Here is a 112102-nt window from a genome sequence, read left to right on the forward strand (position 1 = left end):
ACGCGGTGGCTTCGCTGCTCAGTTGGTCGCAAGGCCGGCTTAACGCCCTCGCGGTGCAGCGACTCGCGCACGATCTCCGGGAAGCCGTGGAAGCGAAACTGCATCGTCTCCCCGTGGCCTACTACGACGCCCGGTCCCGGGGAGACGTCCTGAGCCGAGCGACCAACGACCTCGACAACGTGGCACAGACGCTCAACCAGCTCCTGGCACAACTTCTGACCTCGGCGCTCATGGCCATGGGTTCACTGGCGATGATGCTCCTGCTCTCGCCCGTGCTCGCCGTCGTGTCGCTGTTGGCTGTGCCACTATCGGCCTTGGTCTCGATCGTGGTGACCCGGCGTTCGCAGAAGTACTTTGTCCGGCAGTGGGAGGCCACGGGAGACGTCAATTCCCTCGTCGAGGAGACGGCTACGGGCCACGAGACCATCAAGCTTTTCGGTGCCAAGTCTGCAATGGCTGCACGCTTCGCTGACCACAACGACGGACTCTATTTCGCTAGCTCCAAGGCGCAGTTCGCTTCCGGACTGCTGGTGCCCCTCATGGCCTTCGTGTCGAACGCCAGTTATGTGGGGGTCGCAATCGTCGGCGGACTCCAATTCCTTGCCGGCGCGATGAGTATTGGCGGTATTCAAGCATTCATTCAGTTCAACCGGCTCTTCAGCCAGCCATTGGGCCAGATCGGCGGCATGGCCCAGGTCCTGCAATCCTGCGCGGTTTCCGCCAGCAGGGTTTTCGAGCTTTTGGACGCCGCTGAATTAACAGGTGAACCGACGGAGACAGGAAACGGTGTGGGCGCGGACGCCGCTCCGGGCGTGGGTGGTGGGCTGGATTCCCGGTTTGACCTCCCCGCGGGGAGGATTTCCTTCGACCGCATTTCATTCAGCTATCGGCCGGATGCTCCCCTGATCGAGGACTTGTCTTTCACGGTGGAACCAGGGCAAACGGTGGCAATCGTGGGACATACGGGAGCAGGGAAGACTACCCTGATCAGCCTGCTCATGCGTTTCCACGAGCTCGACTCCGGGAGGATCACCATTAACGGCGTGGACATTGCCGGGATGGGGCGTGACGTCCTCCGCCGGAATTTCGGCGTCGTCCTGCAGGACCCGTGGATTTTCACGGGTACCATCCGGGAGAACATCGAATATGGGCTTCCGGGGGCCAGCGAGGCGGACATTGTGGCCGCAGCCGAGGCAAGCCACGTTGACCACTTTGTCCGTTCCCTGCCGAGCGGGTACTCGACCATGCTCAGCAACGGAGGGGAACCACTGAGCCAAGGTCAGCGCCAACTCCTGAGCATCGCCCGCGCGCGCCTTTCCGGCCGCCCCCTCCTGATACTGGACGAGGCGACAAGTTCAGTGGACACCCGGACGGAAGTCCTTATCCGCCAAGCGATGCACAGGTTGCGGCGCAATAAGACGTCCTTCGTGATCGCCCACCGCTTGTCCACCATCCGCGACGCTGATCTAATTCTCGTCATGGATCACGGACGGATCGTTGAACACGGCACGCATCATTCGTTGCTTGAGCTTGGCGGGCACTACGCGCGTTTGCACGAGGCCCAGTTTGCCGTCGGAGACGGCGAGGCTGCCGCGGCGCCGGTGCGGACAGCCAAGCATCGTGCGGTCCAGGGGGAGGGGAACGCCTCGTGAGCGGCACCATCGATTTCCCGGGTTCCTGGCGTCCCAATCAGTCGAGCACGGTTGCCCTCTATGAACAGCTCCGGCTCCGCATTATCGAGCTGGCCGACGGCGGCGCCCTCCCGGTCGGTTCCAAGTTGCCCGCCGTGCGCAGCCTGGCAGGGCAGCTCGATGTGGCCCCGCACACAGTGGCCCGGGCCTATAAGGAACTTGAAGCGGCCGGAGTGGTAGCCACCCGGGGACGCAACGGAACAGTGGTGTGCGCCCGGGATGACCGCTGGAGCGCCTTGGCAGCCGTGGCGGCGAGCTACTCTGCTGCGGCGAAGGCGCAGGGCGCCAGTTTCGCCGAGGCCGTGCAGCTTCTGGCGGCCGCCTACGACGCCGATTGATGGGCCTTGGTAGGCTGCGTGAAGCCACATGGAAATTCGAAGAAGTTTTCGATTAGCATTAGTGGGTGCCTAAAGCCGTAGCTGAAGTTCCCGCCGTCGAATCCCTCGCAAGTGTTTCCGCGCAGCAGCTTGCCACGCCCGTGAGACATGACCTGTCCCGGCTTGTGGTCAAAGGAGCGCGCGAACACAACCTCCGCAACGTCGATCTCGACCTTCCCCGCGATGCCATGATCGTCTTCACAGGCTTGTCGGGTTCGGGCAAGTCGTCCTTGGCCTTCGATACGATCTTTGCCGAAGGTCAGCGCCGGTACGTGGAATCGTTGTCGGCCTATGCCCGCCAGTTCCTGGGCCAGGTGGACAAGCCGGATGTCGACTTTATCGAGGGCCTGTCCCCGGCAGTCTCCATCGATCAGAAGTCCACCAGCAAGAACCCGCGTTCCACCGTGGGCACCATCACCGAGATCTATGACTACATGCGCCTTCTCTGGGCCCGTGTCGGCAGGCCGCATTGCCCGGTCTGCCATGAGCCGATCACGCGCCAGACGCCGCAGCAAATAGTCGACCAATTGCTGGAGCTTGAGTCCGGCACCCGCTTCCAGATCCTCGCCCCGGTAGTGCGGGGGCGCAAGGGCGAATTCGTCGAGCTCTTCAAAGAGCTCACCGCCAAGGGATACTCGCGTGCCCGGGTGGATGGAGAGCTTGTCCAACTGAGTGATCCTCCCAAGCTAGGGAAGCAATTCAAGCACTCCATTGAAGTGGTCGTGGACCGCTTGGTGGTCAAAGAAGGGATCAGCCAACGGCTGACCGACTCGATCGAAACCGGGCTCGGACTTGCGGAAGGCCGGGTGCTGGTTGAGTTCGTGGACCTCGACGCCGACGATCCCGCACGCATCCGGGCCTTCTCGGAAAACCTTGCTTGCCCTAATGAGCACCCTCTGGCCATTGACGAAATCGAGCCCCGCACGTTCTCGTTCAACAACCCCTTCGGCGCATGTGCGGCTTGCAGCGGCATCGGCACCAAGCTCGAAGTGGATGAAGAATTGGTGGTCCCCAACCCCGAGCTTTCCCTGAACGAGGGGGCCATTGCGCCTTGGTCGCTGGGTACGGCCACCACGGAGTACTGGAACCGGCTCCTGGAGGGCCTTGCCTTGGAGCTCGGTTTTTCCATGGATACCGCCTGGGAGAAGCTGCCCCGCGACGTGCGGCAGACGGTGCTGCACGGCAAAGACCACAAGGTCGTCGTCCAGTACCGCAACAGGTTCGGCCGGGAACGCAAGTACAGTACCGGCTTCGAAGGCGCCATCCAGTATGTCCACCGCAAACACGGCGAGACTGACTCAGACTGGGCGCGCGACCGCTATGAAGAGTACATGAGGCAAATTCCTTGCCCTGCGTGCAACGGCGCCCGGCTCAACCCGGCATCCTTGTCAGTGCTGATCAATGGCAAGTCGATCGCGGAGGTTTCGGCCCTCCCCATGCGTGAATGTGCGGACTTCCTCGGCAGCCTCACGCTCACCGACCGTGAGACACAGATTGCCCACCAGGTGCTCAAGGAGATCCAAGCCCGGTTGACCTTCCTCCTCGACGTCGGGCTGGAGTACCTGAATCTGGAACGGCCGTCCGGGACCTTGTCCGGCGGTGAAGCCCAGCGTATTCGACTCGCCACGCAGATCGGCTCCGGGCTGGTGGGTGTCCTGTATGTGCTGGACGAGCCGTCCATTGGGCTGCACCAGAAGGACAATCGCCGCCTCATTGAGACGCTCACCCGCTTGCGCGACCTCGGGAACACGCTGATCGTCGTCGAACACGACGAGGACACTATTCACGAGGCTGACTGGGTGGTGGATATCGGACCGGGCGCCGGTGAACACGGTGGCCAGGTGGTGCACTCCGGTTCCTACAAGGAGCTCCTGGAAAACACCAACTCGCTGACGGGTGACTACCTGTCCGGGCGCCGCAAGATTGATATCCCGGTCAAGCGGCGCAAGTATGACAAGAAGCGCGAGCTCAAGGTTATCGGCGCCCGCGAAAACAACCTGAGCAACGTTGACGCCACCTTCCCGTTGGGCCTCTTTACCGCAGTGACAGGAGTCAGCGGCTCAGGGAAGTCAACCTTGGTCAATGAGATCCTGTACAAGGTTCTTGCCAACAAGCTCAACGGAGCCAAGCAGGTTGCTGGCCGGCATCGTTCAGTGGCGGGCCTGGAGCACCTCGACAAGGTGGTGCACGTGGACCAGAGCCCGATCGGGCGGACGCCTCGTTCCAACCCGGCAACGTACACGGGCGTCTTCGACAACATCCGGAAGCTCTTCGCGGAGACCACCGAAGCCAAGGTGCGCGGCTACCAGCCGGGCCGCTTCTCATTCAACGTCAAGGGCGGCCGCTGCGAGGCCTGTTCCGGTGACGGGACACTGAAGATCGAGATGAACTTCCTGCCGGACGTTTACGTTCCTTGCGAAGTGTGCCATGGTGCCCGCTACAACCGGGAAACCCTTGAAGTCCACTACAAGGGAAAGACCATCGCAGACGTTCTGAACATGCCTATCGAGGAGGGCGCGGAGTTCTTCGCGGCTTTCTCGCCTATCGCCCGGCACCTGAACACGCTGGTCGACGTCGGTCTCGGCTACGTCCGCCTCGGGCAGCCCGCCACCACGCTTTCCGGTGGAGAAGCCCAGCGCGTCAAACTGGCCTCCGAACTGCAGAAACGATCGAACGGCCGCAGCGTCTACGTTTTGGATGAGCCCACCACCGGCCTGCACTTCGAGGACATCCGCAAGCTGCTTATGGTGCTTCAAGGATTGGTGGACAAGGGAAATACCGTCATCACCATTGAGCACAACCTTGACGTCATCAAGTCCGCCGACTGGATTGTCGATCTCGGCCCCAACGGGGGTTCGGGCGGTGGACGCATCGTGGCAACAGGCACGCCCGAACAGGTAGCCAAGTCCACGGAAAGCCATACCGCCTCCTTCCTTGCGGAGATTCTGGGGTAGAGCGGCGGCTCCGGCCGGGGAGAATTTCGGCTTCGAGCAAAGTATTCCCTGGCCGGCATGTGAGTTTCAGGCATGCCTCAACTCGTGAGAAACTAACCCGGTGACTCAAACAATGGTGCCCGTAATCTTCGATCTGGACGGCACCCTTGTCGATCCCGCCGGCGGCATAACCGAAGGCATTGCCGCGGCCCTGGACGGACTGGGTCTCCCCATCCCGGAACAACACGTGCTGGACTCCATGGTTGGTCCCAAGCTCAGCGATTCGTTGGAGCACCTTGCCAAGGTTCCCGCGGCAAGGGTCGACGAAGTCATTGGACGCTACCGCAGCCACTACCGATCCGTGGGAATCGGACAAAGCCTGCTGTATCCCGGCATTCGTGAGCTCTTGGAGTTCTTTGCCGAGTCGCGGCGACCGGTTGCAGTGGCCACGCAGAAACCTCAAGGCCTGGCGCGCTTGGTTTTGGAGCACCATGGCATTGCGGGGTTCTTTGCTTCCATCTGCGGCGCCTCGGATGATGAATCGATGGGCGCCAACACGGCCCCCGGCAAAGTGGAAATCGTTGGGACGGCCCTGGCCGCGCTACATTCCCAGCCCGCAGTGATGGTGGGGGACCGTCACCAGGACGTCGCGGGAGCCATGGCCAATGGCATTGACTGCATCGGCGTCAGTTGGGGATTTGCGCTTCATGGCGAGCTTCAAGAGGCAGGCGCCGTCGCTGTCGTAGACACCGCGGCCCAGCTGCTGAAGAAGATCGAAGAACTTGACGCTGTCCGCGCGGCGGCCCTGAGCGAGGTGCAGAACGATGGAAGCCTTTGATGTCATTCGCTGGACCACCCGCGGACTGATTTCCGGCACCTGCCGGCCCACAGTCATTGGCTTGGAAAACGTACCCAAAGAAGGGCCCTTCATTGTGGCCCCGAATCATTTGTCTTTTCTGGACAGTGTGATTGTCCAGGCCCTGATGCCCCGTCCGGTCGGCTTCTTCGCCAAAGCCGAGTATTTCACTACCAAGGGTTTCAAGGGCCGCGCCATGAAGGCGTTCTTCCAGGCTGTTGGATCCATTCCCGTGGAACGCGGAGAGCAAGCGGCCAGCGTGCAGGCGCTCAAGACCCTCCTGGACATCCTGGAGAACGGCAGGGGCATCGGTATCTACCCGGAGGGGACCCGCTCGCGTGACGGCCTGCTCTACCGCGGCCGGACCGGCGTCGGCTGGCTTGCGCTGACCACGGGGGCGCCTGTGGTACCGGTGGGACTCCTTGGCACGGACAAGTTGCAGCCCGTGGACCGCAACACCGTCCGCCCTCAGCATTTCACCATGAAGGTGGGCGCTCCGCTGTACTTCGAAAAGACGGGGCCGGACCATTCCCTGCCTGCCCGGCGCGAAGTGACGGACAAGATCATGGAGGCCATTGCGGTGTTGAGCGGCCAGGAACGTGCCACCGGCTACAACCAGAGCAAGTCTGCGGAGTAGTTCAAAGCCCGGTGGGTGCGCTGAGTGCGTGCTGGGGCAGGGGTTTCCCTTACTAGACTGGATCTGTGGCAGATCCAGCGAGTTATCGTCCCCAGACGGGAGAAATCCCCACCACCCCCGGCGTCTATCGGTTCCGGGATCCGCACGGTCGTGTCATCTACGTGGGCAAGGCAAAGAACCTGCGTTCCCGCCTGAACTCGTACTTCGCCAACCCAGCGGGCCTGCTGCCGAAAACCCATGCCATGGTGCATACCGCCAGCAGTGTCGAATGGACCGTAGTAGGCAGCGAGCTTGAATCACTTCAGCTCGAATACACGTGGATCAAGGAATTCAAACCACGCTTCAACGTAGTGTTCCGGGACGACAAAACGTATCCGTACCTTGCCGTGAGCATGGCCGAGAAGCTACCCCGGGTCCAAGTGATGCGTGGGGAGCGCCGCAAGGGGACCCGTTACTTCGGCCCGTACACGGCCGGTGCCATCCGGGAAACCATGGACACCCTCCTTCGGGTCTTTCCGGTCCGTAGTTGCAGTCCCGGAGTCCTGAAGCGTGCGCAGGCCAGCGGCCGGCCATGCTTGCTTGGCTACATCGACAAATGCTCGGCCCCGTGCGTCGGTCGTGTCACAGCGGAGGAGCATCGGACGATTGCCGAAGACTTCTGCTCGTTCATGGGTGGCGAAGCGAAACGTTTCATCACCCGCCTCGAAAAGGACATGGCAGCCGCTGTGGCCGAACTCGACTACGAACGGGCGGCGCGAATCCGTGATGACATCGCGGCTTTGCGCAAAGTGTTCGAGCGCAACGCGGTGGTACTTTCCGAGGACACGGACGCAGATGTCTTCGCCCTGTACGACGACGACCTCGAGGCCTCGGTGCAGGTCTTCCACGTCCGGGGTGGCCGGGTTCGCGGGCAGCGGGGCTGGGTGGTCGAGAAGGTCGAAGACGCCACTACTCCGGAGCTCATCGAGCATCTCCTGCAGCAGGTCTACGGAGAGGACAGCGACAACCAGGGCCGCATCCCACGCGAAGTCCTGGTGCCGGAGATCCCGTCCAACCATCATGAGCTGCTTGAATGGCTCGGCGGCCTCCGGGGCGCCAAGGTGGATATCCGCGTGCCGCAGCGCGGTGACAAAGCCGCACTCATGTCGACTGTCCGTGAAAACGCCGAACAGGCCCTGAAGCTCCACAAGGTCCGGAGGGCGGGGGATATTACCGTCCGCTCGCAGGCGCTCCAGGAATTGCAGGAGGCGCTTGAGCTTCCGGTGCCGTTGCTTCGGATCGAATGCTACGACATCTCCCACGTGCAGGGAACCAACGTGGTCGCCTCCATGGTGGTGGTCGAGGACGGCCTCCCCAAGAAGTCCGACTACCGGAAGTTCTCCATCACCGGGGCAGCCGCCACCGACGACACGGCCGCGATGCACGACGTCCTGACGAGGCGTTTCCGGCACTACTTGCAGGACAAGTCCGCCCAGCTTCCCAAGAGCGGGGAAGTCCCCCATCCGGGTTCCGGGAAGGTGCCGTCGTCGTCCGATGACGCTGCCCTCACCGGTGCAAAGGCGAGGTTCGCCTACCCGCCCAATCTCGTCGTCGTCGACGGCGGGCAGCCCCAGGTCAACGCGGCCGCGCGGGCACTGGCGGAACTGGGAATCGACGACGTCTACGTCGTGGGCCTGGCTAAGCGTCTTGAGGAAGTGTGGCTGCCGGACAGCGACTTCCCGGTAATCCTGCCCCGCACTTCGCAGGGACTCTACTTGCTGCAGCGCATCCGCGACGAAGCCCACCGCTTCGCCATCACCTTCCACCGGCAGAAGCGCGGAAAGGCCATGACAGTGTCCGCGCTCGACGGCGTTCCAGGCCTTGGCGAAGCCAAACGGAAGGCGCTCGTCGCACAATTCGGTTCGCTCAGGAAGATCAAGGCTGCGACGGCTATCGAGCTGACCGCCGCGAAGGGGATCGGTCCGGCTTTGGCGGAAGCTGTCGTCAATCATCTGGCGGCAGCCGGTGCCTCGGGCGATGCCGCCCCGGCGGTGAACATGACCACCGGCGAAATCCTTGAATTTTAGCTAGGGTAATAAACGGACCCCTCCTGAAGGCGGTCCAGCCTGGACCGGCAGCAACTTAAACCATTTCAGAACGGGGACACTAGATGTCAGAATCAACAGCAGGATCCGACGCGGAGCAGGACGGTCTCATCCCCGTCAAGCCTGTCGAAGCGGAACTGCTGGTGGTCACAGGCATGTCCGGCGCGGGCCGCAGTACCGCCTCGGACGCCCTTGAGGACCACGGCTGGTACGTCGTCGAAAACCTGCCGCCGCAAATGCTTGGGACGCTCGCCGAGATCGTGTCGCACGCACCCCAGTCCATCCCTAAACTTGCCGTCGTCGTGGATGTCCGCAGCAAAGGCCTCTTCACCGATATCCGGACGGCCCTGGGCGCGCTCAGCGCCAGTGGAATCACGTTCCGCGTGCTCTTCCTGGACGCCAGCGACAACGTCCTGGTCCGTCGCTTTGAGCAAGGGCGCCGCCCGCATCCGCTCCAAGGCGGTGGCCGGATCCTGGACGGTATCGCGGCAGAACGCGACGTGCTGAAGGAACTCCGGGAATCGGCAGATGTTGTCCTGGACACCAGTACATACAACGTCCACGGCTTGGCGACAGCCATCACTGAACTATTCACCGACACCGGCCCCGTGGCTTTGCGCTTGAACGTCATGAGCTTCGGCTTCAAGTACGGCCTGCCCGTGGACGCCAACTTCGTGGCGGACGCACGCTTCATCCCCAACCCGCACTGGGTCCCGAAGTTGCGCCCGCACACGGGACTCGATGCCGACGTCAGCGACTATGTGCTGGGGGCCGACGGTGTCAAGGACTTCATTGATCGCTACGTTCTTGCCCTGGAACCGGTCCTCGACGGCTACCGGACGGAAAACAAGCATTACGCCACCATCGCCGTCGGCTGCACAGGGGGCAAACACCGTTCAGTCGCGGTTGCCGTCGAACTTTCCAAACGGTTGGCGCAATTTCCCAGGGTCACCGTCACCACGAGCCACCGCGATCTGGGTCGCGAGTAATGGGGGTTCTGACCGGACCCTTGCCGCTTGTTCCTCCCAAGGGGACGACGGGCAGCCAGCCGGCCAAAGGGCCCACGGTAGTTGCGCTCGGGGGCGGTCACGGGCTGTCCGCATCACTGTCTGCGTTGCGGTTGTTGACCTCCGAGCTCACCGCGATTGTGACCGTTGCCGACGACGGCGGCTCCTCCGGGCGGCTCCGGGAAGAGTACGGCGTCCTTCCGCCCGGCGACCTGCGGATGGCGCTGAGCGCGCTCTGTGATGACACCGATTGGGGGCGCACCTGGCGGGACGTCATGCAGCACCGCTTCAAGACTCCGGGCGGCGGGGAAGGCTCCCTGGACCACCACGCCATGGGAAACCTGCTCATCGTTACTCTCTGGGAACTGCTCGGGGACGCCGTGGCGGGACTGAAATGGGCCGGTGCCCTCCTGGGTGCCCGCGGTCAGGTCCTGCCGATGTCCACCCAACCCTTGAACATCGAAGGTGACGTCAGGGTGCCGTTGTCCGGGGGCGGGTACGAGCTCCAGACGGTGAAGGGCCAGGCCAAGTGCGCTGTTGCCGGGTCCCTCGAAAACGTCAGGCTCTCCCCGGAGGATGCCCGGGCATGTATCGAAGCGCTCACGGCAATCGAGTTCGCAGACTGGGTCGTCCTGGGTCCGGGGTCTTGGTACACCTCGGTGCTGCCCCATTTGCTTCTGCCCGAAATGCGCCAGGCTTTGTGCGACACCCCTGCCAAACGCTGCCTGACCATGAACCTCGCCATGGACACCAAGGAAACCTCCGGGATGTCGGCTGCGGACCATCTGGATGCCCTGCGCCATTACGCGCCGGAGTTCAGTGTGGACGTGGTGCTCGCCGATCCTTCCTCAATATCGGACCTCAAGGAATTCGAACGGGCTGCAGGGATGATCGGTGCAGAGGTGGTCTTGGGTAAAGTAGGGGCGTCGAGTCGCCGTCCAGTCCACGACCCGCTGCGTCTGGCGTCGGCGTATCACGATATCTTCGGGAATAGTTAGGAACATGCGATGGCACTGACCGGATCGGTCAAGGAAGAACTTTCCCGGCTGGACATCAAGAAGTCGTCCGTCCGCAAGGCCGAGGTCTCGGCCATGCTGCGTTTTGCCGGCGGACTGCACATCATTTCAGGCCGCATTGTGATCGAGGCAGAGGTTGACCTGGCCTCCACGGCGCGGCGACTGCGTGCCGCGATCGCGGAAGTGTACGGGCACCAGAGCGAGATCATCGTCGTCTCCGGCGGGGGGCTCCGGCGCGGTAGCCGCTACGTGGTCCGCGTCGTGCGCGACGGCGAGGCCCTGGCCCGCCAGACGGGCCTCTTGGACGGCCGGGGACGGCCTGTACGCGGGCTGCCGTCCGCCGTCGTCAACGGTTCGGCGTCCGACGCCGAGGCAGTGTGGCGCGGCGCTTTCCTGGCGCACGGTTCACTCACCGAACCCGGCCGCTCATCTTCTCTCGAGGTAACGTGCCCGGGCCCGGAATCCGCGCTTGCCCTGGTGGGAGCCGCCCGTCGCTTGGGCATCCAGGCCAAGGCGCGGGAAGTACGCGGCGTCGATCGCGTGGTTATTCGTGACGGCGACACCATCGCCGCATTGCTCACCCGGATGGGCGCCCATGACGCCCTCATGGTGTGGGAGGAACGCCGCATGCGCAAAGAAGTCCGGGCTACCGCCAACCGGCTCGCGAACTTCGATGACGCCAACCTGCGCCGCTCGGCCCAAGCCGCCGTTGCGGCGGGGGCCCGCGTGGACCGGGCCTTGGAAATCCTGGGCGACGACGTTCCGGACCACTTGAAGTACGCAGGCGAACTCCGGGTGGCGCACAAGCAGGCCAGCTTGGATGAACTGGGCCGGCTCGCTGATCCGCCCATGACCAAAGATGCGATCGCGGGGCGGATTCGCCGGCTGTTGGCCATGGCGGACAAGCGGGCTGGAGACCTGGGCATTCCGGGAACTGAAGCAAATGTGACCCCCGAAATGATGGACGAATAAAACAGCCGCCCTAGAATCATCAGGGTGTAGATTTCCGGCCGGTTCGCCGATCGGATGAACAATACGAGAGTTACCAACCGGACCCCGGTCCACTACATTGGAGGATTTCGTGACAGAGTACGTACTGCCCGAGCTCGGCTACGACTACGCAGCACTTGAGCCGCATATTTCGGCGAAGATCATGGAGCTGCACCACAGCAAGCACCACGCTGCCTACGTAGCCGGCGCCAACAACGCCCTGGCTCAGTTGGCCGAGGCCCGCGACAAGGGCGACTTCGCCAACATCAACCGCCTCTCCAAGGACCTCGCGTTCCACACCGGTGGCCACATCAACCACTCTGTGTTCTGGAACAACATCTCTCCGGACGGCGGCGACAAGCCCGAAGGTGAGCTGGCTGCGGCCATCGACGACGCCTTCGGTTCCTTCGATGCATTCCGCGCCCAGTTCACGGCAGCCGCCCTCGGCTTGCAGGGATCAGGTTGGGGTTTCCTCGCCTACGAGCCCATTGGCGGAAACCTGCTCATCGAGCAGCTCTACGACCAGCAGGGCAACGTCGCAGTCGGCACTACCCCGCTGCTCATGCTGGACATGTGGGAGCACGCTTTCTACCTGGACTACGTGAACGTCAAGGCTGACTATGTCAAGGCATTCTGGAACATTGTCAACTGGGCAGACGTCGCCAAGCGCTTCGAGGCAGCCCGCGCAAACGCCACCGGGCTGATTGTTCTGTAGGGAATTACCTGCCGTTTCGGTGAGTGACGCGGAATACACAAGGATGTAACAAACTTCACATTCAGGTGAATTTCGCCCAAATACCGGATTGCCTGCCCCCGCAGTTGCGGGGGCAGGCGTAGTTAAACGTAAGATAGGTCACGGAAGGCGGTTAGCCTTCAGCAATGTGGCTGGTCGCCCTCCGATCTGATAATCACTTCTGCCCAAAGATGTGCGGGAATTGTTAGTTGGAATCAAGATCCGACTCACTAGGTGTGCTTGCAAGAGCACCAAGGAGACTGAATAGTGACCACCCGTATTGGAATCAACGGCTTCGGCCGCATCGGCCGCAACTACTTCCGGGCAGCACTCGCCCAGGGCGCCGATCTCGAAATTGTCGCGGTCAACGACCTCACCAGCCCCGAGGCGCTCGCCCACCTGTTGAAGTACGACTCCGTCGGCGGTCGCCTGACCCAGCCCGTTGAAGTCAAGGATGGCAACCTTATTGTTGACGGCAAGATCATCAAGGTCCTCGCAGAGCGCGATCCCGCAAACCTCCCGTGGGCCGAGCTCGGCGTGGACATCGTCATCGAATCCACCGGCTTCTTCACCAAGGCCGCTGCCGCGCAGAAGCACATCGATGCCGGTGCCAAGAAGGTCCTGATTTCCGCTCCGGCTTCCGACGAAGACATCACTATCGTCATGGGTGTCAACCACGAGCTTTACGACCCCGAGACGCACCACATCATCTCCAACGCTTCCTGCACCACCAACTGCCTAGGCCCGCTGGCCAAGGTTGTCAACGACGCGTTCGGCATCGAGCGCGGCCTCATGACCACGGTGCACGCCTACACGGCGGACCAGAACCTGCAGGACGGCCCCCACAACGATCTTCGGCGCGCCCGTGCCGCCGCCATCAACATGGTTCCCACCTCAACGGGTGCTGCCAAGGCAATCGGGCTCGTCCTTCCGGAGCTCAAAGGCAAGCTCGACGGCTACGCCATCCGCGTTCCGGTCCCCACCGGCTCCGCCACCGACCTGACTGTCACCGTTTCCCGCGAAGTCACCGTTGAGGAAGTCAACGCAGCCCTCAAGGCAGCCTCGGAGACCGAGCAGTTCAAGGGAATCCTCAGCTACACGGCAGACCCGATCGTCTCCTCGGACATCGTCGGCGAATCTGCTTCTTCGATCTTCGATTCCGGATTGACCAAGGTCATCGGCAACCAGGTCAAGGTTGTTTCCTGGTATGACAATGAATGGGGCTACTCCAACCGCCTCGTTGACCTCACGGAGCTCGTCGCATCCAGGCTGGGCTAGGGTAGACACATGACATCTCACACCCTCAACGAACTCATCGCTGAAGGTGTCCGCGGGCGGTATATTCTCGTCAGAAGTGACTTGAATGTGCCGCTCGACGGCTCTACAGTGACCGACGACGGCCGCATCAAGGCCTCACTCCCGGTCATCGAAAAGCTCTCGGACGCCGGTGCCCGCGTGCTCGTCACCGCCCACCTCGGACGCCCCAAGGGTGCTCCCGAGCCCAAGTACTCGCTCAAGCCGGCCGTGGCGCGCTTTTCGGAGCTCGCACCGTTCAAGGTCAAGCTCGCGGAAGACACCGTGGGCGACTCCGCCAAGGAACTCGCCGGCTCCCTCGAGGACGGCGACGTCCTGGTCCTTGAGAACGTCCGTTTTGACGCACGCGAGACGAGCAAGGACGACGCCGAGCGCGGCGCCTTCGCTGATGAGCTGGTCGCCCTGACCGGCGGGAACGGTGCCTTCGTGGATGACGCCTTCGGCGCCGTGCATCGCAAGCATGCCAGCGTTTACGACGTCGCCACCCGGCTTCCGTCCTACCAAGGAGACCTCGTGCACACCGAGGTCGAGGTACTGCGTAAGCTCACCACGGATACCCAGCGACCGTACGTCGTCGTTCTCGGCGGCTCCAAGGTTTCGGACAAGCTCGCGGTGATCGACAACCTCCTGGGCAAAGCAGACACCATCCTCGTCGGTGGGGGTATGCTCTTCACCTTCCTGGCCGCGTCCGGTCACAAGGTTGCGGGCAGCTTGCTTGAAGCAGACCAGATTCCCGTGGTCCAGGACTACCTCAAGCGAGCTTCCGACGCTGGTACTGCCTTCGTCATTCCCACCGACGTCGTGGTCGCCAGCCGCTTTGCTGCGGACGCCGAACACGAAGTGGTTGCGGCGGACGCGATCGAGGACAGCTCATTCGGTGCCGCAGGCATTGGCTTGGACATCGGACCGATATCCGCAGCAGCTTTCGCCGAGCAGATCAAGGCCGCGAAGACCGTGTTCTGGAACGGCCCCATGGGCGTCTTCGAGTTCGAGGCCTTCTCGGGCGGCACCCGCGCCATCGCCCAGGCATTGACTGAGTCCTCGGCATTCACCGTCGTCGGCGGTGGAGACTCTGCTGCGGCAGTCCGGACCCTCGGTTTTGAGGACTCGCAGTTCGGCCACATTTCCACTGGCGGCGGCGCCAGCCTGGAATACCTCGAAGGCAAGGATCTTCCCGGCCTGAGCGTTCTGGACCGCTAGGCCACACAGCCGGCGGGTCGCCCTTCACAAAAGAGGCGCGTGCCCCGCCGGCTTCCCCATCTCAACGCATTTATGGAGCACACATGACAATTTCTGCCAATGGATACTTTGTTCGAAAGCCCTTTATTGCCGGCAACTGGAAGATGAACATGGACCACGTCCAGGGCATCACTCTGTTGCAGAAGCTGGCATGGACCTTGTCCGACGCCAAGCACGATTACAGCCGGGTCGAGGTTGCAGTCTTCCCGCCGTTCACCGACCTCCGTGGTGTGCAGACGCTTGTGCAGGGAGACGAGCTGGACGTGGTCTACGGCGGCCAGGATCTCTCGCAATTCGACTCGGGAGCCTACACGGGAGACATCTCCGGACAGTTCCTCAACAAGCTCGGTTGCGCCTACGTCCTGGTGGGCCACAGCGAACGCCGCACCATCCACCACGAGGACGACCTGATCCTCAACGCGAAGGTGAAGGCTGCCTTCCGCCACGGGGTGACGCCGGTCTTGTGCGTCGGCGAGGGCCTTGAAGTCCGCCAGGCCGGCACGCATGTCAAGCACACCCTGGCCCAGTTGCGCGCCGGCGTCGAAGGTCTCTCCGCAGAACAGGCAGGCGAACTGGTTGTAGCCTACGAGCCTGTCTGGGCTATCGGGACAGGCGAAGTCGCCGGTCCCGAAGACGCGCAGGAAATGTGCGCCGCGATCCGCGCCGAGCTCGCATCCTTGTTCGGCGATGCCGTCGCGGCCAAGACCCGTCTCTTGTATGGCGGTTCGGTGAAGGCCAACAATGCGGCGGCAATCATGGTCGAAGGCGATGTGGACGGCTTGCTGGTGGGTGGAGCGAGCCTGGACGCTGCTGAGTTTGCTAACATTGTCAGGTTCGAGAGCCACCTTAGCGCGGCTTAGTCCGTTTCAGGTTCCGCTCCCGTTTTCCGTTCTTCTGAAAGGCCGTCGTGGACGTTCTTCAAGTCATTCTGCAGATTCTGCTGGGCATCACCAGTCTTCTGCTGACGCTGCTCATCCTCCTGCACAAGGGGCGTGGCGGCGGGTTGTCCGATATGTTTGGCGGTGGCATGAGCTCGGGACTGAGTTCTTCGGGTGTCGCAGAACGAAACCTCAACCGCTTCACCATCGTTTTGGGCTGCACTTGGGGCGTCGTGATCATCGGACTCGGCCTCATTATGAGGTTCACTTCGGGCGGTAATTCCTAGACCCACGCGGGCCAGTTCCCGGGCAAACAAAACTGCCCGGAAGCAGGTCTGCCGCCATCCGGATCCCCGCATTAGACTAGGCTCCGTGGCCTTCACCGCCATGCACCCGGCTCGCAAGGGGATCGATGATGGTTCATGGTACTTCAGGTTTCCGGGGCACGCGGGCTGGCGTAACAGCTGGCTCTTCCCCAAGAAACAAGCCCGACCCGCTCGTTGGCGAGAGCCTGCCGCGTATTCGTGTCCCTTATTGGTGCGCCAAGGGACACGAGACGCGGCTCGTTTTCATTAAGCTCCCGGAAGACCAGATTCCGTATCGGTGGGACTGCCCGAAATGTGGTCTGATTGCCGTTCGCGAACAAGGCGAGGCGACCATGGAGCGGGCGGACGAAGAAGTCGTCAAGAGTCACCTGGATTACGTTAAAGAAAGACGCTCCAGCCAAGACGCGGAAATGGTCCTGGCCGGAGCGCTCAAGCGGCTACGCGCCCGCAGGATCCTTACGGATGAGCTGCTGGGGGACCCGTGAGGCCGCATTTTCATCAATGAGCCACAGGGTCCTGGATCGGCCGCTAGGGCCGGAGGCAGGAACCTGGATCGGATTGGCCCCGGCGAGGGCCAGCCCCACGGCCCCGGCCTTGTCCTCGCCCGCCACAACCATCCAGATCTCCTGGGCCGAATTGATGGCGGGGAGGGTCAGGGAAATCCTCGAAGGCGGTGGCTTGGGGGAGTTCTCGACCCCCACCACGGTGCGATCCTGCACGCGGATCCCCGCCTGTTCAGGGAAGAGCGAGGCAATGTGCGCATCCGGACCGATGCCTAGGAGAAGGACATCGAAGCGGGGCAACTCTCCGGCTTCCTCCGGACGATTGTCCGAAGTATCCGCGGCGTGTTCTGCTTCCGCGGCGGCCTTGAGCCGGGCCGCGTAGTCCACCGCGGCGTCCTCTGCCGTGGCGAACTCGTCCGATGAACCGGGTTCGTGCACCCGGGCGGGATCTACAGGCAGGCTGGAAAGCAACGCTTCTCGGGCCTGCACTGTGTTGCGGTCTTGACTGTCCTTGCCAACGAAACGCTCGTCACCCCACCAGAAGTTCACCCGGGACCAGTCGACCGCGGGCGCAGCAGGGGAGTCGGCAACCGCTTTCAAGGTGCCGATGCCCACGGTGCCGCCGGTGAGGACCACTGTGGCTTCACCGTGCTTGTCTTGTACGTCCACCAGCTTGGTGATCAGTCGTGCGGCGATCGCGGCCATAAGGACAGCGGAGTCGGGATGGATGCTTACTCTGGGGTTAGCGCTCACTGGATCGGTCACTCCTTGCTATTCGTTCGGGGCAGTCCCATAGTAATCACTTCTCCGAAGACATCGTCCGGGTCGAGGCGGCGTAGTTCTTCGGCGAGGCAGTCCCGCAGGCTGCGGCGCGGGAGGGAGATCCGTTGGGCGGGCTGGCCTGGTTGGGTGAGTTCGGCGATGGTCAGTCCGGGGCGGACCAGTTGGACGTCGCCGGTGGCACGGCTGAGCCGCACGCGGCGGATCCCCGTTCCGGCGGGATCGGCGACGATTTGGACCGGAGCCTCGAGGAACAGCGTGAGCCAGGCGGCGAGGAGGATGGTGCTGGGTGAATCGGAGGCGCCCTCGACTTCGATCGCCGTGACGGGGGATTCGTCCACTTGGTCCAGGGCGGCGGCGAGTTGGAGGCGCCAGTTGGTCAGGCGTGTCCAGGCGAGGTCGGTGTCTCCTGCCCGGTAGGTTTTCCGGATCCGGGCCAGTGCTGCTGCGGGGTCGGGTTCGTTGGCGGAGTCGGTGATCCGGCGGTGCGCGATGCGTCCGATGGAGGTCTCGCAGGCGTTCTCGGGGGCGCCGTTCGGCCACCAGGCCACGATGGGTGCGTCGGGCAGGAGCAGGGCCGCGACGAGGGATTCGCTTTCCTTGGCGAGTTCCCCGTAGCCGCGCAGCACGATGACTTCCGAGGCCCCGGCGTCCCCGCCGACCCGGATCTGGGCGTCGAGGCGGGTCGGTGCCTGGGCGCCGGCGTCCGCGAGGACGATGATGCGGCAGGGGTGTTCGCGGCTGGCGTCGTTGGCTGCCTCGATGGCTTCTTCTTCCAGCCCGGATTTGGTGACCACTACCAGGGTCAGGACGCGTCCGAGGGCGATCACGCCTCCTTGCTCGCGCAGGGAGGTGATCTTCTTGGAGATCTTGGAGGTGGTGGTGTCCGGCAGGTCTACGATCATGGCCTTCTCCAGGTTCGTCCGTCGCGGGCAAGCAGCTCATCGGCCGAGGCCGGGCCCCAGCTGCCGGGAGCGTAGGGTTCGGGTTGTTCGTCCAGGGACGCCCAGTAGTCCTCGAACGGGTCAAGGATCTTCCAGGACTCCTCGACTTCGGCGTGCCGCGGGAACAGCGGGGGTTCGCCCAGGAGCACGTCCAGGATGAGCCGTTCGTACGCTTCGGGGCTGGACTCGGTGAAGGAGTGCCCGTAGCCGAAGTCCATGGTCACGTCGCGGACTTCCATCTGCGTGCCCGGGACCTTGGACCCGAACCGGATCGTGGCGCCCTCGTCGGGCTGGACCCGGATCACCACCGCGTTCTGACCGAAGTCATCCTCCCCGTGCCCGCGGAAGAGCAGGTTCGGTGCGCGTTTGAACACCACGGCGATCTCCGTGACCCGGCGCCCGAGGCGTTTACCGGCACGCAGGTAAAACGGTGCCCCGGCCCAGCGCCGGGTATGGATATCCAGGCGGATCGCGGCGAACGTTTCGGTCTTCGAATCGGCCGGGATGCCGTCCTCGTCCAAATACCCCTGGACCAGTTCCCCGCCTTGCCAGCCGCCGGTGAACTGGCCCCGGGCCGAGTGGGTGGACAGGTCCTCGGGCAGCCTGACCGCGGCCAGGACCTTTTCCTTCTCGGCCCGCAGGTCATCGGCGTTGAAGGAAATCGGCTCTTCCATGGCCGTCAACGCGAGCAACTGCAACAGGTGGTTCTGGATCACGTCCCGTGCCGCCCCGACGCCGTCGTAATACCCTGCACGGCCCCCCGTGCCGATGTCCTCGGCCATCGTGATCTGGACATGGTCCACATAGTTCGCGTTCCACAAAGGCTCGAAGAGCTGGTTCGCGAAACGCAGTGCCAGGATGTTCTGCACCGTTTCCTTGCCCAGGTAATGATCGATACGGAACACCGCGTCCGGCGGGAACACGGACTCCACAATATCGTTCAGCTGCCGGGCGGATTCCAGGTCATGACCGAAGGGCTTCTCGATCACCACCCGCCGCCACTGCCCGTCCCCGGCCTGGGCCAGACCGTGGCGGGAGAGCTGCCGGCAGACCTGCTCGAAGGCCTTGGGCGGAATCGAGAGATAGAACGCATGATTCCCCCGCGTTCCCCGGGTCTCATCCAGTTCATCAAGAGTGGCACTCAGACGCTTGAACGCCTGATCGTCATCGAACTCCCCCTGCACGAAACGGATACCCTCGGAAAGCTGGCCCCACACCACCTCATCAAACGGCGTCCGGGAATACGCTTTGACGTTCGCCCTGACCTCGTTGGCGAAGTCCTCGCTACTCCAGTCGCGCCGGCCAAAGCCGACCAACGCGAAACTCGGCGGCAACAGCCCCCGGTTGGCGAGGTCGTACACTGCGGGAAGGAGTTTCTTACGGGCAAGATCACCGGTGACTCCGAAGAGCACCAGCGATGACGGCCCGGCAATGCGGTTCAGACGGCGGTCACGCGGATCCCGGAGGGGATTGCGGCGGGTAGCCTTTCCGGTGGACCTGTAACCGATTTCAGTTTCTGGCATGTTTGGGTTTGTGCCTTAGCTTTCGAGCGGGCTGGTCTGGCCGGCAAGCGCAGCGATGATGTCCTGGAGCTGGGCGACCCCGGCTCCGCGATCCGTGAGGTGCAGGCGCAGGACCGGACGGCCGTGGTTCTCCAGGACCTGGGCATCGCCGGCGGCCTGGGCCGCGATGAGCTGACCGAAAGTGAACGGCCGTTCCGGGATGGCGATGTCGCCGTTCGCGGAAGCCGTTACCTGCAGGAATGAACCGATGGCCGGGCCGCCCTTGTGGAACTGTCCGGTGGAGTGCAGGAAGCGCGGACCCCAGCCGAAGGTGACCGGGCGGCCGCTGAGGCGGGCGAGTTCGTCACGGACACCCTCGAACCCGGCGTACGCGATCCGGTCGAAGTAGGCCTGGACGCTGAGGTAACTGTCGTCGTCGAGCGTTCCCAAGAGGGCTCCGACGGCTTCCTCTGCGGTGGCTGCACCACGGAGCCAGTCACCGCCGCGTACTTCGATCGCGCCGTCGGTGAACGCGGCGGGGGTGGGTTCGGGACGGGCGTCCAGCAGGCCGCGCGCGGCGATCTTGGCCGCTTCGACGTCGGGCTGGTCGAAGGGGTTGATGCCCAGCAGGCGCCCTGCGACCGAGGTGGCGAATTCCCAGAGGAACATCTGCGTGGCCAGGCCACCGGCGATCGCCGCTTCGTTCTCACCGAGTTCGACGTCGGAGTCCGCACCGACCAGGCGGATCACCAGGACGTCGTCCGCGCCGCTGCTGACCTCGGGGGCGGAAGGACCGGCAACGACCGGCAGCACGCCCGTGCCGAGCTTGCCGGTGGACTCGGCGATGAGTTGTTCGGCCCAGTCCGCGAAGCCGACAATGCCGGAGCCGTCTTCGACGATGAGGATCTTGTTGCGCAGCGGGGTGGTGCCGCCCAGGGCAGCGCCGAGCCGGAGCCCGATGTTTTCGGGGGAGTCCTCGTTCAGGATCTCCGCTGCTTCCTCGGCCTCGTCCAGGAATGCCTGGATATCGACTCCGGCGAGGCCGCTGGGGACCAGCCCGAAAGCCGTGAGCGCCGAGAAGCGGCCGCCGACGTTCGGGTCCGCGTTGAAGACGGCCCGGTAGCCGGCTTCCCGGGAGGCCTTGTCCAGCGGGGACCCCGGATCGGTCACGATGATGATGCGGCTCTTGGCATCGATGCCGGCCAAGGTGAAGGCCTGCTCGAACACCCGTCGCTGCGAGTCGGTTTCCACGGTAGAGCCGGACTTGGACGAGACCACGATAGCGGTCTGGGCCAGGCGGTCCGTCAGGGCGGCACCGAGCTGTTCGGGGTCGGTGCTGTCCAGCACGGTCAGCTCGACGCCGGCGGTGCCGGCAATGACCTCCGGAGCAAGCGAAGAACCGCCCATGCCACACAGGACAATGCGGGAGACACCTTCTGCCCTGAGGGCATCCCGGAGTTCCAGGATTCCTTCGACCAAGGACCGGGAAACGGTCGCCGCGTCCACCCATCCAAGACGGATGGCGGACTCGGATTCGGCATCGGGACCCCACAAGGTGTGGTCCTTCGCGAAAATCCTGGTGGCAATCCGGTCTTCAACAAGTGCCGGGACGTGCTGCTCGATGGCCTGCTGCGCAGCACCGCTGGCGTCGTAGCTGAGAGTGCTCATGTGGGTTAGGAAGCCTTCCGTGCAGAGGCAAGGGCACCTTCGACGTCGGCCAGGAGTTCCTTCCAGCTGGCCACGAACTTCTCCAGGCCCTCGGACTCAAGCTGGGCGACGACGTCGTTGTAGGAAATACCCAGGCCCTCCAGTGCGTTCAGGACGCTGTTTGCTTCCTCGTAGGTGCCCGTGATGGTGTCCCCGGTGACCACGCCGTGATCGAACGTGGCGTCGAGGGTCTTTTCCGGCATGGTGTTCACGACGTCGGCGGCGACCAGTCCGGTCACGTACAGGGTGTCGGGGTAGGCCGGGTCCTTCACACCCGTGGAGGCCCACAGCGGACGCTGCGGGAGCGCACCGGCTTCGGCCAGGACGGCCCAGCGTTCGGTGGAGAACAGCTCTTCGTAGACCTGGTACGCGAGCCGGGCGTTGGCCACGCCTGCCTTGCCCTTGAGGGCCTTGGCTTCCTCGGTGCCCAGGGCGTCCAGGCGCTTGTCGATCTCGGAATCCACGCGGGAGACGAAGAAGGACGCCACGGAGTGGATCCGGGAGAGATCGTGACCGTTTTCCTTCGCCAGCTCCAGGCCGGACTGGAAAGCGTTGATGACGGCCCGGTAGCGTTCCAGGGAGAAGATCAGGGTCACGTTGACGCTGATGCCCTCGGCCAGGGTAGCCGTGATGGCCTGGAGGCCTTCCAGGGTTGCCGGGATCTTGATCAGGACGTTGTCCTTGTTGACCTTCTTGTAAAGGTGCTTGGCCTCGGCGATGGTGCCTTCGGTGTCCCACGCCAGGCGGGGATCCACCTCGATGGAGACCCGGCCGTCCACGCCCTTGGTCGCGGCGGCGACCGGGGCGAACAGATCGCAGGCATCGGCAACATCGGTGGTGGTGATCTCGAAGATCGTCTCCTCGACGCTTGCGCCCTTCGCGGCGAGCCCGGCGATCACGGCGTCGTAGTCGCTGCCGGAAGTGATCGCGGCGTGGAAAATCGACGGGTTGGTGGTCACACCGACAACGTTCTTCTCGTCGATGAGCTTCTGCAGGCTGCCGCTGGAAAGACGTTCCCGTGAAAGGTCATCCAACCAGATGGACACGCCGGCGGCGGAGAGTTGCTGGGTGGGAGTCGTAGTCATTTCTTTAATCTCCTTGGAAATTTGTTCGTTGCAGTAGAAGTCGTTTTAGGCGCTTTTTCAGTGACCGAGACCTGCGAGGGAGTCCTTCGCGGCGGCAGCGACTGCTTCTGCCGTGATGCCGAACTCCTGGAACAGGCGCTGGTAGTCCGCCGAGGCACCGAAGTGCTCCAGGCTGACGGAACGGCCGGCGTCACCGACGAATTCCTTCCAGCCCAGGGCAAGGCCTGCCTCGACCGAGACACGGGCCTTCACGGCGGCCGGGAGCACCGACTCACGGTACGCGGCGTCCTGCTTGTTGAACCACTCCACGCACGGCATGGAGACAACACGGGCAGCGATACCCTCGCCCTGAAGCGCTTCGCGGGCCTTCACAGCGAGCTGGACCTCCGAACCCGTGGCGATCAGCAGCACCTGCGCCGGGACCGTGGCACCATCCCTGGATGCCTCGGCCAGGACGTACCCGCCCTTCGCGACCCCGGCCGGGGAGCCGAACGTGTCACCGTTCGCGGCTCCTTCGCCGCGGGCATAGGTGGGGATGTTCTGACGGGTCAACACGATACCGGCCGGGTTCTCGTGGTTCTCCAACATGGTCTTCCACGCTACGCCCACCTCGTTCGCGTCACCGGGACGGACCACGTCCAGGCCCGGAATAGCGCGCAGGGTAGCGAGCTGTTCCACCGGCTGGTGGGTCGGGCCGTCCTCGCCCAGACCGATCGAATCATGGGACCACACATAGATCGACGGGACACCCATCAGGGCACCGAGACGGATCGCCGGCTTCTGGTAATCGGAGAAGATCAGGAACGTACCCGAGAACGCCCGCGTCCGGCCATGCAGGGAGATGCCGTTCACGATCGAGGCCGCAGCATGCTCGCGGATACCGAAGTGCAGCACCCGCCCGTACGGGTTGCCCTTCCACGCTCCCGTGGAACGGGAAGCCGGAATGAACGACGGCGAACCCTCGATCGTGGTGTTGTTGGACTCGGCAAGGTCCGCCGAACCGCCCCACAGCTCCGGAAGAACCGGACCGATCGCGTTCAGGACCTTCCCGGACGCGGCCCGGGTCGAGACGTCCTTGCCCGCTTCGAACACCGGCAGAGCGGCGTCGAGTTCGACCGGAAGCTTCTTAGCCTCGATCCGCTCCAGCAGCGCAGCACCCTCGGGGTTGGCGGTCTGCCATGCCTCGAAGGATGCCTGCCATTCGCTGCGCTCGGCTGCACCGCGTTCGACGACGGCACGGGCGTGTGCCAGGACGTCCTGGTCAACCTCGAAGGACCTGGCCGGGTCAAAGCCCAGAACCTCCTTCAGGGCCGCGACTTCCTCGGCACCCAGGGCCGAACCGTGGATCTTGCCCGTGTTCTGCTTCTTCGGCGCCGGGTAACCGATAATGGTCCGCAGCGAAATGATCGAGGGCTTGGAAGTCTCCGCCTTCGCGGCCAGCAAAGCCGAGTACAGCTCCTGGACATCCTCGACGTATTCACCCGTCCGGGTCCAGTCCACCCGCTGCGTGTGCCAGCCATACGCCTCGTAACGCTTGAGCACGTCCTCGGTGAACGCGATGTCGGTGTCGTCCTCGATCGAAATGTGGTTCTCGTCGTAAACCACCACAAGATTGCCCAGCTCCTGGTGCCCGGCCAGGGAGGAAGCCTCCGAAGTCACGCCTTCCTGGAGGTCGCCGTCGGAAGCAATGACCCAGATGGTGTGGTCGAACGGGCTCTCGCCGGCAGGAGCATCGGCGTCGAACAAACCCCGCATCCGGCGCTGGGAATACGCAAAGCCCACCGAGGACGCCAGACCCTGACCCAACGGGCCCGTAGTGATCTCCACACCCGCGGTGTGCTTGTATTCCGGGTGCCCCGGGGTGAGCGAGCCCCAGGTACGCAGCGCTTCGAGGTCCTTCAGCTCCAACCCGTAGCCGGAAAGGAACAACTGGATGTACAGGGTCAGCGAGGTGTGTCCGGGGGAGAGGATGAACCGGTCACGGCCGATCCAGTCCGGGTGCTTCGGGTCGTGGCGCATCAGCTTCTGGAAAAGAAGGTACGCGGCCGGCGCCAAGCTCATGGCCGTGCCCGGATGACCATTACCGACCTTCTCCACGGCGTCAGCGGCCAAAACGCGGATGGTATCTACCGCCCGTTGGTCCAGGCTGGTCCAAGTCAGTTCTTGCTCTTCCAAATGTGGCACGGGAACCGAGCCCCTCTCTGTGCTGACGGCTGGGGGTGGGACATGGCAGGCCTCGGGGCACAGGATGGCGCCCGCTGCGAAGTGTCTACCAGCCGTTCACCATTGAATCGTTGATCTTTCATCCAGACATGCAAATCTGAGAATACGCTTTCTCGGAAACCTGCGTGAGCTGATCTGCAGACAGCTTAGCCCGCTTCGCGGCCCGAAATGGTGGGAATCTCAAAAAATGCACGCAAATTCCGCTTTATGAATCACGGCGACGCGAAAGTGCCGGTGAACTTTCGGAAACAAAGGAAAGTTCGCCGGTGCCGCCGCGCCGAGCGGGCCACGGTATGATATCTGGAGGCCGGCAGCGGCCAGTGCGCCATTGAATGCACAGAGATCGAGTGCACAGATTCAAGGCACGCATCGAGAGCATGGAAAGAAAGCCCGGATACGAATGCACGCTTCGCCGCGTGCCCCGGACTTTGAAGTGCCTTGACGTGCAGGCACGGCTGCTGTGAGAACACCAGAGCAAAGAACAGAGTGACTGCCAACGTGAGCACAACAGATACGCCCCTCAATCCTTCCCCGGCTGTGGCGAGGAGCGGACTTCCCCGTAAGTTCAAGGCGTATCTGGCACTGACCAAACCCCGCGTGATCGAGTTGCTCCTAGTCAGTACCCTGCCCACCATGATCTTTGCCCAGCGGGGTTTTCCCTCCATCGGATTGATACTGGCCACCTTGGTGGGCGGCGCCTTCGCCGCCGGTAGTGCCGGGGTCTTCAACTGTTACATCGACCGCGACATCGACAAGTTGATGCACCGCACCGAAAAGCGACCCCTCGTGACGGGTGAAGTCACTCCCCGCGAAGCACTTGTCTTCGCTTGGATCCTTGGGGCCGCGTCCATCGCCATCCTCTGGTTCGGGGCCAACCCGCTTTCGGCGTGGCTCGGTCTCGGTGCGATTGTTTTCTACGTTGTCATCTACACGATGATCCTTAAGCGCCGCACGGCGCAGAACATCGTGTGGGGCGGCGCCGCAGGTTGCTTCCCGGTGCTCATCGCCTGGGCTGCGGTTACGAACACGGTTGAGTGGCCCGCCGTCGTACTCTTCATGGTGATCTTCCTTTGGACTCCTCCGCACTATTGGCCGCTTTCGATGCGCTATGGCGAGGACTATCGCAACGCCAACGTCCCCATGCTGGGTGCCATCGCCGGTGCCAAGGTGGTTTCCGTGCAAGTGGTGCTCTACGCCTGGGCTATGGTGGTGTGCTCGTTGCTTATGGTGCCGGCAGGCGGTGCTGGCTGGGTGTATACGATCGTGGCTGTCCTCGCGGGTGCCTGGTTCCTGTATGAATCCCATGCGCTCTACAACAGGGCCCAGGGCGGCGATGTCTCGAACAAGGGAGCCATGAAGGTCTTCCACGGATCCATCAGCTACCTGACCCTGCTATTCATTGCCCTCGCAGTGGACCCGTTCATCGGTTCCCCGATCCTCGGCGGCTGACGTGCCCGGTTCCCCGATCTTCGGCGTCACCCGAGGACGCCCGCTCACTTTTTACAGCTAAAAGACACAAACCCTCCTTCAGACATAAGGGCGTATCGTCCGACGCACGCTCATGTAGTTGAGCCCATATGACAACCCTCCCTCACATCTGTGACACGTCCACATGCGCGAGGGAGGGTTGTCATTTTTGCCCGATCGGATCGGGCGTTTGGGCTGGGGCGTGATATGTGATGGAGCGTTTGGGTTTGGGAACCCATATCTGATGGAGGGTCGGGTGAAGACGCAGGATAAATGCGCGAGCGTCTGAACCCGCGGCCGGGGAGTTGGGCGCAGGAGTGCGCCCTAGCGCTTAGGGCTGAAGCGCGCCACATCCGCCGCGTTGGTGGCCGCACTCATGAGCAGGGCGGCACCCAACATGTGGGCGCCCACCAAGAGCGCCGGAATGCCGTTGTAGTACTGGGTAAAGCCAATGACCGCCTGTAGGACCGTCACAGCGAGAAGCGTGAGTGTTGCCGTCCGGAACGGGCCGGTGATTCCCTTGCGAAGGACGAGGTAAACAGCAAAGAGGGTTCCCGCAGTGATGAGGTAAGCGGGCACAGCGTGGATATGTGAGACGAGGTCCCAATCGAGATCATTGCGCGGTGCATTGGCATCGCCGGCGTGGGGTCCTGCGCCCGTCACTACAACACCCAGGCACACGGCAATCGCGGAGAAGAACGCGACGGCGGTCATGACGGGGCTCATCGCGCCGGGAATCGATTCCAGCGGCCGCGTCATGAAGCGGCCGGTCCGGCCGTAAGCGCGGTTGACCAAGAGTGTGGAGAAGACAATCAACGCCATGGAGACGAGGAAGTGCAGTCCGACCACCCAAGGGTTGAGATTGGACAACACGGTGATGCCGCCGATGATGGCCTGCGCCGGAATGCTGGCAAGCAGGCCCAAAGCCAGAAGGAAAAGGTCCCGCCGGTGCTTGCGGAGGTTCCATAAGTAGACCAGCGTTAAGACGGCAACGGCCGCCAAAGCGAAGGTCAGCATCCGGTTACCGAATTCGATGAAGCCGTGGATGCCCATCTCCGGAGTATTCACCAGCGAACCGTTGGTGCAGCGTGGCCACGTCGGGCAGCCGAGCCCTGAAGATGTCAACCGGACCGCACCGCCGGTCACCACAAGGATCGTCTGGCCGATCAACGACAACATCGCCAGCCTGCGCACGGTGCTGTTGACTTCCGTAGGCAGCTTGGCGGCCATCTGCCGGATGGATTTCGGGAGGCGGGAATCCGTGCTCACAGTGTTCTCAATTCTGAATTCTCAGTTCCAGTTGACGGTTCGGTTCCAGGGCAGACGCTCAATTCCACTTGAACCAGCGGACGGCCGCTGCACCGGGGATGACCGTCCACAACAGCAGCACCAGGACGTAGGGCCACGAGACGCTGCCATGGAGAAAAGCGTCCCGGAGGGACTGGCCCAAGGCGCCCGAGGGCAGGAAATGTACGATGCTCTGAGCAAGCGCGGGCAAACGCTCGGCGGGAACCACGATTCCACCTAGGGCACCGAGCAGAATCCAGAGCAGGTTGGTGATGGCGAGGGTCGCCTCCGGGCGTACCGTTCCGGCAACCAAGAGGCCCAGCGCCGTGAAGGCGGCGGCTCCGAGGACCAACAGGCCCAGGCCCGGAAGCCAGCCTTCCGGCCGTGGCTGCCAGCCAAGCAATGCCGCAACGGCCCCGATGACCAGGACTTGGAGGACCAAGACAGCCAGGACAGCGATGATCTTGCCTGCGATGAGGCCGGTCCGGCCCAAAGGTGTAGTGGAGAGGAAACGGAGGACGCCGTAGCGGCGGTCGAAGCCAGTGGCGATACCTTGGCCGGTGAATGCCGTTGACATCGCACACAAGGCCAGGATGCCGGGTACCGCGATGTTCACGCGGCTGTCTCCCAAGCCATCCAGGAGCGGGGTGACTGTGAGCCCCACCAAGGCCAACAAAGGCATGATGACGGCGAGGATCAGCTGTTCGCCGTTCCGGATCATGGTCAATGTTTCGTAGCGGCCTTGGAGCAGGATCCTACGCAGCAGGGGAGCCGGTCCGGCGTGGGGTGTTGTGACTATCGCGGGTGTCATCGGATGTCCCTTCCGGAGATGTCCAAGAAGACGTCTTCCAAGCTGCGTGCCTCCAGACGAAGGGACGCAGGCATGATGCCCTTCTCCGCCCACCAGGCAGTGAGCTTCGCCAAATGTTCCGGTGTCAGGGTGCCGACCACCGCGTAGCTGCCTGCCCGGCTTTCCGTGATGGTCAGTTCGTTGCCGATGGCTGCCGCGATGTCGAGACCCGCGGGAGCGTCAAACAGCAGGGTGCGTTCCGTTATCCCGGCCATGTCTTCGTGTCCGTGGCTCAGCAGCTCGGCAACGGTGCCTTGGGCGACATTGCGGCCGGCGTCGATGATGTACACGTAGTCCGCGAGTCGCTGGGCGTCGTCCATGAGGTGCGTGGTGAGAATGATGCCCATGCCCGCATCCCGCAGTTCGGCGATCAGTTCGAAGACGATTTGGCGGGACTGGGGATCGAGCCCCGCACTGGGTTCGTCCAGGAAGAGGACTTCGGGATTGCCGATCAGGGCGGCTGCAAGCGAGAGCCGTTGTTTCTGCCCGCCGGACAAGCGGCGGATCCCCGTGCGGCTGAATGTATCGATGCCCAGGCGTTCAACGAGCTCTTCCAAGGGAAGGGGGTTCTGGTACATGCCGGCAATGTGCCGAAGCAAGGGGATGGGCCGGGCCGACGGCGGGAGGCCCCCGTCCTGAAGCATTACGCCGACGCGTGAACGGAGGTTTGCTCCGGCCGTGTCGGGGTCGTCGCCGAGGAGTTCAATACGACCGCCGGTGCGCTTTTGAAGGCCCTGCGCGCATTCGAGCGTCGTTGTTTTGCCCGCGCCATTGGCACCAAGCAAGGCAGTGATCTGGCCGCGTTCTGCAAACATTGACAGTCCGCTGACCACCCGGAGCATTTTGCCGTCAAGGGAAGCCAGCGGGCCGACGTCCTTGATGAGTCCGTCGATATTGAGGACAGGGGATTCGGGGGATCGCACCAGAGTATTCTACGTGAAGTAGTAGGGATGCGGTGGGCACTGCGCTGCAGGCCAGCCTTGCCTTACTGGATGCATGGACTAAATTACGACATGATTGTGTTGTGTATTCCATGACGAGTTCTGTTTCCGTGCCCGCAATGCGGTATGGCGCAGTCATGCCCATGCCCGGCGGCACCGCCGCGGGAGTGGCTGATGCGGAAGACCGCACGAGAGACCGTGTTCTCAACGCGGTGTTGGAGCACGGCCCTGTCAGCGCGGCTGAACTCGGCGACATGCTGGGCTTCACTCCCGCGGCGGTTCGCCGGCACCTGGATCACCTTCAGCGAGCCGGGGTTATCGAGGTCAAGCGTGTCGCGAAGGCCGGCGCCGGCGCAGGCCGCCCGGCCCGTCGCTATGTCCTCAGCTCCCAGGGCCAGTCGAAGCTCGGAGACGACTACCTGAACATTGCCAGTTCGGCGCTGCGGCGGCTGCGGGACCTTGGAGGCGAAGAAGCTGTCAGGGACTATGCGGTAGAGCGCTTTGCCGAGATGGAGCAGCGCTACGCACCCGAAGTTGATGCAGCGGGTTCCGACATCGCGGCCCGCGCTGGGGCACTGTCCAAGGCACTGAGCAGGGACGGCTACGTCGCCTCCGCTGCGTCGATTGAGACCAAGTCGCCTTTGCCTGCCGCGCTTTCCAGCGTCCAGCTGTGCCAAGGCCATTGCCCCATCCAGCAACTTGCAGCGGAATTTCCCGTGTTTTGCGACACTGAGACCGAACTTTTTTCCCGTTTGGTCGGCGTCGATGTCCGCAGGCTTTCCACTCTCGCGCAGGGCGGACATGTCTGCACCACCCACATTCCTACTGGCAGGCCAGCCGCCAAGGAGGCCCTCGGGCTTCCCAAGCTGCGGGCCACGCCCCATGTCGAATCCAACAATCAGTAAGAAAGGCCGTGATGACGGGTCAATTAGCTGAAGGAACAGCAGAGAAAGCGCTAGCTGACGGTGCTGTGATCTCGGAGATTCTGGAGAAGAATCCCGAGCTGCACGGTATTGGCACCTACGAGTACGGATGGTCCGACAAGAACGACGTCGGCGCCAACGCGCGCCGGGGTCTCAGCGAAGAGGTCGTGCGTGACATTTCCGGCAAGAAGAACGAGCCGGAATGGATGCTGGACCTGCGCTTGAAGGGTTTGAAGTACTTCGACCGCAAGCCCATGCCCACCTGGGGTGCAGACCTCTCCGGCATCGACTTCGACAACATCAAGTACTTCGTGCGCTCTACCGAAAAGCAGGCTGCCACGTGGGAAGACCTCCCCGAGGACATCCGCAATACCTATGAGAAGCTGGGCATCCCGGAAGCGGAGCGCAGCCGCCTTGTTTCCGGTGTGGCCGCGCAGTACGAGTCCGAGGTGGTGTACCACCAGATCCGTGAAGACCTGGAAAAGCAGGGCGTCATCTTCCTGGACACCGACACGGCACTTCGCGAGCACCCGGAGATCTTCCAGGAATACTTCGGGACCATCATCCCGGTGGGCGACAACAAGTTCGCTTCGCTGAACACGGCTGTGTGGTCCGGCGGTTCCTTCGTTTACGTCCCCAAGGGCGTCCGTGTGGACATCCCGCTGCAGGCCTACTTCCGCATCAACACGGAAAACATGGGGCAGTTCGAGCGCACCCTGATCATTGCGGACGAGGACTCCTACGTCCACTACATCGAAGGCTGCACCGCCCCGATCTACACTTCGGACTCGCTGCACTCCGCCGTGGTGGAAATTATCGTGAAGAAGGGCGCCCGCGTCCGTTACACGACCATCCAGAACTGGTCCACCAACGTGTACAACCTGGTCACCAAGCGCGCCATTTGCGAAGAGGGCGCCACGATGGAGTGGATCGATGGCAACATCGGCTCCAAGGTGACCATGAAGTACCCGGCTGTCTACTTGGTCGGCGAGCACGCCAAGGGTGAGACACTTTCCATCGCCTTCGCCGGCGAAGGCCAGCACCAGGACACCGGTTCGAAGATGGTCCATATCGCGCCGAACACCAAGAGCTCCATCATCTCCAAGTCCGTGGCCCGCGGTGGCGGACGTGCAGCTTACCGAGGCCTTGTTCAGGTCCGCGAAGGCGCCAAGCACTCCGCCAATACCGTGCGTTGCGACGCCTTGTTGGTGGACACCATTTCCCGCTCCGATACCTATCCCTACATCGACATCCGCGAGGATGATGTGGTGATGGGTCACGAGGCCACCGTTTCCCGAGTCAGTGAGGAGCAGCTCTTCTATCTGATGTCCCGCGGTATGCCCGAGGACGAGGCCATGGCCATGATCGTGCGCGGCTTCATTGAGCCGATTGCCCGTGAGTTGCCGATGGAATACGCCCTTGAACTCAACCGCCTGATTGAACTGCAGATGGAAGGATCCGTCGGTTAGCAATGACTGAAATTACTACTGAGAAGGCCCGCATCGGCGCGCCGTCGGCACAGCCGTTTATTGATGGCTTCACCGAAGAGGGCGAGAACCTCTCGCCGGTCAACACTGGAACCAACACTTCGACTACCTCCGAGCAGGCGTCCAAACAGGCGCCGTCGGCCGGTCCTCTTGCCGGAGCCTCGGCCAAGAGCCACTCCCACGGGGGCGGTGTCGGCATTCCCGACAGCTCGCGCGCAGGTCGCCTGACCTCTTACAAGGTGGCTGACTTCAAGCCCCTCACCGGGCTGGAAGAGGACTGGCGCTTCACTCCGCTCAAGCGCCTTCGTGGACTTCACAGCGAGGTCCTCAGCGGTTCGGCGCCCTCCGTCGCCGTAACCGCCCCTGAAGGCGTCGTCGTCGAAACCGTGGGACGGGACGACAAGCGCATCGGCCTGGCGGCCATCCCGGAGGACCGCGTGTCCGCGAACGCCTGGGAGAACTTCAGCGAGGCGACCGTCATTACGGTGCCTGCCGAACTGCGGCTCGACGGCGAAGTGTCCGTGCTGCTCACCGGCACCTCCACTGAAGCCTCCGCGCAGCACATCGTGATCGTGGCAGAGCGGTTCTCCAAGGGTGTAGTCGTCCTCGACCACCAGGGCAGCGCCGTCGTGTCCGAGAACGTTGAAATCCTCGTGGAGGACGGCGCGGAACTCACCGTCATCTCGGTCCAGGAATGGAACGACGACGCCGTGCATGCCTCCTCGCAGCAGGCCAAGATCGGCCGCGACGCGAAGTTCAAGCACATTGTTGTCAGCCTCGGCGGCGACGTTGTCCGCGTGACGCCCTCGACCCGCTTCACGGCGACGGGCGCCGACGTCGAGATGTTCGGCTTGTACTTCGCCGACGCAGGCCAGCACCTCGAGCAGCGGCTTTTCGTTGACCACGCGGTGGCCAACTGCAAGTCCCGCGTGCTCTATAAGGGCGCCCTGCAGGGCCGCAATGCACACACAGTGTGGGTTGGCGACGTCCTGATCCGCAAGGAGGCTGAAGGCACCGATACCTACGAGGCCAACCGCAACCTGGTCCTCACGGACGGCGCACGCGCCGACTCCGTGCCGAACTTGGAAATTGAAACCGGCTTGATCGAGGGTGCCGGCCACGCCAGCGCCACCGGCCGCTTCGATGACGAACACTTGTTTTACCTCATGGCGCGCGGAATCCCGGAAGACGTCGCCCGCCGTTTGGTGGTCCGCGGCTTCCTCAACGAGATCATCCAGCAGATCAAGGTGCCGGCACTCGAAGAGCGCCTGACCGAAGCTGTTGAACGTGAGCTCGCTGCGAGCGACAACTAATAGAAGCCAGGCAGGGAAACAGACTATGAGCGATCAGCCACAAGGCGAACTGGTATGCAACGCCAACGAGATCCAGGTCAAGCAGGCGCTGCGCATCCTGATCGATGACTACCCCATAGCCATCGTCAAGGACTCGATGGGAGAGATCCACGCCATCGGCGACACCTGCTCGCATGCGGATATTTCGCTCGCCGAGGGTGAAATCGAAGGTTGCGCGATCGAATGCTGGGGCCACGGTTCCCAGTTCGACCTCCGCACCGGACAGCCCTTGCAGCTCCCTGCCTACGACCCCGTCCCCGTCTTCGCCGTCACCCTTGATGGCGACGACGTCTACGTGGACGTGACCAACGTTGTGAACGGCGCCTCGGTACAGAACTACTGAGCGCCAAGTGCCTAAAGACTTACGAAAGAAAGAAGAGCATGTCTACTCTTGAGATCAAGGACCTGCACGTCAGCATCGAGACGGAGCAGGGCACCAAAGAGATCCTGAAGGGCGTCAGCCTGACCATCAAGACCGGCGAGACCCACGCGATCATGGGCCCCAACGGTTCGGGTAAGTCCACTTTGGCGTCCACCATTGCCGGCCACCCGCGCTACAACGTCACGAGCGGCACCATCACGCTCGATGGCGAAGACGTTCTGGCCATGAGCGTCGACCAGCGTGCCCGTGCAGGCGTCTTCCTCGCCATGCAGTATCCAGTAGAGGTTCCGGGTGTCACCATGACCAACTTCCTGCGCACCGCAAAGACCGCAATCGATGGCGTAGCACCGGCCCTGCGCACCTGGACCAAGGACGTCAAGGCGGCCATGCAGCAGCTGCGCATCGACGCCGACTTCGCACAGCGCAACGTCAACGAAGGCTTCTCCGGTGGGGAGAAGAAGCGCGTGGAGATCCTCCAGCTGGAACTTTTCAAGCCGAAGTTCGCCGTGTTGGACGAGACCGACTCCGGCCTCGACGTCGACGCGCTCAAGGTGGTTTCCGAGGGCGTTAACCGCGCCCACGCGACGGGAAACATGGGCACGCTGCTCATTACCCACTACACACGCATCCTGCGCTACATCAAGCCGGACTTCGTTCACGTGTTTGTTGACGGACAGGTTGTTGAAGAGGGCGGCCCCGAATTGGCCGACCGTCTTGAAGAAGAAGGCTACGACCGTTACGCCACGGGCGCCGGCGCAGCCACCATTGCTGCTGCCGCAGCAGCACAGGCCTAGTTAGGACTCCCGCCATGACCGAAATCAAAGCGGCTCGCACCAGCCTCGAGGACGTCGAGGAGGCGCTCAAGGATGTCATTGACCCGGAACTCGGTGTCAACGTGGTGGACCTTGGGCTGCTGTACGGTCTGAAGTACTCGGAGGACGACGGCGCACTGCTCATCGATATGACGCTGACAACTGCGGCATGTCCGCTGACGGATGTGCTTGAAGAGCAGGTCGGCCAGTCGCTCGACGGCATCGTGGACGACTGGCGCCTCAACTGGGTGTGGATGCCGCCATGGGGTCCCGAGCGGATCACCGATGACGGCAAGGACCAGATGCGGGCCCTCGGCTTCAATATCTAGCAAGAACGACGACGGCTGGTCTCCTCCCCCGCGGAACGAGACCGGCCGTCGTCGTGTGTTGGAAGGGGGCCGGCGTAGGCCCAGCCGCCGGCCCTTTCGCTGTCTTGACGCCCCAAAGGGGGCTATAGGAGCGATAGACGTCACAGAAGGGCCCGGGGATTCGTCAGCGGCTAAGATTCGATGATGCCCTTTCTGAACAAACTTCAACTCTGGGCCGACGAGCGCCCCGACGACACTGCCGTCGTCGTGGGCGGCAAACGCCTCAGCTGGACGGAGCTGCGGGACGCGGCAACCGTGCGCCTCGTGGAGACGGCAGCGACGACGATTCTCGCCGAGCCCAATTCCCTGGACTTCGTGGTGGACTACGTGGCCGCCGTAGCTGGCGAACGGTGCTGCGCCGTACTCGACCCGTTGTGGCCGCAGCCCATGCTCGACGATGTTGCCCAGCGGATCGGTGAAGCGCAGCGAGGCAATAGTGCGGGGTTGGCTGCTGCCCAGGCGTTTGCCGGCGGCGGTGAACTGCTTGACGGCCAGCCCGACTCCGCGTTCCTGATAGGCCTGACGTCCGGAACCACGTCCGTTCCCAAAGCTTTCACCCGTTCGCGGCGTTCGTGGCAACTCTCGTTTGATGCCTCCATCGAATTCTTCGGGCTGGCACCGGAGGATAGAACGTTGGCCCCCGGGCCCCTCGCCGCGAGCTTGAACCTGTATGCACTCTCGGAATGCCTGTATGCCGGGGCGGCTTTTCACACGCTGGAGACCTTCGATGTCGGCGATGCCCATGCAGCCATCAGCCACGACGGCGTTACGCGCTTGGTCCTGGCGCCCACCGTGCTGCGCCTCTTGAGCGAACGCGGCTTGGCTGGGGGTGTGGACGCCTCTGGGCTGCGCAGCATCATCTGCGCTGGCTCGAAACTGGACGCCCGCACGTTGGAGGCCGCCAGGCGTTGGGCCCCCAACGCGGCGATCTTCGAATATTACGGTGCCTCCGAACTCAGTTTCGTTTCGGGGACGCGCCTTGCTGCCGGGGAGCCGCTCGACGCCGGCGGTACGGGGATCGGCGGGCCGTTTCCCGGCGTCGAACTCAAGATCATGGACGACGGCGGCGCGGAGCAAGCCGAGGGGGCCCACGGCAACATCTCCGTCCGCTCGGGCATGGTCAGCAATGGCTATTTGTGGGGAGATGACGGCCAGGCGCTGCGCTGCTTCAACGGCTGGTACACGGTGGGGGACCAAGGCTACGTGGACGCCGGGGTCCTGCATATCCTTGGCCGGCGATCGGACATGATCATCACGTCGGGGAAGAACGTTTATCCCCACGAGGTGGAGCTTGCCCTGGCCTCGGTTCCCGGAGTCTCGGCGGCTGTCGCTGCTGGAATGCCAGACGAGGTACGCGGGGAGAAAGTGGTGGCAGGGATCCTCCCCGCCTACGGTTCGGTGACGGCAACCCAAGTGAAGACGGGCCTGGACGGCTTGCTCGCGCGGGACAAGCGGCCCCAGCAGTATTTCGCGCTCTCCGAATTGCCGGTGACGGACCGCGGAAAGGTCAGCCGCCAGATCCTTCTGGACTGGATCAAGAACAACGATCCGCGGCTGAGGCCCCTTGCTTAGCGGCTTGTCTAGCCCGTTGTCCAGCGGCAGGCAGGGGATGGTGCCGGTTCCTTCGCGCCAGCCCGTCATTATTGCTGCCCTGCGGACACCCATTTGCCGATCCTACGGCCAACTGAAGTCGATGCGGGCAGAGGAACTCCTCGCTCCCGTCCTCCGCTCCCTCCTGACAGCCACGGGTGTTGCCGACGCGGCGGTCTGCGACGTCGTGATCGGCAATGCCGTGGGTGGTGGCGGCAACCTGGCCCGGTACGCCGCATTGCAAGCGGGACTGCCGGTGGAGGTTCCCGGGCTGACCGTGGACCGGCAGTGCGGTTCCGGTCTCGACGCCATTGCCTTGGCTTCCCGGCTGGTGGCAGCGGGCGGCAACGGAATCTACTTGGCCGGGGGAGTGGAAAGCATCAGTACGGCGCCCTTGCGTGCCCGGAGAAACCCGGACCCCGACGGCGCACCGGACTTTTTCACGCGCGCCACCTTTGTGCCGCCGGAGTTTGGCGACCCGGACATGGGCGTCGCGGCCGAAAATGTGGCGCGGGAGTTCGGCATCACTCGCGAGCGGCAGGATGACTTCGCCTTGCGGAGCCATCAGCGAGCCGTCGCCGCCAAAGTCGCCGGCGCCTTCGGCCCTGAAATTGTTCCCGTGGATGCCGGTGGTGCCGTGGTGGAGGCCGATGACGGACCCCGCGCATCGCTCAAGGCCGGGCTCATGTCACGCTTTCCCGCTGCATTCGTGCCGGGCGGAACGGTGACGGCCGGAAACTCATGCTTCGACGCGGACGCGGCCTCCGCCGTCGTGATCACCTCGTTGGAGCGGGCGCAGGCACTGGGTGCCGCCGACGGACTGCTCGTGTTGGGCACTGACACGGCAGGGGTGGACCCGGAACTGTTGGGCATCGGAGCCTCGGTGGCAGCCAAGCGGCTGCTGGCCGGGCTTGGACTGGGGCCCGGGGAACTGGACCTCGTGGAATTCAACGAAGCATTCGCTTCGCAGACCCTCGCCTGCCTTGACGTTCTGGGGGTCGATCCCGAACGGGCGAACCTCGACGGCGGGGCCTTGGCTTTGGGGCACGGCTATGGTGCGTCCGGGGCCGTGTTGGTGACCCGGATCCTGGCGCAAGCCCGCACTTTTGCCGGCCGGCAGCCAGGCCGGGAGAGCTTGGCCCTGGCGATGATCAGCATCGCGGGTGGGATGGGCACGGCCGCCATGTTCCGGTACGTCCAGCTGCGGGGCGATTAGTCTTCGGCGTCTCCCAGGCCGCGCGCGGCCAAGGCGTCGCCGGTCTGTCGCGCATACGCAACCGTGGTGATAAAGACCGGCAAGACCAAAGCGCGGGGATTTCGTTCCAAACCGCGGGCACGGGCGGAGTCACGGACATCGGAGAATGCTCCCGCGATGAACGGAAGGCTCCGCAGCATAATGGCTATGGTCAGTGCGAAACGCTCGGGATCGGCGCCGAAGCGCTTGAACGGCTTGGACAGGGCTACCACCCCGTCGAGCAGCGCCTGCACCGGAGTCGTGACCGTCAGCACCGATGCAGCGACGACACAGACGAGCACGTTGAGCACGATCCGGGCGGCGACCGGGCCGCCCAGCTGCCACCATTGGAACGCGCCGATGACCAGAAGGATGGGCGTCACCAGCCACACGGAATGCGCGAGCCGTCTGAAGCCTGCGCCGCTCAGGAGGAAGAGCGCGCACATCGCGGCCAGGACCGCGGCCGAGACGAGCCAATCGACAATCAAGAACGAGGCGAGGCCGCAGCCTGCAACCAAGAGGAACTTGAGCCACAAGGGCGTGCGGTGCACGATCGAGTCGCCGCGCACATAGTGGGGGATGAGGACCCCGCGGCTCCTCACGTCGCCTGCACTCTTCCCTGAAGGGCAGCTTCGCCGGGCTCCACTGCCTGGGCGCAGAGTGCACGGTAGTGTTCGACGGCGTCGGCTGCTCTGCCGTCGAACACTATCCGTCCCTCGTCCACCACCAACGCGCGATCCGCTTCGAGGGCAAGCTCGAGGTCGTGGGTGGACATGATGATCTGTTGTTCCAGGCCGGCAAGCGTGCGCCGGAGCAGTTCCCGGTTGCGCAGGTCCAACAGCGTTGAAGGCTCATCGAGGACCAACACTGCGGGATTCACCGCGAGGACCGCGGCGAGGGCGAGCAGCTGCCGTTCTCCGCCGGAGAGTTCGTAAATGCTTTGATCGGCTAGTTTCAGGAGGCCGAACCGTTCGAGGACTGCTTCGGCGCGGGCCGCACGCTCCTTGGAGTTCCTGATGGAACGCCGCAGGGACAATTCAACATCTTCCCGGCCGGTAGGCATGACCAGTTGGGATAGGGGATCGGTGAAGACGAATCCCACCTGGCTACGGACCCGGCGGACGTCTCCGATGCTGTCCGCGCCGTTGACGGTGACGGCACCCTCGCTGGGAGCTACCAAGCCGTTGAGCAGGCGCAGCAAGGTGGATTTTCCGGAGCCGTTGGCCCCAATGACGGCGATGCGCCGCTCGCTCAGATTCAGCGAGACGTCCTGCAACAAGGTCTTGGGAGTGTGGCTGCCATCGACGACAACCCGCACGGAGACGTCACTCAGAATGATGGTGTTCATGTATGGATTGTTCCCGCTCTTTGTGGTGCCGCGTCTATTTGACGCGGCGGACCAGGATGTCCGGGAAGGCCCGGTGCAGGGAGACAGCGATGATTGCTGCCAGGACATTCTTGATGGTGTCGCCCGGGTAGTAGGGCAGGTCGGCCAGGAATGCCTTGGCGAAGTCGAACTTTCCATTGACCATGAAGCCAAGCACTCCGAGGCCATGGACGAGGACGATGGTGCTGATCATGGCCGCCGCAAACAGGAACACCGCGCGGTACTTCACCGTCTTGCGGATCACGAGGGCAGCCAACCACCCGGCAGCTGCGGCAGCAAGCGGGAAGGCGATGATGTAGCCGGCTGATGGGGTTGCCAGGATGCCGAGCCCGCTGCGGCCCCCGCTAAAGATCGGCAGTCCGGCGAAACCGAGCAGGGTGTAGAGCCCGACGGCGGCAAACGCCCGGCCGCCGCCGAGCACAAGTCCGGTGAGCATGACGGCGAGGGTCTGCAGAGTGATCGGGACGCCGAGGGCTCCTACGGGAATTCCCGGGACCATGGTTGAAGCGGCCACCAAGGCCGCGAAGACGGCGATGAGGCCGATGTCCGTAGAGGTCCAGCGGCTGCGGGCACTGGTGCGTCCCGTAGCTGCGGTTTTGATGCTGCTCATGGTGTGTCCTGTCTGATGCCGGGGCGGAGTAAGTCCCCTGGAACCGAGATTACAGAGCAGCCAAGGACACTATTTTGTAGGGTGTCCACGAGTGTCGGAGCGAGGCATTGGCGTCAAGGTACAAAGGACGGTCCCGTTGTGGGCGGCGTCCTGATCAGTCCTCCCCGGACTCCTCCGCTGGGGTGAAACCTGCGCGGTCCACCTTGCGGTGGTAATGCATGCCCGCCAGGCCGCCTAATACGGCCGCGATCAGGGTCACTGCGGCCACGATGAGGGCGGCGATGATGCCGGTGGTGCTCAACTGTCCCTCATTGACTGGAATCCTCGGGAAGCTGTTGAGGTTAGCGAGGATATTGAACCGCTGTCCGGCTATCAGGCCAAGCAGGGCCACCAGGACGGCCGCGATAATTGCCCAGAGCCAGACCATGAAGCCTTGCCTGACACCATTGAATCGCGCCATGCGAGCGGCGACGTAGCCGCCGGAGTAGTAGGAAAGGAACAGGATCACCAAGAGGGCGATCACGCCTGCGATGCCCGCCGTCTTTGAACCCGCCTGGTTCACTGCATCGTTGACGTTCGTGTTGTTTGCGAGTCCGACCGCCACGCCGACCGCCACGCCGGCCGCTGCCAGGATGGCAATGAGAAGCACTGCCATTCCAGTGGCGGTCAGCCAGCCGAAGAAGGCGGAGCCGATCTTGATTCCGCCGAACTGTTCCTTTTCCCGTGCAATGACCGTCTCGCGGGTGGCGGCACGTGGGTCGTATGCGGCGGGAGCCACGCCATAGTTGCTAGTCTCATCGACATAGCTCGTGTCGTCTACGTAGCCGGGTTCATTTCGCCGCACTTCACCAACCTGCTCGTCCCGCGGTTCGACGGCGTCCGGGATTCCGGCTTGGCCGCGGTCGTCCCGGAGGTGCCTGCCTTCGGATCCTGTTGTGCTGCTCATCGAGACTCTCCCTAGCGATCGTCCAACCGGACTCATGCCTGAGCTGCAACATGAGGGCTCCGGCGGTCCCGATTCCACCTAACCACGCGCCGGAACTAGTAGCAAGGGTGCTTACTATTCTGGAATCGTGTACAGGCGTCTTAGTCCTGGCAAGCGCGGGACGCGGCGGGCGGTAGAATTGTCAAGGCCGATCGCTCGGCCCTCCCTCGCCTCAGCTGCACCGATGAACTCCGTGCTGCGGGTGTTCCCCATTGAAAGGCATCCCCCGAATTGATTACCGTCCAGGAACTCGAACTGCGCGCAGGCGCCCGCCTGCTCATGGACCAGGTCAGCTTCCGCGTGGACAAGGGGGACAAGATCGGCTTGGTCGGGCGGAACGGTGCGGGTAAGACGACCCTCACCCGTGTCCTGGCCGGTGAGGGCTTGCCCGCTGCGGGCAAGGTTGCCCGCAGCGGAGAGATTGGCTATCTGCCACAGGATCCCCGGACCCCGGACATGGAACAGCTGGCACGCGACCGTATCCTCTCTGCCCGCGGTCTGGACGTGGTAGTCGGCAAGCTGAAGCAGGCACAAGCGGATATGTCCAGCGAAGACGCCACAGTGCAGCGCAAGGCCATGAACCGCTATGACCGCTTGGAAAGCGAATTCCTCGCAGGAGGCGGTTATGCAGCCGAAGCCGAAGCCGCGGCTATTTCTTCCAATCTGTCCCTTCCGGAGCGACTCCTGAACCAGCCCCTCAAGACACTTTCGGGCGGCCAGCGCCGTCGCGTTGAGCTGGCCCGGATCCTCTACTCGGATGCTGAAACACTGCTCCTGGACGAACCCACCAACCACCTCGACGCGGACTCCATCACCTGGCTCCGCGACTTCCTCAAGGGGCACCAGGGTGGTCTGATCGTGATCAGCCACGACGTGGAACTCCTTGAAGCCACGGTCAACAAGGTCTATCACCTGGATGCCAACCGGGCGCAGATCGACTTCTACAACATGGGCTGGAAGCGCTACCTGCAGCAGCGTGAAACCGACGAGCGCGCCCGCAAGCGTGAGCGTGCCAACGCCGAGAAGAAGGCGCAGGTCCTCATGGACCAAGCGAACAAGATGCGCGCCAAGGCCACCAAGGCCGTAGCGGCGCAGAACATGGCGAAGCGGGCCGAGCGGTTGCTTGGCGGTCTGGAAGCGGTCCGCGAGAATGACCGCGTGGCAGCCCTGCGTTTCCCGGATCCTGCTCCCTGCGGCAAGACTCCGCTCACTGCGGAAGGCTTGAGCAAGTCCTACGGTTCATTGGAAATCTTCACCGATGTTGACCTGGCGATCGATCGCGGTTCCAAGGTGGTCATCCTGGGCCTCAACGGCGCGGGAAAGACCACCCTCTTGCGCATGCTCGCAGGAGTGGACAAACCGGACACGGGCGAAATCCTCCCCGGCCACGGCCTCAAAGTGGGCTACTACGCGCAGGAACACGAAACCCTGGATCATGACCGTACCGTCCTGGAGAACATGCGTTCATCCGCTCCGGACATGAAGGACGCGGAGGTCCGTGGGATCCTCGGCTCTTTCCTGTTCTCGGGCGACGACGTCGACAAGCCGGCAGGTGTGCTGTCAGGTGGTGAGAAGACGCGCCTGGCGCTCGCCACGATCGTGGCCTCAAGCGCCAACGTGCTGCTCCTGGACGAGCCTACCAACAACCTCGACCCGGCCAGCCGCGCCGAGATCCTGGGCGCGCTGCGTAACTATTCCGGCGCCGTCGTCCTCGTCAGCCACGATGAGGGCGCCGTGGAAGCGCTGAACCCCGAACGGGTGGTCCTGCTTCCGGATGGCGTCGAGGACCACTGGAACGAGGACTACCTGGACCTCATTACCCTCGCCTAGGCAGTTCCTTCGGGCTCAGGGCATTTCCCACGGAACCGACGCGAGGGGACGGCCCAGTTCGATGTAGCTTTTCAGGTTCGACAGGACTGCCGACCAGCCGCGGCTTGCAATCGCCAATTGTTCTTCGTCGGCGATGTTCCTGTGATGGACCGTTAGCCTGGCAATGCTGTCGTGTGACTCGATGGTGAAGGTGACAACGTCGGGCTTCACTACCTCCGGGACCGTTGGGTCCTCCCAGGTGTTCACAAGGCGCAGGGGCTGCGTCGCCTCCAAGATGGTTCCTACTACGTCCGCGGTCCCGGAGCCATCCGTGCGCTGGTGTTCCCAGCGTGAGCCTGCCTTCCAGTCCGAGACATTGGCGTGGCCCCAGTACTCGGCGCTTTGGGCTGCGTCTGTCAGGGCCGCCCAAATCTGGTCCGCAGTTCCTTCGATGTACGTGACGTAGGTGTATTCAGCCATGGGCACCAGCCTAGCGCCACGCCGCACCGGATCAATGGCCCGACGAGACTCACCTATAGTGCTCGCGAAACGGGGTGCATGCCTCATTTGGGAAACGCTCGCGAAATCACGGGCCGCTACGGGCACGGCGGTGACGATGAGGGATGGACCTGTCGATGGCAACGCGTAGGGAAATCACGAAGAAGTACGCAGCCGATTATGCGAAGGCGTCCAAGAAAGCCAAAGGCGTGGTTCTCGACGAGCTCGTGGCTGTTACGGGATGGTCCCGGGCAAACGCCCGCCGCGCATTGGCCACGGCCCGTGCGCGAAAAGGCCGGGCGAAACCGGTAACGCGCAGGCCTCGGGGACGTACGTATGGCTATGACACCCTCAAGGTCCTGATCTGTGTGTGGCGGCTGGCCGGGATGCCATCGGGCAAATACCTGGCCGCGACCATGGACCTCTGGCTGCCCAAGCTTCAGGCCTTCGGGGAACTGGACGCCAAGCGACTGACACCGGCAGTGGCGGCGCAGCTGATGCAGGTCTCCGGGGCGACGATCGACCGGCTGCTTAAGCCCACGAAGGACGCGGACAGGCCCAAAGGGTTGTCCGCGACGAAGGCCGGGCCGTTGCTGCGGAACTCCATCACGGTCCGCAAGGCAGGGGACGAACACGAACAGGCGCCGGGGTTCATCGAAGCGGACATGGTCGTCCACTGCGGGCCCACCCTGGCCGGTGAATTCGCCAGGACCCTGACCGCCACGGACGTCTTCACCGGCTGGACCGAGAACGTCGCGGTCCGCAACGGGGCGCATAAATGGGTGCTCCCGGCCCTGGACGAAGTCGTGGCCCGGCTGCCCTTCCCCCTGGTCGGTCTGGATACCGATAACGGCGGGGAATTCATCAACTACGCCCTGATCGCCTGGGCTGGTGACAAAGACATCTACTTCACCCGCTCCCGGCCGTACAAGTCCAACGACAACGCCCACGTCGAGCAGAAAAACGGTGATGTGGTCCGCCGCCATGCCTTCCACTACCGCTACGACACCACCGCCGAGCTCAAACTCCTCAACGCCCTCTACGACCTCGTCCGGGTCCGGCTGAACCTGTTCACCGCCACCATCAAAGCAACCGGCTGGCGCTCAAACAAACACGGCAAGAAAACCCGCATTTACGACAAGCCACGGACCCCGTACCAGCGCGTCGTCGATTCCGGGATCCTCACCACAGCCAAAGCCGCCGAACTCGCTCAACTAATGGAGATCACGAACCCGGCCGACCTCACCCGGGGCATCACCAAAATCCAGACCCAGCTGATCGCCCTCGCCGCAGCGAAAACACAGGCCCTGGAGGACTCATCCACGCGAGCACAAATAGATGAGGCACGCACAACACTTTCGCGAGCATCTTGACATGAGTCGTTACGCGGCCCAGGCCTAAGAGGCCTAGCGGACCCGCAGTGGCTGCGCGGCCGTAATCCGTTGGAGTTCGCTGTAACTGATGGAGAACATGGAGGTATGGTCCCCAGCTCCTGCCCAAAGGATCGGGTGAGCTTGCAGGGTCACGTCGAGGATGGTCCGGATGGGTCGCGGGTGGCCGACAGGAGCCACTCCGCCGACCGCCTGGCCGGTGTGTTCCAAGACGAAACCGGGGCTTGCCCGGCGGATCCTGGCTGTCCCCAAGGTAGCCGCCACCAGGGAGGTGTCCACCTTCGCCGCTCCGCTTGCGAGAATCAGCAGCGGAGCGCCGTCGAGCTCGAAGACCAGGCTGTTGGCGATCGCTGCGAGGTCGCATCCCAACAAGGAAGCTGCCGCGACTGCCGTGGGGACTTCGTCGTCGAAGGTGCACACCGTGTCTTGGGCGCCGGCCGCCGTCAGGGCCAATTTAACCTTCAGGACCGGGGTGGGGACCATCTTAGTAGCCTTGGGCATCCAGGATCGCGTCTTCCTCTTCTTCGGCTGTTGGCCGCTTTGACTTCCGAGGCGCAGGTGCGGTGCGGCGGGGCAACGCACTGATTTCTTCGTCCTCATCCTCGGCATCAATCTGCGCATTGCGGGCCTGTTGCCTGGCCGCATAAGCGAAACCGACGAACATCAGCACGCCGAACGCAAACCACTGCAGGGAATAGGACAAGTGCGTGCCCTCATCCGTGGCCGGCTTGGGGAACGGTGCGGGCATCGACTGGACGGCGGGGGACTCAGTGGCGAGTTGCCCGTAGGCGCCGGTCAGTATGGGGTATCCGAGTTCCGTGGCGAAGGAAGGGAGATCGATCGAGGCCAGCTGGCCATCCACGGCGCCGCGACCCAGGTCCGGTTCGGAGGCTTTCAAGCGCGCGACGACGGTGACCTCACCGGCCGGGGGGGCCGGGATGCTGTCTGGGTGGCCGGGAGTATTGTTCCCGATAGGCAACCAGCCGCGGTCCACCACGACGGCTTCGCCGCTCGACAAGCGGAACGGCACCACTACTTCGTAGCCAGGCTGGCCGTTGAGGGGACGGTTGCGGACGACGCGTTGGCCGGAAGTGTCATAGCGTCCATGCAATTCCACCTGTGTCCATTCCCGCTCGGGATTCAGGGACTGGAACTCTGCTTTGGCGGCAGAAAAGGGAATCGGAGTGGCCGAATAGTTCGTCACAACCCGGTTGATCTCCGCCAACGTCTCCGCCCTGCGATCCATTTGCCAGCGGCCGAGGAAAACGCAGCCCGCAGCGAAGATCACCGCCAGAACGAAGTAGCCCAGCCATTTGCTGGAAAAGAGAAAGCGGTACATTCAGCGGACCTCGCCTGGGTCGGTGGTGGTGCCGGGATCGAAAGGTATTGTCCCTTTCCACAGGCCGCGGGTCTGGAGGTAGTCCTCCAGCCATTCCCGGTGCTCCTGGCAGGACAGCCACACCTTGCGGCGCTCGGGGGTATGGATGCGGGGGTTGTTCCACAAGAGTTGCCACGTTGCTTCGGCGCGGCAGGCCTTGCGGGAGCACACCGCCGGGGGCGACGGACGATGACCGGCATCGTATTGGTTCTCCAGGCCGGCGCCGCCCGTTGTGAAGATATTCATGAAGCCGCCTGTTCTTCCCCGCTGTGCGGAGAATTCACCGCATCGCTCCCCTGGATATCGTCAGCTTCCGTGCCGGAACCGTCCTGGCGGGGCGCGTCGTCGTCAATAAGTTCGCCCTCCAAGACCGTGGCGGAGGCCGTGGGGCCTTCCGCTTCCCCGGAGGGGGACGCTTCCAGTTCGACGGCCGGAACGTAGTCCAGCAGGGCATCGCTGTGGACTTCGGCTTTGTCGCTGCCATTGGCAATCACCACGGCAATCCAGGGGAGGAATACGGCCCCGGCGACGGCGATGATCTTGAACCAGCCATCAACCACGAAGATGAGGATGAGGCATACCAAGCGGATACCCATGGCCACGGCGTACTTGATCATCCGTTCACGCATGTCGTCCGAATGGGCGGCAGCTGCATCGGTAATGCTGTGCACCACAGGGTCACCTGAGACGGCGTCCGGGTCTCCGGGCGCCTGCTGCAGGGGACTGTTATCTTTTGTCACGGCTGATTCATCACGCTCCAACGGCTTCTCCCAATTCTCTCACCATGGAACCGGGGCGCCCAAACTGCGCGGGAAACCGCCGCCAGGGGCCAGAGGCTTCCGGCGGCTAAGATCGATGCAGGAAATTAGCCACCTTCAAGCGGCGCTACGCTGCCGCGGAACTCCGGAGACCAAATGTCTGAAGCAGTATCAACGCCCCGCAGTGTCCTCATCACGGGCGGAAACCGCGGGATCGGCCTGGCCATCGCAGAGTCCTTCCTTGCCAATGGAGACAAAGTTGCCGTGACGTACCGCAGTGAAACCGCCCTTCCCGCGGGCATTCTTGGCGTCAAGGCCGATGTGACGGACGAGGCTTCCCTTGACGCGGCGTTCAAGGAGGTCGAGGCTGCCCACGGTCCCGTTGAAGTCTTGGTTGCCAACGCGGGGATCACCAAGGACACACTTCTTTTGCGGATGAGCGAGGACGACTTCACTTCTGTCATCGACACCAACCTCACGGGTGCCTTCCGGGTCATTAAGCGGGCTTCGAAGGGCATGATCCGCATGCGCAAGGGGCGGGTTGTGCTCATCTCCTCCGTGTCGGGTCTCTACGGTGCCCCGGGACAGATCAATTACTCGGCGTCGAAGGCGGGCATGGTGGGCATCGCCCGTTCCCTGACCCGCGAACTCGGCAGCCGAGGCATCACAGCGAACGTCGTGGCCCCGGGTTTCATCAACACGGACATGACTGCAGAACTTCCGGAAGAGACCCAGAAAGCCTATTTGGCGAGTGTTCCGGCGGGGCGCTTTGCCGAAGCGTCCGAGGTCGCCAACGTGGTCCGTTGGATTGCCAGTGACGAAGCCGCGTACATCTCCGGTGCCGTGATCCCCGTGGACGGCGGCCTGGGCATGGGCCACTAGGGCCCGCTTTGCCGGCCAAGTCAGGGCTTGGACTACTAAACCTGCCCCGGGGTTCTTTGTGGGGATTCCACAGGCGTCATCAGGGATCCCGCTGGCATGATTGACTCGGGGCTAATAGAACTTGGATGTTTTGAACAAGTTGGACGTTTTGAATAAAGGAGCATGAATGGGACTGCTGGACAACAAGACGGCGATCGTCACCGGTTCTTCACGCGGTATCGGCGCTGAAGTAGCCAAAATCCTGGCTGGCGAGGGCGCCGCCGTCGTCGTCAACTACCGTCAAAAGGCCCCGCGGGCCAACAAGGTGGTAGGCGAGATCCAGGCGGCTGGCGGCCGGGCTGTCGCCGTGGGCGCGGACCTGACCACCCAGGAAGGTGTCCAGTCGCTGGCCAGCGCCGCCATGGAGGAATTCGGTTCGCTCAACGTCCTGGTACTCAACGCTTCGGGCGGCATGGAATCCGGCATGGAGGGGGACTACGCCCTCAAGTTGAACCGGGATGCCCAGATCAACATGCTCAACGCCGCAGTTCCGCTGATGCCCGAAGGTTCCCGCGTGGTCTTCGTCACGAGCCACCAGGCGCACTTCGTGGAGACCGTTCCCACGATGCCCGAGTACGAGCCGGTTGCCCGCAGCAAGCGCGCGGGCGAAGACGCACTGCGTGGACTGCTCCCGAACCTCGCCGAGAAGGGCATCTCCCTGGTGGTTGTTTCCGGGGACATGATCGAGGGCACCGTGACGGCAACGTTGCTCGACCGTTCCAACCCTGGCGCGATCGAGGCCCGCCGTGCCGAGGCCGGCAAGCTGTACTCCGTCGAGGAATTCGCCGCCGAGGTCGCCAAGATGGTTACTGCCGACGTCGAAAGCGGCCACACTGAATACGTTGGCGGCGCCGACTACTTCGGCAAAAGCGCCTGAAATTTTTTAGCGCATAAATTAGGGCGTAAAGAGCGGCCCGGGACTGGCTGAATCGCCCAGTCCCGGGCCGCTCTTGTGTTGCTTCTGTGGTGCATGAATTCCAGCTAGACGCCCGCGATATGGCGGACCGCGTCCAGGTACGGCATATTGATGGCGGCATCAGCCACCGCTCTCACGGCTGGCTTGGCGTTGAAGGCGACGCCGATGCCCGCTGCGCCGAGCATGTCAAGGTCATTGGCTCCGTCGCCCACGGCAATCGTGTGCTCCAGGTCGATCCCTTCGGCAGCGGCCCACTCGCGAAGGTACTTCTCCTTGGCGGCGCGATCGATCACGTCGCCAAGCACCTTGCCTGTCAGCACGCCGTCGACGATCTCGAGTTCATTGGCGATCCAGTAATCCAGCCCGAGTTTTTCCGCGATGGGCTGCAGGATCTGGTTGAAGCCCCCGGACACCACCGCCACCGCATGCCCGGCAGCCTTGAACGCGGCAACGAGTTCCGCCGCGCCTTCGCTGAGGCGCACCTCGGCCCGCACCGCGTCGACGACGGCGGCCGGTAGTCCTGCGAGCACCGCGACGCGGGCGTGAAGACTCTGCGCGAAATCCAGCTCGCCACGCATTGCTGCCTCCGTGACGGCCGTTACTTCCTCGCGCTTGCCGGCGTGCGCGGCAAGCAGTTCGATGACTTCCTGCTGGATCAGGGTGGAATCGACATCCATGATCAGGAACTTACGTGTTGCGTCGCGCAGGGCGTCGGCGACGATCGCAGTGTCCATGCCCGGAGCTGCGGCGTCGGCGACCAGGCGGCGAATGCCGGACAAATCGGCAGCAGTGGTCCCGTCAACGGCCAGGCCAAGGATGTAGACCCCGAAACGCTCGTCCCCGGAACGCGACTCAGACGTGAAGGAAGCCCCCGAACCGGCCAGCACCTTGCGCAAGTGGTCAAGCTCCGAAGGGGACAAATTCACGCCATAGCTGACCGCGGTCAAGTTCGAACTCATGGCTGCAATCTTAGCCAGCGTAGTAGCGCCGCCCGAATTCCTGTTTCATTCAAGGCGCCGCACAAACCGTGTGAGCGAAGTTTCGGTTATCTATCGCCCCTCTTTTTGTCCTAGTGTCTACTCCTATGAGTGATGTTCTTGAATTGGCTTCCGTCAGCGTTGTCCGAGGTAGCAAGATCCTGCTGGATAAGATCGACTGGCAAGTCAACGAAGGCGAACGCTGGGTCATCCTCGGCCCCAACGGTGCCGGCAAGACCACTCTTCTCCAGATCGCTGCCGCCCGGATGCATCCCACCAGCGGAAAAGCCGGAATCCTTGACGAGACGCTCGGCCGGGTCGATGTGTTTGAGCTCCGCCCGCGCATCGGCCTCTCCTCCGCGGCCTTGGCCACGCAGATCCCCGAACACGAAAACGTGCTGAACGTCGTGGTCACCGCCGCCTACGGTGTGACCGGCCGCTGGCGCGAGGGGTACGAGCGCGACGATGAGCGACGAGCCTTCGGCCTTCTCAACGAGTGGGGCATGGGGCCGCTGCTGAACCGTTCCTTCGCATCGCTTTCCGAGGGCGAGCGCAAGCGCGTACAAATCGCCCGTGCCCTCATGACCGATCCCGAACTGCTCCTGCTCGACGAGCCAGCCGCGGGCCTGGACCTGGGCGGACGCGAGGAGCTCGTCCACAAACTTGGCGAACTCGCCCGCGACGAGGACGCACCTGCCATGGTTCTCGTCACCCACCACTTGGAAGAAGTGCCGCCGGGCTTCACCCACGCCATGTTGCTGCGCGACGGCGGAGTGGTCGCCGCGGGACCCATCGAAGAGGTCTTGACGGCGGAACACCTCAGCGACACCTTCGGGCTGCCCTTGGACGTGAGCGAGAACTCCGGCCGCTACACGGCCACCGCCCGCCGCTAGGCCCGGGCACCAAGAAACTGTGGAGATCCTTAGCGGCATCCTGATCTTTTTCGCGGGCTTGTGGGCCGGAACCATCAATAGCGTGGTCGGCTCGGGCACGCTGGTTACGTTCCCGGTCCTCATCGCTTTGGGCTACGCACCCGTCACTGCGACCATCAGCAACGCCATGGGCCTCGTGGCGGGCAACGTCACCGGAGCCTGGGGCTACAGGCATGAGCTCCGGGGCAGGGGCCGCCAACTGCTTCGGCTCTTGCCCGCGTCCCTTCTCGGCGGCATCACGGGTGCCTGGCTGCTGCTGCACCTGCCGGAGAAGGTCTTCTACTACGCGGCTCCCATCCTGATTGTCCTCGCGCTGCTCATGGTCCTCTTCCAGCCCAAACTGCAACGGTGGGTCCAGGACCGGGCAGGCAACCCGGAACACGCCATCCACGACAAGCGGCACACCGTGATGCTCGTAGTACTGGTGTACCTCGCCGGGGTCTATGGCGGCTATTTCGTCGCTGCCCAAGGCATCCTGCTGGTCGGCATCCTGGGTGTTTTCATGACGGGCACCATCCAGAACGCCAACGCGATGAAGAACATTCTGGTGTTGGCCGTCAACGTCGTGGCAGCGTGCTCCTACCTCTTGTTCGCCTTCGGCCGGATCGAGTGGCCAGTCGTGGCAATCATCGCGGCCAGCTCATTGATCGGTGGGCTCATCGGCTCCAAAGTGGGGCGGCGCCTGAAGCCCCTCGCGCTACGCATCGTGATCTTCGCCCTCGGCATCGTGGCCCTCGGCTTCATGATCGCCAACCTGCTGAAATAGGAATCCGGTGACCTTCCACTACCTTGAAACCGCTGACGACCCGCGGGTTGCCGACTACACCCAACTCACGGATGTCCACCTTCGCAAGCTTCGCGAGCCGGAGGAAGGTATGTACATTGCCGAATCGTCCCGAGTCCTGCGGCGGGCCCTCGCAGCCGGGCACAAGCCCCGTTCCTTCTTCCTTGCGGAGAAGTGGTTGGAAGACCTCGACGACGTCTTCCAGCAGTTCCCTGACGTGCCGGTCTACATCGGCAAGGCTTCCCTGCTCGAGGAAATCACGGGATTCCATCTACACCGCGGTGCCATGGCCGCCATGCATCGACCTGTACCGGTGCCTCTCGAGGAGCTCCTCGCCGGGGCACACCGCGTGGCTGTCTTGGAGGACGTCGTCGACCACACGAACGTCGGTGCCATCTTCCGTTCCGCGGCTGCGCTTGGCGTGGACGCCGTGTTGGTCTCGCCGCGCTGCGGGGATCCCCTGTATCGCCGCAGCGTCCGGGTGAGCATGGGCACCGTTTTCCAGGTTCCATGGGCTCGGCTTGAGTCCTGGCCGGATGACCTCGAACGGCTCAAAGATCAGGGCTTCACCGTGGCCGCCATGGAGCTGACCGACGACGCCGTGGACCTCGACGTCCTTGCCGCAAGTAACCCCGGCAAACTCGCCCTCGTGCTCGGCACCGAAGGCGCGGGCATGAGCCCGGAGACGCTCGCCGTCGTCGACCTCGCAGTGAAGATTCCCATGCGCGCCGGCGTCGATTCGCTCAATGTCGCGGCCGCGTCCGCGGTGGCCTTCTGGGAACTGCGCCCGCGCAACTGAAGAGGCTGGTTCAAGCAAGGGTGCAGTTTCCGCTATGATTGATTGTTGGCCCGGCACTGGGTATCTGTTATCAGTGTGCGGACCGAATCCATTCATACCTGGCAACTGGCAAAATCCAGCTGCGTGAACAAAAGGTCCCATTATGAAGTCTGATATCCACCCGAAGTACGAAGCTGTTGTTTTCAACGACTTGGCTTCCGGCGTCAAGTTCCTGACCAAGTCCACCGTGTCTTCCAAGAAGACCATCGAGTGGGAAGACGGAAACACCTACCCGGTTATCGACGTCGAAATCTCCTCGGAGTCCCACCCGTTCTACACGGGCAAGCAGCGCATCATGGACTCTGCAGGCCGCGTCGAGCGCTTCAACGCTCGCTTCAAGGGCTTCGGCGGCAAGAAGTAATCAACTTCACCTCCAAGCTTCTGTGAAAGCCCGCACCCGTCGTATCTTCGGCGGCTGCGGGCTTTTGCGTTTTCCGGCAGGATGGAAACCATGACTTCCACCATGCCATTCCAACATGACGGCCCCCTGCTCCATGGCGAATACAAGGTCCCCGGCGGAAAACTTGTGGTTGTTGACCTCGACGTCTTGGACGGGCGGTTCGCGAACGTTTCGCTCAGCGGCGACTTCTTCCTGGAGCCGGACGAGGCCCTGCTGGAGATCAACCGGGCGCTCACGGGCCTTCCGGAAAGTTCGACGCCGGCAGAGATCTCCGCTGCCGTTACCGAGGCATTGCCTGCCGACACAGTCCTGTTCGGCTTTTCCGCCGACGCGGTCGCCGTTGCTGTCCGCAGGGCGCTGTCCAAGGCCAGCGGGTGGGCGGACCACCAGTGGGAGGTCATCCCGCCGTCGGTCCTTCCCACGCACCTCAACGTCGCGTTGGACGAGGTCCTCACAGCTCAGGTCGGGGCCGGGCTCCGCAACCCCACCTTGCGCTTCTGGGACTGGGAGGAGCCCTCAGTGGTGATCGGCAGCTTCCAGTCCTTCCGCAACGAGGTGGATCCCGACGGCGTCGCGCGCCACAGCATCACGGTGGTCCGCCGCATCAGCGGCGGGGGAGCGATGTTCATGGAAGCGGGCAACTGCATCACCTATTCGCTGTATGTGCCACAGAGCCTGGTCGATGGCATCAGCTTTGCCGATTCCTATGCCTTCCTGGACGTGTGGGTCATGGCAGCACTGGAACAGCTGGGCATCACTGCGTTCTACGTCCCCCTCAATGACATCGCCACCGAACAGGGCAAGATCGGCGGTGCCGCGCAGAAACGACTCGCGAATGGCGGGATGCTGCACCACGTCACCATGAGCTACGACATCGATGCCGACAAGATGGTCGACGTGTTGCGCATCGGCAAGGAGAAACTTTCCGACAAAGGCACCCGCAGTGCCAAGAAGCGCGTGGATCCACTGCGACGGCAAACCGGTCTCGCGCGGACGGAGATCATCAAAGCCATGCAGGAAGTTTTCACCGAGCGGTACGGCGCCATGGAGTCCCGCATCACCGATGCCGAATTGGCAACAGCCCGGGAGCGGGTGCAGTCAAAATTCGGTACCGCGGAATGGCTACACCGGGTTCCCTAGGACTCGTCCCGTGGCTTGTGCCGTCAACGCGCGGAACATATGGCTCCGCTGTTCAATGATGATGCGCCGGAGCGCGCGCGGGGCGGCCGGGTGAGTGGCAAGCCAATCGTCCGTACGCCGAAGCACCGGATGGTCCGCCGGAGCCATTCCCCCGGAGAGGTCCTGGGCCGAGGGGAACAGTCCGCGCACAATCCGGCTCGCGATCTCGATGCTCCGGGACTGCCAGACACTTTCCAGACAATCGAAATATTGCTCGGTAAAACCGTCCAACAGGCCTGACGGGGCAAGGGAGAAGCCGGCGATCGTCGCGCTCAGGATCTCGTTCGAGAGCGTGGTGTTGTTGATTGCGGCATCCCATGCGGCTGCTTTGACTGCCGCCTCGGGACGGGCGGCAGCGGCCAGCGCATGGCCTTCGCGTCCGGCAGCGGTGTGGTCCCGGGAAAGTTCGGCATCCAGTTCCGCGAGCCCCGCCGCCCCATTGGCTGCCAGCGCTTGCCACAGGCTCCACCGAAGATCCGCGTCCACCGTCAGTCCATCCACTGTGATGCTTCCCGAGAGGATACCGCGGAGGAACTCAACGTAGGCACTATCATGGCGCGACAACTCGGCGAGGGTCCTCGCCCAAGCAAGTTGCTGGTCTGAACCCGGCCCGGAGGTGCGCAGCTGCATCGCGCTGCTCGCCATCAGTCTCTCCCGGACCTCGTCACGCTGCGGAGCCGGGATGTAACGCTCGACGGCGGTCACTGCGTTCCCCAAAACGTTCAGCAGCACGCCGATCCCTGATTCGGCAGGGGCGAAGCGTTCGACGGCGGCGACGTACAGCGCCGCCGGGGTAACGGCGTCGCGCGCTGAATCCCACAGGGCTGTCCAGCACAACGCCCGGGCCATGGGGTCGCTGAGGCGGTCCAAGGAGGAACGGACCGTTGCCTCGGACCCCTCATCCAGCCGGACCTTGGCGTAGCTGAGGTCGTCGTCGTTGACGAGGAGCAGGGCCGGGCGCGGTTTACCTGCCAGTGCGTCCACTCTGGTCTCGGCCCCTTCAACGTCGATCTCGACGCTCTCGGTGCGGAGCAAGCTGCCGCCGTCGTCAAAATTGTAGAGACCGATCCTGAGCCTATGCGGGCGGTGTTCCTGCCTGCCTGTGGCCGGGTCTACGGAAGCCTGGCGCAGGGTAACGGACTCCATGGCATCGCCGCTCCCGGAGATCTCCGCCGCAATGGTGGAGATCCCCGAGGTCTGCAGCCACTGCCGGGCCCACGTTCCAAGGTCCCGGCCCGATGCGGTGCGCAAGGCTTCGAGGAGGTCGGCCAGCGAGGTGTTGCCGTATTCATGATCCCGGAAGTACCGTCGCGAGCCGGCAATGAACGCCTCGAACCCGACGTAGGCCACCAATTGCTTGAGGACGGATGCGCCCTTGGCATAGGTAATGCCGTCGAAGTTCTGCTTGGCAGCTTCCAGATCGGGGATATCCGCAACGATGGGGTGCGTCGTGGGCAACTGGTCCTGCACATAGGCCCAGGACTTGCGTTTGTTCGCGAAATTCACCCAGGCGCTGTCCCAGTCCGTGGCTTTGTCCACGCCTAGGGTGCCCATGTAGTCGGCGAAGGATTCCTTGAGCCAGAGATCATCCCACCAGGTCATCGTCACGAGGTCACCGAACCACATGTGGGCCATCTCGTGCATGAGGGTATTGGCGCGGGCCTGGTATTGCGCATCCGTGGCCCGGGACGTGAAGACGTACTTCTCGGTGAAAGTGACCAGTCCGGGATTTTCCATGGCACCAAGGTTGTATTCGGGCACGAACGCCTGATCGTACTTGCCCCAGGGATAGGGATAGTCGAAGAGCTCGTTGAAGAAGTCCAAGCCCTTCTTCGTCAAGCGGAAAAGTTCGGCCGCGTCGAAGGACTCATGCATCGACGCGCGGCAGAAAAGCGCCAGCGGAACCTCGAGGCTGGTCCCGTCGTCGAGCGTCTTGCTCCAGTGATCCGTGGCGCGAAAATAGGGGCCGGCCAGGACGGTGGTGATGTAGGTGGACATCCGCTTGGTGGTGGCGAAGTCCCAGCGGCTCGTGGCAGGATCGGTGGTCAGTTGCGTTCGGGCGGCTTCGGCGCCGTTCGAAGCCACCTGCCACCCGGATGGCGCCATGACATGGAAGGTGAATTCGGCCTTCAGGTCCGGTTGCTCGAAATTCGCGAAGACGCGGCGGGCATCCGCCGGTTCATATTGTGTGTAGAGGTAGCACTGTCCGTCGGCCGGATCGACGAAGCGGTGCAGTCCCTCCCCGGACCGGCTGTAAAGGGCCGTACCGGTGACGGTGACTTGGTTTTCGGGCTGAAGGTTTTCGAGGCGGATCCTGTCGCCGTCCACCACCGCAGCGACGTCAAGTCCCTTCCCGTTGAGGAAGACGCTGTGCACTCCGCCGTGGATGAAGTCCAAGAACGTGGACGCGCCGGGCTCGGCGGAGAAGTTGATGACGCTGCGGCTTGTGTACCCGGGCACCTCGGGGTCCGCTGCTTCGCGGACGTCGAGTGAGACATCGTAGCTGTGGGTGCTGATCAGGGCTGAACGGGTGGCGGCCTCAGCGCGCGCCAGATTGTGATTCGACACTCCACTATCTAATCATGAGCCCTGCGGCGCCCAGGCCCAGCAACGCGATGAGGAGCCAGGAGCCCAGGGCAACCAGCACTGCGCGGCCCCCGGTGTGCAACAACGTGCGGATGCGGACCGCCGAACCCAGCCCGAACAAGGCGGAGGCGAGCAGTATGTCCTGGATTCCTCCCGCGGCCTCCAGGACGCCCGGGCTGAGCCAACCCAGTGAACGGGCAGCTACCATGGCGATGAATCCAAGGACGAAAAGGGGAACGATCGGTGGGAACTTGCCGTCGTCGTCGTTCGCCTCGATGCCGTTGCGCGACTTCCGCCGCATCGACCATCGTTGCGTGAGGCCAGCTACGGCAACGATGGGGGCCAAGAGGATCACGCGCGTCAGTTTCACGACGACGGCGAGTGCCAAGGCCGCCGGACCGGCAGTCTGTGCGGTGGCAACCACTTGACCCACGTCGTGGACTGAGGCGCCGGTCCATGCGCCGAACCGTTCCGGGGTCAGCCCCAAGGGGTACATGAGCAATGGCAGGACGCCGATGGCGAGCGTGCCGCACAGGGTGACCAAGGCAACGGGCAAAACCGTGTCCTGGTGTTTGATGCGACGCACCGCAGCCATGGCTCCAATCGCTGATGCTCCGCAGATGGAAAAGCCGGTGGCGATCAGCAAGGCACCATCGCGCGGAAGCTTTACCAAGCGGGCGAGCCCATACGTGCCGGCGAAACTGAGGAGTACGACGGCGGCAATCAGCGCGAGCGCGAACCAGCCAAGGTCAAGGACGTCCACAACACTGACCTTCAAGCCCAACAGGACGATCCCTGCCCGCATGTGGTGCTTGCCGGCGAAGTCCAGGCCCGGGCGGGCGCGCCCGGCGGCCCATGCCGCCGTGCCCGGTATATTTGCAGCTAGCAAACCCAGCGCTACAGCCGCCGTCATGGCAGGGATGGGGGAAACCAGGGTGTGGACAATGAAGGCAAGCCCGGTGGCTGCCACTGACATGACAATCCCTGCTCCCACTCGGGAGACGGGTGCCGGAAAACGCTTGGGGTGCATTCGTCAACCTTGAAGCATGCACGAGGTGAAACGCGAACCGGGATCGAACCTGGAGTCGCAAAATGCAGGACGCGAAATGCGTTCGTAATCGAAAAGGTGATTGTCTGAATCCCATGTCAGAGCTATTCCGGGATTACTCCGAGGCCGCCGCCCGTTCCGGCGCCTACGACGAAATGTTCACCCCGGGCGCGATTGCCCGAAAATCCTACGGCCAGGTAGACGGCGCGCTTCGTGAGCTTTCGCTTGCCGATGTGAGTGCTCGGGCCGAGTCGATGGCGCGGACCTTCCTGGACCGCGGCGTGACCTTCGATTATGCGGGGGAGGAGCGACCCTTCCCTTTGGATATCGTGCCGCGGGTGATTCCGGCTGATGAGTGGGATGTTCTGGAGCGTGGGGTAGCGCAGCGTGTGCGCGCGCTTGAAGCATTCCTGGACGATGTCTACGGGCGGATGGCGGTGGTCGCGGACGGTGTGGTGCCCCGTGCCTTGGTGACCACAAGTGCGCACTTCCACCGGGCGGTCCATGGATTCGAGCCGGCCGGTGGCGTGCGCGTGCACGTGTCCGGCATCGACGTGGTCCGTGATGCGGCAGGCACGTTCCGGGTGCTGGAGGACAACGTGAGGGTCCCTTCGGGAGTGTCGTATGTGCTGGAGAACCGGCGGGCGATGGCGAAGGGTCTGCCGGAGGCATTCGGGCAGCAACCCATCCGGCCCGTGGAGGAATACCCGCGCCGCTTGCTGTCGGCCCTCCGGAAGACGGCGCCGTCAGGGGTCGATGACCCGACAGTCGTGGTGTTGACGCCCGGGGTCTTCAACAGTGCGTACTTCGAACACACGCTGCTGGCGGGTTTGATGGGCGTGGAACTGGTGGAAGGCAGGGACCTTATCTGCCGTGGAAACCGGGTGTACATGCGGACCACGGCCGGTGAACAGCGCGTGGATGTGATTTACAAGCGCATTGACGACGAATTTCTGGATCCGTTGCAGTTCCGCTCGGATTCCATGCTCGGATGTCCGGGACTGGTGAACGCAGCCCGGGCCGGCGGGGTGACGATCGCGAACGCGGTCGGCAACGGGGTGGCCGATGACAAGCTGGTCTATTCCTATGTTCCCGATCTGATTCGCTATTACCTGCATGAAGAGCCGGTCATCGCCAATGTGGAGACGTTCCGGCTGGAAGAGAAAGAAGCCCGCGAGCAAGTCCTGGACCGCCTTGAGGAACTCGTGGTCAAGCCGGTGGATGGTTCCGGCGGCAAGGGCCTGGTGATCGGTCCCGATGCTTCACGCGAGGAGCTGGATGCTTTGCGGAAGCGGGTGTTGGCGGATCCCCGGGGATGGATCGCCCAACCGGTGTTGCAGCTCTCCACCGTGCCTACGCATGCCGGGGACCGGTTCGGTCCCCGGCATGTGGACTTGCGTCCATTTGCGGTCAACGACGGCGACGACGTCTGGGTGCTGCCCGGTGGCCTGACCCGTGTGGCCCTGAAGGAAGGCTCGCTGATCGTGAATTCATCCCAGGGCGGTGGCTCCAAAGACACCTGGGTGCTTTCGGATTCCCCGCAAGTGCCCGCCGCGGAGATGCCGCGATCCTCCATCACGGTCCGCGAACAGGTCTCGGTCTGGCCAGTCGAAAGCAACTGGCGGGACCGGCAATCGGACCAACAGCAGTGATCCGTCACGCCATGCTGCCGGAGCAGGATCAGGTTACATTCATCGTCGCAACGCAGGACCCGAAGGAGGCACAGCCCCATGCTGAGCCGTATTGCTGAATCCCTTTTCTGGATCGGCCGCTATGTTGAGCGGGCCGACGGGACGGCCAGGATCCTGGACGTCCATCTCGAACGCCTGAACCACCTTCCGCTCGAGGAGCAGCGGAGTGTGGCCAGGGAACTCCTCGCCGTCATGGGCGCCCGTCCCCAGAGCGAAGAATTCGGCCTGCCCGAGCTGCTCCATGCTCTCGCTTACGACAAGACGAGTGCAACGTCCATTGCCGGTTCGCTGAGCGCTGCGCGGGAGAATGCGCGTCGGGCACGCGAGACGGTGTCCTCTTCGCTGTGGGAAAGCCTCAACACCACGTACTACGGGCTGAACCAGCACCGTAAGGATGTGGTGGGAACGTACCGTTTCTGCAACTGGGTGCTGGAACGCACCGCCATGGTCAGGGGCCTCGCGGACACCACGGTGAGCCACGACGAAAGCTGGCTCTTCCTGGTCCTCGGCCGCTCGCTCGAACGCGCCGACATGACTGCGCGCATGCTGTCCACCCGGGATGTCCTGTCCGCCGGGATGTCCTGGGTGAACATGCTGCGCTGTGCTGGCGCTTACGAGTCCTTCCTGCGGACCCGCCGGGCGGCCTTCGGAGACCAACACGCCGCCGAATTCCTTTTGCTGGACCGCTTGTTCCCACGCTCCATCGTTTTTGCCTTGCGCGACGCCGATGAGTGCCTCGCCAAGCTGGATCCCTCCGCCCAGCGGGTGGGCTTCATTAATGACGCCCGTCGGATCGTCGGCCAGGCCCGCACTTTCCTTGAGTTCCACCGCACGGACGACCTCATGTCCGAGCTGCCCGAGCATATGGACCGGGTGCAGAAAGCGGTCACTCAGGCCTCCGACGCGATTTCACGTAAGTACTTCAATCAGGCGGATGAACTGGCCTGGGTGGGAGAAGTTTCATGACCCGGCTGAGCATCGTCCACAAGACGGCCTACAAATACAACCGCCGAGTGACCTTGTCGTACAACGAGGCACGCATGACGCCTTTGACTGATCCGCAGCAAGTGGTGCTTGAATCCTCCTTGAAGATTACGCCGTCGCAAGCTGCAGTGAGCACCTACCGCGACTATTGGGGCACCCGGGTGACCGGCTTCGACATGCAGATGCCGCACGAGCGCCTCGAAGTCGTGGCCACCACCACCGTCGAGGTCCACCGGGTGGAACGGGTGGCCTTGGACGAAGAGATCGTTAGCTGGGATGTGCTGGCTTCGGACGAGATCCGGGACCAGTTCAGTGACTGGCTGCCGCAATCGCAGCTCAGCGGGCCCGGCGAGGAAGTCCTTGGCATCATTCCCACAGTCGTCGTCGGCAAGAACCCGCATGAGACAGCCATGGCGATCTTCGAATGGATGCACGGCGAAATGAGTTACGTGAAGGGCACCACGGGCGTGACCACCAACGCCGAGGAGGCTTGGAACCAGCGTCAAGGAGTCTGCCAGGACCTGGCGCATCTGGCCATCGGCTCGCTTCGCAGCTGCGGCATTCCTGCACGGTACGTGTCCGGTTATATCCATCCGCGTCCGGCGGCGGAGATCGGCGAGACGGTCGCTGGCCAGTCCCATGCTTGGCTGGAATGGTGGGACGGAGAATGGCGTAGCTGGGACCCCACCAACCACAAGCCCGCGGGCGATCTCCACGTCACCGTGGCCCGCGGTCGGGACTACCGGGATGTTCCTCCCTTGAAGGGCATCCTGTCCGGAGGCGGCGGCTCGGGCCTTTCGGTGACGGTCGAGATCACCCGACTGACCTAACGGGCCCGGGGCCCTCCACCTGGATTACCAGGGGGAGGGCTTGTAGTCCTTCAGGAAGACACCGTACTGATCTTCACCGTTTTCGCCCATTACTATGGGGTCGTAGACGCGGGCCGCGCCATCCACCAAGTCGAGCGGTGCGTGGAAGCCTTCCTCCATGAGCCGGACTTTGGTGTAATGCGGGCGTTCGTCGGTGATCCAGCCGGTGTCGACGGCGGTCATCAGGATCCGGTCAGTGTCCAGCATCTCTTGCGCGCTGGTTCGCGTCATCATGTTCAACGCAGCCTTCGCCATGTTGGTATGCGGGTGCCCGGGGCCCTTGTAAGCGCGGGAGAACTGCCCTTCCATGGCCGAGACGTTCACGATGTACTTCCGATGCGCCGTGGAGCGCTTCATCGCCCCGCGGAGACGGCTGACCAAGAGGAAAGGTGCCGTGACATTGCAGAGTTGAACCTCAAGCAATTCCAAGGGATCGACCTCGTCTACTACTTGCGTCCAGCTGTTGATGGTCGCGAGGTCAGGAACCAAGCCACCGGCGTCGATCGCGGTCCCCATGGCGATTCGATCCAATGACGCCGACCCGGTGGACAACGCGAGTGAGGTAATCGCGTCCCCGGCGAGCACAGGATGTTCGGTGACGCTCTGGGTGATCGCGAGGGGATGTTTGTCGTGCGCGTGGCCGAACGTGACCAGCTCCGGGCCGCCATTGGATGCCTGCAGTGCCTCCGGAAGCGGTTCGTCCTCGGCATCGACGAGGGGCTTGTACGCATTCCCGGAGCGCCGGACCGTTTGCGCGGCGTTGTTGATGATGATGTCGACGGGGCCGGCTTCGTTGAGGGCGTCGGTAAGGGCCATGACCTGTGACGGGTCGCGGAGGTCGATGCCCACAATCCTGAGCCGGTGCAGCCAGTCCGCGCTGTCCTCCATGGCGGCAAAGCGGCGTGCGGCGTCCTTGGGGAAACGCGTTGTGATAGTGGTGTGTGCGCCGTCGCGGAGAAGTCGGAGGGCGATGTACATGCCGATCTTGGCTCGTCCGCCCGTGAGCAGGGCGCGTCGTCCGCTGAGGTCCGTGCGGGCATCACGCTTACTATGGCTGAACGCCGCGCATTCCGGACACAACTGATGGTAGAAGGCGTCTACCTGCGTGTAATGCTGCTTGCAGATGTAGCAGGGCCTGGAGCGGATGAGGTGGCCGGCGATCTCGCCTGTGGCCGACGTAGCTAGCTTGTTGCCGCGGGTCTCGTCGTCGATCCTGTCTGGCGCCGCGGTGGCGGTCAGCGAGAGGACAGCGCGGTCCGCTTCGGCGATCTCGTCCCGTTTGGTGACCCGGCGATGGCGCTTGACAGCCTTGAACATCTTTCCCGTGGCACGGCGGACGGCGACGTAGTCAGGGTGCTCCTCGTCGTAGGCGTGGATCGTGTTCAAGACCTTGAGGCAGGCCTGGATCTCTTCAGGCGTCAAATCGGCGGGGCTCATTGGCTCAATTTTACAGTGTCGGGCAGAACAAAGCCTCCTCGGCGACGGAGGCTGGACGCCTGCTGTCGCCGAGAAGGCCGGGGGCTGTTCTAACTCCCGGGTTCCTCGCTAGACCTCAACCGAGGAAGCCTGGATCTTGGTGACCTGCTCTGCGGAATCCCGGATGTCGGGGAATTTCTCCGTGGCAGCTTTGATTGCTTCCGGTACGGAGCGCCGGTATTCGGCCGCCAAGGCAAGCTCTGAAGCGTCCGGCTCCGGTACCACCTGGTCCTTGGCGAGTACCGTGATTCCGGATTCGGTGACCTTGAAGCCGCGTGCACGGTCGAGATCAGCGTCCAAACCGATGGTTGCCCCGGCTGGGATCTTCACGTTCTTGTCGATGATGGCGCGCTTTACCACGGCGCCGCCACCGACGCGTACCTTGTCCATCAGCACCGAGTCCTGGATCCTGCTGGCCGTTCCCACGTAGACGTCGTTGGAGAGGACGGACCCTTCAACGATTCCTCCGGAGATCACCGAGCCGCTGGCCACGATGGAATCCAAGGCCGTGCCGACCGTGTTGTTGTCGCCGCGGACGAATTTGGCGGGCGGTGAAATGCTCTGCCGTGTGTAGATGGGCCATTCCGAGTTGTACAGGTTGAAGACGGGGACGGGCGAAATCAAGTCCATGTGTGCGTCATAGAACGAATCGATGGTACCTACATCGCGCCAGTAGGTGCGGTCCCGTTCGGTGGATCCGGGAATGTCGTTGAGGGTGAAGTCGTAGACGCCGGCCTCTCCTTGGGACACGAAGTAGGGGATGATGTCTCCGCCCATGTCGTGTTTGGTATCCAGACGCTCCGCATCGATGCGAAGGGCTTCCACCAGGGCGTCGGCATCAAAAACGTAGTTGCCCATGGAGGCAAGGAACTGGGTGGGGTCGGCTGCAAGGCCTTCCGTTTCAGCGGGCTTTTCTACGAATGCCGAGATCTTCTGGGGATCGTTCTTGTCTACCTCGATCACACCGAACTGGTTGGCCATGTTGAGGGGCTGGCGGACTGCTGCGACCGTGGCCTTGGCCCCGCTGGCTACGTGCTGCTGGACCATCTGCTGGAAGTCCATGCGGTAGACGTGGTCGGCTCCGACTACCACCACGATGTCGGGATCGGCGTCGTGAATCAGGTTCAGGGACTGATAGATTGCGTTAGCGCTACCTAGGAACCAGCTCTTGCCAACGCGCTGCTGCGCGGGAACGGAAGCGACGTATCTGCCCAGCTGGGTGGACATTCGCCAGGTCTCGGAAATGTGGCGGTCAAGACTGTGCGACTTGTACTGGGTCAATACGACGATCTGCAGGTACCCGGAATTGACCAGATTAGAGAGAGCGAAATCGATCAGTCGATAGCCTCCCGCAAATGGCACCGCAGGTTTCGCCCTGTCTGCCGTCAATGGCATGAGGCGGTTTCCCTCGCCGCCAGCCAACACAATTGACAATACTTTCTTCAACGCCATGGTGTTTGCTCTCCCTGTACGTCTTTGTAGCCCCCGTAAAAAGCCCGGGTTGCCGGACCCTTTCACACTAGAACACATACTCGGGAAGGACTACGTTAGGTAGCGTGCGCGTAGACATTGTGACTAAAGAGTTTCCACCCGAAATCTATGGCGGGGCCGGTGTGCATGTTGCCGAGCTCAGCCGCGTCTTGGCGAAGCACGTGGATCTGCAGGTGCGCGCCTTTGGGGCGCCCCGTGATGCGGAATTCCATGGAGCAACGGTGACGTCGTATTCCACACCGGAAGATCTGAGCGAGGCCAATGCCGCCCTTCAAACGCTCGGGGTGGATTTGCGTATCGTGCCGGACATCGCCGGAGCGGACTTGGTCCACTCCCATACTTGGTATGCCAACATGGCGGGCCACCTGGCGTCGCTGCTGCATGGCATCCCCCATGTCCTCAGCGCCCATAGCCTGGAGCCACTGAGGCCGTGGAAAGCGGAGCAGTTGGGCGGTGGCTACGCTCTGTCTTCGTGGGTTGAAAAGACTGCGTACGAGGCAGCGGCAGCCATCATCGCCGTCTCGGAGGGCATGCGGCAGGACATCCTGCGCAGCTATCCGAACGTGGACCCGGCCAAGGTCCGTGTGGTCCACAACGGCATCGACGTCGACATGTGGCAGCCGGACAACGGCGAGGACGCAATTCGCGCCCTGGGTATGGACCCGGACAAGCCCAGCGTGGTGTTCGTGGGGCGCAATACGCGACAGAAGGGCGTGCCCTATCTTCTGAAAGCGGCCGCAAGCTTGCCGGAAGACGTTCAGCTTGTCCTCTGCCTCGGGGCAGCGGATACCCCGGAACTCGCCGCGGAGACAGCCCGGCTGATCGAGGAACTTCAGGGCAAGCGCGAGGGTGTGCTGCTAATCGAGCGCATGCTTCCCCGCCACGAGCTCATCCAGGTCCTCAGCCATGCGACCGCCTTCGCTTGCCCGTCGATCTACGAGCCCCTCGGCATCGTCAACCTCGAGGCCATGGCGTGTGGTGCAGCCGTGGTGGCGAGTGCCACGGGAGGTATCCCCGAAGTGGTCCAGCCCGGTGAAACAGGCTTGCTCGTGGAGCTGGAGCAGGTCACGGATGGTACTGGAACGCCGTTGGATCCCGAGAAGTTCGTCGCACACTTTGCTGCCGCACTCAACGAGGTTGTGTCCGATCCCGCGCGGGCCAAGGTCATGGGCGCTGCGGGCCGGGTTCGGGCGGAGCAGCACTTCTCCTGGGAATCGATCACGGAAACGACCCTTGAGGTCTACCGCTCGGTCCTCGCCCCCTAGCGTCTAACCCACGAGCCCAACTAGCTCGCATTTGTTGTCGTTCTGAGCCCCGAGAACGACAACAACTGCGAGTCACTTGGGGCGAAACGACGACGGCGAATACTTCTTCCCCTTCGAAGCGAGCAAGGTCTTCTCATCCGAGGGCGCCTTGCCGCTCGCCCGCTGTGCCTGGAAATAGCTGCGGGCTTCGTCCTGGCGCTCTTTCTCGGCTCCGAACGCAATGGCCGCCCGCAGGTGTTCAGGGCCGTAGCCGAAGGAATCGACCAGGTCGAGTGCGTGAGGACGGATCTTGAGGAGCAGCCTGTTGATGTAGGCACCCACGGTGCGCCCGCGTTGCATGGAGAGGCGACCGTTCATGAGGTACCAGGACAGGTGCTTTTCGATGAGCGAGAGGCCAAAGAGATCGCGAAGCCATGTCAGGACCTGACGGGTGCCCGGATCCGTGACCTTGCCGAGGGCTTCGGTGAACGCTTCCCATTGCAGGAGTTCGGCGTGTGCCTGGGCGGCATCTATCAGCTCGTCCTGATGTTGGTTGAACAATGCCGCGGCCTGGTGCTGGGGAAGCTTGTTCGCGCCCTTGAGTGCCGAACCGATCTCCGCGACCATGGATTGGACCCGATCGGTCAGCAGCGTGCGTTGGCCTTCTTCATCGCGTAGGGCCAGCGCTGCCTTCTGGACGGATCCTGTGTCTGCCACGAACTGCGCCACTTGCCTTAGCCCGGTGCGGTGGAAGGCCACATCAGTCGCTTGGGCAACCACGAAGCGGGCCAACACGCCAAAGTCCACGTTGCGGAACTCCTTGGCATAATCTGCCAGCAGCCGTTTTGCGACGAGCTGGAGAAGCACTGTGTTGTCGCCCTCGAAGGTGGCGTATACATCCAGGTCCGCGCGCAGCGAGGCAAAGCGGTTTTCACTGAGGAACCCTGCGCCGCCACATGCCTCGCGGCACTCCTGGAGCGTGTCGAGGGCATGCCAGGTGCTCATGGGCTTGAGGGCCGCTGCAAGGGTCTCGAGGTCTTGGCGGTCGGCATCGGTGTCGTGCCGGCCGGAGAAGACGTCGTCGAACTTCTCGAGCAGCTGCTCGTGTGCGAAGCTCGTTGCAAAGGTGGTGGCCAGCCGGGTGAACAGCCGACGTTGATGCCGCTGGTAGTCCAGCAGGACTTCTTCGTCGGCGGGGGAGGCCGCGTTGAACTGCCGCCGTTCGGTGGCGTAACGGATGGCTGTGGTCAGGGCTACCTTGCTGGCGGCCACTGCAGCGCCGTCGAGGGAGACACGCCCCTGCACCAAGGTGCCGAGCATCGTAAAGAAGCGCCGTCCCGGGCTGGCAATCGGGGAGGTGTACTCGCCTTCGGGGGAGACATTGCCGTAGCGGTTGAGCAGGTGTGTGCGTGGTACCCGGACATCGCTGAAGTGCAGGCGGCCATTGTCGATGCCGTTGAGGCCACCTTTGAGGCCGTCGTCCTCGCCGCCGATGCCGGGCATGAACTCTTTCGTGTCCGGGTCTCTCAGCTGGACATAGAACGCGTGCACGCCGTGGTTGACGTTGCGGGTCACCAATTGGGCGAACACGACGGCGGCGAGGCCATCCACAGCTGCGTTGCCGATGTAGTCCTTCCATGCGGCACGGAACGGCGTGTTGATGACGAACTCCTGGGTGGCCTCGTCATAGCTTGCCGTGGTGGCGATGCTGGCGACATCGGAACCATGGCCGGTTTCGGTCATGGCAAAGCAACCGGGGATCTCGAGGTTCATGATTCCGGGCAGCCACCGGTCCTGGTGTTCTTCCGTGCCGAGGTGCATGACGGCCGAACCGAAGAGCCCCCACTGGACGCCGGCTTTGATTTGGAGTGAAGGATCGGCGGTGACGAGTTCCTCGAAGCCTGCGATGTTGCCGCCGTGGTCATCCGAGCCCCCTAGGCTTGCGGGGAAAGCCCGGTGCACAGCGTTGTTTTCGACGAGGTACTTGAGCTGCCCGAACACACGCTTGCGATGTTCGCTATGCGTCAGGCCTTCGATCTTGTGTACCTCGGGGCGGCCGGCGAGGTCGCGCGCGGTGCGCCTGATGTGGGCCCACTTGCCCAGCAGCAATTCGCCAAGTGCCGTTACGTCAACAACGGGCGCGGCGGCCGTTGCGGCAGCTTCCCGGCTGGAGGAGGCGCGGTCCACTACTTCAGTCATGGTGATTCCTTCTTTGGTTCCGAACAACTGATGTGTCATTGCTGATATTCAGCGGGAGTTGGTCTTGAGTTCCGGGGCGATTCCCACACACAGCCAGTCCGTGATCCGGGCCGCCATGGTTTGCTGTTCGGGTCTCGCGGGGGAGGGAGGGCTGGAGAGCCATTTTTCGCCGGCATTGCGGACGAGCCCGATAGCGGCAGCGGGCCAGTAATCGATCAGGGCTTCTTTTTCAGCCCCGAGGTGTTCCCGCATGGGTTGGGCGATCATGGCGCTGATTGATTCGAAGAAGTGGCCCAAAGCGCCGGATGCGGCGATGGCGTCCTGCGCCGAAGGTTCTCCCGGGGAGAGCCGGGTGATGAACGCGTAGACGTTGGGGCTGGATTCGGCCATTTGGAGGTAAGCCGAGACCATGGCGAACAATCCCTCACGCGGAGTCTGCGCGCTTTCGGCTGCTTCCTTCATCCGCCGTTGCATTTGTCCGAGCACTACTTCACCCATGGCCTGTTGCAGGCCTGCTTTGTCCCCGAAATACCGGTAGTACACAGACTTGGAGGTGCTAGCGGCGGCGGCGATGTCTTCCATCGAGGCGTCGCTGCCCAATGTGTGGACAGCCTTGCGGGCGGCTTTGATGAGCTCGCGGCGGCGTTCTTCGCGGTGGCTCTGCCAGCGGGCGGCACGGCCGTCGACGGCGGGAGCCTCGCCGCCTGCGGGGGGCGGCGTCCCGGCGTCGTGGTCGGCGGAAAGCGATAGGCTCGGGATGTTCACGATACCCAGCGTATCAGGTACGCTGGGTATCAGTAACCAGATGTGATCAAAAGGAGAAACGCATGCCTGAAGCAGCACATTCCGCGAACGCACCACAGGAAACCCCCGACGGACAGGGTGCATTCCGCAAAGCCGTGGTGATTGGCGGCAACCGGATCCCCTTCGCCCGCACCGGCGGCGCCTACACCAAGTCGTCCAACCAGGACATGCTGACGGCGGCGCTGGACGGGCTGATCGCACGTTTCGGGCTCCAGGAGGAGCGGATCGGTGAAGTGGCAGCCGGTGCTGTCTTGAAACACTCCCGCGACTTCAACCTGACCCGCGAAGCCGTGCTTGGATCGGCCCTTTCCGCGGAGACTCCCGCCTACGATCTCCAGCAGGCATGTGCCACCGGGCTCGAGACCGTCCTAGGCCTCGCCAATAAGATCAAGCTCGGCCAGATCGACTCGGCTATCGCTGGGGGTGTCGACTCTGCATCGGATGCCCCCATTGCCGTGAGCGAGGGCCTCCGAGAAATCCTGCTTGACCTCAATCGCGCCAAATCGCTGCCTGAGCGGCTCAAAGTCCTTTCGCGACTGCGTCCCAAGGACCTCGCTCCGGATGCCCCGAACACCGGCGAACCACGGACCGGCCTGTCCATGGGTGAACACCAGGCGCTCACCACGGCCCACTGGAAAATCAGCCGAGAGGCCCAGGATGAGCTTGCCTTCAGCAGCCACCACAACCTCGCCGCAGCCTACGAACGTGGCTTCTTTGATGACTTGGTGACTCCGTACCGCGGGCTGAGCCGCGATTCGAACCTCCGGCCCGATACGTCCATGGAGAAGCTGGCCACCCTCAAACCCGTCTTCGGCAAGAGTCTGGGGGCGGACGCCACCATGACGGCCGGTAACTCCACTCCGCTCACGGATGGCGCCTCCACGGTGCTCCTCGGCACGGCGGAATGGGCCGGCGCCCGGGGCCTGCCCAAACTGGCCGTCGTCGTCGACGGCGAAGCGGCCGCTGTCGATTTCGTCCACGGCAAGGACGGACTCCTCATGGCCCCTGTCTTCGCCGTGCCACGCCTCCTCGCCCGCAACAGGCTGTCCTTCGAGGACATCGACTTCTTCGAAATCCACGAAGCCTTTGCCGGCACGGTTCTGAGCACGCTCGCCGCGTGGGAAGACGAGGAATTCGGCCGTACCCGTCTGGGATTGGAGGGCGCTCTCGGCAAGATCGACCGAGCCAAGCTCAACGTCAACGGTTCATCCCTCGCCGCCGGCCATCCCTTTGCTGCCACCGGTGGACGGATCGTCGCGTCCCTGGCGAAAATTCTCCACGAGAACGGCCCGGTGGACGGCCGCCCCGCCCGCGGACTCATTTCCATTTGCGCAGCCGGGGGACAAGGCGTTGTGGCGATCCTCGAGGCCTACTCCGCTCCGGAAGGGCGGTAGCCGGCATGACGGACAAGTACACCCAGTTCGTTAGTCACGGGCTCGGCAAGGACCTGGCCAAGAGACTCGGGCTGCCCCGACCCGCTGTGCTCCGCCGGTACAAAGCGGGAGACCCCCTGGTTCCCGGGCCGATCCTCTTGCTGGGGAGCGGAAACGGCGACACCGCCGGCACAGAGGAATTGGCTGCGGCACTCGTGGGCTGGGGCCTCGACGTTCGGCGTGCGGCCCTGCCTAAGGAAAAGCTCGGAGCGATCATTCTGGTACTTGACGCCGTCGAGCACCCCGATGAGCTTGCAGGACCCGTTCTGACTGCGGCTCCCTCACTCCGCGACCTTGCCCCGGGCGCAAGGGTCGTCACGATTTCCCGTACCTCCGCGTCGGCGGGCAGCCCGGCCGTTGCCGCGGCCCGTCAGGGCGTCGACGGACTGCTGCGTTCGGTGGCAAGGGAACTGAGGACGGGTGCCACGGCGAACGGCATCCTCCTTGCGGACGGCGTGCAGACCACCAGCCCCAGCACACTCGGCGCGTTGCGCTTCTTCCTGTCCGGGCGGTCAGCCTTTGTCGATGGACAGTTTTTGACCGTCACGAACAATGCGGGTCAGCTTCCCGCCGACGCCGACAAACCTTTGGCAGGGAAAGTTGCTGTAGTCACCGGGGCTGCCCGTGGCATCGGGGCGGCGATAGCCAGGACTTTGCATAGGGACGGCGCCACGCTTGTGGTGGTGGACATTCCCGCCGCGGGAGACCAACTGGCTTCCGTCGCCAACGAGGTCCATGGCACCGCCCTGCAGCTGGACATCACGGCCGAGAACGCCGGGAAGCGCATCATCGACCACGCCATGGAACGCCATGGGGGCCTCGATATTGTCATCCACAATGCCGGCATCACCCGGGACAAGCTGCTGGCCAACATGGACGAGGGCCGGTGGAACGCCGTCATAGGCGTAAACATCGCCTCGCAGTTGCGAATCAACGAAACACTTCTGGGCGCGGATCTGTTTGGCAAGTCCCCGCGGATCGTTTCGGTGGCTTCCACGAGCGGCATTGCCGGAAATCGGGGGCAGAGCAATTACGCCGCTTCCAAAGGCGGAGTCATCGGCATGGTCAGGGCAACGGCGCCTTTGCTGGCAGAACGCGGGGGATCGATCAACGCGGTCGCGCCCGGTTTCATCGAAACCGACATGACCTCACGGATGCCCTTCGCTACCCGTGAGGTGGCGCGCAGGCTGAATTCGCTCCAACAAGGCGGCCGGCCTGGGGATGTCGCGGAAGCCATTGCGTTCCTGGCATCGGATGCTGCCGCGGGAATCTCGGGTGAAGTCCTCAGGGTCTGCGGACAGAGCCTGGTGGGTGCATGAGTCCGGAACCACCGCTCATCCTGGGCGAGCTGCCGTCCCTGCCGAAACTGTACGTGAATGCGGCGGCCATGGCGGCACGGAGAAGGGTGCTCGGGTCCCATGCTGCCAATATGCTGCCCCAAGGGAGCCACGAGGTCCGCGGGATCCGGGCGGACGTCGAAAACCTCACTGCCTACCAACACTTGATCGGTGAGACAGCGAGTGACGTGCTGCCGGCGGGCTTCATCCACGCGCTCGCCTTCCCGGTCGCCATGAGCGTGCTGAACCGGGATGACTTCCCGCTTCCGCTGCTCGGGATGATCCACTTGAAGAATCGCGTAGAGCAGTTTCGGCCGGTGCAGTTCAGCGAGGCGCTCGACATCCAGTGCTGGGCTGAGGACATGCGCGGCCACAGGGCGGGCACCCAGCTGGACGTTGTCGCCGAAGTCCGGTCAAGCGGCGACGGGAAACTGCTCTGGCGAGGCGTCTCCAACTACTTGGCTAAAGGAGTGTTCTTGCCGGGGGTCGATAAGGCGGCTACGGCCGGCGTGCCAACGGAGTTCACGGCACCGCTGCCCACGGCCGTCTGGCAGCTCGGCGTCGATACGGGGCGCCTTTATGCCGCCGTCTCCGGAGACTTCAATCCGATCCACCTGAGCGTTCTCTCTGCCAAGGCGCTGGGCTTGCCGCGGTCGATTGCGCACGGCATGTACCTTGCTTCCCGGGCTTTGGCTGACGTCGGCTCGGTGAAGTCCGAGGCGTTCGGCTGGGACGTGACCTTCGAAGCGCCGGTGTTCCTCCCGGCGCGGGTGGCCCTGGAAATCAGCACGGCGCAGTCCTCGTCGGGTGCCTGGCAGCGTTCTGACTATGTCGCCTGGAATCCGAGGAGCGGCAGGAGGCACTTCAGCGGATCCGTGGCGACGTTGTAGGGCGCCGGGACTGCGGTTCCAGCTCACAGGAACAGCTACGACGACGGCGGCGGCCACCCCGTGTGGGTGGCCGCCGCCGTCGTCCCCCACGAAGCCCGGCTCGCCTTCGTGGGGAAATTGCCGGTAATGCAATTTAATAAATGTGATGAACGCGGCAGAATTGTTGAAACGCAAATTCATATTAAACAAAGAAGGCCCGAAATCTTCTGATTTCGGGCCTTGCAATTGTGCGCGGAGGGGGACTTGAACCCCCTTCGCGGCGTGTCGACAGGTACAACAATGCCTAGATTCCGGGCTTTTTGATACTCCTTGTTCCAATGAACAACGTGCCGGCCCCCGTGTTCCAACCACGCCAACCACGCCATCCACACAGGATTGCATGGATGAGGGAGTGCTCCAGATCTCACATGTCCGGCCGTGTAGCTACTCCTTGTAACGCGTACTTACACCCGTCGGCAAAGTTGATGCATAGGGGTATCGGTAAGAGCGATTTATTCCTAGAATCACACGATGAGGGGCATCCCGATGACGGCCACGGAACACAGAAATGAACTGATGTCACCAGAACAGCTCGCGGAGCGACTTGGTGTTTCCTTGCGTATGGTGCGTGAGATGTACTACACGAACACGTGGCCGCATCTGCGGCTGAATAAGCGCACCGTGCGCTTCACGGAACACCATTACGAGCAGATCCTCGAACTCAGCGAGAAAAGGCCAGCTACTCTCGTGCGCAAGACCACTTCAGCGCAGAAGGCATCCGAACTGGCCGAACTGTTGAGTCAAAAGAGGCTTGCATAAACCGCATCCAATGGCGCCTCGAAGCCCTCAGGAGCCAGGTGCCTCTGCAAAAAGGTCGAAAACACACGTGAGGCAGAAGGCTCTAATCGGGGCCGATGCGTGTCTGCCATTGCCAACCTGGCGTGGTCCAGGTCTCGTTAGCGATGGTGATCCTTTCCAGTTGCCCTCGCCTAGCGGTTCGTCGTGTAGCGTGCTCGTTATTTGGATTGAGTCGGCAGCGGGTGAGGAATCCAAGTAAGGGTGAAAGCTCGGGCCAAGTGCTGACGGAACCGTTTCGTGGCCCTGCAGTGAACCCTGTGCTTTTCGCATCTGGTCATCGGACTGCAGCGGTCAATCGAAATTGGGTTTTTCGATTGGTATCGACGTCAGCCACCGAATTGGCTGCGACGATTACCGCGGCCGCAACGATCCTTGCAGTGGTGCGGTCCGGCATTAGGTGAGCCGCCCCTTCTGCAGATACGCACAGGCGGTTCTGCAGCACTCGCGGTGAAAGCTTGCTGTAGGAGCCTGAGAGGCGCCTGTGGCCAGGACCGACAAAAGAAGGCCCTAGGAAATTCCCAGGGCCTCCTGTGGGCACACAGCGCCTCTGCGATGATCTACCAGACACCCTCGTCGAACGTCTCGCCGATGATCGTGTTGATGTTCGTTTCGCCTTCGGCCAGGAGCCGGGTGAAACGCTTCTCGGGGTAGCTGTCCTCGCTGTGGGGAAGACCGCCGGCGAAGCGGACAGCAGCTAAGGAGTAGGCGAGCAGGGCACCCTGCTTCGTCCACTCGGCCGTACCCCAGTCACGCTGGGGAATGGATCCGTTGTGCTTCTGCATTTCGGCGGCCCGGACCGTGAAGTAACCGGTCAAGCGGCGGGCCCGCAGCGCAGTCAATGGAGCAGCGGTCAGCTGCTTGATCGCAGCGGGGGAGAGCGCCTCATGGTCGGCGCCGATTGGCAGGCCGAGCTTAAGCAGCTCGTTGCGGACATTCCCGATCATTTCCGGGTCGGAGTCCGCGTCCCGCAGAGAGGCTGCGACCTCGGCCTCACCGAAGGCAATGCCGTGATAGTAGGTGTCGCCGGTACGTCCTGCCGATTCGAGCGCGTTGCGCATCCGGACGAAGCTGCCTCGCAGAGTCCGGTCTGCCTGGGTCTGGTCGATCATGTCCGTCTCCGGGTCGGGGTCGTAGTCCACAGCCGGCATGACGGTGTCCAGATGTGCCTCCCAGGGTACGAGCCTGCTGGCTTTCATGTACAGGGAGCCGCCGCCGTCCAGGGTGACCGTGACGTTGCCGTTCTTGTCTTTGCCGGGCTCCGCGATGGTGCCGAACTCGTTGCCGGCCATGACGCGGGTACCCGGGGTGAAGGCGAAGGTCTCTTCCGCCTGCTTCAGCATCTGTAGCTGGATGGAAGGGGCGGCGTGGGTGGTCGCGGCGAACTGACCGCCGACCGGAACTCCTTTGGGCTGGCGCGCTGTGGCGGTCATTCGCGGCCGTCCTTGAGAGCGTAGACGGCTTCCTCAATGTCTTCGTCCTGCAGATCCATGAGGAGACGGCCCAGGCGGTGCCCTGTCACTTCAGGGTCCGCGGAGCCGGGTTCCTGGTGCTCGGACACCACGTAGCGGTCGACCGCGAGGCGGACGAGGCGGTCATCGTTGCGGAGAGCGCGGACCTGGGCACCTGCGTCGCCGAATTCGCCACGGACTAGGGCGTCGTAGATCGCAGACCGGGCGACCCGTGCTTCGACCAAGGGGTTCAGCCGGTCGCTGAGGAGTTCTGCATGGGAGTGTGCTTGGAACGAGGGCTGTGTCGTCAGGACGGCTGCCGGTTCGGCATGGGCGGTGGCGGCGAACTGACCGCCTACAGGAATGCCTTTGGGCTGGCGGGCCGTAATTGTCGTCATGCCTGGTACGTGTGCGGCTGGGCATATTTCCGCCAACCGTGCCACGATCACCACTTCTCTGGACCTGTTCAGGGAGGGCGAAGCGGAGCTTGTCGTTGCTGCGGAACTGTTCTCCTCAGGTGGTGCCGCGGGGCACCCGGGCCTGTGGAGGTTCTGCGTGAGGCGCCCCGCATAGGCGTCAGGGCCGTGCACTAAATACCCGCATGCCGTACACATGGAGTTGATGACGACGAATATCGCGCAACCAGAAACCGGAGGGAATCCGGAAATCCTCATCGCGGGGGACTGGCACGGCCGCACCTCCTGGATGGTAATGGTGCTGCGCAAGGCAGCCCGCAGCGGACACAGGACGGTCATCCATGTCGGTGACCTGGCAGTGCTGTGGCCGGCAGCGAACGACAAGGACAAGTTCACGAAAGCCCTCGCCCGCAGGCTCGAAGAGCATGGCCTGACGCTTATCTTCATCGACGGAAACCACGACGTGCACCCGAAACTGCGCGCGTTGCCGGTCAACGAAGAGGGATTCGGCGTCATCACCGACCGGTTGTTGTACGCGCCGCGGGGTCACCGGTGGCAATTGGGCGGGGTCCGGTTCGGGGCACTGGGCGGGGCCTATTCGGTTGACCGGCGAACCCGGAAGCTGAATTCGTCATGGTGGATCGGGGAGGAGACCAGCGAAGCGGATGTGCTCCGGCTCGGACACGGATCGTTGGATGTCCTCATTACCCATGAGGTCCCTGCAGGGATCGACGTCGTTCCGCAGATTTTCGGAGAACTGCCTGAGTTCATCGAACGCGAGGCGTATGCGAACCGGCTCCTGGTCCGTGACGCGGTCCGGAACACCGAACCGAAGCTTGTCTTCTCCGGGCACTGGCATCAGCGCCGCACCGGCCTGATGCCGAACATGGACACACGGGTTCATGTCCTGCATCGGGACCTGTTCGAAGGGAATGTAGTTGCCTTGGACCTGGACACCTTGACCGTCCGGGAGTACCCATTGGGCTGACCAGGGCATGCGAAGACCCCGCACCGTTGATCGATGCGGGGTCTTCGTGTTCTAGCGGTTTTTGTTCGTCAGCAGGGTGTTGACCCTGTCCCTGAGTTCTTCCAGATCCTCTTTCTTGTCGGAGTCGTAGTGCTCCTCGTCCAGGCAATCCTGGATCGTGATGATTCCGAAGTTTGCCGACTCGATGAGATCCTTTTGCTCCTGGGCCGCGAACGCACGGGTGAGCGGGTCGTTTTGCGGACTCACGTCAGGCAGGGGCGCCTGGGTTGCGGCCTTGAGGTTGATGTCTGCCATCCGGGTGTATTTCCGTCCGCCGTGGAATTCCGCAACACCCTCGGCCCAGGAGTCGTCCTTCGGGTTCAACGCCCAGGCGAGTTCCCGCAGATCCGGCCCGGTGAGGTAGGGCTCCTCCATCGTCCAGCTGTCATCGTCCAGGGAGAGCTCCAGCAGGGCACCGTCGGCATCGGCAAGGGAGATCAGGTCGAACTGGTTTTCGCCGTCCTCGCTTTCCCGGATCCTCAGCACTGCTGCGTCCGGGTATTTGGCCAGGATCGCCGATGACAGACAGCGCAGGGACTGGATCTGGTGCATGTGGTCCAGGACTTCGGCTTGTTCACGGTGCCGGCGCAGGAGTTCCTGGTGGGCGAAATACACGCCAAAGTGCTCCGAGGCTGATTGAGGCTCTGAGGAGACGAGTCCGATGGCCGGTTCGGTGTGGGCGGTGGCGGCGAACTGGCCGCCCGCGGGGATGCCCTTGGGCTGGCGAGCTGCTGTGTCTGTGGTCATGCCCAGGATGTGTGCGGCGGACATGCGAAAGCGCCGGGGCAAGAGGGTGCCCCGGCGCTCTGTCAACGCCGTCAGGCCTCCGGGTCCTCGGGGAGCGGGGCGTTCAGGGCCGCCTGCAGGTCGATGTCGACGATCTTGGAGGTCCGCTTGCCGCCGGTGACGACACCGACACCGTCGTGGGTCCAGCTGTCATAGTGCCGGTCCAGGTCGTAGACGAATTCCTGGACGTAGGGGCCATTAGGCGTCATCTCTTCGTAGGCCCACTCATCGCCATCGTCCACGTGCGCGAGCACCCGCCCGTCGGTTGCGGTGATGGAGACGACGTCGTACTGGTTCTCGCCATCTTCGTTCTCTATGATCCGGAGGGTGGCTGCCTCCGGGTACTTGGACAGAAGCGAGGAGGCCACGCCCCGGACTGCGACGCGCTGGGCGAGGCGGTCGAGGGCTGCGGCGTTTTCCTGGGCCTGGTCGCGGCGTTCCCGGATGGCGTCCCGTTCTGCCACGAATTCTTCCGCGGTGGCGGAGCCCGGCGGCAGGGTGATCTGGGGTTCCGCGTGGGTGGTCGCGGCGAACTGGCCGCCGGCGGGGATGCCCTGGGGCTGGCGTGCGGTGTTCATGGTTCTGCTTTCTGTGGTGGTGGTCAGGCGGAGAACTGGTGGTCCATGTCGATGACGTAGGTGCTGGTTTCGGGGTCGTAGCCAATCCCTTCGTGCTCGTAGCCGAAGAAGCCGGTGCCGAGCCGGGACAGGTGGACGGACACGCCGGGATCAATCTGGTCATCGTCCTTGTCCCGGCGGTAGAACCAGTGCTTGTCTTTGGGGGTGATGTCGTGGCCGTCCTTGTCCCGGATGCTCACCGGGGAGAACTCGTCCAAGGGCTCTCCGGTCCAGCCGTGCCGGGAACGGGTCACGTGCAGCTTGGCGGCGTCCGGGAAGTGCCGGCGGACGGAGCCGATGGCAGCGTCGACATTCATCAGGTCCATCTGCTCCTGCAGCCGGTAGATTTCCTGGCGCTTCTCGAAGAGTGCGTCCAGCAGCTGCCGCTGCTCGGCCGGGGTGATAGCCGTCGATGTCAGGCTCACGGCGGGCTCGGCATGGGTGGTAGCGGCGAACTGGCCGCCGGTGGGGATGCCCGCGGGCTGCCGGGCGGTCGTCTCGGTCATGGTCAGTGTCCTTCGGGGGAGCCGGGGGAGAGGAAGACTTCGAACCGGGCCAGCACCTCGTCGGCGCTCCGGAAGACGGGCTCCCGGCCGGAGGGGTGCATCATGTCCAGCATTGATCCGGCGCGGCGAAGGCGGCTCCTGGCATCCGTCACCGCCTGGCGGGCCGCGGCCTGGTCACCGCCGGCTTCGTGGATCCGCAGCGGGAGGTGCTGCAGCGAGCTGTGTGCGATCACGAGCATGGCGGCGTGGGTCTCGTAGCCCTGGGCCAGGGCCGCTTTGCCGTTCTCCAGATAGGACGTGGCCAGCTGGTTGCTCAGGACCAGGGCCATAGCGGTGCGGGCTTCGGCCGGTGTCCTGCCTCCTTCTTCCAGGGAGGCCGCGGCGTCGTGCCAGTCCTGATCGGGCCGGGCCGCCGACGGCGGCGGGGTTAGGGTCATGGATGGCTCAGCGTGGGCAGTGGCGGCGAACTGGCCGCCGGCAGGGATGCCCGCCGGTTGGCGGGTGTTGTTTGGGCTCATGCCTGGTTTGTGTGCGGCTGCGGCCCTTTTCGGCACAGGGTGGCCGGTGGTTCGCTGGGGAAAACGCCGGCGCTGGTGCGGACGGCAACAAACCTGGTCTCGGCGTTTCCGTCACCGTTGAGCATCAGGGTGAACAGGACGTAGAGGAACCAGCCAACCGCGCGCAGGCCGGCGGCCAGGAACCCGGCATAGGCTCCGTCGTCGATGGTGACGATACGCATCCGGGCCACGGCTTCCCCGATGGTGCCGATCGTGCCGGCGGCTCCGCCATAGAGGAACACGGTGGCGAACAGGAAGACGCCGAAGACGGCGATGGGCGCCCATTCCGGGGACATGATCGTCGTGGACAGCAGGAGTGTATCCGTGGCCTTCGTCAGCCCGAAGGCTGCAGCTGCCACGAGGATGATGTCGAGGATCCGTCCCATAAGGTAGGCGGTGACGCTCTGGGGGACGTAATACCGGCCGGTGCCCGCATGGGGCCAGACCTTCTTTCCGAGGACCGGGTCGATGAGGTCGTTGGCGGCGTGGCGGGCAGGCATGGTGGTTGTGCTCATTTCGGGCCTTCAGGTTGATGGTCGGTGAAGAGGAGGCGTGCGGCCGCCGCTGGTCGGCGGCGGCCGCGTCCGCTACTAGATGAGGTCGATGCCCTCGGCGTAGTCGCGGTCCAGCGGGACGATGATCTCGCCGGTCTCCGTGTCGTAGGTGAGGTCGTTCTCGTAGTCGAAGAACCTGTTGCGGATCTCGTTGAACGAATTGCTGATGGACCGGCCGCCGTCCGGGGCGGCCTTGTAGTCCCAGTTGGAGATACCCTCGGCCGGGTTGTTGCCGTCCTTGTCGCGGATCCCCTCCAGGGTGGACCTGAACTGGCTGCCGCGGTCGCCGAAGTGCTGCTTGACGCGCATTTCGGTGGCGGTCGGGTAGTCCCGGAGGATGCCTGACTTGACCGCCTCCATGCTCAGCCGGTCCTGTTCCTTGAGCATCTTGTCGACAGCGTGCAGGCGCCGGTCCGCCTGGCTCAGCAGCAGAGCGTGCCGGTCCGGGTGGTACGGCTGCCGGACTGCCGCCGCAGTCTCAAGGGTTACGTCCGGTTCGGCGTGGGCTGTCGCGGCGAACTGGCCGCCGGTAGGGATGCCGGCCGGCTGGCGTGCAGCGTCCATCAGTAACCTTCCTTGAACGCCTGGTCCGTCTTCTCGTGTTGGTAGACCTTGAGAGAGGCGTCCATGGCCTGGTAGATGTCGATGCTGTGCGCGTCGGCGTAGTGGCGCAGGTCGGTGAACAGGTCGCGCATCGTGATGTCTGCGCCCTGTCCTTCTTCGCAGACCGCCATGACCGCGGCCGCCCGCTTGGCGGATTCCTGCTGCGGGGTCAGCTTCGCTGCCGGTGCGCCGTGCCCGGTGGCGAAAGCGATGATCGCCTTGTTGGTTTCAGTGGACGCGGTGGCGTCGGCGAGCACACCGAACGTGGCGCCGTCGATGCGTTCGTGCACTGATTCGGCCCAGGTGCGGGTCTTCTCGAAGTCGTCGTAACTGGCGATGGTCGACCAGGGTGCGATCTCATCTTCGCCGCTGTGGCCGGACTCGATGGTGTTGGTGATCTCGTCGGCCATGGGGTCGTTCAAGAACGCCATCGTGCTGCCATCGACGGTGACGCGGGTTTCGAGGTTGCCGTCGATGTCGAAGCCGAACGTGACCTCCGGAGTGCCGACGCTGGCCGGCAGTTCCGGCAGGCGGCCGAACTCTGATTCCTTCAGGTCGATGCTGCCCTTGAATTCCACCGGGACGGCAGGGGACGTGTTGCCTGGCAGCCCGATAGCTGGCTCGGAATGGAAGGTGGGTGCGAACTGGCCGCCGGCAGGGATGCCCTGCGGTTGGCGTGCAATGGTATCGGTCATACCTTCTCTGTGTGCGGCCAGTTCGTCCCGTGGTTAGAAGGGCTCGTAGACCGGCCGCCCGTACGGGATGCGGTCGGTGTCCGTGCCGGTGGAGAGGAGGATCTCGCCGTAGCCGAAGGGCCGGAACCGGTTCTTCTCGGTCGGGCACACGAAGGTGACCTTTCCACCTTTATCGCACCGCGTAGTGATCTTGTAGCCTGCTGAGCTGACGATGACCGCTTCGGCGCCCGTGCCGATGTCCATAGAGTTGCCCCAGTTCGAGCGGGCCCGGATGATCGCCGTGCCGGAGACCACCTTGAGGTTGGGAATGCCGGAGCAGACGTCGACGATGATGGGCCGGCCGTCCTTGGGGCCCACGATTTCGATGTGCTCTCCGGGCTCCGTGTCCGGGGAGCAGTACGCTTCCAGGCGCACCATACGGATCTTGCCGTCTGCCTCGCCTCGGGTGTTCTTTAGTAGGCGGCGCGCCTCGGACCCGGTCCTCGGGTACTTTTCTTCGATCACAGCGTCGGGGCCGGCCAGGGCTTCCAGTTCGCGTTCGTAGAGGTGCTGTTCGTTGACGAATTCTGCACGGCTGCCGGTGAGGACAATGCCGGGCTCGGAGTGTGCGGTGGCGGCGAACTGGCCGCCGGAGGAGATGCCCTTGGGCTGGCGTGCTGTGGTTGTAGTCATGCTCTTGATGTGTGCGGCGGTGGCGGACTTGTGCGGGTTTCTGATGTGTTAGCCCGCGACCGTTGTATTCCCTGGTCTCCTTGTCACCGTGTCGGAGGTCCACTCGGCCGCTACCCGCTTTGAAGGCATACCGTCGGCGTGCGGCTGTCAGGGCCACGGCGCAGATATGATTCCCCTCGTCATCATCTGCGCAACCCCTTGGGGGACATCTTGTCTGAAATCAAACAACCGAAACGCCATGCCTGGGGCCGCGGCTGGGTCTGGCTCGTCGTACTCGGCCTCCTCACCGCTGTCATCGGGATCATCACCGGGTCCGTGAAAGCCGGCGACATGTGCGGCAGCGTCTTCAGTCCCACGAGCAACGTCGCGGCAATCTACGACACGCTGGGTGGCTCGCCCGGCGGGGCAGTTGCGGACTGCAAGGAGTCCATCGCCGCGCAGACCGTGCCGACTTGGATCCTGATCGTCCTGGGCATCATCCTGGTCCTGGCGGGCATCATCGTCCGGTCCATCGGCAACAATCGTCCGACGGTGGTTGCCGCGGCGCCGGCACCTCCGTCCGCCGCAACCCAGATCGAAGAGCTGTCCCGGCTCAAGGAGAAAGGGCTGGTCAGTGATGAGGAGTTCGAAAAGAAACGGGTCGAATTGCTCGGCCGGCTCTAACCCAAGGCGGTAACGCACAGAAGGACCACGGCGATAATAGCCGGGGTCCTTCTGTGCTGAAGGATCAGGAGATCCTGGTGTCGTCGATGATCCCGCGGGTCATCCCTCTGCCACATCCCCGGTTGGGCCCAGGACGGTGGCGTCCGGGTCTTCCCGCATCCCCCAGTAGCCGTCAGACCCGGAGAGCACCAGCCCGGCTCCGAGGTGGCCGCGATGCCAGGCCTCGGACGGGGTGAGCTTGAGTAACTTGCGCCAGTGTTCCCGGTCCTCGAATGACGCACGCTTGGTGCCGGAGATCTGCAGGGCGTGGTCGGTGACGTAGACCGGGGTGCCGCCGGGCTTGAACCGGTCCAGGGACGGGTCGTAGTGGTCCATGCTGCGCTCGTACAGCGCGGCGGCCCCGGTGCGCAGGCCCATGACGAAGTCGTCGTAGGCGGGGTCCTTGGTCTCGAGCGCCCGGGTCATCGCCCAGTCGTGCCAGGCGTGGAACGCGTTGCGGCGCTGGGCGTTGACGACGCCGCGGGAAAGGGGGCCGTCCATGACGGTGCCGACGGCCGCGTCGATGGATGCATCTTCACCGAACACCCAGTCATCAGGGCGGGGTTCCGGGCACCTGGCGTGCCGGCCCAGGAAAGTGTCCTCCGGCAGGTTCAGTTCTGTTGACGCTTTGGCGCGGAGGTTGACGCCGGGCTCGGTGTGGGTGGTGGCGGCGAACTGGCCGCCTGCTGGGATGCCCTTGGGTTGGCGGTTGCTCATCGCTGGCCTTCTGTCTCGCCCAGCTGGGAAGTCTCGACAGCAGGGGTCAGCGCCTTCGGGCCAAGAATCATCCATCCGTCGCGATCTCCGGTCCTGCACCAAATTTTCAGTACAGGAAGCCCCGTGACATCAGTGTGTGGTTCCGGAGCTTTCAGGACCTCCACGTTGTAGACCGTGTCGTGGTGGCTGTACGCGAAAAGGTCGCCGGGTTGTAGGTCCTGTGGTGTGCGATCAGTGGTGGCTTCCAAGGTGATGCTTGGCTCGGAGTGCGACGTTGCGGCGAACTGGCCCCCTTCGGGGACGCCCTGGGGTTGGCGTGCTGTGCTCATTCAGATTCCTTCTCGATGTATTCGCTGGATTGGTCGGTTTCGAGGATGGCGACGACCCGGTTGAACCGGAGATATTCCTGGCGGCCGTCGATGTGCAGGAAGTCCATGGAGGCATCGCGGCCGGAGAAGACGTTGCGGATCTTCCCAAAGACCGGCTTCGGTGCGCCGTATTCGCAGTTGTGCAGGTAGACGGCGGCGATCCCGTTCAGCAGTGGACGTTCTCCTGCCGTGGCGCGCATGAAGCGCAAGGCCATGGCCTGGGGGTTTTGTTCTGCACCGTCGAGGGCCTTCATCAGAGAGCCCATATACTCGTAGACGGCTTCGCGGCCGTCACATTTGACGGTGATCTCTGTGGACAATTCCCGGGTCCAGTCGGTGCCGGACTCGTAATCTTCCTGAATGATCTCGACCGGAGCGTCGGCCGGGGCTTTGAACATGCGCCGGATGGCTGCCTCGAACTTCTCGTCACCAGTCATCCTGCTCGTGGTCTGTTCGACCCTGGTGTCCCCGTCGTAGTCCGACCTGAGCTCTTGCCGGATCAAATGGTGTTGCTGCGGCGGTCCAGGGACGACACCGCGCGGGGAAGGCAACGGCTTGGGGTTGGTGCGGGCCTCCACCATGAAGGCAACATGGCAGTCGTGGCAGTAACGCTCGGGGGAGTGGTCAGAACTTTGTTCGTGGAACGCGCACCGGCCGCTGTGGTTTTTGGCTATGAGCCCGTCTAGGAACTTCTCGAAAGTCGTCTCGCCGGCGCGGATGGCTTTGTGGGTGCCGTAGTAAAGCTCGCCGGTCCACCTCTCCGGGATGTCGCGCAGGTCGTTGAGGATGCCTGTCACGACCTTCTCAGGGTCGTAGCGGCGGGGTTCACCGAGGGAGATCCCCGGCTCGGAATGGGCGGAAGCTGCGAACTGCCCGCCGGCGGGGATGCCGGCGGGCTGCCGCGAGATGTTTTCGGTCATGTCTTACCTGTGTGCGGCTACCACCAGATGGCGGGGCGGGTGACGGGCAGCCAGTCCTCTTCGGGTCCGTCCTGGTGAACGACAGCTCCGTCCTTGGCGTTGATTTCGCAATCGCGGCCGCCGCCTATGACGTGCACGGCGCCCGTGCCGGTCACCCGGACATCGACGTTGGATTCCTTGGAGAGTGCCACCCGGGCGTTCGCGGAACTGCGGGTCTCTACGGTGTACCTGTTGTCGCCGTCCACGACTACGCCGGCGCGGGCGCCGTCTTCGATGACCGTGCGGCCGGATATGCCTTTGAAGCCGCCGAGGACCTCGATGTGGACGTTCCCGGAGGTGACGTGCAGGGCGTGGAAGCCGTCCTGGACCCGGATGACCAGCGGGGCGCCGGATTCCGGGCCTGCGACCTCATAGATGTCATCCCTGGGGGAGTTGCGGCGGCCGGGGACCCGGCCGAGGTCCACGACCCGGCCCTGGCTGCGCGGGCAGCGGAGCGCGCGGCGGATCTCCGTGCGGGTCACGGGCTCCTTGTGTTCGAGCACAATCCGGCCGCCGGCCTCGTCGTAGGTGAACGTGCCATCACTGTTCTCAGTCAGTTCGTATGCTCGACACGGCCTGGTAGGTGTGACTTCAGGTGCCACGGGCGCAAGGCTGAGAGACGGTTCGGCGTGGGCGGTGGTGGCGAACTGGCCGCCGGCAGGGACACCCCTGGGCTGTCGGGCTATGTTTGTGCTCATACCGGGGTTGTGTACGGCTGCGCGGCAGTAACGACGGCTGCGACATCGACCCGAAGAAATGCTCCGGCCGCCTCGACTCCCTCCAAGCCCGTGAGGTCTACGGCGCGTTCCTGCCGGACCTCGGCCATGACGGTGTCCGCCCAGTCACCGGTGCGGTGCGCAGGCAGGAACCGGCCTGAGCTGTCCAGGACGCTGGCGAGCATGGTGAGGCGGTCATCCTTCACGGTGAAGACCAGGGTGGCTGCATCAGAGTGCTGCTGCAGGACGTGGTGTGCTGCGGCGGCGCATGAGAGCGCCCGCTGCCTGTTTCCCACGAGGATGAGTTGTTCTTCCAGGACGGCGCGCTGGCGCATCAGGGCCGGCGTGGCGGCCGCGGCCCGAGCTGCGAGATCTGCGGTGGAGTGCGGTTCCAGGGTGAACCGGGGTTCGGTGTGGCTGGTGGGGGCGAACTGGCCGCCGGCGGGAATGCCCTGGGGCTGGCGGACTGCGGAGATGGTCATACCGGGGTTGTGTGCGGCGGCGGCCGGACGCAACAGAGGACCCCGCCGAAGCGAGACCCTCTGAGTGATCAGCCGGCGGGCCGGAAGTTGATCGCGTCCTCGACGGTGATGGTCTTTTGGTCCGTGAAGGTGTTGAAATCGTCTTCCTCCCGGTACCGGAACACCGCCTGGGTAGCCGCTCCGAGGGTTTCGTCGCTGACGGGGTTGCCGTCGGCGTCCCACGCCTCGGAGATCACCATGTGCTTGTCGCCGACGACCAGGTTGAACGAGTCGATGACCGGGAAATCTTCTCGCAGTTCCTGCGCGGCCCCGATCATGTAGATGTTCTGGATCTCGTCGCGGGCGGCGGCCAGGCGGGCCTCGGCCTTGGTCAGATAGGCGTCCCGGACACTGCAGTGGGTCAGGTCCGGCGCCGGGGAGGGGTCTTTGCCGAGGGAGTGGGCGAGGATGATGCTGTTGACTTCGGGGGTGCAGCTGGCCTCGATCATGATCCCGTACGTGGAGGAGTCGATGCGTTGGTGGACGCGCTTGCCCCATTCGAGGGCCATCTCCTGGTCTTCCTCGTCGAAGTCTTCCCACGGGTTGTTGCCGTTGTCGGTGTCGTTGATCGTTCCGTCGCTGTCGGAGTCCCAGAACGTCATCATCTTGTCGTCGACGGTGATGTTCGTTTCGCATTTGCCGTCGCTGAAGTCGAAGGATACTTCCGGCTGCGGCAGAGTTGCCGGCCACTCCGGCAACTGGTCGAAGTCCGCGTTGCGCAGCTCGATCGTCTTGCGGAGCTCGGCGGTATGGATCTTGTCCCCGGCGGGGGAGAGGTTGATCGACGGCTCGGCTCGGGCGTCGGGGGCGAACTGGCCGCCGGTCGGAATGCCCTGGGGCTGGCGTGCGGGTGTGTTCATGGTCTGGTTCCTTGGTGTGCTTTGTCATCTGCGATCAGTCGTCTGGCGAGTTTGATGGCGAACTCCTCGGGCGGGAATGATCGCTTGCTGGGTTCGAGTGCGTCGACCGCACTGTTCGTCGTTTCCTGATTCCAGGCGCAGCCGACGATAGTCCCACGATCGTGTTCACTGAATGTGTCGAAGGACCCGCTCATGAGCCCGTGGTTGAGTGCGCGCCGGGCGAAGTCGTACTTCTGCTCGGGCCTGTTTCGCTGCTTGTAGATGCGGTCGTAGGCTTCGGCCGGATCCATCTGCGACCGGGTATTGAACTCGCGGACTGCCTGGTCGAGCCGGATTTGTGTCGCCAGCTGCTGTCCGATGTCTTCCGGTTCGAAATGGCGTCGTGTATGGCTTTTTGCTACCGCGGCGATGGCCTGGTCGAGGTGTTCGTCAGATACTGTTCCTACCCGTTCGCCCATTGCGGCCCGGGCGTAGGTGCGTGTTTCTTCGGGGGTACTGTCGCCTTCGACCACGGCATCAAAAGCTTCCGCGTCCCGGAAGAAGTCCTCTGCCTCCTGGGTAGTGATAGGCCGGGTCAGCGCTACGTCCGGTTCCCGGTGCGCCGTCGGGGAGAACTGACCGCCTGCAGGGGTGCCCCTGGGCTGGCGTGCATCGTTCATCGGCTCGTCTTTTTCTCTGCAAGTTTCGCAGCCCAGGGTCGTGCGTCCGGATCCTTGCTGGCCTCGGCGAGCAGGGCGCCGAAGACATTCCTGGCGTGGGCGTGGAAATCGCCGTTGGCCGGTTCGCTGTGCAGGCCTTCGAAGACGGCGGCCATTTCCCAGTCGGCCGCCATACCGTCGAGGCGTTCGTTGTCCCGGTCCACGGTGGTGGTGCCGGTCTTGAAGTCGTGCCGGAGCCGGGTCCACATGCCGTCATCGTTGCTGGTCATGATTTCGCCGAAAGGGTCGCCGTTGACGTCCTGGTCCAGGGTGAGTTCACGGAGTTCGTAGAAGTCTCCGGAGCGCAGGCCGCCGGGCATGTTGTAGTTCGCGTCGACGACCGCCACGGTCCACAGCGCGTCCTGGACGGATTCGAAGCACGCTGCAGGAGTGGCGTAGTCGGGGCTGGTTTCCAGGTGGAAGGAGTAGTCCTCGTCGCGGTCCTCGTTCCAGACGAAGAAGCTGCCGTCTTCGGTGCGGCTGAGCACCAGTTCCCGGCCGGTGTCGGATTTGTATGTCCAGGCGCCGTCGGCGATGTCCGGGTTCGAGCCGGCGTAGGGGGTGAGTTCCCCGGTGAGGCCTGCCGCGGCGAGCTCATCGGGGAGTCCGTCCCCGGTTCCGGTGACGCGCAGTGGCCGTTCGCTGTGGTTGAAGACTGCGTCGATGCCGCGGATGTCCTCGACCGTGCACCCGTTGGCGGCGGCCAGCGTGGCGGCGTTCTCTTCGTAGACCGCTTCGGGACTGTTCTTCATCAGGGTGGCGACGTAGCCGGCTGAGGAATGGGCCATGCCCGCCCTGGCTGCGGCACCCATCTCGGCCAGGATGGCCTGGTGTTCCCCGGCTACTGCCAGGCGGGCGTCTGGTTCAGAATGGGTGGTTGCGGCGAACTGGCCGCCCACAGGAATGCCTTTGGGTTGGCGCGCGATGTTATCGGTCATGCTCTACCTGTGTGCGGCCGCAGCGGAATCCGTGCGGCCGCACACAGATCAGCTTGCTTTGGGGCCGATCTGATCCAGCGTGTATCCGCCCGGGTAGACCGACACTGCGATCTTTCCTGGAACAAAAGCAGGGTTGGTCGGCAGAGGCTGCATCCGTGCCCGGATCGCCCGGCACCGGACGACGGCGTTGAAGATCACCTGCAACCACCTTGGTGAACGCTTGAGACCCAGTGCAGTCGTGACCTGCGGCTTGTCCATCATGAGCGCCAGCACCCTGAGAGTCATCGGCTGCAAAGGCTTGGGAAGCCGGATTTTGATGGCCTCGACCGTGGAATCCAGCAGCATGGCGCCCTCCGGGCTCGGGGCAAGTTTGCGGTCCTCGTACTCGTCAAGGAAACGACCCGCCTCCTCCAAGGTCTCCGGCGCGGCGTCCGCCAGGCCCATCCTGCGGCCGAGCTCGGCGTAGAACGCCACCGCAGCCTGCTCCTCCAACGAGGTGAGCTTGCGCCACCCATGCTTCTCGATCCAGCGCAGCGGCAACACCAGGAGGGTCATGAGGACGTACATGAAATCTTCGCTGGTGCCCGGAACGCCCTTGTGGACCCGGCGCAAGAGCTCGATCATGGCTTGGCCGCGTTCACTGTCGAAGCCGCCAGTGATGATTTCGTGGATGACGATGGCGGTGTCGTAGGACCGCTTCATGGGCCGGTGCTGCATCTCGCCGCGCTCGGCCAGGACTTTGGCCGTCGAAGGGATGGTGAAGTTCCGGTAGTACGAGACGAAGAACCCGGAGTGGAATTCCTTCTGGAAGTCGTACAAGACCATGTTCCGGTAGATGCCGAAAAGGTCATCCCCTTCGGGCACGGACTGACGTGTCGGGTGGGTGGGCATGCTCAGCTTCATGAACTTCGTTCCAGATCGAGGTCGGTTTCCAGGGAGAGCAGATAGCTCCTCTCCCGCTCGGTCAAAACGGTAGCGCCCGTTCCGGCGGCCAGCTCGGCGTCCCAGATTTCCACGATCATCCGGTGCAGACGGTCCTGCTCACTGGCGTTGGCATCGGTCTCCAGAAGCCGGTCCATCCGGGCACCTTTCAGGACCCTATTCCGGATGGGCTCAACGCTTTCGATCATCTCCTGAATTCGAGCCTTGTGTTTCTTACGTGCTGCACGCCCGGCGACGGCAGGGATGGTCAACCCGACGCCGACCAGGACAATCGCGAAAAGCTCGTACACGGCAAAGGGCTGCGACTTAAACGACCGGGACCCGAGAACAGGGAAGAGATCGGAAGAACGCAAGACTTCATCGGCCATGCTGACGGCCGTGTAAACGCTGATGAGGCATCCCAATCCCACCATGGAGAACCCGACCTTGAAGGCCTTGCGCATCCTCGGGATGAAGCGGATGCACGCCCAGGCGATCTCCCCGCAGGACCATCCCACGAAGGCAATGACCATGAGGGAGAAAAAGGCGGCCGTCAGAAGGTAGTGGTATTGGCCCCAGGTTGCCGTGGATGGCAGCAAGCCCGTCAGGAAGAAGAACAGAAACTGCAGGGCCACGGTGGCCAGGAGCGGCAGCCGGCGTACCCAGACGTTTCGCTTGCCGTAGTCCGGCGAGATGGCGTTCAGGACAGCCGCGCGCAGAAACCATAGACCCAGGACCATCAGGATGCTGTTGATCAGCTTGACCAGGTTGACCCCGCCCAGGAGGGAGTCGGTGGTGCTGTAGACATCCGGGTCGATAAGGACCATGGCGCCTGCTTCAAAGACGGCTGCGTAAAAGACCGTGTCCTTGCCGTTCCTGGTCATTGCAGGCACACGAGCGACGGCCAGAAGCAGCAAAGCTCCGGCCATGACGATCTGGATCATCCGAAAACCGCACCGAAATTGGACGGTTGGCGGTCGGCCTGCCGGGAACGACGGATCCTCGCCGCCAATCGGTCAGCGAGAAGCTCGGCCGTCACTTCGAACTCGTCGAAGAAATCAGTTCTCTTCAAGGCCAAGACCACACGGTCCGGATCAAGGTCCGGGAAGAACTTCCTGGCGTCCTCCGGGGAAAGCTCTTCCTGCGTGTGCCGCAGGATCATGTGGGCGAATTCGTGAAGCACGATCTGCTGGCGATGCATCTCCGATGCGGCCCGGGCATGAAGGATCAGGTCCATGTCATCCAGCCCGAACCAGAGGCCGCAGACTTGATCCTCGGGCCCATCCATGGGCTGAATGACGACCTTCCGACCCCGGAGCTTTTCGATATGTCGAAGGGTTGACGTCAGCGTCACCGGTTCTACGAGGTTGAGGCTTTCTTCGGCAGCCTGTGCCCGCGCGCGGGCAGCAGTGTAATCCATGACGAGACCGGTCCTTGAGGCTGTATCCAATTAGAGGCAGACCCCCGTCCACCAGTGACCGAGGATACCAGCAGGAGGTTACGAGGTGGTGCCGGCTTCGCGGTGGTCAGGTTTCGGGTCTGCTTCACCGAGTCGCTGGTCGATGAGATCCCGGATTTGAAGCAGCGTCTCGGGAGAGAGCCCATCGAGCTGGCGTGCAGCGAAAACCCTCACCTTATTGGCGCGCATAGTGGTCAAGAGCTCCATCTGAGCTTCAACCCGGGCCGGGAGATCTCCACCCTCCTCAAGGAGGTAATCCTCATTCACACCAAAGAACCCGGCCAGGTTCTGGAGCAGCTCCACCTTCTTGACGACCGGGCCGGTGCCGGCGCGCATGTAATGCCAGCGGGCACGCGAAAGCGGTGTTCCGGATTGTTCCATTGCTTCGCTGAGGTCGCTGTAGGTGACCTTACGTCCTTCGGCTTCCGCTGTGTCCATGAGCAGATTCAGCTTCCTGGACAGTGCAGCTCCCGGTGAAAGTTTGTCGGATGATGCTGCTGCAGACATGAGTACTCCATTCTTGCCCGGTTTTCGCCGTGGCACTGTTCCCCCATACAGATTCAGAGAAGAGCCTATCAGGTTGGACATGTCCAAAACTTCCGTCTAGTCTTCAGGGGCAGAGGAATTGGACGTGTCCAATTCTTTGGTCCGGGACGGCCCGGGCGGACGGTGTCAATGCGTCGTGAGAGCCAGAGAAGGGAAACAGTTGGGGGTCCAGACATCTTGGAAAGTGCAAATTTCATGCGACGGAAACCCGCAGAACTGCCCGTCCGGCACTACGTTCAGCACTGAGCTCCCCATGGCTGCGAGCATAAGTCTGGCCGGCAGGTCAGGATGGGAACTGACAGACCTCATCCTGTGCCCAAATTGCTCTCAGTCGGAGCCCCGCGCCACCAACACAGTAGAACCGTCCTGTCCCGGTCGTGGGAAGACGCGACGTCGTTTGAAACGTACCCGCACCGTCGCCTAGGCGGCAATGTCCACTGCCCGGCCGGGGTTCTTGGGGGACCGGCCGGGCAGTTGGGTGGTCAAGCCTGTGCCGGGCGCGGCGGGCAATCTGTTGCGTCCCCCGGGAAGCTGGCAGCCCAGTCGAAGTCTTTCAATTTCGCTTCCGCCGCGTCGGCCGAGACGTCGGCCTTGTCGGCGCGCTCCTTGAGCGTCCAGGCCCACGTCCGCATGACACCGCCGGTGAATTCAATCTTCGCCCGATTCTCGGCTGCCTGCTGTTCGTGCTTGGTGGCGTCGTTGTCTAGCTTCTCGAACTCCCTTTCCACCAAGGCGGCGATCGCCGGCGGGAGCGGCTGCTTCATCTCGGCAGCCAGTGTGTCTGCAGCCTGCCGCGCCGCGCGGGCTTCACGGTCGTGAAGGTCACGGTACTTCAGTGCTGTGTTGTAGCTGTAGTACTCGTTGGGAACCCGCCAGATCTTGGTGTCCGGCATGGCGGTTTCGTTCTCCAAGGCAGCGAACACCGCTTCCGAGGTGCGTCTGCCCTGGGCATTCTGGGTGGCCTCGCGTCGTTTTTCGAGCAGTTCGGCGTAGACCTTCTGCCGCTCATCCTGTCCACGGACGGGTGAAAGGACAGCCCACGGCGGTTGCTTGCCGGAGGCGATCGCCCCGCGGAGATACCGGAGCCGGTGCAGCGTTTCGCGCTTCTCCTGGGCTTCGAGAGCGGCGAGACCCGCGGCCGGGTCCATGGGCCGGAAGTAATTGTTGGCGTAGGTGAAGTCGCCTTCATCGTCCTCGTCGCGGAGGTAGGTCGGCAGGGCCGGGATGACGTCAGTCTGGATGCAGCCGGTGCAGGTGCCGTCGCAGTCGTCCTGCCAACATTCCCGGTTGCCGCCACCGTTGCGGGTGTGGACCACGATGACCGGCTCCCCGGTGTTCTCGTCGCGTTCCAGGTAGGTGCCGCGGTGACGGCCCAGGTTCACGCCTCCTATCCCGGCGAGGTCCAGGATCTCCCCTTCCGAGAGGGGCGGCTGGACCGTGTACGGCCCGTGGACCGCTTCGTGTTCATCGAGAAGGTGGAAGAACGCCTTGTAGGAGTCCTCGAACGTAGCTGCCGCCGGTTCGCCGGTCTCCAGGGTCTGGTCTTCCAGCGGTGCGGGGATCTCACCGTAGAGTGCAAGTTCGGGCAGGGAACTGACCGGAGCGGTCAGCGTGAGCGAGGGCTCATCGTGGGTGGTCGCGGCGAATTGGCCGCCGACGGGGACGCCCTTAGGTTGGCGCGCGGTGTTTGTGGTCATGCCAAGGATGTGTGCGGCCGGCCGGGAAATGTCGCAGCCCCGGACGGATCCGGGGCTGCGTTTGATCGGATCAGTTGTTGCGGGTGACGTGGGTGAGGTTGCCCTGAGAGAAGTAGCAGTCGCGTTCGACGACACGGAAACCGCCCAGGTTGACCGCTTCGAGTTCCCGCAGGTCAACGTAGCCCCAGGAGCCGCGGCCGCGGCCGGAGGGGTCCATGAGGCCGAACGCGCGCCCGGTGGCCGGGTCAACTTCGGCGATGTACCAGTTGGCGGCGCCGCCGGCGAAGTAGTGCAGATGGAATTTCTTCTCCTCCAGCGGGACGTTCTCGGTGGCACCTAAAGCCGGGACCTTGGACATGATGGCCTTCGGGGCGAAGAAGTTGTGACCGCGGATCCTCCGCTGCGTTTCGACGAGCTTCACCGGGGGAACCGGCGCGGCCTTGGGTGCCAGTTCGAGCTCGTGGGCCTTGGCGACGCCGAAGCCCCTCTTTCCAGGGATCTGGAACGCGAAGTTGTCCCCGCCGATGGTGCCGAGCGAGCGGCCGTGAACCTTCTCGCCAGTGGTCGGGTCTGTCCAGATGACCGGGGTGTCGGTCGGGGAGATGGCTTCCCGGTGCAGCTTGGTGGCGGCCTCGTCGATGACGAGTTCGTCGACGAACACCTTCTCTTCGTTGCTGTGGAGAAGCGCGACAGTGATGACCTCCCCCTTGGCGCTCACTACCTTGCCATGGTATTTCTGGCCGCCGTCCGGGTCCGTCCAGATCACGCGGGTTCCAGGAGTGGAGACTGCGCCGATCCTGGTTTGCTGCTCGGTTAGTGCTTTGGTCGCAGCTGCTTCGAGGCCGGCACCGTCAGCGGGGTTCCCGTCGAAGCTGAAGGAGGCTATTTCGACGCCTATGCTGTCGTCGGAGTAAATCGTGTATCGGCCGTCTCCGTCGCATTCGATCTCAAACGATTCGTCGTTGTAGTCGAAGTTCATGTTCTCGATGACCGGGTGCTGCAGCGGTTCAACAGCATCCGAGTGGGTGGTGGCGGCGAACTGCCCGCCGACGGGGATGCCTTTCGGCTGACGTGCAGTGGTATCTGTGCTCATGCTCTGTTTGTGTGCGGCTGCCCGGAAACGTGGCAGGCCCCGGCGAGATGCCGGGGCCTGCGGACCGTCTGTGTTATTGGTCGATGGGTGTGACGGTGGCGCGGCGGGTCCAGCCGGCGTACTGCCGCGAAGCCTTCTCGGCCAGGTCGGGACGGCTGGCCCAGTCCGAGACACGGTAGTTTCCGAGGTTGTAGGTGCCGTTTTTTACCGACTCGATGTCGGCTTCGTAGCTGGCGATGTTCTTACGGGCCTGTCTGATGTGCTCCAGGGTGTGCAGTTTCAGTTCGGGAACAACCCGACCAACCTTTTTGACGTCGTACTCGAAGGTTTCAGGGTCGTAGCAGCCCTTGGTGTCACCTTTGGAGTTGCCCCACATGGTCTCGAGCGGCTCCCTGCCGCCTCCGGCCGGCATGAGGTAGTACTCGAAACCGTTGTAGGTGGGCTCGCCCTTGTAGTCGACGTCCGGGTCGCGGTCGTCGCGGAAGCGCTGCTTCTTGGCGAACTTCGGGTCCTTCAAGGCTTCTTCCCGGGCGGCGATGCTTGCCTGGGCGCGGATAATCGAAGCCTCACGGTCTTTGATGACCAATTCAGGAACTTCAGGGGAGAGGACAACCACGTGGCTGTACTCCTTGGTTTTGGAGGTGCGGGTGGCAACCCTACCGTCAGGGAGGGTGACAGAGGTGGTCCGGCCCTTGGAGGTGACCTTCGGTGCGGTGAGGCTGAGCTCGGGCTCGGCGTGGGTTGTGGCGGCGAACTGGCCGCCGGCGGGAACGCCCTTGGGTTGGCGTGCAGGGGTGTCTGTGCTCATGACTTGTCTGTGTGCGGCTGCGTGTCAAAACACCGATGAGGCATAGTCTTCACCTGTGGGAAATTTCGGGAACGATGGACAGGCGGCCACGATCGCTGAGATCAAGGCGCAGATGGACGTTCTGGGCTGGAAGCAACCCGACCTGGTGGCGGCTTCCGGCGTCCCCACCAGCTCATTGCACCGCTATCTGGCCGGCACCCGCGACATCCCCCTTCCGGTAGTGGTGGAGATCGCCCGCGCACTGGGCCTCACCCACATTGAACTGTTCAAGCGCGCACAACGCCAGCTAGACGCCGGGAGCTCCGAAAGCCGGACCAGGCGCAAATAGGACCGCCCAGCACTGGGCAGGACACCCCTCGGCACTCAGTCGAGAGCGGTCAGCCCGTACTTGGCCGGGTTCTTGCCGACAATCTCGGCGTACTCCTTCGGGTAGTATTTGCGGGCCTCCTTGTGCGCGTGCTCGACATCGAAGGGCAAAAATTCCTGGTGGTGCGTGATGAACGCCTTGGCCCAGGCGCAGTCCTGCCCGTACCAGCCGGCCGGTTCACGCCACGCCGGGTCGATCTCTTCGGCACGCTCGGGGGACAGCTTGAAGCCGCCGTGCCCGGCAGTCCAGACAGCGTCAATGCCGACGGCGATCGGGGTGTGGCCCTGCAGCTTGCCCCACGGTGAAAGAGAACCTTCGGAGATGTGGTTGTGCTCGTACCGGGAAGCTCGTTCCCTGACCGCCTTGGCGTGGGCTTTGGCCTCGTCCAGGGAATCGTGGTGGGTCTGGTCACTGATGACCAGCGGCCGGGTGCCTCGGTGGTCGATGACCTTTACCCGGGCGCCTTCTTCACGGACGTCGGTGGTGACGCCGGCGGCGATGCCGCCGACGTGGCTGGTGTACACGTCGGTGTATTCGTCCCCGCCAAATTCCCAGTCGGTGCCGTCGGCATCGTGGAACGGGGTTACCGGTTTAGCGAGAGCAACTTGTGGTTCGGAATGGGTAGTCGGGGCGAATTGGCCGCCGACGGGGATTCCAGCGGGCTGGCGTTCGGTGCTCATGGCTTGGTCCTGTCGGTGCCGGGCTTGACCTGGTAGTCAGCGTCCTTGGGGATGGTGTGGAAGTTGCGGATACGGTCGTACTCGCTGCTGGGAACCAGGATGGTTCTCGGTTCGCCGGTGCGGGTGCCGGTGGAGGTGACGTCGGAGACGATCACCTCGGTCATGCCCTCGTGGTCTTTGGAGTAGGAGGCGGACCAGATGCGCTGTACCTTGTCGTGGTTTTCGGCGAAGAAGACCTTCTCGTCCCGAACGCTGGATTCACCCGGGGCGATCGGCTTGTAGTCCGTGACGCCGTACCGGGCCGGGTCCTTGCCGACGGCCTTTTCGTACTCGTCCGGGAACCAGCGGCGGGCGCACTCGTGGGCGTACTTCTGGTGTTCCTCGGAGTAGGCCTCGCGGTGCGTGATCGCGGCGATACTCCATTCGCAGTCCTCCTCGTAGAACGAGTTTGAGTTTCTCCAGACGGGATCGACTTCCTTGTTCCGCTCCGGGGAGAGCTTCACGCCGCCATGGCCGGGGGTGAAGACGTTCGCGATACCTGGGGCGAGGTGGGTGACCCCGTCCGCGGTGCCCCACGGCGTCCGGGAGCCTTCATGGATGCTGAACCGAGACGCGTACTTGGCCATCTTGTAGCGGTCGTCTTTCGCCGCTTCCTTGGCGTCGTGCAGGGTGCCGGCGCTGCCGTGCCCGACCTTCTTGTTGGTCCGGTAGTCGATGATGTCGTAGTCGTAGACACCCTCGGCGGCTTTGCTGGTGTCGATCCAGATTCCGACTTCGTTCACGGATCCGGCCTCGAGGATGGTCGCCTCCGGGTTGGCCCAGTCCCATTCGGTGTTGTCGGCGTCGAAGAAGATGTCCTTCTCCGGCAGGCCGACGGCGAGATCCGGTTCGGAGTGGGTGGTGGCGGCGAACTGGCCGCCGACGGGGATGCCTTTGGGCTGGCGGGACGCGTTATCAGTCATGCCTTTGATGTGTGCGGCCCGATGCCGGATTGCGCAACAGGCCGGTCCCGGACTGCTAGCAGAGCTTCCCGGAGGCGAAGCCGATACCCAGGGCCGCCAGAGTGACGCCGGCGGAGATCCGTCCCTCGACCATCATCCGTCGGACCTCCTCGACGGTGTACCACTCGGTGATGCAGCCGGATTCGCCTTCGATGTGGGCAAGGTCCATGGCGGCGGCGGGGACGCGGGCGAGCCAGGCCGATCCGGTGATCGGTGACAGGCCGGGGTTCTCGTAGAACGTGGCGAGCAGCTCGATGCTGTCCGCGATGATGGCGGTTTCCTCGGTGAGTTCCCGCAGAGCCTCGGTGGTTTCGATGGCGCTGGCGCCGCCGCCTGGAAGCTCGAGGACCCAGTCTTTCACCGGGTAGCGGTGCTGGCGGATCAGGCCGATCCAGGGAAAACCGTCCCGGAAGGCGATGGGGATGACGGTGACACCGAACTTGACGCCCATGTCCACGAGCGCGTATTCACCGCGGCTCCCGTCCGGCAGCACGACCTGGTCGACCGTGACGGTGATTCGGCCGCGTTCGTAGACGGGTTCCCCGTCGAGGCGGCGGAACGGGGCGGGCAGCAGAGCAGTGGTCATGCCGGCTATGTGTGCGGCAACAGTGCCAGACGACACCGGGTCAGTCGTCCATGACCCAGCGGGTACCGGAAGCGCGCTCCACGGCAGCGTGCCACTCGTCGACACCGGCGACGTACGGGAACGGCAGTTCGGGGTGGAACTGCCGTGCGGTGTAGTCGATGACATAGTCCCCGTCCCGGTCGCCTGCCAGGATGGCGATGTGCTGTCCGCCCAGGCGGTTCCGGCGGATCGTGATCTCATCCAGCCAGTCGGCCCCGAACTCGGAAGCACCGACCTCTTCGATGACTTCGTTCGTGGCGGCCCAGCAGTTGCCCAGGGCCAGGCGCGGGTCCCCCAGCTCCTGGAGAGTGACGGTTCCCTGCCGGGCAGGGGAGTGGTCGATGATTTCCAGATCGGGGAACTCGGCGAGAACGTACCGGGCGGCGTCCAGCCGGCGGGCCTGGATGGCGTCCGGGGATTCAGGGGAGGCCAGGGTGGTCCCGGGGTCAGCATGGGTGGTCGGGATGAACAGGCCGCCGGCGCCCCGCGGATGTTTTGTCGCCGTGAAGGTCATGCACGCTTTGTGTACGGGCAGGTCCGGGGTACGACAGAGCCCGCCGTCTGGTAGGTCGGCGGGGCTCTGGTGCGATTTCTCTAACGGCGGTTACGGCGGAGGAATTTCGGGATCATCTGGTCCCAGCTGACGTAGGTGCCTTCGGTTTCGGGCGCCGGAGCATCGCCGCGGTGCACGTCGACCATATGGCTTGCCGTTTCGCTGATCGCGTCGACGGTCTCACTGATGTCATCTCCGAGCTTTTCAGCTCTGCTCCAGAGTCCCCTGCGCGGTCGTGGATCCGGGCGGCCTTCCTCCTTGGCCATTTTCCGCATCCTGGCCCGCTCAGCAGAGGTGAGGCTGTCGTAGTCGACCAGGGAGTTGTTCGTGTGGTCGAAGATGTGCTCGTACCAGAAACCCAGCTGGCGTTCCTCGGTCGGATCCGGCGCTTCAGCTCGGCTGTCGATGCTTGGGCTGGAGTGGTCGTGGTTGAGCGAAATGGTCGGCTCGGATCGCGGAGAGGAGACGAACTGACCTCCGGCGTGGGTGCCCTTCGGGGCCCTATCAATGCTCATGAACTGTTTGTGTGCGGCTCCTTTCGAGGACGCTCAGCTCGAGAACCTGCGGGCAGTTTAGTCAGCGGCACGGCGAAAGAGGTAGACCCCGATCACCTCGCCCTTGGTGGTGGTGTTGTTGATGGTGCCCATGGTGTTGATTGTGGAACCGGTCTCGACGAAAACGTAGCCCGCATGCTCCAACTTCCAGCCGATCAATTCAATCTTTCCGAGAAGATCGGCTGGGGGTTCAGAACGTCGGATTTCGCTTCCCCGACGCGACGGGACCGCTTTGCGAACCAGTTCGCTGAGTTTGAGTTCGATCTGGAAGAACCTGTCGTTGTTCTCAAAAGCAGCGGTCGCCTGGCCCAAGGGAGTCGCCGCGAACTCCTCCTGGGCGCGACTCGCGGCTTCAGCCCGCTTCTGTTCCTCGGTTTTGCCCCAAACCATTGTCATGCCTTCCCGTCGGGTACTGTGCGGACAGCCTTGCATCTAGTGCGAACGCTGTTCAAGATCTTCGGCAGTGAGAAGCATGAGAGTGCGCTATGCGTTCCGGTGCGCGTTGAGCAGGCTCCGGCACAACTGGAATGCGATGGTCTCCGAAGCCACGACGCCGGGGTTGCGCTGCTCGTGGGTGACGACCGCATGGATAGCCGCATCCAACTTCTCGTCATCCTGCGCGGATGCCAGAACGTCGCCGACGTCGCTGATGTTCCGGGTGCCGGCCATCCTGTGCAGGAGCTTGGAGTCGTAAGCTCCCCGGACCAGGCGGCGGGAAAGGTTCCGCTGTTCGGTCTTGTCCATTTCATTCTCGGTGTACCGGCGGTAAACCTCGGCAGAGGCGATGCCGGGGGTGAGGGTCAGGGACGGTTCGGGCCGGACTTCGGGGGCGAACCGGCCTCCGGCCCGGGTGCCGCGGGGATGGCGGGTGATGCTCATGCGTTGTCGCCGCCGTCCCGCATCCAGGTCCGCATCGCTTCGATCCGACGGGCGAGCTGCCGGTCCGGATAGAAGGACTGCTGGTTCGCCGTCGTCGCGCGGCCGAGTTCGAGATCCACTGCGGCGTTGTCGACGTAGCCGCGGGTGGTGAGCCGGCCGATGGCCGGGTAGGCGAGGACGCCGCGGGTGGTGCGTATTGCGTTGATCTCCTTGGCGATCGCCACGGCTGCCATGTCGCTGACGGGACGCTTGCCGTGCCGGTCATCGACCATGCGGGCCACCTCGTCTGTGCCCAGGCGCAGGCCGGCTGCGCGGGCCGCGTACGGGTCGGTCAGGACGGTGGCGCCCTCGACGCGTTCGATGATGAGCCGGCCCAGGTTTTCGGAGCCGAAGGAGCCGTGGTCGGATTCGTTGTGCAGTTGAACGACCTTGGTTCCGTTCCAGGAAGCGTCCACGACCTGGTCTTCGGTGAGGGATCCGTCAGGGAGCTGGGCGGTGCATTCGATGCCGACCTCGTCCCAGCCGTCGTCGGAGCGGACGTCGGCGTCGTAGCGTTCGGCGAGGAAGTCTTCGATGACGGGGCTGTTGTGTTCCAGCCACGCGTCCAGTGCGTCCCCGTGCAGGCGCGGGTCCGTGTCTGTGATGAGGTCTTTGATGTTCACGGTCTTGGCAGGGGAGACCCAGTAGCCGGAGCCGTCATCGGAGCGGGACACGGTCAGGGCCTCGATGACTTCCCCGTCGGCGAGTTCCGGGAAGGTGTCGCCGTCGCCGGGGGAGAGGGTTATGGGGCGTTGGACCGGGTCAAGCAGGAGAGTGGCTTCTGCGTGGGTGTCGGGGGCGAACTGCCCCCCGGCGGTGATGCCCTTGGGCTGCCGGTTCTGAGATGTCGTCATGCCAGCTATGTGTGCGGCCGTCGCCAAAAGGGGCTGAAGTGGCCCCGGGCAAAGGTTTGGAGGGGAATTGGCCGCCCTACCGCCGGATCCCACCAATCGGCCCGGAACCCACCGCCCGGCGGAGTGGGAAAATCCCCGGAATGGCGGGGAATATAGGGCCCCCTACTACTACTACTCTACTTAAACGACCTTAAATAGAGATATATATATAGGGGCCCCTATTCTCTTCCCTAGAGACCCCTTAGAGACTCCCTCCCTTTAGTAAGAGAATACTTTTCCTCTCTATAGACGCCCTATACGTACCGCCGAGTTGGTCGAGTGAGGGCCTGTTCCGACACGAAAATCCCGCCAACACTGGGATGCAGGGGCATAAACCCGTACTACCAGGGATAGGTTGACCGGTGTTTGAGGGGGTCATTACGGTGGAGTCGGGGTAATTGTGAGAGACCGTTGATTTCTCCTCATGTGATAACCTGAGGAACGAATCCGGTCACTAGAGACGAGGGTTATCACATGGCTCCCAAATGGGGGCCATTTCGTGTTTCAGGGGTCTTCTCAAAATCATCGTTCGGACATATCAACCAGGCTTCCCTTGACGAATCCGGAGGCACATATCTGTGAAATCCGGGCATCGCCGGAGGCTGCTTTCATCCCGGAAACGCGAAAAGGGCCGCATCGGAAGCGATGCGGCCCCTGCAGTGTCTTAGACGCTGACGGCTCCAAGAAGCGGGTACACGTGCCCGCGCCATTCCCGCCAGTCGGTCATCCGGGGTTTTCCGGTGACGGACCGGTTGTGGGACTGGTCGTGGATCAGGTGCTTCCAGGTCGGCACGACGGCGCCGGTGATGATCCCTTTGTCGTCGATCAGGACGTCCCCGAGGACCACGGTTTTGTCATGGGTAAGGATGAGCTTGTCAACCCATTTCGGCCCGAAATGCTGGTCGATGGCGTCCAGCTTCCCCGGCACGCACCCCGGATTGGACCACGTCGGGGTCGAGCAGTGGAACACGTCCCAGCCCTCGTCGGCCATCTCCAGGATGGCGTCGACCGAGTGCGGGACCGGCTCCAGGCCGTTGTACAGATCCGGGTGGTTCATTGCCTCCCTCAGCACCGCCGGGTCGGCTCCGGGGCCGGCCAGGTCATCCCATCCGGTGCGCCGGTCATCGGCGACGATCGGGAAGGACGGGTCCAGGCGCAGCAGGATCTCGTTGAGCCGGACACCCCACTGCAGCCAGTTTCCGTCCATGTCGATGAGGGCGATGGGCTTGTCAGGATTTTCTCTCATGTGTCTCATGTGTGGGGAACATGCGTAGACGCTCCCCGGCACAAAGGAAAGGACCGCCCCGTGACGGGACGGCCCCTTGGGGTTCGGCTAACGACGGGTCATGCGACGGCGCCCTGCTGGACGGAGCTGGAGTTGTCGGCGGCCACGGCGTAGAAGGCGGCCGTGTTGGCCAGCAGCTCCCAGCGTTCCCGGTTCTCCTCCTGGCCGTTCTCGAGCAGGTCATCTTCGTCGGTGTAGTCGGATTCCTCGATCAGCAGCTCGTACTTGTGCTCCGGGTTCAGGACATGTCCGCGGTCCTCCCAATGCTTCATTTCCTCATGAACGGCGAAGCGGATGAGTTCGATGTGGTGCTCGCGCTTGTCCCGGGGCAGGTGGCGCAGGGCGTCCTCGAGGTTCTTCACGGCCTCGGCCCGGGTCTGCGGTGCGCCGTCCTCCCCGGTCCAATACACCGAGTAGGAGTCCCGGATCAGGTCCGCGACCTTCCCGGCGTTGATGGCCGACTTCGCCGGGATCCGGGGCAGTGCCTGAAGTTCTTTGCGGAGACCCGGTCCGCGGTCGGCTTCGAAATCGTAGTCGAAGTCAGGGCCGTCGACCGGGGCCGGGACGAGGGTGAGGGTGGGTTCGGTGTGCGGAACGGGAGCGAACTGCCCCCCGGTGACGACGCCTGCAGGGACCCGAGCTGTGATGTTCTCCATGCCCGATATGTGTGCGGCAGCGTGGGTGGACGTCGACGGCCGGTCCCTCTGTAGATCATCAATGAAGAAGGTCCGCGCTCAGGTCGCAATTCTCTGGGACGATCAGCTCAACGACAAGGGCACCGTCACCTTCCGCGGAGTCGAGATCGGCCGCTCTGAGGTCAACTGAGCCCATTCTCAAGCCCTAGATGGGCACACAGGGCCGCCCATGTACTGACCGCAGCCTCTTGAATTCGATGGCAGATCCGAGGACCATGACCTACATTGTTTGATACTTTTCCGGTACGTCACGTGTTGAGCGGAACCCACCCGACGCGCGAACATTTCGACAACGCATGTCGAGATTCCTCACCCCCCTTGTGTCAAGTATTTGGAACGGGTCATGGACAAGGCTCACGACGACTCACGCGAATCCCAGCAAGACCGTTCAACACCCAATGACCTGAAGAGATTGGCTGGCCAATGGCATCTGCCGAATATCCATCCACCAGACAATGTGTCCGCGGATGGATATATCGATCCGCTGCCCGGTTGGCCAACTACGGGCTTTTCCGCGCATACTGGCGAAGTTATCGCCCATGTCCGGGTGTTCAACATTTTCTGGGGACGCGATTACGGACATCCCAACACAGGAATTACGACCGCAGCGAGAGACCTCGACAACTTCACCACCATCGTTGTCAATTCGTCATACATGGATCATCTGAACGAATACGGCGTTCAGAGGGGCGTTTCTCTGGGTTCAACGTGGATCGATCGTCAGCCTGGTGCGAAGACGTACTCTGAAGATGACATGGGTGCACTGCTGGTTCAGTGGCTCGATGCAGGTATTGCACCGGAGGTCCCTGGCCCCGACGATTATTCGCACCTCTACTTCATCTATCCCTCGGCAGACGTGAATCTCACGCTTGGTGGAAAGCCCGGCGGGTTCTGCGGGTATCACTCGTATGGTTATTACAACCAGTGGTGGCCGCAGAAGAATAACTTGTTCTTTGGTGTCATGTGCTATCCGGCATCACCCAATGTCATTTCTCACGAACTGGCGGAGGCCTGCACGGACAGGAGCCTAAACGCGTGGTACACAACCGATGGGAAAGGCGCTGAGATCGGTGACGTGTGTGACTCTTGTGGAGGGCCGCCCCTAGGGTTTGGTCCCTGGCAGGTTGGCTCGTACTGGCTCGACAGCAAGTCAAGATGTCTTCAGGAAGACGACCTATTCCCACCCCCTAGATTGAATGTAGCCTTGAATCCGCGGCGGGTGCCTTTGGGGAGGCCGGTGGATGTGACGATCACGATCACTGACGCTCGTGGAGGTTGGCCGGTCAAATCGTCGGCCGTTATCCATAATTTCACCCCACGACCGGGCGGCTACCCGGTGGATCAGCCGGTGCCAGGCGTGGGCTCGCCGTTGAGGACTACGGAGACGTTTTACGCGGGGAAAGAGAACACCGACCGCCTGCCGCCTCCTCCTGTATACGACGTGGCGCCGTCTGTGACGGTACAAGCGCCAGGTTACCCGCCGGAATCTGCCTCCTTTTTGTTGTGAAGGGGGCGCGCCGGGTTCTTTTGTTGTCTGGTTCCGTTGCTTGTTGCCCCTAGCGGTGTCTTCCGGGGCTGTCGGCCGGGATTCTCGATTTTGGCCCCGGCGGCTCTTCGACCGCTTGTCCAACGCATGTGACAAGATCCGGGCGCCGGGATCGTGCCTTCGAGCCCCCGAGTCGGACCACTCTGGCCCCGATACAACTATCGGTGAAGAAGAGGATGCAGGCGTCGTGCTTACCGCTATGGGTACACCTGGCGATGAAGGACTAGCCGCCCCCAGCAGCAGGTCCGATGCATGGCCACCAACGCCGGAGCAAGCCGTCAGGGCGAGCACCAAGCCCGCGGATGCCAACTCAACCAACGCACGCCGCATCACAGGGCCGCCCCTGCCGGTCTCCTCCCTATCTGCAGCGGCAGTCGATAGTCTTGTCCGTGTCGGTCGTACTGAAGGGGATCCCATGGTCAACACGAAGCAACCGCCCGCCTGGGATGATCCTCTGTACCAGGACATCAGGCACCTCGCCGGCGACCTCGCATACGTCTGCGACGAGGTCATCTTCGAGCCCCTTCATGGACGGCACACCAAGGTACTCTCGGTCAATGGCGTGATCCCTGGATTCGGCAACCCGGAAGTGAATCTGACCCTGTGGGAGGGTTACCGTGACGGCACCGGCAAGGACGGCAGCGAGCATGGTTGGTGGATTCAGAACGGGGGCGCAGATCCGGTCCCTTTGAACGTGGATGCTCCCGGGGAAGGTCTGGACTATCCAGAAGACCTGGAAGACAAGGTATCTGTCGCGGTTCCGGTCCTGCACAGGCTCATGATGCTCGCAAGCAAAGCCCACGCGGGCCTGGTCGGCCTGGCGCGGAGCAGAAGCTTCCGGCAGCTCAACGACGCCGTGGACGTTGGTATGTCCGCTGCACGGGCCGACAGCGGCGGCAGTTATGAAGAGGACGAGGAGTTCTCCACAATTGAACGCCTGCAGGAGATGTGTGCGGAAAGCGTCTTCGAGTTCATCGACTTCACCTCGCTCCCACCGAACACGGACGACCTCGCCACCAGCGCCACTCTTCTGATCGGGGACGTGCCGGTATCCATGTCGGTGTGGTCCGGGCACGATCGAGGCAGTGAGGTGACATATCTGGAGCTCGGCGGCCGGACCCAGCGCCTGCCCCGCGCAGGAACTGACGACCCGGCCGTGCAATGGCCGGACGAGGACGGCGAGGTCAACGACCTGCTAGCGGCAGCCTGCGATGAGCTTCTGGGAATCCACCGCGCAGCCGAGGCGGTCTTCGGCGAAGCCACGGCCGGGGACCGGGACACCATCCGCTTGCTCATGTCAGCCGCCGCCCAGGCTCCCGTGGACGACGGCATGGACGTGGAAGGCCCCCTTCCCGATGTGGGTGCGGCCTGGCATGAACAGCTTCAGGAGTTTACCCGGCAGTGCCGACTCGGGCTGCTGGTCGGGGTGGTGGTGGACGAGAGCCCCCAAGGACCCGGTCTCAATGTGCGCGCCCAAACCCTTGACCCGGTCACCAACAAGCCGGTCCGGCTCCAGGTGTTCTGGAAGGCACCGGAACACCCGGAGGATGAGCCGGTGCACTGGCTCGCCACCGACCTGGCGGAGTCTCCCGCGCATGGCGGGGACCCTCTTCACCCGGAGCTTCTCGCCGGCTTCCCACAGGACAGCCGCCTCCATATCCGGCACGCGATTGACCACCTCCACGACATCGCAGACCTTGCGACCGACGTTGTTGTCGCGCGGGAGATGGAGATGTCGGCCATGCTGGAGCGGACGGGCCTGACCGGGGGCGACGTGCCGGAGCTTGTCGCGGGGGAGATGCTTGTGGAATCCGTCGAGGATGCGCTGGCGGCCCTGAACGGCATCGCCCGGCTTTACACCGGGTCCACCGACCGCGAGATCAGGAACTCCTAGCGGCCGAGAGCGGCAGCCTGGACAATTTCGTGCAGCCCTGACTGACCCATGCCGACCAGGGTGGAGCCGACACCGAAGATCGCATACGCGACGATCGGGACCAGCAGCAGCCATTCGCGGATGGACCCGGCGTGTCCGAGGACCGGGATAGTCATGTAGCCGTTGGAGTGCCAGCACTGCTTGAGGATGGGCAGGTTGGCAATCACCTTGGGCGGCTTGATGGCGAACGGCCAGGCCAGGTTGCAGCCCTCGGTGGTCATCATGTCCCCGAGGATGTGGACGATCACGCCGATGCCCATGGCGATCGGGAACCAACCCTGTTCCTGCGGGGCGAAGAAGGTGATGAACGCCCCGATAGTGAGCCCGACGGCCCACGGTGATTTACGCATCCGGTCCGGGATGATCTTCAACGCCTTCGCGGCGAAGGCGACCAGCAGGACCGAGAGGATCCCTGCGCCCGGGTATATGGTGCCGAACCCTTGAAGACTGTAGGTCCAAAGCCCGGCGAGCCAGGCAACGAACACGAACGCGGCGATACCTACCACGGAGTGTGTGCCGTGCCGGTGACCGCCGGAGACCTTGCCGATTCCGGCGCACATTGCGTTGGAGAGCGGCGGCAGGGAATGGGCGATGGTGGCGTTGTGGTGGTCCGCGTCCGGGAGCATCGCGGCGCCCGCGGTGACGAGGGCGCCGGTGACGATGCCGACCGGACTGACGTTCAGCAGCCCGAACCCAAGGTCCAGAGTGTGCGGGAGGAAGGCGACTTTTTCGGCGAGGGCCGAGATGTCGGTGTGGATGTTGGTGGTCAGTGCAACCCAGGCGGCGGCGCCGCAGGCTGCGTGGTGGGCTCCCATCATGGCGGCGGGCAGTCCTTTCACGGTCGGAAGAATCGCTTTCTCTTCCTCATGTGTGCGGCCAGACGACAAAGGGTCCCCGCCGAGACGGGGGCCCGTGGGGATTGTCGGGGTATCAGGCGCGCCCGTTGAGGCGGCCCTGGATGGAGCGGATCCGCTCGTCCGTCTCCTGCATGGACGGCATGTCGGTGACACCCCGGCTGGCCATGGCGTTCCGGAGCGGGGTCTTCTTGCTGCGCAGCCGCGACACCTGGTCCGGTGTCAGGTCCGGAAGCGCGGGCAAGGACCTGGAGAGGTTCTCGGCAAGGGAGCCTCCGGCGGCGATGTTGATGGACGGTTCAGCGTGGATGTCGGCAGCGAACTGGCCGCCGGCGGGGATACCGCGGGCAACGCGGGCCTGGGATGTCGTCATGTCCTGTCTGTGTGCGGCTGCCGCCGTCCGCCGCAGGTCGTTGCGGCCACGGGGAGCCCCAGCCGCCCGGCGGAACCGGAACCTCCCAGACTTCGCGCGTGTCGACCACAGAAGCCGTGCCCGGCTCAGACAAGGAGGAGCTCGCTGATGACGCGCTGCCCGGCGCTGCGTTCCCGGGTGGCCAGGGAGCTCATCAAGTCCACGGCGATCGCCGCGACCGGCGCCCGACCCTCGACGAAGGGCTCGGCTATCTCGACTTCGTGGATGATGGCGTTGCCCTCGGGGTCTTCGACCAGGCCGAACGCTTCGGCGAGGGCCTGAGCGTCGCCGGCCATGACGTAGCCTTCGGCGATCCCGCCGCCGCCGGACATGCCGAAGGTGTCTGCGGTGGCTTCGTCACGCATTGCGGACGCGCCGCTGGCGATCAGGTGGTCGTTGAGCGCGGTCAGCCCGTCCGGGGTGGCCCGGTAGCGGAGGGTCTTGTCTTTGTTCCTGGCTAGGACGGCGACGGCTGCAGCGTCCAGGGTGCGGAGTCTGGTCTTCAGTCGGGATTTCTCCGATGCGGAGATCCATGTCGGGTTCCGGCCGGAGAGCAGCGCCAGCGCAGCCCAGGCGACTTTGGCGGTCCAGGGGCGGCCCCGTCGTGTTCCGGCTGCCGCGAGACGCTCCACGGATGACCGGGTCACAAGCTTGGTTCTGCCGGCTGTACCCTCGACGCTTAGTTGGCCGTTGTTGATGAGCTGGCGCACCGATTGCTGGGTGATGCCGAGGCGTTCCGAAGCCTCGCGGGTGGTCATCGTGGTAGTCGCAGACATGCACTAATACTTTCTTGTCAAAGTAATAGTGTCAATACGCTAATATTTGCTTATCGAAGCATTAGTGCACTTCTAGTGGCGGGCCGTCGTGAGCGTAGCACTGCTTTTGGCCCCCGCGGCCTACGGTTTGCGCTGATAGAAGCGGCCGGCGTGTGCTTGGAGGTTTGCAGTGGCTGCCTCGTCGATCGTGAGTCCCAGTCGGTATTCCAGGGCCTCCGCCTCATCGAACCAGTCGACAAGCTCGACATCGTGTTTTCGCAGGACGTCCAGTACCTCCTCCGGGCTGACGCGGAAGAATTCCTTGCGGCGGTTCACGCGGTTCACGCGCCGATCGTCGAAGTGTCCGTGGAGCATCGTCTCGATACTGACAGCGTCTCTGGAGAAAAAGAGCGCGTGGACGTCGTACCTGTAGGGAACGGAGGCGCTGCTCAACTCTCTTATTCGGTCGAGGGGCTCCAGTCGTCGGGTTAGTCCGATTTTTACGACGTCGGGTCCGAACGCACCAAGGTTCGAGATCACGTAGACGTAGCCGGCTCTGATGTTGGCGGCACGGAAATCGATCTCCTTTAGCTCGGCTTCGAGAACCAGGATCTGTTCTTCCACACGAGCGATTCCATCGGCGTCGCCTTGTGCTTCAAGTGCCACCATCACGTTGTAATAGTGGTCTAGTTCCTTTTGAAGTTTCGCCCGTTCTGCCTCGAGTTCAGCTTGAGCCTGAGCTTCTTCGCGTAGCTGTGCTCTCCGCTCCCGTTCCTCTTCCTTCTCCCTGAGGACGCTGCTGCGATGAACCTCCAAAAGGCGAAGCTCCTCCGCGCGTAACGAGTAGTAGTTGGCGTCAAGGGTGGTCCCGAATTCGAATCCGATGTAGGCGAGCTTGTTCCAGGTTTTACTCAGTCGCCGGACACCGTCGAGAAAGTAGCCGGTCTTCCTTGTCGCTTCAATCTCGACCTGAAGGTTGAAGATCTGGAGGAGGAGAGGTGCGATGCTTACGCCAAACTTCTTCGGCATCTCGACAATTGACCCGTCCGTCGATGTCATCCAGAGCCCCCGAGATGACGCCGCAGTCTTGTTGCGGAGCATCGCTTTCGCCTGGGACCGGAGCCCCTTGATTTCATTCATGACCGATTCGGAATGGTCCGCGATGGTCCGGTAGTCGACAAGGCCGAGGGCCACGGGAAGATTCTGCGTCGACGCCGCCTCTTCAGCTTCCCGCAGATTCTTCAATTCCTCCTCGGCAGCATCAATCTCGTCCTGCAGCCTGGTGAGTTCGGCTTTCCGCTCTTCCATTTCAGAGTCATTAATGACGTGGCCGAGGCCGACCGCCCAGCGGTCCCCATCCCACCATTGCAAGAGATTGGCAAGATGTTCGTGTCCGGGCACGGGATACCAGCCAGCTGGCTTTGACACGGCCAAAACGACACTCCCTTCAGCAGCGCGTGGATGCGCTCGTGTTGAGGGTACCAAGTACTTGTCCTGGCGGATTCTGTTGCGGCGGCCCTTGCTCCGTAGCTTTGTGGGGTTCGACTGTGTCGCGAAGCTCACGGCCCAGCCTGAGACCAGCCAGGCACGATCGGGACTCAGCTGGTCACTCGGGTTCGTCAAAGCAATAGCGTCAAGAATCGAAAACCTGACAGATCGCTTCTGTGGCAAGTGAACGCCGCAGCCAACGACACAGTTGCTGTACAGCGTAGTGGGTCTTTGAAACAGGGCATCGCTCGGGCGATGATTCAGACCATGGGCATCATGGATCGGGCCGTCGGCGGCATGTTCAACAGGCTCTTGCCTGCAGGCTTCACTCCGTGGGAGGCCTTCTGCATTGGCCAGGCGGCCTATATCGCACCCGACAAACGCGATTCGATAGTCCCGCCCTCCAACGTCGGCGGCCATGACGTCACCTGGGAGGTCGACAAAACGCTACGGCAACTCGGAGCCTACCCGATGGGCACCGAGGCGTATCGCCAGAGAGTTTTGCTGTGGGAGAAGATCTTTGGATACGGGACCTGGCACGAGCCCATCGACCCGGCCGAGGTCTACCTGCCGGGAACACCTAAGCCCCCGCCGCCCAGGCGCCGGACGGCGTACAACCCCCCGCCCGGTTGGCCGGAGATGCCGTCGTACTGGACCCATCCGGCGTGGGATCCGGAAGCTCCCTCGGAACCAGCCCCGCCGCCTGGGTGGCGTTTCATCGTCGAGCCTGAACTGCTCATCTCCCCGCTCTCGCTCGATACCGACATCGATTTTGGTTCACCGGCGTCCGCTACTCCGGCACGCATCGACCACTTCGTCAAAGGTGCGGCTGATGCCCTGGCCTGGAATATCTGCAAGGCGGCGTCCGAAAGACACAGGCGCCCCGTCGATGTCTTTGCCGAATCAAGGGAGCACCTGGATAAAGCCATCGACATGGCAAAGGAACGAGTCTTCTCTCGGCTCGTTGCCCAGACCGGCATCTGGGTACAGAGGTTTCCCGAGGAATCCGACGAATGGCATTCTGCGATCAGGCATTCCCGACTGATCCTTGGGAGACGCGACGATTTCAAGTCGAGCGTCATCGCCCGGATCCGTGATGTCCTGACCGCGGCTACGGCAGCCCCGGCACGCGAGCCCGGTCCCAATCCGCAGCCTTCTCGGTCCGCCGGCCCTGCCGAGGCAGGACCGCGTCAACCGTCGAGCCGGACCCCGGGCCCCGTTCCGTCAGCACCGGGTCCCGCCCTCAAACGCAAGGTTGAGGCGTGGGTATCTACAGTGCTTGTTGTTGGGGCAGTGCTGTTGATTATTGGGATCGGAATGGCCACGACGAACACCCACGCCGGAGAGGACTCTCAGCTCGCAGGGAGCCTCACAAAGGCCGGGTGGATCCAGGACAGCGGGTCCGGGCTGTACTGGAAATGGGTCGACGGGGCCTACGCATGCACTGCAACTTCGGTTGGAACATGCACCCAGGTCCACGTTGAATCAGCCGGGCCGGTGTGCCAGGCCGGCGTGACCGCAACTCTGAACCTCCTGGTTTCGGGGTCCGTTGCCGGAACCGCGGACGGGACGGAGTACCAGACACTCCGTGTGGGGCAGGATATGACCATCGAAGTGCCAAACATCAGGCCCGATGCCAAAAAGGTGCAGATGAAGGGACTCTTCTGCCGCAATTGAGCCCCGGCTCGACGATGATGCGAGGCAGCTCGAAGTTGACCGACACGGTTGGTATTTCGAACCGATGTGGAGGTGGACTAGGCGAACGGGTCGTCGTCGTCTGGAACGAACCGCTTCCGCGGGACGGGCTCCGCGAAGGGATCCTCGTGCAGGTCCGGGGCCTCGGCGGCCAGCGCCGGAACCGCGAACGGATCCTCGATGTCGGTCTGCGGGGCTTGTGCCGGCGCGGCGACGTCGGCTTCCATGGCGGCCCAGTCCAGCGCTTCCGGTACCGCAGCGATCACGGGTTCAGGCTCCAGTTCCTCGACCGGTTCCTCGGCAGGTGCGGCCGGGGTCGCCGGGGCGGAGACTTCAGCGGTTGCCGCGCCGAAGAACGCCTCGACCTCATCCAGCTCGGCGTCGGTGACGCCCTGATCCGCGTTGGGGACCACCAGCAGCGCGTCGACGCCGGCCGCCTCGAACGCGTCCTCGGCGATGTCCCGGTAGGTCAGGCCGAGGATGAGGTCTTCGGAGGCGAGCTCGTCGTCGATCCACACCAGCCGGCGGATCTGCGGGTTCTCCTTGATCCAGTCCAGGGCCGCGTCGATCTTCCACCAGCCTGTGTTCTCGGTGTCGGCTACGAGAACCTCGGTGGCCCGCGGGAAAAGGTGCCCGAAGTTGTCCGGTGCGTCATCCTCCCAGGAGGTCAGCCACGCCTGGGTGACGGGGACGGCCGCCATGCGCTTGAGGATGGTCGGGTCGAACATGATGGTTCCGTGCCCTGGCGCCGCGATGTGATCCAGTCCGTCGCGGAAGGTGAACGGAGCCATGGCGCCGTCGACGTCCAGGAGCATCGCCGCTTCGGTGTCCACTTCGGATTCCGCCTCGTCGTCGGGCCAGTCCAAGTCTGCGCCGGAGACCTCGGTGGCTGTCTCTTCCGGTGCAGTAGCCACGACGGGAACGTCCGTGGCGCCTTCGTCGCTGTCCAGGTCCATGTCGGACCAGTCCAGGTCATCGAGGTCCAGTTCGATCTCGCCCAGGTCCACGACGGCGGCCGGGGTCATCTGGCGTGTGGCGGGTGCCGGGGTCGCTGCCGATGACGCCTCCTCAGCCTGGGGCCGGCGAAGGTACTGGGAAATGTCGGGCTTGCTTTCGTCAGCGATCACCGGGATGCGTTCCGCGAGGGCGGCCGTCATCTGGTCCTGGGTGGCGAACCACGTCTGGATGACGACTGCGCTGTGATCCAGTGGCTCCCACAAGCCACGGCCCTTGGGGATGGGGTTGCCAACGGATGGTGCGGCGTCGAAGTCACGCAGGGCCGACATCCGGTCTCCGCTCGAGGCCTGGCCAAGCAGCGTTCGGGCCAGGTTCGTGTTGTGGGTCGGGATGAATCCCTCGGCGAGGAACAGGTGACCCTCATCGGCGACACCAATGCAGCGAGTCGGCTCCGTCTCGATTTGTTCAATGGAAACGATCAGGCGGCGGGTAGTTGAACCGTCGGCGATCGGAGCGGCTTGCTTGGCCTGTTTGCGGGGGAGCCGGAACACCGGCAGCGCGGTGCGGAAAGAGACGTTGTGGGTGGTGCCGGTCATATTCTTTTCTGTTGAGCCCTCCGGCACGTAGCCGGACGCCCATTCCGTCCAGCGCGCCTTGATTCCGAGTGAACGCGTGAGCTCCAGGATTCCCTCGGCCATGCGCCGGCTGTTTTGCGGCAGGGTGCACTGTCCGGAGGCCATCAGCGACCCGTCCGTATCCATCAGGCCCTGCAGGAGCGCGAGGCGCTGGCTCTTTGATGCCCGAAGGTACATAGCGGGGATGTGCTTGTCGTGGAGGACACCGGCTTCGCGCAGCTTGACCTTCAGCCCACGGGTGCCGATGAGAATGTCACTGCACGCAAGCACCCGGGGTTCGTAGCCGGCAGCTTCCAGCTGCTCCAGCATGTGCTGCTGGTCGCTGAGTCCATTCTTGTCGGTGCAGGAAGTGGCCGCCGATGACACTACGTTGCCAGAACCTTTGCAGCCGTCGCCCAGCCATGCTCCCAGCACATACGGGTCAACTGGAAGGTCAGCGTCCGGTCCGTCGATAGGATCGGCGACGCGGATGGCCCAATTGAGACCGCCACGACTGTCGGTGACGGACGCTGCCATCTCCTCCGTGGTGACGATCCGCTCCAATTCTTGGATGTCTCCGGTGCGGGGGTCCCGGCCGAGGATGTCTGTGCGGTGCTCGCCAAGGGCGGCCATGAAGTCGCGCGCGTTGTAGAGAAATGCAGGGTGCTCAATTGGCTTCCAGGGGCATTCGCCCACGCGCAGTGCTGTCCCGATGTTGCCGGCACGCATCCGGTTCACAGTGCGCCCGTCCATCGCCTCGGCGATGTCCCGTGATGACAGCCACTGTCCGGCGAATTTCGTAAGACTGCTTGAACCCCGGTGGGTAGCGAGGACCTCGATGGCGGAATCCAGAGAGTAGAGCCGACCTGCCCCGCCGCGGCGGAGGTCCCTGTCGTAGGTCATAAGTGTGCCGGTCGAAGAGTGGCGGGTGAACCTGCCCAAGCCGAATTCGGTCGCCAGATGGTGGATCCGTGCTGTCGTTTCGTAGCCGGTCAGCCGAGCCAGGTCGGCAGCGGTGACGTAGAGGTCAGACGGCATGGATTCGACAGCCTTGCGCATCCACATGACATCTTCCGCTCTGACACCGCGGGGGTAGTCCGTTCGCGAATTGTTCTTGCGGGACCTGCAATCCGAGGCCTGCCACAGGTGGCCGGCGCCGGCTTTGATGACCTGGCCGTCGTCGAAGGTGACGGCGTAGACCTTGTTGTCGGTGAACACGTCGG

General features: G+C 63.3%; 114 protein-coding genes (2 of these 114 only partly in view). 49 read left to right on the forward strand and 65 right to left on the reverse strand.

Annotated features, from left to right (window positions below; all coding sequences use genetic code 11):
• The 15 genes from ABD884_RS07210 to ABD884_RS07280 all read left to right on the forward strand — a co-directional run.
• Positions 1-1652 carry the 3' portion of an ABC transporter ATP-binding protein gene (locus ABD884_RS07210; protein ID WP_345041468.1) on the forward strand. The gene continues 160 nt to the left of window position 1, outside the view, so 1652 of the gene's 1812 nt are visible here — the last part of the coding sequence; its start codon lies off the left edge, out of view; its stop codon occupies positions 1650-1652.
• Positions 1649-2029, forward strand: a complete 381-nt coding sequence (locus ABD884_RS07215; protein ID WP_028267355.1) for a GntR family transcriptional regulator — start codon at positions 1649-1651, stop codon at positions 2027-2029. The genes ABD884_RS07210 and ABD884_RS07215 overlap by 4 nt, the downstream gene beginning before the upstream one ends.
• 65 nt (positions 2030-2094) lie before the next feature.
• Positions 2095-5022 (forward strand): excinuclease ABC subunit UvrA, encoded by a 2928-nt coding sequence (uvrA, locus tag ABD884_RS07220; protein WP_345041490.1) that lies wholly within the window; start codon positions 2095-2097, stop codon positions 5020-5022.
• Between the two features lie 100 nt (positions 5023-5122).
• Positions 5123-5839 carry an HAD hydrolase-like protein gene (locus ABD884_RS07225; protein ID WP_345041496.1) on the forward strand — a complete coding sequence of 239 codons (717 nt, stop codon included), beginning with the start codon at positions 5123-5125 and terminating at the stop codon, positions 5837-5839.
• A complete protein-coding gene (locus tag ABD884_RS07230) occupies positions 5826-6494 on the forward strand; it encodes a lysophospholipid acyltransferase family protein (protein ID WP_345041501.1) in 669 nt (222 codons plus the stop codon). Before ABD884_RS07225 ends, ABD884_RS07230 begins: the two co-directional genes overlap by 14 nt.
• A 65-nt stretch (positions 6495-6559) precedes the next feature.
• On the forward strand, positions 6560-8560 hold the full coding sequence (gene uvrC / locus ABD884_RS07235; protein WP_345041510.1) for an excinuclease ABC subunit UvrC: 2001 nt from the start codon (positions 6560-6562) through the stop codon (positions 8558-8560).
• Positions 8561-8643: 83 nt separating this feature from the next.
• Entirely contained in the window at positions 8644-9567 is a 924-nt protein-coding gene (gene rapZ, locus ABD884_RS07240; RefSeq protein ID WP_028267350.1) for an RNase adapter RapZ, read from the forward strand.
• Positions 9567-10583, forward strand: a complete 1017-nt coding sequence (locus ABD884_RS07245; RefSeq protein WP_345041521.1) for a gluconeogenesis factor YvcK family protein — start codon at positions 9567-9569, stop codon at positions 10581-10583. Before rapZ ends, ABD884_RS07245 begins: the two co-directional genes overlap by 1 nt.
• A 9-nt stretch (positions 10584-10592) precedes the next feature.
• The gene (gene whiA, locus ABD884_RS07250; RefSeq protein WP_345041536.1) at positions 10593-11573 is read left to right on the forward strand and encodes a DNA-binding protein WhiA; all 981 of its coding nucleotides are present in this window, start codon (positions 10593-10595) and stop codon (positions 11571-11573) included.
• 109 nt (positions 11574-11682) lie between these two features.
• Entirely contained in the window at positions 11683-12306 is a 624-nt protein-coding gene (locus tag ABD884_RS07255) for a superoxide dismutase (protein ID WP_028267347.1), read from the forward strand.
• Positions 12307-12591: 285 nt separating this feature from the next.
• Positions 12592-13602, forward strand: coding sequence for a type I glyceraldehyde-3-phosphate dehydrogenase (gene gap / locus ABD884_RS07260; RefSeq protein WP_345041547.1), 1011 nt, complete (start codon positions 12592-12594; stop codon positions 13600-13602).
• Positions 13603-13611: 9 nt separating this feature from the next.
• A complete protein-coding gene (locus ABD884_RS07265; RefSeq protein ID WP_345041566.1) occupies positions 13612-14838 on the forward strand; it encodes a phosphoglycerate kinase in 1227 nt (408 codons plus the stop codon).
• A gap of 83 nt (positions 14839-14921) precedes the next feature.
• Positions 14922-15737 carry a triose-phosphate isomerase gene (gene tpiA, locus ABD884_RS07270; protein ID WP_345041572.1) on the forward strand — a complete coding sequence of 272 codons (816 nt, stop codon included), beginning with the start codon at positions 14922-14924 and terminating at the stop codon, positions 15735-15737.
• Positions 15738-15784: 47 nt separating this feature from the next.
• Positions 15785-16042 (forward strand): preprotein translocase subunit SecG, encoded by a 258-nt coding sequence (gene secG / locus ABD884_RS07275; RefSeq protein ID WP_028267343.1) that lies wholly within the window; start codon positions 15785-15787, stop codon positions 16040-16042.
• A 125-nt stretch (positions 16043-16167) separates the two neighbouring features.
• Entirely contained in the window at positions 16168-16566 is a 399-nt protein-coding gene (locus ABD884_RS07280; protein WP_345041594.1) for an RNA polymerase-binding protein RbpA, read from the forward strand.
• Here ABD884_RS07280 and pgl read toward each other — a convergent pair.
• The 6 genes from pgl to tkt are packed head-to-tail and all read right to left on the reverse strand — an operon-like array spanning position 16519 to position 24777.
• Entirely contained in the window at positions 16519-17337 is an 819-nt protein-coding gene (gene pgl / locus ABD884_RS07285) for a 6-phosphogluconolactonase (RefSeq protein WP_345041603.1), read from the reverse strand. The two genes, ABD884_RS07280 and pgl, sit on opposite strands and share 48 nt — an antisense overlap.
• Positions 17338-17345: 8 nt before the next feature.
• On the reverse strand, positions 17346-18269 hold the full coding sequence (locus tag ABD884_RS07290; RefSeq protein WP_345041610.1) for a glucose-6-phosphate dehydrogenase assembly protein OpcA: 924 nt from the start codon (positions 18267-18269) through the stop codon (positions 17346-17348).
• Positions 18266-19831, reverse strand: a complete 1566-nt coding sequence (zwf, locus tag ABD884_RS07295; protein ID WP_345041618.1) for a glucose-6-phosphate dehydrogenase — start codon at positions 19829-19831, stop codon at positions 18266-18268. The genes ABD884_RS07290 and zwf overlap by 4 nt, the downstream gene beginning before the upstream one ends.
• A gap of 15 nt (positions 19832-19846) precedes the next feature.
• On the reverse strand, positions 19847-21478 hold the full coding sequence (locus ABD884_RS07300; protein WP_345041622.1) for a glucose-6-phosphate isomerase: 1632 nt from the start codon (positions 21476-21478) through the stop codon (positions 19847-19849).
• Positions 21479-21483: 5 nt separating this feature from the next.
• Entirely contained in the window at positions 21484-22602 is a 1119-nt protein-coding gene (gene tal / locus ABD884_RS07305; RefSeq protein ID WP_345041628.1) for a transaldolase, read from the reverse strand.
• A 57-nt stretch (positions 22603-22659) separates the two neighbouring features.
• Positions 22660-24777: a transketolase gene (gene tkt, locus ABD884_RS07310; protein WP_345054667.1), complete on the reverse strand. Its 2118-nt coding sequence runs from the start codon at positions 24775-24777 to the stop codon at positions 22660-22662.
• A 534-nt stretch (positions 24778-25311) separates the two neighbouring features.
• On the opposite strand from tkt, the gene ABD884_RS07315 reads away from it, so the two are divergent.
• Positions 25312-26274 carry a heme o synthase gene (locus ABD884_RS07315; protein WP_345041633.1) on the forward strand — a complete coding sequence of 321 codons (963 nt, stop codon included), beginning with the start codon at positions 25312-25314 and terminating at the stop codon, positions 26272-26274.
• A 342-nt stretch (positions 26275-26616) separates the two neighbouring features.
• Here the strand turns inward: ABD884_RS07315 and ABD884_RS07320 are convergent, their stop codons facing one another.
• The 3 genes from ABD884_RS07320 to ABD884_RS07330 are packed head-to-tail and all read right to left on the reverse strand — an operon-like array spanning position 26617 to position 29352.
• On the reverse strand, positions 26617-27561 hold the full coding sequence (locus ABD884_RS07320) for a COX15/CtaA family protein (RefSeq protein ID WP_345041638.1): 945 nt from the start codon (positions 27559-27561) through the stop codon (positions 26617-26619).
• Positions 27562-27619: 58 nt separating this feature from the next.
• Positions 27620-28390, reverse strand: a complete 771-nt coding sequence (locus ABD884_RS07325; RefSeq protein ID WP_345041643.1) for an ABC transporter permease — start codon at positions 28388-28390, stop codon at positions 27620-27622.
• A complete protein-coding gene (locus ABD884_RS07330) occupies positions 28387-29352 on the reverse strand; it encodes an ABC transporter ATP-binding protein (protein WP_345041652.1) in 966 nt (321 codons plus the stop codon). The genes ABD884_RS07325 and ABD884_RS07330 overlap by 4 nt, the downstream gene beginning before the upstream one ends.
• 137 nt (positions 29353-29489) lie before the next feature.
• On the opposite strand from ABD884_RS07330, the gene ABD884_RS07335 reads away from it, so the two are divergent.
• The 8 genes from ABD884_RS07335 (at position 29490) to ABD884_RS07370 (ending at position 37500) form a co-directional block, all read left to right on the forward strand.
• Complete coding sequence (locus ABD884_RS07335; RefSeq protein ID WP_345054672.1) at positions 29490-30275, forward strand: helix-turn-helix transcriptional regulator; 786 nt, start codon at positions 29490-29492, stop codon at positions 30273-30275.
• A gap of 11 nt (positions 30276-30286) precedes the next feature.
• The gene (gene sufB, locus ABD884_RS07340) at positions 30287-31762 is read left to right on the forward strand and encodes a Fe-S cluster assembly protein SufB (RefSeq protein WP_345041658.1); all 1476 of its coding nucleotides are present in this window, start codon (positions 30287-30289) and stop codon (positions 31760-31762) included.
• Between the two features lie 2 nt (positions 31763-31764).
• A complete protein-coding gene (gene sufD, locus ABD884_RS07345; protein ID WP_345041662.1) occupies positions 31765-33093 on the forward strand; it encodes a Fe-S cluster assembly protein SufD in 1329 nt (442 codons plus the stop codon).
• A gap of 25 nt (positions 33094-33118) precedes the next feature.
• Positions 33119-33475: a non-heme iron oxygenase ferredoxin subunit gene (locus tag ABD884_RS07350; protein WP_028267331.1), complete on the forward strand. Its 357-nt coding sequence runs from the start codon at positions 33119-33121 to the stop codon at positions 33473-33475.
• 38 nt (positions 33476-33513) lie between these two features.
• Complete coding sequence (gene sufC, locus ABD884_RS07355) at positions 33514-34308, forward strand: Fe-S cluster assembly ATPase SufC (protein WP_028267330.1); 795 nt, start codon at positions 33514-33516, stop codon at positions 34306-34308.
• Positions 34309-34322: 14 nt separating this feature from the next.
• The gene (locus tag ABD884_RS07360; protein ID WP_028267329.1) at positions 34323-34655 is read left to right on the forward strand and encodes a metal-sulfur cluster assembly factor; all 333 of its coding nucleotides are present in this window, start codon (positions 34323-34325) and stop codon (positions 34653-34655) included.
• Between the two features lie 183 nt (positions 34656-34838).
• Positions 34839-36266, forward strand: a complete 1428-nt coding sequence (locus tag ABD884_RS07365; RefSeq protein ID WP_345041686.1) for a class I adenylate-forming enzyme family protein — start codon at positions 34839-34841, stop codon at positions 36264-36266.
• Positions 36267-36303: 37 nt separating this feature from the next.
• Positions 36304-37500 (forward strand): thiolase family protein, encoded by a 1197-nt coding sequence (locus ABD884_RS07370; RefSeq protein ID WP_345054675.1) that lies wholly within the window; start codon positions 36304-36306, stop codon positions 37498-37500.
• On the opposite strand, the gene ABD884_RS07375 is transcribed toward ABD884_RS07370, so the two are convergent.
• The 4 genes from ABD884_RS07375 to ABD884_RS07390 form a co-directional block, all read right to left on the reverse strand.
• Positions 37497-38120, reverse strand: coding sequence for an energy-coupling factor transporter transmembrane component T family protein (locus ABD884_RS07375; RefSeq protein ID WP_345041690.1), 624 nt, complete (start codon positions 38118-38120; stop codon positions 37497-37499). The two genes, ABD884_RS07370 and ABD884_RS07375, sit on opposite strands and share 4 nt — an antisense overlap.
• A complete protein-coding gene (locus ABD884_RS07380; protein WP_345041698.1) occupies positions 38117-38866 on the reverse strand; it encodes an energy-coupling factor ABC transporter ATP-binding protein in 750 nt (249 codons plus the stop codon). Before ABD884_RS07380 ends, ABD884_RS07375 begins: the two co-directional genes overlap by 4 nt.
• A 34-nt stretch (positions 38867-38900) precedes the next feature.
• Positions 38901-39515, reverse strand: a complete 615-nt coding sequence (locus ABD884_RS07385; protein ID WP_345041704.1) for a biotin transporter BioY — start codon at positions 39513-39515, stop codon at positions 38901-38903.
• A gap of 154 nt (positions 39516-39669) precedes the next feature.
• Complete coding sequence (locus ABD884_RS07390; RefSeq protein ID WP_345041709.1) at positions 39670-40461, reverse strand: hypothetical protein; 792 nt, start codon at positions 40459-40461, stop codon at positions 39670-39672.
• Positions 40462-40731: 270 nt separating this feature from the next.
• On the opposite strand from ABD884_RS07390, the gene ABD884_RS07395 reads away from it, so the two are divergent.
• Positions 40732-42330: an ABC-F family ATP-binding cassette domain-containing protein gene (locus ABD884_RS07395; RefSeq protein ID WP_345041716.1), complete on the forward strand. Its 1599-nt coding sequence runs from the start codon at positions 40732-40734 to the stop codon at positions 42328-42330.
• Between the two features lie 15 nt (positions 42331-42345).
• Here the strand turns inward: ABD884_RS07395 and ABD884_RS07400 are convergent, their stop codons facing one another.
• Complete coding sequence (locus tag ABD884_RS07400; RefSeq protein WP_345041735.1) at positions 42346-42789, reverse strand: SRPBCC domain-containing protein; 444 nt, start codon at positions 42787-42789, stop codon at positions 42346-42348.
• Positions 42790-42944: 155 nt separating this feature from the next.
• Here ABD884_RS07400 and ABD884_RS07405 point away from each other — a divergent pair, with 155 nt between their 5' ends.
• The gene (locus ABD884_RS07405) at positions 42945-44180 is read left to right on the forward strand and encodes an integrase catalytic domain-containing protein (RefSeq protein WP_345034695.1); all 1236 of its coding nucleotides are present in this window, start codon (positions 42945-42947) and stop codon (positions 44178-44180) included.
• Between the two features lie 33 nt (positions 44181-44213).
• On the opposite strand, the gene ABD884_RS07410 is transcribed toward ABD884_RS07405, so the two are convergent.
• Genes ABD884_RS07410 through ABD884_RS07425 form a run of 4 tightly spaced genes read right to left on the reverse strand, consistent with a single transcriptional unit; the run spans position 44214 to position 46316 of the window.
• Entirely contained in the window at positions 44214-44699 is a 486-nt protein-coding gene (locus ABD884_RS07410; RefSeq protein ID WP_345041740.1) for a YbaK/EbsC family protein, read from the reverse strand.
• The gene (locus tag ABD884_RS07415) at positions 44683-45537 is read right to left on the reverse strand and encodes an SURF1 family cytochrome oxidase biogenesis protein (protein WP_345041747.1); all 855 of its coding nucleotides are present in this window, start codon (positions 45535-45537) and stop codon (positions 44683-44685) included. The genes ABD884_RS07410 and ABD884_RS07415 overlap by 17 nt, the downstream gene beginning before the upstream one ends.
• A complete protein-coding gene (locus ABD884_RS07420) occupies positions 45538-45822 on the reverse strand; it encodes a hypothetical protein (RefSeq protein WP_345041754.1) in 285 nt (94 codons plus the stop codon).
• On the reverse strand, positions 45819-46316 hold the full coding sequence (locus ABD884_RS07425; protein WP_376953910.1) for a DUF3099 domain-containing protein: 498 nt from the start codon (positions 46314-46316) through the stop codon (positions 45819-45821). Before ABD884_RS07425 ends, ABD884_RS07420 begins: the two co-directional genes overlap by 4 nt.
• A gap of 174 nt (positions 46317-46490) precedes the next feature.
• Here ABD884_RS07425 and ABD884_RS07430 point away from each other — a divergent pair, with 174 nt between their 5' ends.
• Positions 46491-47216 (forward strand): beta-ketoacyl-ACP reductase, encoded by a 726-nt coding sequence (locus ABD884_RS07430; protein ID WP_345041763.1) that lies wholly within the window; start codon positions 46491-46493, stop codon positions 47214-47216.
• A 166-nt stretch (positions 47217-47382) separates the two neighbouring features.
• Complete coding sequence (locus tag ABD884_RS07435; RefSeq protein WP_345041767.1) at positions 47383-48132, forward strand: SDR family oxidoreductase; 750 nt, start codon at positions 47383-47385, stop codon at positions 48130-48132.
• 104 nt (positions 48133-48236) lie between these two features.
• On the opposite strand, the gene serB is transcribed toward ABD884_RS07435, so the two are convergent.
• A complete protein-coding gene (gene serB / locus ABD884_RS07440; protein ID WP_345041774.1) occupies positions 48237-49130 on the reverse strand; it encodes a phosphoserine phosphatase SerB in 894 nt (297 codons plus the stop codon).
• A gap of 125 nt (positions 49131-49255) precedes the next feature.
• Here serB and ABD884_RS07445 point away from each other — a divergent pair, with 125 nt between their 5' ends.
• The 5 genes from ABD884_RS07445 to lplAB all read left to right on the forward strand — a co-directional run bounded on the left by ABD884_RS07445 (position 49256) and on the right by lplAB (position 53242).
• Positions 49256-50041 (forward strand): ABC transporter ATP-binding protein, encoded by a 786-nt coding sequence (locus tag ABD884_RS07445; protein ID WP_345041779.1) that lies wholly within the window; start codon positions 49256-49258, stop codon positions 50039-50041.
• 19 nt (positions 50042-50060) lie between these two features.
• Positions 50061-50846, forward strand: a complete 786-nt coding sequence (locus tag ABD884_RS07450; protein WP_345041783.1) for a sulfite exporter TauE/SafE family protein — start codon at positions 50061-50063, stop codon at positions 50844-50846.
• 7 nt (positions 50847-50853) lie between these two features.
• Positions 50854-51663 carry a TrmH family RNA methyltransferase gene (locus ABD884_RS07455; RefSeq protein WP_345041793.1) on the forward strand — a complete coding sequence of 270 codons (810 nt, stop codon included), beginning with the start codon at positions 50854-50856 and terminating at the stop codon, positions 51661-51663.
• Positions 51664-51805: 142 nt separating this feature from the next.
• A complete protein-coding gene (locus tag ABD884_RS07460) occupies positions 51806-52063 on the forward strand; it encodes a type B 50S ribosomal protein L31 (protein WP_028267311.1) in 258 nt (85 codons plus the stop codon).
• An 81-nt stretch (positions 52064-52144) separates the two neighbouring features.
• A complete protein-coding gene (gene lplAB, locus ABD884_RS07465; RefSeq protein WP_376953915.1) occupies positions 52145-53242 on the forward strand; it encodes a lipoate-protein ligase LplAB in 1098 nt (365 codons plus the stop codon).
• On the opposite strand, the gene pepN is transcribed toward lplAB, so the two are convergent.
• Complete coding sequence (pepN, locus tag ABD884_RS07470) at positions 53225-55849, reverse strand: aminopeptidase N (RefSeq protein ID WP_345041828.1); 2625 nt, start codon at positions 55847-55849, stop codon at positions 53225-53227. The two genes, lplAB and pepN, sit on opposite strands and share 18 nt — an antisense overlap.
• A 4-nt stretch (positions 55850-55853) precedes the next feature.
• Positions 55854-56843: a YeiH family protein gene (locus ABD884_RS07475; protein WP_345041833.1), complete on the reverse strand. Its 990-nt coding sequence runs from the start codon at positions 56841-56843 to the stop codon at positions 55854-55856.
• A gap of 167 nt (positions 56844-57010) precedes the next feature.
• Between ABD884_RS07475 and ABD884_RS07480 the strand changes: the two genes are divergently transcribed.
• The 3 genes from ABD884_RS07480 to ABD884_RS07490 all read left to right on the forward strand — a co-directional run bounded on the left by ABD884_RS07480 (position 57011) and on the right by ABD884_RS07490 (position 60420).
• The gene (locus ABD884_RS07480) at positions 57011-58567 is read left to right on the forward strand and encodes a circularly permuted type 2 ATP-grasp protein (RefSeq protein ID WP_345041840.1); all 1557 of its coding nucleotides are present in this window, start codon (positions 57011-57013) and stop codon (positions 58565-58567) included.
• Positions 58568-58645: 78 nt separating this feature from the next.
• The gene (locus ABD884_RS07485; protein WP_028267307.1) at positions 58646-59572 is read left to right on the forward strand and encodes an alpha-E domain-containing protein; all 927 of its coding nucleotides are present in this window, start codon (positions 58646-58648) and stop codon (positions 59570-59572) included.
• Positions 59569-60420, forward strand: coding sequence for a transglutaminase family protein (locus ABD884_RS07490; protein WP_345041852.1), 852 nt, complete (start codon positions 59569-59571; stop codon positions 60418-60420). The genes ABD884_RS07485 and ABD884_RS07490 overlap by 4 nt, the downstream gene beginning before the upstream one ends.
• A 24-nt stretch (positions 60421-60444) precedes the next feature.
• Here the strand turns inward: ABD884_RS07490 and ABD884_RS07495 are convergent, their stop codons facing one another.
• Together ABD884_RS07495 and glgC are read right to left on the reverse strand one after the other, a co-directional pair.
• Entirely contained in the window at positions 60445-61896 is a 1452-nt protein-coding gene (locus tag ABD884_RS07495) for an SDR family oxidoreductase (RefSeq protein ID WP_345041858.1), read from the reverse strand.
• Between the two features lie 108 nt (positions 61897-62004).
• Entirely contained in the window at positions 62005-63387 is a 1383-nt protein-coding gene (gene glgC, locus ABD884_RS07500) for a glucose-1-phosphate adenylyltransferase (RefSeq protein ID WP_345041867.1), read from the reverse strand.
• 104 nt (positions 63388-63491) lie between these two features.
• On the opposite strand from glgC, the gene glgA reads away from it, so the two are divergent.
• A complete protein-coding gene (gene glgA / locus ABD884_RS07505) occupies positions 63492-64691 on the forward strand; it encodes a glycogen synthase (protein WP_345041880.1) in 1200 nt (399 codons plus the stop codon).
• 72 nt (positions 64692-64763) lie between these two features.
• On the opposite strand, the gene ABD884_RS07510 is transcribed toward glgA, so the two are convergent.
• A complete protein-coding gene (locus ABD884_RS07510) occupies positions 64764-66869 on the reverse strand; it encodes an acyl-CoA dehydrogenase family protein (protein WP_345041884.1) in 2106 nt (701 codons plus the stop codon).
• A 48-nt stretch (positions 66870-66917) separates the two neighbouring features.
• Entirely contained in the window at positions 66918-67628 is a 711-nt protein-coding gene (locus ABD884_RS07515) for a TetR family transcriptional regulator (protein WP_345054678.1), read from the reverse strand.
• A 68-nt stretch (positions 67629-67696) separates the two neighbouring features.
• Here ABD884_RS07515 and ABD884_RS07520 point away from each other — a divergent pair, with 68 nt between their 5' ends.
• From ABD884_RS07520 to ABD884_RS07535, 4 genes are all read left to right on the forward strand, one after another.
• Entirely contained in the window at positions 67697-69067 is a 1371-nt protein-coding gene (locus ABD884_RS07520) for an acetyl-CoA C-acetyltransferase (RefSeq protein ID WP_345041893.1), read from the forward strand.
• 5 nt (positions 69068-69072) lie between these two features.
• Positions 69073-70425: a 3-oxoacyl-ACP reductase gene (locus tag ABD884_RS07525; RefSeq protein ID WP_345041902.1), complete on the forward strand. Its 1353-nt coding sequence runs from the start codon at positions 69073-69075 to the stop codon at positions 70423-70425.
• Positions 70422-71333: a MaoC family dehydratase gene (locus ABD884_RS07530; RefSeq protein ID WP_345041913.1), complete on the forward strand. Its 912-nt coding sequence runs from the start codon at positions 70422-70424 to the stop codon at positions 71331-71333. The genes ABD884_RS07525 and ABD884_RS07530 overlap by 4 nt, the downstream gene beginning before the upstream one ends.
• A 555-nt stretch (positions 71334-71888) precedes the next feature.
• Positions 71889-72131, forward strand: a complete 243-nt coding sequence (locus ABD884_RS07535) for a hypothetical protein (RefSeq protein WP_345041916.1) — start codon at positions 71889-71891, stop codon at positions 72129-72131.
• Between the two features lie 596 nt (positions 72132-72727).
• Here the strand turns inward: ABD884_RS07535 and ABD884_RS07540 are convergent.
• Positions 72728-73600, reverse strand: a complete 873-nt coding sequence (locus ABD884_RS07540) for a hypothetical protein (protein WP_345041919.1) — start codon at positions 73598-73600, stop codon at positions 72728-72730.
• Complete coding sequence (locus ABD884_RS07545; RefSeq protein ID WP_345055327.1) at positions 73597-74016, reverse strand: hypothetical protein; 420 nt, start codon at positions 74014-74016, stop codon at positions 73597-73599. The genes ABD884_RS07540 and ABD884_RS07545 overlap by 4 nt, the downstream gene beginning before the upstream one ends.
• Between ABD884_RS07545 and ABD884_RS07550 the strand changes: the two genes are divergently transcribed.
• Together ABD884_RS07550 and ABD884_RS07555 are read left to right on the forward strand one after the other, a co-directional pair.
• Positions 74015-74191, forward strand: coding sequence for a hypothetical protein (locus tag ABD884_RS07550; protein ID WP_345041926.1), 177 nt, complete (start codon positions 74015-74017; stop codon positions 74189-74191). The two genes, ABD884_RS07545 and ABD884_RS07550, sit on opposite strands and share 2 nt — an antisense overlap.
• A 48-nt stretch (positions 74192-74239) precedes the next feature.
• Positions 74240-75022: a metallophosphoesterase family protein gene (locus ABD884_RS07555; RefSeq protein WP_345041931.1), complete on the forward strand. Its 783-nt coding sequence runs from the start codon at positions 74240-74242 to the stop codon at positions 75020-75022.
• A gap of 51 nt (positions 75023-75073) precedes the next feature.
• Here ABD884_RS07555 and ABD884_RS07560 read toward each other — a convergent pair whose 3' ends face one another.
• The 8 genes from ABD884_RS07560 to ABD884_RS07595 all read right to left on the reverse strand — a co-directional run bounded on the left by ABD884_RS07560 (position 75074) and on the right by ABD884_RS07595 (position 80051).
• Complete coding sequence (locus ABD884_RS07560) at positions 75074-75808, reverse strand: hypothetical protein (protein ID WP_345041938.1); 735 nt, start codon at positions 75806-75808, stop codon at positions 75074-75076.
• A 71-nt stretch (positions 75809-75879) separates the two neighbouring features.
• Positions 75880-76425 carry a hypothetical protein gene (locus ABD884_RS07565; protein WP_345041949.1) on the reverse strand — a complete coding sequence of 182 codons (546 nt, stop codon included), beginning with the start codon at positions 76423-76425 and terminating at the stop codon, positions 75880-75882.
• Between the two features lie 23 nt (positions 76426-76448).
• A complete protein-coding gene (locus tag ABD884_RS07570; protein WP_345055330.1) occupies positions 76449-76970 on the reverse strand; it encodes a hypothetical protein in 522 nt (173 codons plus the stop codon).
• Positions 76971-76972: 2 nt separating this feature from the next.
• The gene (locus ABD884_RS07575) at positions 76973-77488 is read right to left on the reverse strand and encodes a hypothetical protein (protein WP_345041952.1); all 516 of its coding nucleotides are present in this window, start codon (positions 77486-77488) and stop codon (positions 76973-76975) included.
• Positions 77485-78042, reverse strand: coding sequence for an RDD family protein (locus ABD884_RS07580; RefSeq protein WP_345041961.1), 558 nt, complete (start codon positions 78040-78042; stop codon positions 77485-77487). The genes ABD884_RS07575 and ABD884_RS07580 overlap by 4 nt, the downstream gene beginning before the upstream one ends.
• Before the next feature lie 75 nt (positions 78043-78117).
• A complete protein-coding gene (locus ABD884_RS07585) occupies positions 78118-78645 on the reverse strand; it encodes a hypothetical protein (protein WP_345041968.1) in 528 nt (175 codons plus the stop codon).
• A complete protein-coding gene (locus tag ABD884_RS07590; protein WP_345041973.1) occupies positions 78645-79379 on the reverse strand; it encodes a hypothetical protein in 735 nt (244 codons plus the stop codon). The genes ABD884_RS07585 and ABD884_RS07590 overlap by 1 nt, the downstream gene beginning before the upstream one ends.
• A 33-nt stretch (positions 79380-79412) precedes the next feature.
• Positions 79413-80051, reverse strand: coding sequence for a hypothetical protein (locus ABD884_RS07595; protein ID WP_345041978.1), 639 nt, complete (start codon positions 80049-80051; stop codon positions 79413-79415).
• Between the two features lie 210 nt (positions 80052-80261).
• Here ABD884_RS07595 and ABD884_RS07600 point away from each other — a divergent pair, with 210 nt between their 5' ends.
• A complete protein-coding gene (locus ABD884_RS07600) occupies positions 80262-80714 on the forward strand; it encodes an SHOCT domain-containing protein (RefSeq protein ID WP_345041984.1) in 453 nt (150 codons plus the stop codon).
• Between the two features lie 99 nt (positions 80715-80813).
• Here the strand turns inward: ABD884_RS07600 and ABD884_RS07605 are convergent, their stop codons facing one another.
• From ABD884_RS07605 to ABD884_RS07675, 15 genes are all read right to left on the reverse strand, one after another.
• Entirely contained in the window at positions 80814-81470 is a 657-nt protein-coding gene (locus ABD884_RS07605) for a hypothetical protein (protein WP_345041987.1), read from the reverse strand.
• Complete coding sequence (locus ABD884_RS07610) at positions 81467-81799, reverse strand: hypothetical protein (protein ID WP_345041994.1); 333 nt, start codon at positions 81797-81799, stop codon at positions 81467-81469. The genes ABD884_RS07605 and ABD884_RS07610 overlap by 4 nt, the downstream gene beginning before the upstream one ends.
• Positions 81796-82758 carry a hypothetical protein gene (locus ABD884_RS07615; RefSeq protein WP_345041999.1) on the reverse strand — a complete coding sequence of 321 codons (963 nt, stop codon included), beginning with the start codon at positions 82756-82758 and terminating at the stop codon, positions 81796-81798. The genes ABD884_RS07610 and ABD884_RS07615 overlap by 4 nt, the downstream gene beginning before the upstream one ends.
• A 17-nt stretch (positions 82759-82775) precedes the next feature.
• Positions 82776-83495, reverse strand: coding sequence for a hypothetical protein (locus ABD884_RS07620; RefSeq protein ID WP_345042004.1), 720 nt, complete (start codon positions 83493-83495; stop codon positions 82776-82778).
• The gene (locus tag ABD884_RS07625) at positions 83492-83995 is read right to left on the reverse strand and encodes a hypothetical protein (protein ID WP_345042010.1); all 504 of its coding nucleotides are present in this window, start codon (positions 83993-83995) and stop codon (positions 83492-83494) included. The genes ABD884_RS07620 and ABD884_RS07625 overlap by 4 nt, the downstream gene beginning before the upstream one ends.
• 68 nt (positions 83996-84063) lie before the next feature.
• A complete protein-coding gene (locus tag ABD884_RS07630; RefSeq protein WP_345042014.1) occupies positions 84064-84894 on the reverse strand; it encodes a hypothetical protein in 831 nt (276 codons plus the stop codon).
• Positions 84891-85553 (reverse strand): hypothetical protein, encoded by a 663-nt coding sequence (locus ABD884_RS07635; protein ID WP_345042019.1) that lies wholly within the window; start codon positions 85551-85553, stop codon positions 84891-84893. The genes ABD884_RS07630 and ABD884_RS07635 overlap by 4 nt, the downstream gene beginning before the upstream one ends.
• Positions 85550-86530: a hypothetical protein gene (locus ABD884_RS07640; protein WP_345042023.1), complete on the reverse strand. Its 981-nt coding sequence runs from the start codon at positions 86528-86530 to the stop codon at positions 85550-85552. The genes ABD884_RS07635 and ABD884_RS07640 overlap by 4 nt, the downstream gene beginning before the upstream one ends.
• Positions 86531-86578: 48 nt before the next feature.
• Positions 86579-87433 carry an oxygenase MpaB family protein gene (locus ABD884_RS07645; protein ID WP_345042027.1) on the reverse strand — a complete coding sequence of 285 codons (855 nt, stop codon included), beginning with the start codon at positions 87431-87433 and terminating at the stop codon, positions 86579-86581.
• Positions 87430-88395 (reverse strand): hypothetical protein, encoded by a 966-nt coding sequence (locus ABD884_RS07650; RefSeq protein WP_345042031.1) that lies wholly within the window; start codon positions 88393-88395, stop codon positions 87430-87432. Before ABD884_RS07650 ends, ABD884_RS07645 begins: the two co-directional genes overlap by 4 nt.
• Positions 88392-88871 carry a hypothetical protein gene (locus tag ABD884_RS07655; protein WP_345042034.1) on the reverse strand — a complete coding sequence of 160 codons (480 nt, stop codon included), beginning with the start codon at positions 88869-88871 and terminating at the stop codon, positions 88392-88394. Before ABD884_RS07655 ends, ABD884_RS07650 begins: the two co-directional genes overlap by 4 nt.
• A 78-nt stretch (positions 88872-88949) precedes the next feature.
• On the reverse strand, positions 88950-89417 hold the full coding sequence (locus tag ABD884_RS07660; protein WP_345042041.1) for a hypothetical protein: 468 nt from the start codon (positions 89415-89417) through the stop codon (positions 88950-88952).
• Between the two features lie 521 nt (positions 89418-89938).
• A complete protein-coding gene (locus tag ABD884_RS07665) occupies positions 89939-91153 on the reverse strand; it encodes a hypothetical protein (protein ID WP_345042044.1) in 1215 nt (404 codons plus the stop codon).
• Positions 91154-91223: 70 nt separating this feature from the next.
• Positions 91224-92246, reverse strand: coding sequence for a DUF2958 domain-containing protein (locus tag ABD884_RS07670; protein ID WP_345042047.1), 1023 nt, complete (start codon positions 92244-92246; stop codon positions 91224-91226).
• Between the two features lie 73 nt (positions 92247-92319).
• Positions 92320-93054 (reverse strand): hypothetical protein, encoded by a 735-nt coding sequence (locus tag ABD884_RS07675; protein ID WP_345042052.1) that lies wholly within the window; start codon positions 93052-93054, stop codon positions 92320-92322.
• A gap of 55 nt (positions 93055-93109) precedes the next feature.
• Between ABD884_RS07675 and ABD884_RS07680 the strand changes: the two genes are divergently transcribed.
• Positions 93110-93382, forward strand: coding sequence for a helix-turn-helix domain-containing protein (locus tag ABD884_RS07680; RefSeq protein WP_345042059.1), 273 nt, complete (start codon positions 93110-93112; stop codon positions 93380-93382).
• Positions 93383-93417: 35 nt separating this feature from the next.
• On the opposite strand, the gene ABD884_RS07685 is transcribed toward ABD884_RS07680, so the two are convergent.
• The 10 genes from ABD884_RS07685 to ABD884_RS07730 form a co-directional block, all read right to left on the reverse strand.
• Positions 93418-94101 carry a DUF7007 domain-containing protein gene (locus ABD884_RS07685; protein WP_345042067.1) on the reverse strand — a complete coding sequence of 228 codons (684 nt, stop codon included), beginning with the start codon at positions 94099-94101 and terminating at the stop codon, positions 93418-93420.
• Positions 94098-95063: a DUF7007 domain-containing protein gene (locus tag ABD884_RS07690; RefSeq protein ID WP_345042075.1), complete on the reverse strand. Its 966-nt coding sequence runs from the start codon at positions 95061-95063 to the stop codon at positions 94098-94100. The genes ABD884_RS07685 and ABD884_RS07690 overlap by 4 nt, the downstream gene beginning before the upstream one ends.
• Positions 95064-95118: 55 nt before the next feature.
• A complete protein-coding gene (locus ABD884_RS07695) occupies positions 95119-95688 on the reverse strand; it encodes an NUDIX hydrolase (RefSeq protein WP_345042084.1) in 570 nt (189 codons plus the stop codon).
• Between the two features lie 40 nt (positions 95689-95728).
• Entirely contained in the window at positions 95729-96241 is a 513-nt protein-coding gene (locus ABD884_RS07700) for a hypothetical protein (RefSeq protein WP_345042091.1), read from the reverse strand.
• 80 nt (positions 96242-96321) lie between these two features.
• Positions 96322-96795: a hypothetical protein gene (locus tag ABD884_RS07705; RefSeq protein ID WP_345042102.1), complete on the reverse strand. Its 474-nt coding sequence runs from the start codon at positions 96793-96795 to the stop codon at positions 96322-96324.
• Between the two features lie 57 nt (positions 96796-96852).
• Positions 96853-97230 (reverse strand): hypothetical protein, encoded by a 378-nt coding sequence (locus ABD884_RS07710; protein WP_345042108.1) that lies wholly within the window; start codon positions 97228-97230, stop codon positions 96853-96855.
• Between the two features lie 87 nt (positions 97231-97317).
• The gene (locus ABD884_RS07715; protein ID WP_345042112.1) at positions 97318-97713 is read right to left on the reverse strand and encodes a hypothetical protein; all 396 of its coding nucleotides are present in this window, start codon (positions 97711-97713) and stop codon (positions 97318-97320) included.
• On the reverse strand, positions 97710-98606 hold the full coding sequence (locus tag ABD884_RS07720; protein ID WP_345042119.1) for a hypothetical protein: 897 nt from the start codon (positions 98604-98606) through the stop codon (positions 97710-97712). Before ABD884_RS07720 ends, ABD884_RS07715 begins: the two co-directional genes overlap by 4 nt.
• A 703-nt stretch (positions 98607-99309) precedes the next feature.
• Entirely contained in the window at positions 99310-99891 is a 582-nt protein-coding gene (locus ABD884_RS07725) for a 5' nucleotidase, NT5C type (RefSeq protein ID WP_345042124.1), read from the reverse strand.
• 98 nt (positions 99892-99989) lie between these two features.
• Complete coding sequence (locus ABD884_RS07730; protein ID WP_345042128.1) at positions 99990-100586, reverse strand: hypothetical protein; 597 nt, start codon at positions 100584-100586, stop codon at positions 99990-99992.
• Between ABD884_RS07730 and ABD884_RS07735 the strand changes: the two genes are divergently transcribed.
• The 3 genes from ABD884_RS07735 to ABD884_RS07745 all read left to right on the forward strand — a co-directional run bounded on the left by ABD884_RS07735 (position 100576) and on the right by ABD884_RS07745 (position 104065).
• Positions 100576-100755, forward strand: coding sequence for a hypothetical protein (locus ABD884_RS07735; protein ID WP_345042133.1), 180 nt, complete (start codon positions 100576-100578; stop codon positions 100753-100755). The genes ABD884_RS07730 and ABD884_RS07735 overlap by 11 nt on opposite strands.
• A gap of 213 nt (positions 100756-100968) precedes the next feature.
• The gene (locus ABD884_RS07740) at positions 100969-102132 is read left to right on the forward strand and encodes a hypothetical protein (RefSeq protein WP_345042138.1); all 1164 of its coding nucleotides are present in this window, start codon (positions 100969-100971) and stop codon (positions 102130-102132) included.
• A 115-nt stretch (positions 102133-102247) separates the two neighbouring features.
• The gene (locus tag ABD884_RS07745) at positions 102248-104065 is read left to right on the forward strand and encodes a hypothetical protein (RefSeq protein WP_345042152.1); all 1818 of its coding nucleotides are present in this window, start codon (positions 102248-102250) and stop codon (positions 104063-104065) included.
• On the opposite strand, the gene ABD884_RS07750 is transcribed toward ABD884_RS07745, so the two are convergent.
• From ABD884_RS07750 to ABD884_RS07765, 4 genes are all read right to left on the reverse strand, one after another.
• A complete protein-coding gene (locus tag ABD884_RS07750) occupies positions 104062-104943 on the reverse strand; it encodes a metal-dependent hydrolase (RefSeq protein ID WP_345042162.1) in 882 nt (293 codons plus the stop codon). The two genes, ABD884_RS07745 and ABD884_RS07750, sit on opposite strands and share 4 nt — an antisense overlap.
• A 91-nt stretch (positions 104944-105034) precedes the next feature.
• Positions 105035-105331 (reverse strand): hypothetical protein, encoded by a 297-nt coding sequence (locus ABD884_RS07755; protein WP_345042169.1) that lies wholly within the window; start codon positions 105329-105331, stop codon positions 105035-105037.
• 125 nt (positions 105332-105456) lie between these two features.
• On the reverse strand, positions 105457-106146 hold the full coding sequence (locus tag ABD884_RS07760) for a helix-turn-helix domain-containing protein (protein ID WP_345042175.1): 690 nt from the start codon (positions 106144-106146) through the stop codon (positions 105457-105459).
• A gap of 120 nt (positions 106147-106266) precedes the next feature.
• Positions 106267-107748 carry a GIY-YIG nuclease family protein gene (locus ABD884_RS07765; RefSeq protein WP_345042184.1) on the reverse strand — a complete coding sequence of 494 codons (1482 nt, stop codon included), beginning with the start codon at positions 107746-107748 and terminating at the stop codon, positions 106267-106269.
• Positions 107749-107880: 132 nt separating this feature from the next.
• On the opposite strand from ABD884_RS07765, the gene ABD884_RS07770 reads away from it, so the two are divergent.
• Positions 107881-109290 carry a hypothetical protein gene (locus tag ABD884_RS07770; RefSeq protein WP_345042195.1) on the forward strand — a complete coding sequence of 470 codons (1410 nt, stop codon included), beginning with the start codon at positions 107881-107883 and terminating at the stop codon, positions 109288-109290.
• A gap of 77 nt (positions 109291-109367) precedes the next feature.
• Here the strand turns inward: ABD884_RS07770 and ABD884_RS07775 are convergent, their stop codons facing one another.
• Positions 109368-112102, reverse strand: partial view of an LAGLIDADG family homing endonuclease gene (locus tag ABD884_RS07775; protein ID WP_345042202.1) — the end only. 3148 nt of this gene lie beyond the right edge of the window; only the last 2735 of its 5883 coding nucleotides appear in the window; the start codon falls outside the window, past its right edge — the gene reads right to left on this strand; it ends in the stop codon at positions 109368-109370.

The organism is Arthrobacter methylotrophus, assembly GCF_039539965.1.
GTDB lineage: Bacteria > Actinomycetota > Actinomycetes > Actinomycetales > Micrococcaceae > Arthrobacter > Arthrobacter methylotrophus.

What these genes read in the sequence shown, in the direction of transcription:
- ABD884_RS07415 (WP_345041747.1), bottom strand. Translation starts at nt 45,537, where the DNA reads ATGTACCGCTTTCTCTTTTCCAGCAAATGGCTGGGCTACTTCGTTCTG.
- ABD884_RS07610 (WP_345041994.1), bottom strand. Translation starts at nt 81,799, where the DNA reads ATGAGCACAGCACGCCAACCCCAGGGCGTCCCCGAAGGGGGCCAGTTC.
- ABD884_RS07290 (WP_345041610.1), bottom strand. Translation starts at nt 18,269, where the DNA reads ATGATCGTAGACCTGCCGGACACCACCACCTCCAAGATCTCCAAGAAG.
- ABD884_RS07510 (WP_345041884.1), bottom strand. Translation starts at nt 66,869, where the DNA reads ATGACTGAAGTAGTGGACCGCGCCTCCTCCAGCCGGGAAGCTGCCGCA.
- ABD884_RS07280 (WP_345041594.1), top strand. Translation starts at nt 16,168, where the DNA reads ATGATGGTTCATGGTACTTCAGGTTTCCGGGGCACGCGGGCTGGCGTA.
- sufD (WP_345041662.1), top strand. Translation starts at nt 31,765, where the DNA reads ATGACTGAAATTACTACTGAGAAGGCCCGCATCGGCGCGCCGTCGGCA.
- ABD884_RS07545 (WP_345055327.1), bottom strand. Translation starts at nt 74,016, where the DNA reads ATGACGACAATTACGGCCCGCCAGCCCAAAGGCATTCCTGTAGGCGGT.
- ABD884_RS07565 (WP_345041949.1), bottom strand. Translation starts at nt 76,425, where the DNA reads ATGAACACCGCACGCCAGCCCCAGGGCATCCCCGCCGGCGGCCAGTTC.
- ABD884_RS07705 (WP_345042102.1), bottom strand. Translation starts at nt 96,795, where the DNA reads ATGAGCATTGATAGGGCCCCGAAGGGCACCCACGCCGGAGGTCAGTTC.
- ABD884_RS07770 (WP_345042195.1), top strand. Translation starts at nt 107,881, where the DNA reads ATGGGCATCATGGATCGGGCCGTCGGCGGCATGTTCAACAGGCTCTTG.
- ABD884_RS07430 (WP_345041763.1), top strand. Translation starts at nt 46,491, where the DNA reads ATGTCTGAAGCAGTATCAACGCCCCGCAGTGTCCTCATCACGGGCGGA.
- glgC (WP_345041867.1), bottom strand. Translation starts at nt 63,387, where the DNA reads ATGGCGTTGAAGAAAGTATTGTCAATTGTGTTGGCTGGCGGCGAGGGA.
- ABD884_RS07445 (WP_345041779.1), top strand. Translation starts at nt 49,256, where the DNA reads ATGAGTGATGTTCTTGAATTGGCTTCCGTCAGCGTTGTCCGAGGTAGC.
- ABD884_RS07385 (WP_345041704.1), bottom strand. Translation starts at nt 39,515, where the DNA reads ATGAGCAGCATCAAAACCGCAGCTACGGGACGCACCAGTGCCCGCAGC.
- ABD884_RS07560 (WP_345041938.1), bottom strand. Translation starts at nt 75,808, where the DNA reads ATGACCACAGACACAGCAGCTCGCCAGCCCAAGGGCATCCCCGCGGGC.
- ABD884_RS07520 (WP_345041893.1), top strand. Translation starts at nt 67,697, where the DNA reads ATGCCTGAAGCAGCACATTCCGCGAACGCACCACAGGAAACCCCCGAC.
- ABD884_RS07720 (WP_345042119.1), bottom strand. Translation starts at nt 98,606, where the DNA reads ATGACGACATCTCAGAACCGGCAGCCCAAGGGCATCACCGCCGGGGGG.
- ABD884_RS07740 (WP_345042138.1), top strand. Translation starts at nt 100,969, where the DNA reads ATGGACAAGGCTCACGACGACTCACGCGAATCCCAGCAAGACCGTTCA.
- ABD884_RS07495 (WP_345041858.1), bottom strand. Translation starts at nt 61,896, where the DNA reads ATGAGCCCCGCCGATTTGACGCCTGAAGAGATCCAGGCCTGCCTCAAG.
- ABD884_RS07400 (WP_345041735.1), bottom strand. Translation starts at nt 42,789, where the DNA reads ATGGCTGAATACACCTACGTCACGTACATCGAAGGAACTGCGGACCAG.
- ABD884_RS07645 (WP_345042027.1), bottom strand. Translation starts at nt 87,433, where the DNA reads ATGAAGCTGAGCATGCCCACCCACCCGACACGTCAGTCCGTGCCCGAA.
- ABD884_RS07575 (WP_345041952.1), bottom strand. Translation starts at nt 77,488, where the DNA reads ATGAGCCCAAACAACACCCGCCAACCGGCGGGCATCCCTGCCGGCGGC.
- ABD884_RS07715 (WP_345042112.1), bottom strand. Translation starts at nt 97,713, where the DNA reads ATGAGCATCACCCGCCATCCCCGCGGCACCCGGGCCGGAGGCCGGTTC.
- ABD884_RS07490 (WP_345041852.1), top strand. Translation starts at nt 59,569, where the DNA reads ATGACCCGGCTGAGCATCGTCCACAAGACGGCCTACAAATACAACCGC.
- ABD884_RS07525 (WP_345041902.1), top strand. Translation starts at nt 69,073, where the DNA reads ATGACGGACAAGTACACCCAGTTCGTTAGTCACGGGCTCGGCAAGGAC.
- ABD884_RS07370 (WP_345054675.1), top strand. Translation starts at nt 36,304, where the DNA reads ATGGTGCCGGTTCCTTCGCGCCAGCCCGTCATTATTGCTGCCCTGCGG.
- ABD884_RS07700 (WP_345042091.1), bottom strand. Translation starts at nt 96,241, where the DNA reads ATGACCTTCACGGCGACAAAACATCCGCGGGGCGCCGGCGGCCTGTTC.
- ABD884_RS07245 (WP_345041521.1), top strand. Translation starts at nt 9,567, where the DNA reads ATGGGGGTTCTGACCGGACCCTTGCCGCTTGTTCCTCCCAAGGGGACG.
- ABD884_RS07475 (WP_345041833.1), bottom strand. Translation starts at nt 56,843, where the DNA reads ATGTCAGTGGCAGCCACCGGGCTTGCCTTCATTGTCCACACCCTGGTT.
- ABD884_RS07735 (WP_345042133.1), top strand. Translation starts at nt 100,576, where the DNA reads ATGTTCTCCATGCCCGATATGTGTGCGGCAGCGTGGGTGGACGTCGAC.
- ABD884_RS07655 (WP_345042034.1), bottom strand. Translation starts at nt 88,871, where the DNA reads ATGGATTACACTGCTGCCCGCGCGCGGGCACAGGCTGCCGAAGAAAGC.
- ABD884_RS07755 (WP_345042169.1), bottom strand. Translation starts at nt 105,331, where the DNA reads ATGACGACATCCCAGGCCCGCGTTGCCCGCGGTATCCCCGCCGGCGGC.
- ABD884_RS07360 (WP_028267329.1), top strand. Translation starts at nt 34,323, where the DNA reads ATGACCGAAATCAAAGCGGCTCGCACCAGCCTCGAGGACGTCGAGGAG.
- tal (WP_345041628.1), bottom strand. Translation starts at nt 22,602, where the DNA reads ATGACTACGACTCCCACCCAGCAACTCTCCGCCGCCGGCGTGTCCATC.
- ABD884_RS07590 (WP_345041973.1), bottom strand. Translation starts at nt 79,379, where the DNA reads ATGACCGATACCATTGCACGCCAACCGCAGGGCATCCCTGCCGGCGGC.
- ABD884_RS07410 (WP_345041740.1), bottom strand. Translation starts at nt 44,699, where the DNA reads ATGCCCAAGGCTACTAAGATGGTCCCCACCCCGGTCCTGAAGGTTAAA.
- ABD884_RS07615 (WP_345041999.1), bottom strand. Translation starts at nt 82,758, where the DNA reads ATGACCGAAAACATCTCGCGGCAGCCCGCCGGCATCCCCGCCGGCGGG.
- ABD884_RS07630 (WP_345042014.1), bottom strand. Translation starts at nt 84,894, where the DNA reads ATGAACACACCCGCACGCCAGCCCCAGGGCATTCCGACCGGCGGCCAG.
- ABD884_RS07640 (WP_345042023.1), bottom strand. Translation starts at nt 86,530, where the DNA reads ATGACCGATAACATCGCGCGCCAACCCAAAGGCATTCCTGTGGGCGGC.
- ABD884_RS07485 (WP_028267307.1), top strand. Translation starts at nt 58,646, where the DNA reads ATGCTGAGCCGTATTGCTGAATCCCTTTTCTGGATCGGCCGCTATGTT.
- ABD884_RS07480 (WP_345041840.1), top strand. Translation starts at nt 57,011, where the DNA reads ATGTCAGAGCTATTCCGGGATTACTCCGAGGCCGCCGCCCGTTCCGGC.
- ABD884_RS07605 (WP_345041987.1), bottom strand. Translation starts at nt 81,470, where the DNA reads ATGAGCAACCGCCAACCCAAGGGCATCCCAGCAGGCGGCCAGTTCGCC.
- rapZ (WP_028267350.1), top strand. Translation starts at nt 8,644, where the DNA reads ATGTCAGAATCAACAGCAGGATCCGACGCGGAGCAGGACGGTCTCATC.
- ABD884_RS07650 (WP_345042031.1), bottom strand. Translation starts at nt 88,395, where the DNA reads ATGATCCAGATCGTCATGGCCGGAGCTTTGCTGCTTCTGGCCGTCGCT.
- ABD884_RS07335 (WP_345054672.1), top strand. Translation starts at nt 29,490, where the DNA reads ATGCGGTATGGCGCAGTCATGCCCATGCCCGGCGGCACCGCCGCGGGA.
- ABD884_RS07665 (WP_345042044.1), bottom strand. Translation starts at nt 91,153, where the DNA reads ATGACCACAAACACCGCGCGCCAACCTAAGGGCGTCCCCGTCGGCGGC.
- ABD884_RS07635 (WP_345042019.1), bottom strand. Translation starts at nt 85,553, where the DNA reads ATGAACGATGCACGCCAGCCCAGGGGCACCCCTGCAGGCGGTCAGTTC.
- ABD884_RS07690 (WP_345042075.1), bottom strand. Translation starts at nt 95,063, where the DNA reads ATGACTGATAACGCGTCCCGCCAGCCCAAAGGCATCCCCGTCGGCGGC.
- ABD884_RS07580 (WP_345041961.1), bottom strand. Translation starts at nt 78,042, where the DNA reads ATGAGCACAACCACCATGCCTGCCCGCCACGCCGCCAACGACCTCATC.
- tpiA (WP_345041572.1), top strand. Translation starts at nt 14,922, where the DNA reads ATGACAATTTCTGCCAATGGATACTTTGTTCGAAAGCCCTTTATTGCC.
- ABD884_RS07405 (WP_345034695.1), top strand. Translation starts at nt 42,945, where the DNA reads ATGGCAACGCGTAGGGAAATCACGAAGAAGTACGCAGCCGATTATGCG.
- ABD884_RS07420 (WP_345041754.1), bottom strand. Translation starts at nt 45,822, where the DNA reads ATGAATATCTTCACAACGGGCGGCGCCGGCCTGGAGAACCAATACGAT.
- ABD884_RS07695 (WP_345042084.1), bottom strand. Translation starts at nt 95,688, where the DNA reads ATGACCACTGCTCTGCTGCCCGCCCCGTTCCGCCGCCTCGACGGGGAA.
- ABD884_RS07380 (WP_345041698.1), bottom strand. Translation starts at nt 38,866, where the DNA reads ATGAACACCATCATTCTGAGTGACGTCTCCGTGCGGGTTGTCGTCGAT.
- ABD884_RS07570 (WP_345055330.1), bottom strand. Translation starts at nt 76,970, where the DNA reads ATGACCGAGACGACCGCCCGGCAGCCCGCGGGCATCCCCACCGGCGGC.
- ABD884_RS07625 (WP_345042010.1), bottom strand. Translation starts at nt 83,995, where the DNA reads ATGACCATCTCCGCAGTCCGCCAGCCCCAGGGCATTCCCGCCGGCGGC.
- ABD884_RS07620 (WP_345042004.1), bottom strand. Translation starts at nt 83,495, where the DNA reads ATGAGCACAAACATAGCCCGACAGCCCAGGGGTGTCCCTGCCGGCGGC.
- ABD884_RS07710 (WP_345042108.1), bottom strand. Translation starts at nt 97,230, where the DNA reads ATGACAATGGTTTGGGGCAAAACCGAGGAACAGAAGCGGGCTGAAGCC.
- ABD884_RS07540 (WP_345041919.1), bottom strand. Translation starts at nt 73,600, where the DNA reads ATGACCGCCACAGCGCGCCAGCCCAAAGGAGTTCCGGTCGGCGGTCAG.
- ABD884_RS07585 (WP_345041968.1), bottom strand. Translation starts at nt 78,645, where the DNA reads ATGGACGCTGCACGCCAGCCGGCCGGCATCCCTACCGGCGGCCAGTTC.
- ABD884_RS07595 (WP_345041978.1), bottom strand. Translation starts at nt 80,051, where the DNA reads ATGACTACAACCACAGCACGCCAGCCCAAGGGCATCTCCTCCGGCGGC.
- sufB (WP_345041658.1), top strand. Translation starts at nt 30,287, where the DNA reads ATGACGGGTCAATTAGCTGAAGGAACAGCAGAGAAAGCGCTAGCTGAC.
- ABD884_RS07350 (WP_028267331.1), top strand. Translation starts at nt 33,119, where the DNA reads ATGAGCGATCAGCCACAAGGCGAACTGGTATGCAACGCCAACGAGATC.
- serB (WP_345041774.1), bottom strand. Translation starts at nt 49,130, where the DNA reads ATGAGTTCGAACTTGACCGCGGTCAGCTATGGCGTGAATTTGTCCCCT.
- zwf (WP_345041618.1), bottom strand. Translation starts at nt 19,831, where the DNA reads ATGCCAGAAACTGAAATCGGTTACAGGTCCACCGGAAAGGCTACCCGC.
- ABD884_RS07550 (WP_345041926.1), top strand. Translation starts at nt 74,015, where the DNA reads ATGCCTGGTACGTGTGCGGCTGGGCATATTTCCGCCAACCGTGCCACG.
- ABD884_RS07530 (WP_345041913.1), top strand. Translation starts at nt 70,422, where the DNA reads ATGAGTCCGGAACCACCGCTCATCCTGGGCGAGCTGCCGTCCCTGCCG.
- ABD884_RS07555 (WP_345041931.1), top strand. Translation starts at nt 74,240, where the DNA reads ATGACGACGAATATCGCGCAACCAGAAACCGGAGGGAATCCGGAAATC.
- ABD884_RS07365 (WP_345041686.1), top strand. Translation starts at nt 34,839, where the DNA reads ATGCCCTTTCTGAACAAACTTCAACTCTGGGCCGACGAGCGCCCCGAC.
- ABD884_RS07725 (WP_345042124.1), bottom strand. Translation starts at nt 99,891, where the DNA reads ATGAGAGAAAATCCTGACAAGCCCATCGCCCTCATCGACATGGACGGA.
- ABD884_RS07435 (WP_345041767.1), top strand. Translation starts at nt 47,383, where the DNA reads ATGGGACTGCTGGACAACAAGACGGCGATCGTCACCGGTTCTTCACGC.
- whiA (WP_345041536.1), top strand. Translation starts at nt 10,593, where the DNA reads ATGGCACTGACCGGATCGGTCAAGGAAGAACTTTCCCGGCTGGACATC.
- ABD884_RS07390 (WP_345041709.1), bottom strand. Translation starts at nt 40,461, where the DNA reads ATGAGCAGCACAACAGGATCCGAAGGCAGGCACCTCCGGGACGACCGC.
- sufC (WP_028267330.1), top strand. Translation starts at nt 33,514, where the DNA reads ATGTCTACTCTTGAGATCAAGGACCTGCACGTCAGCATCGAGACGGAG.
- ABD884_RS07760 (WP_345042175.1), bottom strand. Translation starts at nt 106,146, where the DNA reads ATGTCTGCGACTACCACGATGACCACCCGCGAGGCTTCGGAACGCCTC.
- ABD884_RS07535 (WP_345041916.1), top strand. Translation starts at nt 71,889, where the DNA reads ATGTCACCAGAACAGCTCGCGGAGCGACTTGGTGTTTCCTTGCGTATG.
- ABD884_RS07660 (WP_345042041.1), bottom strand. Translation starts at nt 89,417, where the DNA reads ATGTCTGCAGCAGCATCATCCGACAAACTTTCACCGGGAGCTGCACTG.
- ABD884_RS07265 (WP_345041566.1), top strand. Translation starts at nt 13,612, where the DNA reads ATGACATCTCACACCCTCAACGAACTCATCGCTGAAGGTGTCCGCGGG.
- ABD884_RS07670 (WP_345042047.1), bottom strand. Translation starts at nt 92,246, where the DNA reads ATGAGCACAGATACCACTGCACGTCAGCCGAAAGGCATCCCCGTCGGC.
- lplAB (WP_376953915.1), top strand. Translation starts at nt 52,145, where the DNA reads ATGGAAACCATGACTTCCACCATGCCATTCCAACATGACGGCCCCCTG.
- ABD884_RS07460 (WP_028267311.1), top strand. Translation starts at nt 51,806, where the DNA reads ATGAAGTCTGATATCCACCCGAAGTACGAAGCTGTTGTTTTCAACGAC.
- ABD884_RS07675 (WP_345042052.1), bottom strand. Translation starts at nt 93,054, where the DNA reads ATGAGCACAGACACCCCTGCACGCCAACCCAAGGGCGTTCCCGCCGGC.
- ABD884_RS07685 (WP_345042067.1), bottom strand. Translation starts at nt 94,101, where the DNA reads ATGAGCACCGAACGCCAGCCCGCTGGAATCCCCGTCGGCGGCCAATTC.
- ABD884_RS07300 (WP_345041622.1), bottom strand. Translation starts at nt 21,478, where the DNA reads ATGAGCACTCTCAGCTACGACGCCAGCGGTGCTGCGCAGCAGGCCATC.
- ABD884_RS07325 (WP_345041643.1), bottom strand. Translation starts at nt 28,390, where the DNA reads ATGACACCCGCGATAGTCACAACACCCCACGCCGGACCGGCTCCCCTG.
- ABD884_RS07230 (WP_345041501.1), top strand. Translation starts at nt 5,826, where the DNA reads ATGGAAGCCTTTGATGTCATTCGCTGGACCACCCGCGGACTGATTTCC.
- ABD884_RS07730 (WP_345042128.1), bottom strand. Translation starts at nt 100,586, where the DNA reads ATGGAGAACATCACAGCTCGGGTCCCTGCAGGCGTCGTCACCGGGGGG.